This window comes from Streptococcus pyogenes, from assembly GCF_002055535.1.
GTDB lineage: Bacteria > Bacillota > Bacilli > Lactobacillales > Streptococcaceae > Streptococcus > Streptococcus pyogenes.
The window spans coordinates 518,433-631,962 of the sequence record NZ_LN831034.1; the positions used below are offsets into that span (position 1 = coordinate 518,433).

The 113,530-nt window shown below is 38.2% G+C and carries 125 protein-coding genes, 1 tRNA gene, 6 pseudogenes and 1 riboswitch (2 of these 133 only partly in view); of the genes and pseudogenes, 112 read left to right on the top strand and 20 right to left on the bottom strand.

Annotated elements, in window-relative coordinates; translation table 11 throughout:
- On the top strand, positions 1-354 hold the 3' portion of the coding sequence (ftsX, locus tag B6D67_RS02795; RefSeq protein WP_002990498.1) for a permease-like cell division protein FtsX. Its footprint begins 576 nt before the window's first position; 354 of the gene's 930 nt are visible here — the last part of the coding sequence; the start codon falls outside the window, past its left edge; it ends in the stop codon at positions 352-354.
- A 309-nt stretch (positions 355-663) separates the two neighbouring features.
- Here ftsX and B6D67_RS02800 read toward each other — a convergent pair whose 3' ends face one another.
- A complete protein-coding gene (locus B6D67_RS02800; protein WP_011285457.1) occupies positions 664-1,299 on the bottom strand; it encodes an MBL fold metallo-hydrolase in 636 nt (211 codons plus the stop codon).
- A 230-nt stretch (positions 1,300-1,529) separates the two neighbouring features.
- Here B6D67_RS02800 and B6D67_RS02805 point away from each other — a divergent pair.
- From B6D67_RS02805 to whiA, 7 genes and pseudogenes are all read left to right on the top strand, one after another.
- Positions 1,530-2,294: pseudogene (locus B6D67_RS02805) on the top strand ((S)-acetoin forming diacetyl reductase).
- A gap of 149 nt (positions 2,295-2,443) precedes the next feature.
- A complete protein-coding gene (locus tag B6D67_RS02815) occupies positions 2,444-4,903 on the top strand; it encodes a bifunctional DnaQ family exonuclease/ATP-dependent helicase (RefSeq protein WP_011285460.1) in 2,460 nt (819 codons plus the stop codon).
- Positions 4,904-5,237: 334 nt separating this feature from the next.
- Positions 5,238-6,431, top strand: a complete 1,194-nt coding sequence (locus tag B6D67_RS02820; RefSeq protein WP_002985439.1) for a pyridoxal phosphate-dependent aminotransferase — start codon at positions 5,238-5,240, stop codon at positions 6,429-6,431.
- 20 nt (positions 6,432-6,451) lie between these two features.
- Positions 6,452-7,798, top strand: a complete 1,347-nt coding sequence (gene asnS, locus B6D67_RS02825) for an asparagine--tRNA ligase (protein WP_002985437.1) — start codon at positions 6,452-6,454, stop codon at positions 7,796-7,798.
- A 413-nt stretch (positions 7,799-8,211) separates the two neighbouring features.
- A complete protein-coding gene (rapZ, locus tag B6D67_RS02830; protein ID WP_002985434.1) occupies positions 8,212-9,102 on the top strand; it encodes an RNase adapter RapZ in 891 nt (296 codons plus the stop codon).
- Entirely contained in the window at positions 9,099-10,076 is a 978-nt protein-coding gene (locus tag B6D67_RS02835; protein ID WP_002985431.1) for a YvcK family protein, read from the top strand. The genes rapZ and B6D67_RS02835 overlap by 4 nt, the downstream gene beginning before the upstream one ends.
- Positions 10,073-10,984, top strand: a complete 912-nt coding sequence (gene whiA, locus B6D67_RS02840) for a DNA-binding protein WhiA (RefSeq protein WP_002985428.1) — start codon at positions 10,073-10,075, stop codon at positions 10,982-10,984. The genes B6D67_RS02835 and whiA overlap by 4 nt, the downstream gene beginning before the upstream one ends.
- A 176-nt stretch (positions 10,985-11,160) precedes the next feature.
- Here the strand turns inward: whiA and B6D67_RS02845 are convergent, their stop codons facing one another.
- The 3 genes from B6D67_RS02845 to B6D67_RS02855 all read right to left on the bottom strand — a co-directional run bounded on the left by B6D67_RS02845 (position 11,161) and on the right by B6D67_RS02855 (position 13,779).
- On the bottom strand, positions 11,161-12,576 hold the full coding sequence (locus B6D67_RS02845) for a recombinase family protein (RefSeq protein ID WP_029714044.1): 1,416 nt from the start codon (positions 12,574-12,576) through the stop codon (positions 11,161-11,163).
- A gap of 123 nt (positions 12,577-12,699) precedes the next feature.
- Positions 12,700-13,005 carry a membrane protein gene (locus B6D67_RS02850; protein WP_002985420.1) on the bottom strand — a complete coding sequence of 102 codons (306 nt, stop codon included), beginning with the start codon at positions 13,003-13,005 and terminating at the stop codon, positions 12,700-12,702.
- A gap of 9 nt (positions 13,006-13,014) precedes the next feature.
- On the bottom strand, positions 13,015-13,779 hold the full coding sequence (locus tag B6D67_RS02855; protein WP_002985417.1) for an XRE family transcriptional regulator: 765 nt from the start codon (positions 13,777-13,779) through the stop codon (positions 13,015-13,017).
- Positions 13,780-14,138: 359 nt separating this feature from the next.
- On the opposite strand from B6D67_RS02855, the gene B6D67_RS02860 reads away from it, so the two are divergent.
- Complete coding sequence (locus tag B6D67_RS02860) at positions 14,139-14,297, top strand: hypothetical protein (RefSeq protein ID WP_002985414.1); 159 nt, start codon at positions 14,139-14,141, stop codon at positions 14,295-14,297.
- A 98-nt stretch (positions 14,298-14,395) separates the two neighbouring features.
- Here B6D67_RS02860 and B6D67_RS02865 read toward each other — a convergent pair whose 3' ends face one another.
- Entirely contained in the window at positions 14,396-15,037 is a 642-nt protein-coding gene (locus B6D67_RS02865; RefSeq protein WP_001008979.1) for a hypothetical protein, read from the bottom strand.
- Between the two features lie 51 nt (positions 15,038-15,088).
- Here B6D67_RS02865 and B6D67_RS02870 point away from each other — a divergent pair, with 51 nt between their 5' ends.
- From B6D67_RS02870 to B6D67_RS10495, 3 genes are read left to right on the top strand one after another with little or no spacing between them, the layout of a single operon-like run.
- The gene (locus B6D67_RS02870; RefSeq protein ID WP_002985407.1) at positions 15,089-15,277 is read left to right on the top strand and encodes a helix-turn-helix transcriptional regulator; all 189 of its coding nucleotides are present in this window, start codon (positions 15,089-15,091) and stop codon (positions 15,275-15,277) included.
- Between the two features lie 48 nt (positions 15,278-15,325).
- Positions 15,326-16,087: a phage antirepressor KilAC domain-containing protein gene (locus B6D67_RS02875; protein WP_029714046.1), complete on the top strand. Its 762-nt coding sequence runs from the start codon at positions 15,326-15,328 to the stop codon at positions 16,085-16,087.
- A 12-nt stretch (positions 16,088-16,099) separates the two neighbouring features.
- Positions 16,100-16,231 (top strand): hypothetical protein, encoded by a 132-nt coding sequence (locus tag B6D67_RS10495; protein ID WP_002985401.1) that lies wholly within the window; start codon positions 16,100-16,102, stop codon positions 16,229-16,231.
- Here the strand turns inward: B6D67_RS10495 and B6D67_RS02880 are convergent.
- Positions 16,228-16,410, bottom strand: a complete 183-nt coding sequence (locus B6D67_RS02880; protein ID WP_011889039.1) for a hypothetical protein — start codon at positions 16,408-16,410, stop codon at positions 16,228-16,230. The genes B6D67_RS10495 and B6D67_RS02880 overlap by 4 nt on opposite strands.
- Positions 16,411-16,496: 86 nt before the next feature.
- On the opposite strand from B6D67_RS02880, the gene B6D67_RS02885 reads away from it, so the two are divergent.
- From B6D67_RS02885 to B6D67_RS02985, 24 genes are all read left to right on the top strand, one after another.
- Positions 16,497-16,634, top strand: a complete 138-nt coding sequence (locus B6D67_RS02885) for a BOW99_gp33 family protein (RefSeq protein WP_002985395.1) — start codon at positions 16,497-16,499, stop codon at positions 16,632-16,634.
- Between the two features lies 1 nt (position 16,635).
- Positions 16,636-16,821, top strand: coding sequence for a hypothetical protein (locus B6D67_RS02890; RefSeq protein WP_002985392.1), 186 nt, complete (start codon positions 16,636-16,638; stop codon positions 16,819-16,821).
- A 99-nt stretch (positions 16,822-16,920) separates the two neighbouring features.
- The gene (locus B6D67_RS10375) at positions 16,921-17,160 is read left to right on the top strand and encodes a hypothetical protein (protein ID WP_002985390.1); all 240 of its coding nucleotides are present in this window, start codon (positions 16,921-16,923) and stop codon (positions 17,158-17,160) included.
- A 143-nt stretch (positions 17,161-17,303) separates the two neighbouring features.
- Positions 17,304-17,690: a DnaD domain-containing protein gene (locus B6D67_RS02900; protein ID WP_002990076.1), complete on the top strand. Its 387-nt coding sequence runs from the start codon at positions 17,304-17,306 to the stop codon at positions 17,688-17,690.
- A complete protein-coding gene (locus B6D67_RS02905; RefSeq protein WP_010922205.1) occupies positions 17,671-17,904 on the top strand; it encodes a hypothetical protein in 234 nt (77 codons plus the stop codon). The genes B6D67_RS02900 and B6D67_RS02905 overlap by 20 nt, the downstream gene beginning before the upstream one ends.
- The gene (locus B6D67_RS10090; protein WP_002988354.1) at positions 17,901-18,041 is read left to right on the top strand and encodes a hypothetical protein; all 141 of its coding nucleotides are present in this window, start codon (positions 17,901-17,903) and stop codon (positions 18,039-18,041) included. Before B6D67_RS02905 ends, B6D67_RS10090 begins: the two co-directional genes overlap by 4 nt.
- Before the next feature lie 8 nt (positions 18,042-18,049).
- The gene (locus B6D67_RS02910; RefSeq protein WP_002988357.1) at positions 18,050-18,256 is read left to right on the top strand and encodes a hypothetical protein; all 207 of its coding nucleotides are present in this window, start codon (positions 18,050-18,052) and stop codon (positions 18,254-18,256) included.
- Between the two features lie 55 nt (positions 18,257-18,311).
- The gene (locus B6D67_RS02915; RefSeq protein WP_010922475.1) at positions 18,312-18,644 is read left to right on the top strand and encodes a hypothetical protein; all 333 of its coding nucleotides are present in this window, start codon (positions 18,312-18,314) and stop codon (positions 18,642-18,644) included.
- On the top strand, positions 18,644-19,633 hold the full coding sequence (locus B6D67_RS02920) for a recombinase RecT (protein WP_010922474.1): 990 nt from the start codon (positions 18,644-18,646) through the stop codon (positions 19,631-19,633). Before B6D67_RS02915 ends, B6D67_RS02920 begins: the two co-directional genes overlap by 1 nt.
- A complete protein-coding gene (locus B6D67_RS02925; protein WP_010922473.1) occupies positions 19,630-19,830 on the top strand; it encodes a hypothetical protein in 201 nt (66 codons plus the stop codon). Before B6D67_RS02920 ends, B6D67_RS02925 begins: the two co-directional genes overlap by 4 nt.
- Entirely contained in the window at positions 19,823-20,620 is a 798-nt protein-coding gene (locus B6D67_RS02930) for a PD-(D/E)XK nuclease-like domain-containing protein (protein ID WP_020837672.1), read from the top strand. Before B6D67_RS02925 ends, B6D67_RS02930 begins: the two co-directional genes overlap by 8 nt.
- 176 nt (positions 20,621-20,796) lie before the next feature.
- Entirely contained in the window at positions 20,797-21,138 is a 342-nt protein-coding gene (locus B6D67_RS02935; RefSeq protein ID WP_020837403.1) for a hypothetical protein, read from the top strand.
- Positions 21,135-21,647, top strand: coding sequence for a RuvC family protein (locus tag B6D67_RS02940; RefSeq protein WP_029714370.1), 513 nt, complete (start codon positions 21,135-21,137; stop codon positions 21,645-21,647). The genes B6D67_RS02935 and B6D67_RS02940 overlap by 4 nt, the downstream gene beginning before the upstream one ends.
- Positions 21,634-21,828, top strand: coding sequence for a hypothetical protein (locus B6D67_RS02945; protein WP_002990061.1), 195 nt, complete (start codon positions 21,634-21,636; stop codon positions 21,826-21,828). The genes B6D67_RS02940 and B6D67_RS02945 overlap by 14 nt, the downstream gene beginning before the upstream one ends.
- Positions 21,825-22,238, top strand: a complete 414-nt coding sequence (locus B6D67_RS02950; protein WP_020837669.1) for a YopX family protein — start codon at positions 21,825-21,827, stop codon at positions 22,236-22,238. The genes B6D67_RS02945 and B6D67_RS02950 overlap by 4 nt, the downstream gene beginning before the upstream one ends.
- On the top strand, positions 22,235-22,519 hold the full coding sequence (locus B6D67_RS02955; RefSeq protein ID WP_029714366.1) for a hypothetical protein: 285 nt from the start codon (positions 22,235-22,237) through the stop codon (positions 22,517-22,519). Before B6D67_RS02950 ends, B6D67_RS02955 begins: the two co-directional genes overlap by 4 nt.
- 3 nt (positions 22,520-22,522) lie before the next feature.
- A complete protein-coding gene (locus tag B6D67_RS02960; protein WP_029714365.1) occupies positions 22,523-22,750 on the top strand; it encodes a hypothetical protein in 228 nt (75 codons plus the stop codon).
- Positions 22,751-22,752: 2 nt separating this feature from the next.
- A complete protein-coding gene (locus tag B6D67_RS10195) occupies positions 22,753-22,911 on the top strand; it encodes a hypothetical protein (RefSeq protein WP_164875335.1) in 159 nt (52 codons plus the stop codon).
- Positions 22,912-22,929: 18 nt separating this feature from the next.
- The gene (locus B6D67_RS02965; RefSeq protein ID WP_029714363.1) at positions 22,930-23,133 is read left to right on the top strand and encodes a hypothetical protein; all 204 of its coding nucleotides are present in this window, start codon (positions 22,930-22,932) and stop codon (positions 23,131-23,133) included.
- Positions 23,130-23,276 (top strand): hypothetical protein, encoded by a 147-nt coding sequence (locus B6D67_RS10380; protein WP_228549911.1) that lies wholly within the window; start codon positions 23,130-23,132, stop codon positions 23,274-23,276. The genes B6D67_RS02965 and B6D67_RS10380 overlap by 4 nt, the downstream gene beginning before the upstream one ends.
- Positions 23,277-23,342: 66 nt before the next feature.
- Positions 23,343-23,531, top strand: coding sequence for a hypothetical protein (locus B6D67_RS10385; protein WP_227877802.1), 189 nt, complete (start codon positions 23,343-23,345; stop codon positions 23,529-23,531).
- On the top strand, positions 23,531-24,166 hold the full coding sequence (locus tag B6D67_RS02975; RefSeq protein ID WP_046735274.1) for an N-6 DNA methylase: 636 nt from the start codon (positions 23,531-23,533) through the stop codon (positions 24,164-24,166). The genes B6D67_RS10385 and B6D67_RS02975 overlap by 1 nt, the downstream gene beginning before the upstream one ends.
- 272 nt (positions 24,167-24,438) lie before the next feature.
- Positions 24,439-24,879 carry an ArpU family phage packaging/lysis transcriptional regulator gene (locus B6D67_RS02980; RefSeq protein WP_011017866.1) on the top strand — a complete coding sequence of 147 codons (441 nt, stop codon included), beginning with the start codon at positions 24,439-24,441 and terminating at the stop codon, positions 24,877-24,879.
- Positions 24,880-25,433: 554 nt separating this feature from the next.
- Positions 25,434-26,345, top strand: coding sequence for a DNA adenine methylase (locus B6D67_RS02985; protein WP_029714361.1), 912 nt, complete (start codon positions 25,434-25,436; stop codon positions 26,343-26,345).
- Between the two features lie 125 nt (positions 26,346-26,470).
- On the opposite strand, the gene B6D67_RS02990 is transcribed toward B6D67_RS02985, so the two are convergent.
- Positions 26,471-26,848, bottom strand: coding sequence for a type II toxin-antitoxin system HicB family antitoxin (locus B6D67_RS02990; RefSeq protein ID WP_002987543.1), 378 nt, complete (start codon positions 26,846-26,848; stop codon positions 26,471-26,473).
- A 51-nt stretch (positions 26,849-26,899) separates the two neighbouring features.
- Entirely contained in the window at positions 26,900-27,085 is a 186-nt protein-coding gene (locus tag B6D67_RS02995; protein ID WP_001132273.1) for a type II toxin-antitoxin system HicA family toxin, read from the bottom strand.
- A 235-nt stretch (positions 27,086-27,320) separates the two neighbouring features.
- Here B6D67_RS02995 and B6D67_RS03000 point away from each other — a divergent pair, with 235 nt between their 5' ends.
- From B6D67_RS03000 to B6D67_RS03125, 29 genes are all read left to right on the top strand, one after another.
- Positions 27,321-27,662: an HNH endonuclease gene (locus tag B6D67_RS03000; protein WP_029714359.1), complete on the top strand. Its 342-nt coding sequence runs from the start codon at positions 27,321-27,323 to the stop codon at positions 27,660-27,662.
- A gap of 167 nt (positions 27,663-27,829) precedes the next feature.
- The gene (locus B6D67_RS03005; protein WP_002985371.1) at positions 27,830-28,297 is read left to right on the top strand and encodes a phage terminase small subunit P27 family; all 468 of its coding nucleotides are present in this window, start codon (positions 27,830-27,832) and stop codon (positions 28,295-28,297) included.
- Positions 28,298-28,299: 2 nt separating this feature from the next.
- Positions 28,300-28,530 (top strand): hypothetical protein, encoded by a 231-nt coding sequence (locus B6D67_RS03010; RefSeq protein WP_002985368.1) that lies wholly within the window; start codon positions 28,300-28,302, stop codon positions 28,528-28,530.
- A 3-nt stretch (positions 28,531-28,533) separates the two neighbouring features.
- On the top strand, positions 28,534-30,288 hold the full coding sequence (locus tag B6D67_RS03015; RefSeq protein WP_029714357.1) for a terminase large subunit: 1,755 nt from the start codon (positions 28,534-28,536) through the stop codon (positions 30,286-30,288).
- On the top strand, positions 30,285-30,455 hold the full coding sequence (locus B6D67_RS10200; protein WP_002985365.1) for a hypothetical protein: 171 nt from the start codon (positions 30,285-30,287) through the stop codon (positions 30,453-30,455). Before B6D67_RS03015 ends, B6D67_RS10200 begins: the two co-directional genes overlap by 4 nt.
- Positions 30,448-30,672 carry a hypothetical protein gene (locus B6D67_RS03020; RefSeq protein ID WP_002985363.1) on the top strand — a complete coding sequence of 75 codons (225 nt, stop codon included), beginning with the start codon at positions 30,448-30,450 and terminating at the stop codon, positions 30,670-30,672. The genes B6D67_RS10200 and B6D67_RS03020 overlap by 8 nt, the downstream gene beginning before the upstream one ends.
- A gap of 33 nt (positions 30,673-30,705) precedes the next feature.
- Positions 30,706-31,926 (top strand): phage portal protein, encoded by a 1,221-nt coding sequence (locus B6D67_RS03025; protein WP_011017578.1) that lies wholly within the window; start codon positions 30,706-30,708, stop codon positions 31,924-31,926.
- Positions 31,904-32,569 carry a head maturation protease, ClpP-related gene (locus B6D67_RS03030; protein WP_029714356.1) on the top strand — a complete coding sequence of 222 codons (666 nt, stop codon included), beginning with the start codon at positions 31,904-31,906 and terminating at the stop codon, positions 32,567-32,569. The genes B6D67_RS03025 and B6D67_RS03030 overlap by 23 nt, the downstream gene beginning before the upstream one ends.
- Before the next feature lie 23 nt (positions 32,570-32,592).
- Positions 32,593-33,777, top strand: a complete 1,185-nt coding sequence (locus B6D67_RS03035; RefSeq protein ID WP_029714355.1) for a phage major capsid protein — start codon at positions 32,593-32,595, stop codon at positions 33,775-33,777.
- A gap of 13 nt (positions 33,778-33,790) precedes the next feature.
- The gene (locus B6D67_RS10500; protein WP_021341089.1) at positions 33,791-33,919 is read left to right on the top strand and encodes a hypothetical protein; all 129 of its coding nucleotides are present in this window, start codon (positions 33,791-33,793) and stop codon (positions 33,917-33,919) included.
- A 2-nt stretch (positions 33,920-33,921) separates the two neighbouring features.
- Positions 33,922-34,224, top strand: coding sequence for a head-tail connector protein (locus B6D67_RS03040; protein ID WP_021341088.1), 303 nt, complete (start codon positions 33,922-33,924; stop codon positions 34,222-34,224).
- Positions 34,221-34,568, top strand: coding sequence for a phage head closure protein (locus B6D67_RS03045; protein ID WP_029714354.1), 348 nt, complete (start codon positions 34,221-34,223; stop codon positions 34,566-34,568). Before B6D67_RS03040 ends, B6D67_RS03045 begins: the two co-directional genes overlap by 4 nt.
- Positions 34,565-34,942, top strand: coding sequence for an HK97-gp10 family putative phage morphogenesis protein (locus B6D67_RS03050; protein ID WP_021340627.1), 378 nt, complete (start codon positions 34,565-34,567; stop codon positions 34,940-34,942). The genes B6D67_RS03045 and B6D67_RS03050 overlap by 4 nt, the downstream gene beginning before the upstream one ends.
- Positions 34,939-35,364: a hypothetical protein gene (locus B6D67_RS03055; RefSeq protein WP_002985347.1), complete on the top strand. Its 426-nt coding sequence runs from the start codon at positions 34,939-34,941 to the stop codon at positions 35,362-35,364. The genes B6D67_RS03050 and B6D67_RS03055 overlap by 4 nt, the downstream gene beginning before the upstream one ends.
- A gap of 16 nt (positions 35,365-35,380) precedes the next feature.
- Positions 35,381-35,989: a major tail protein gene (locus B6D67_RS03060; protein WP_014411858.1), complete on the top strand. Its 609-nt coding sequence runs from the start codon at positions 35,381-35,383 to the stop codon at positions 35,987-35,989.
- Positions 35,990-36,041: 52 nt separating this feature from the next.
- Entirely contained in the window at positions 36,042-36,368 is a 327-nt protein-coding gene (gene gpG, locus B6D67_RS03065; RefSeq protein ID WP_014411857.1) for a phage tail assembly chaperone G, read from the top strand.
- A gap of 29 nt (positions 36,369-36,397) precedes the next feature.
- Positions 36,398-36,565 (top strand): hypothetical protein, encoded by a 168-nt coding sequence (locus tag B6D67_RS10205; RefSeq protein ID WP_014411856.1) that lies wholly within the window; start codon positions 36,398-36,400, stop codon positions 36,563-36,565.
- Positions 36,566-36,577: 12 nt separating this feature from the next.
- Positions 36,578-40,501: a phage tail tape measure protein gene (locus tag B6D67_RS03070; protein ID WP_029714351.1), complete on the top strand. Its 3,924-nt coding sequence runs from the start codon at positions 36,578-36,580 to the stop codon at positions 40,499-40,501.
- On the top strand, positions 40,501-41,208 hold the full coding sequence (locus B6D67_RS03075) for a distal tail protein Dit (RefSeq protein WP_014411854.1): 708 nt from the start codon (positions 40,501-40,503) through the stop codon (positions 41,206-41,208). Before B6D67_RS03070 ends, B6D67_RS03075 begins: the two co-directional genes overlap by 1 nt.
- Positions 41,205-43,349 (top strand): phage tail spike protein, encoded by a 2,145-nt coding sequence (locus B6D67_RS03080; RefSeq protein ID WP_046735273.1) that lies wholly within the window; start codon positions 41,205-41,207, stop codon positions 43,347-43,349. Before B6D67_RS03075 ends, B6D67_RS03080 begins: the two co-directional genes overlap by 4 nt.
- Positions 43,346-44,365, top strand: a complete 1,020-nt coding sequence (gene hylP / locus B6D67_RS03085; protein ID WP_029714406.1) for a hyaluronidase HylP — start codon at positions 43,346-43,348, stop codon at positions 44,363-44,365. Before B6D67_RS03080 ends, hylP begins: the two co-directional genes overlap by 4 nt.
- Before the next feature lie 12 nt (positions 44,366-44,377).
- Positions 44,378-46,264, top strand: coding sequence for a gp58-like family protein (locus B6D67_RS03090; protein WP_046735272.1), 1,887 nt, complete (start codon positions 44,378-44,380; stop codon positions 46,262-46,264).
- An 11-nt stretch (positions 46,265-46,275) separates the two neighbouring features.
- Complete coding sequence (locus tag B6D67_RS03095) at positions 46,276-46,704, top strand: DUF1617 family protein (RefSeq protein WP_011018112.1); 429 nt, start codon at positions 46,276-46,278, stop codon at positions 46,702-46,704.
- A 2-nt stretch (positions 46,705-46,706) separates the two neighbouring features.
- On the top strand, positions 46,707-47,324 hold the full coding sequence (locus tag B6D67_RS03100) for a DUF1366 domain-containing protein (RefSeq protein WP_029714007.1): 618 nt from the start codon (positions 46,707-46,709) through the stop codon (positions 47,322-47,324).
- A gap of 10 nt (positions 47,325-47,334) precedes the next feature.
- Positions 47,335-47,634, top strand: a complete 300-nt coding sequence (locus B6D67_RS03105; protein WP_011018110.1) for a hypothetical protein — start codon at positions 47,335-47,337, stop codon at positions 47,632-47,634.
- Complete coding sequence (locus tag B6D67_RS03110) at positions 47,631-47,816, top strand: holin (RefSeq protein WP_011184796.1); 186 nt, start codon at positions 47,631-47,633, stop codon at positions 47,814-47,816. The genes B6D67_RS03105 and B6D67_RS03110 overlap by 4 nt, the downstream gene beginning before the upstream one ends.
- A gap of 112 nt (positions 47,817-47,928) precedes the next feature.
- On the top strand, positions 47,929-49,131 hold the full coding sequence (locus B6D67_RS03115) for a glucosaminidase domain-containing protein (protein ID WP_046735271.1): 1,203 nt from the start codon (positions 47,929-47,931) through the stop codon (positions 49,129-49,131).
- A 139-nt stretch (positions 49,132-49,270) separates the two neighbouring features.
- The gene (locus B6D67_RS03120; RefSeq protein ID WP_011017840.1) at positions 49,271-49,795 is read left to right on the top strand and encodes a Panacea domain-containing protein; all 525 of its coding nucleotides are present in this window, start codon (positions 49,271-49,273) and stop codon (positions 49,793-49,795) included.
- A complete protein-coding gene (locus B6D67_RS03125) occupies positions 49,783-50,649 on the top strand; it encodes a DUF334 domain-containing protein (protein ID WP_011054729.1) in 867 nt (288 codons plus the stop codon). Before B6D67_RS03120 ends, B6D67_RS03125 begins: the two co-directional genes overlap by 13 nt.
- A 68-nt stretch (positions 50,650-50,717) precedes the next feature.
- On the opposite strand, the gene B6D67_RS03130 is transcribed toward B6D67_RS03125, so the two are convergent.
- Genes B6D67_RS03130 through B6D67_RS03140 form a run of 3 tightly spaced genes read right to left on the bottom strand, consistent with a single transcriptional unit; the run spans position 50,718 to position 51,828 of the window.
- Positions 50,718-51,074 carry a hypothetical protein gene (locus B6D67_RS03130; protein ID WP_002986907.1) on the bottom strand — a complete coding sequence of 119 codons (357 nt, stop codon included), beginning with the start codon at positions 51,072-51,074 and terminating at the stop codon, positions 50,718-50,720.
- A 1-nt stretch (position 51,075) separates the two neighbouring features.
- Entirely contained in the window at positions 51,076-51,549 is a 474-nt protein-coding gene (locus B6D67_RS03135; RefSeq protein ID WP_002986905.1) for a hypothetical protein, read from the bottom strand.
- A 39-nt stretch (positions 51,550-51,588) separates the two neighbouring features.
- Entirely contained in the window at positions 51,589-51,828 is a 240-nt protein-coding gene (locus B6D67_RS03140) for a hypothetical protein (protein ID WP_029714005.1), read from the bottom strand.
- Between the two features lie 277 nt (positions 51,829-52,105).
- Here B6D67_RS03140 and B6D67_RS03145 point away from each other — a divergent pair, with 277 nt between their 5' ends.
- From B6D67_RS03145 to B6D67_RS03160, 4 genes are all read left to right on the top strand, one after another.
- Complete coding sequence (locus B6D67_RS03145; RefSeq protein WP_029714004.1) at positions 52,106-53,524, top strand: C69 family dipeptidase; 1,419 nt, start codon at positions 52,106-52,108, stop codon at positions 53,522-53,524.
- A gap of 151 nt (positions 53,525-53,675) precedes the next feature.
- On the top strand, positions 53,676-55,223 hold the full coding sequence (locus tag B6D67_RS03150) for a zinc ABC transporter substrate-binding protein AdcA (protein WP_029714003.1): 1,548 nt from the start codon (positions 53,676-53,678) through the stop codon (positions 55,221-55,223).
- A gap of 147 nt (positions 55,224-55,370) precedes the next feature.
- A complete protein-coding gene (locus tag B6D67_RS03155) occupies positions 55,371-56,093 on the top strand; it encodes a GntR family transcriptional regulator (protein ID WP_010922098.1) in 723 nt (240 codons plus the stop codon).
- Between the two features lie 18 nt (positions 56,094-56,111).
- On the top strand, positions 56,112-57,311 hold the full coding sequence (locus B6D67_RS03160; RefSeq protein ID WP_011285463.1) for an SIS domain-containing protein: 1,200 nt from the start codon (positions 56,112-56,114) through the stop codon (positions 57,309-57,311).
- A 96-nt stretch (positions 57,312-57,407) separates the two neighbouring features.
- On the opposite strand, the gene B6D67_RS03165 is transcribed toward B6D67_RS03160, so the two are convergent.
- Together B6D67_RS03165 and B6D67_RS03170 are read right to left on the bottom strand one after the other, a co-directional pair.
- Positions 57,408-57,668 (bottom strand): type B 50S ribosomal protein L31, encoded by a 261-nt coding sequence (locus tag B6D67_RS03165; protein ID WP_002985307.1) that lies wholly within the window; start codon positions 57,666-57,668, stop codon positions 57,408-57,410.
- Between the two features lie 114 nt (positions 57,669-57,782).
- Entirely contained in the window at positions 57,783-58,724 is a 942-nt protein-coding gene (locus B6D67_RS03170; RefSeq protein ID WP_010922100.1) for a DHH family phosphoesterase, read from the bottom strand.
- Positions 58,725-59,117: 393 nt separating this feature from the next.
- Here B6D67_RS03170 and B6D67_RS03175 point away from each other — a divergent pair, with 393 nt between their 5' ends.
- The 5 genes from B6D67_RS03175 (at position 59,118) to B6D67_RS03195 (ending at position 62,062) form a co-directional block, all read left to right on the top strand.
- Positions 59,118-59,567: a flavodoxin gene (locus tag B6D67_RS03175; RefSeq protein WP_002985303.1), complete on the top strand. Its 450-nt coding sequence runs from the start codon at positions 59,118-59,120 to the stop codon at positions 59,565-59,567.
- A 175-nt stretch (positions 59,568-59,742) separates the two neighbouring features.
- Positions 59,743-60,027, top strand: coding sequence for a chorismate mutase (locus tag B6D67_RS03180; protein WP_010922101.1), 285 nt, complete (start codon positions 59,743-59,745; stop codon positions 60,025-60,027).
- Positions 60,020-61,282: a voltage-gated chloride channel family protein gene (locus B6D67_RS03185; protein WP_011285464.1), complete on the top strand. Its 1,263-nt coding sequence runs from the start codon at positions 60,020-60,022 to the stop codon at positions 61,280-61,282. Before B6D67_RS03180 ends, B6D67_RS03185 begins: the two co-directional genes overlap by 8 nt.
- A gap of 114 nt (positions 61,283-61,396) precedes the next feature.
- Positions 61,397-61,744, top strand: coding sequence for a 50S ribosomal protein L19 (gene rplS, locus B6D67_RS03190; RefSeq protein ID WP_002985298.1), 348 nt, complete (start codon positions 61,397-61,399; stop codon positions 61,742-61,744).
- Between the two features lie 246 nt (positions 61,745-61,990).
- A tRNA-Arg gene (locus tag B6D67_RS03195) sits at positions 61,991-62,062 on the top strand.
- Here the strand turns inward: B6D67_RS03195 and B6D67_RS10100 are convergent.
- Positions 62,025-62,378: pseudogene (locus B6D67_RS10100) on the bottom strand (tyrosine-type recombinase/integrase); the annotation flags it as partial. The gene B6D67_RS03195 and the pseudogene B6D67_RS10100 overlap by 38 nt on opposite strands.
- 4 nt (positions 62,379-62,382) lie before the next feature.
- On the opposite strand from B6D67_RS10100, the pseudogene B6D67_RS10390 reads away from it, so the two are divergent.
- The 4 genes and pseudogenes from B6D67_RS10390 to ezrA form a co-directional block, all read left to right on the top strand.
- A pseudogene (locus tag B6D67_RS10390) lies at positions 62,383-62,653 on the top strand (FtsW/RodA/SpoVE family cell cycle protein); the annotation flags it as partial.
- Between the two features lie 102 nt (positions 62,654-62,755).
- Positions 62,756-63,316, top strand: a complete 561-nt coding sequence (locus tag B6D67_RS03205; protein WP_010922103.1) for an HAD-IA family hydrolase — start codon at positions 62,756-62,758, stop codon at positions 63,314-63,316.
- Positions 63,317-65,269, top strand: a complete 1,953-nt coding sequence (gyrB, locus tag B6D67_RS03210; RefSeq protein ID WP_010922104.1) for a DNA topoisomerase (ATP-hydrolyzing) subunit B — start codon at positions 63,317-63,319, stop codon at positions 65,267-65,269.
- A gap of 367 nt (positions 65,270-65,636) precedes the next feature.
- The gene (gene ezrA, locus B6D67_RS03215; RefSeq protein ID WP_029714002.1) at positions 65,637-67,361 is read left to right on the top strand and encodes a septation ring formation regulator EzrA; all 1,725 of its coding nucleotides are present in this window, start codon (positions 65,637-65,639) and stop codon (positions 67,359-67,361) included.
- A 131-nt stretch (positions 67,362-67,492) separates the two neighbouring features.
- Here the strand turns inward: ezrA and B6D67_RS03220 are convergent, their stop codons facing one another.
- Complete coding sequence (locus B6D67_RS03220) at positions 67,493-67,951, bottom strand: YueI family protein (RefSeq protein ID WP_002990451.1); 459 nt, start codon at positions 67,949-67,951, stop codon at positions 67,493-67,495.
- 226 nt (positions 67,952-68,177) lie between these two features.
- Here B6D67_RS03220 and eno point away from each other — a divergent pair, with 226 nt between their 5' ends.
- On the top strand, positions 68,178-69,485 hold the full coding sequence (gene eno, locus B6D67_RS03225) for a surface-displayed alpha-enolase (RefSeq protein WP_002985288.1): 1,308 nt from the start codon (positions 68,178-68,180) through the stop codon (positions 69,483-69,485).
- Positions 69,486-69,966: 481 nt separating this feature from the next.
- Here eno and B6D67_RS03230 read toward each other — a convergent pair.
- From B6D67_RS03230 to B6D67_RS10400, 3 genes and pseudogenes are all read right to left on the bottom strand, one after another.
- Positions 69,967-70,996 (bottom strand): annotated as a pseudogene (locus B6D67_RS03230) (transposase); the annotation flags it as partial.
- Between the two features lie 266 nt (positions 70,997-71,262).
- Entirely contained in the window at positions 71,263-71,715 is a 453-nt protein-coding gene (locus B6D67_RS10395; protein ID WP_015446123.1) for a hypothetical protein, read from the bottom strand.
- Between the two features lie 200 nt (positions 71,716-71,915).
- Positions 71,916-72,803 carry a helix-turn-helix domain-containing protein gene (locus B6D67_RS10400; protein WP_029714001.1) on the bottom strand — a complete coding sequence of 296 codons (888 nt, stop codon included), beginning with the start codon at positions 72,801-72,803 and terminating at the stop codon, positions 71,916-71,918.
- Positions 72,804-73,274: 471 nt separating this feature from the next.
- On the opposite strand from B6D67_RS10400, the gene B6D67_RS03240 reads away from it, so the two are divergent.
- Positions 73,275-79,454: a DUF1542 domain-containing protein gene (locus B6D67_RS03240; protein WP_029714000.1), complete on the top strand. Its 6,180-nt coding sequence runs from the start codon at positions 73,275-73,277 to the stop codon at positions 79,452-79,454.
- A gap of 185 nt (positions 79,455-79,639) precedes the next feature.
- Here the strand turns inward: B6D67_RS03240 and B6D67_RS10105 are convergent.
- Positions 79,640-79,756, bottom strand: a pseudogene (locus B6D67_RS10105) (IS3 family transposase); the annotation flags it as partial.
- Between the two features lie 562 nt (positions 79,757-80,318).
- On the opposite strand from B6D67_RS10105, the gene sagA reads away from it, so the two are divergent.
- From sagA to B6D67_RS03400, 31 genes and pseudogenes are all read left to right on the top strand, one after another.
- Entirely contained in the window at positions 80,319-80,480 is a 162-nt protein-coding gene (gene sagA, locus B6D67_RS03245) for a TOMM family cytolysin streptolysin S (protein WP_002985285.1), read from the top strand.
- 221 nt (positions 80,481-80,701) lie between these two features.
- The gene (sagB, locus tag B6D67_RS03250; RefSeq protein WP_010922108.1) at positions 80,702-81,652 is read left to right on the top strand and encodes a streptolysin S biosynthesis dehydrogenase SagB; all 951 of its coding nucleotides are present in this window, start codon (positions 80,702-80,704) and stop codon (positions 81,650-81,652) included.
- Positions 81,649-82,707, top strand: a complete 1,059-nt coding sequence (locus B6D67_RS03255) for a streptolysin associated protein SagC (protein ID WP_010922109.1) — start codon at positions 81,649-81,651, stop codon at positions 82,705-82,707. Before sagB ends, B6D67_RS03255 begins: the two co-directional genes overlap by 4 nt.
- A 19-nt stretch (positions 82,708-82,726) precedes the next feature.
- Entirely contained in the window at positions 82,727-84,085 is a 1,359-nt protein-coding gene (locus B6D67_RS03260; RefSeq protein WP_029713999.1) for a YcaO-like family protein, read from the top strand.
- On the top strand, positions 84,060-84,731 hold the full coding sequence (locus tag B6D67_RS03265; RefSeq protein WP_002985272.1) for a CPBP family intramembrane glutamic endopeptidase: 672 nt from the start codon (positions 84,060-84,062) through the stop codon (positions 84,729-84,731). The genes B6D67_RS03260 and B6D67_RS03265 overlap by 26 nt, the downstream gene beginning before the upstream one ends.
- Positions 84,728-85,411 (top strand): SagF family protein, encoded by a 684-nt coding sequence (locus B6D67_RS03270; protein WP_010922110.1) that lies wholly within the window; start codon positions 84,728-84,730, stop codon positions 85,409-85,411. Before B6D67_RS03265 ends, B6D67_RS03270 begins: the two co-directional genes overlap by 4 nt.
- A gap of 22 nt (positions 85,412-85,433) precedes the next feature.
- On the top strand, positions 85,434-86,357 hold the full coding sequence (locus B6D67_RS03275; RefSeq protein ID WP_002990429.1) for an ABC transporter ATP-binding protein: 924 nt from the start codon (positions 85,434-85,436) through the stop codon (positions 86,355-86,357).
- 8 nt (positions 86,358-86,365) lie between these two features.
- A complete protein-coding gene (locus tag B6D67_RS03280; RefSeq protein ID WP_010922111.1) occupies positions 86,366-87,493 on the top strand; it encodes a SagG family ABC transporter permease subunit in 1,128 nt (375 codons plus the stop codon).
- Entirely contained in the window at positions 87,490-88,608 is a 1,119-nt protein-coding gene (locus tag B6D67_RS03285) for an ABC transporter permease (RefSeq protein WP_010922112.1), read from the top strand. Before B6D67_RS03280 ends, B6D67_RS03285 begins: the two co-directional genes overlap by 4 nt.
- Positions 88,609-89,178: 570 nt before the next feature.
- Positions 89,179-91,911: an endonuclease/exonuclease/phosphatase family protein gene (locus tag B6D67_RS03295; protein ID WP_010922113.1), complete on the top strand. Its 2,733-nt coding sequence runs from the start codon at positions 89,179-89,181 to the stop codon at positions 91,909-91,911.
- A 164-nt stretch (positions 91,912-92,075) separates the two neighbouring features.
- Positions 92,076-92,191, top strand: a riboswitch (PreQ1 riboswitch).
- Complete coding sequence (locus B6D67_RS03300; protein ID WP_002985256.1) at positions 92,189-92,689, top strand: QueT transporter family protein; 501 nt, start codon at positions 92,189-92,191, stop codon at positions 92,687-92,689. Its footprint overlaps the riboswitch before it by 3 nt.
- A 193-nt stretch (positions 92,690-92,882) precedes the next feature.
- Positions 92,883-94,841, top strand: a complete 1,959-nt coding sequence (gene ligA, locus B6D67_RS03305) for an NAD-dependent DNA ligase LigA (RefSeq protein WP_010922115.1) — start codon at positions 92,883-92,885, stop codon at positions 94,839-94,841.
- Positions 94,842-94,854: 13 nt separating this feature from the next.
- Complete coding sequence (locus tag B6D67_RS03310; RefSeq protein WP_010922116.1) at positions 94,855-95,877, top strand: diacylglycerol kinase family lipid kinase; 1,023 nt, start codon at positions 94,855-94,857, stop codon at positions 95,875-95,877.
- A 392-nt stretch (positions 95,878-96,269) separates the two neighbouring features.
- The gene (locus B6D67_RS03315) at positions 96,270-96,467 is read left to right on the top strand and encodes a F0F1 ATP synthase subunit C (protein WP_002985249.1); all 198 of its coding nucleotides are present in this window, start codon (positions 96,270-96,272) and stop codon (positions 96,465-96,467) included.
- 34 nt (positions 96,468-96,501) lie between these two features.
- Positions 96,502-97,218, top strand: a complete 717-nt coding sequence (atpB, locus tag B6D67_RS03320; RefSeq protein WP_003050130.1) for a F0F1 ATP synthase subunit A — start codon at positions 96,502-96,504, stop codon at positions 97,216-97,218.
- Between the two features lie 17 nt (positions 97,219-97,235).
- Positions 97,236-97,730: a F0F1 ATP synthase subunit B gene (atpF, locus tag B6D67_RS03325; RefSeq protein WP_010922117.1), complete on the top strand. Its 495-nt coding sequence runs from the start codon at positions 97,236-97,238 to the stop codon at positions 97,728-97,730.
- Positions 97,730-98,266: a F0F1 ATP synthase subunit delta gene (locus B6D67_RS03330; protein ID WP_010922118.1), complete on the top strand. Its 537-nt coding sequence runs from the start codon at positions 97,730-97,732 to the stop codon at positions 98,264-98,266. The genes atpF and B6D67_RS03330 overlap by 1 nt, the downstream gene beginning before the upstream one ends.
- 15 nt (positions 98,267-98,281) lie before the next feature.
- The gene (gene atpA / locus B6D67_RS03335) at positions 98,282-99,790 is read left to right on the top strand and encodes a F0F1 ATP synthase subunit alpha (protein WP_002985238.1); all 1,509 of its coding nucleotides are present in this window, start codon (positions 98,282-98,284) and stop codon (positions 99,788-99,790) included.
- A gap of 15 nt (positions 99,791-99,805) precedes the next feature.
- Complete coding sequence (locus B6D67_RS03340; protein ID WP_002985236.1) at positions 99,806-100,681, top strand: F0F1 ATP synthase subunit gamma; 876 nt, start codon at positions 99,806-99,808, stop codon at positions 100,679-100,681.
- 161 nt (positions 100,682-100,842) lie between these two features.
- A complete protein-coding gene (gene atpD, locus B6D67_RS03345; protein WP_010922119.1) occupies positions 100,843-102,249 on the top strand; it encodes a F0F1 ATP synthase subunit beta in 1,407 nt (468 codons plus the stop codon).
- A 12-nt stretch (positions 102,250-102,261) separates the two neighbouring features.
- Positions 102,262-102,678, top strand: a complete 417-nt coding sequence (locus B6D67_RS03350; RefSeq protein ID WP_003050138.1) for a F0F1 ATP synthase subunit epsilon — start codon at positions 102,262-102,264, stop codon at positions 102,676-102,678.
- 298 nt (positions 102,679-102,976) lie between these two features.
- Positions 102,977-103,201, top strand: coding sequence for a DUF1146 family protein (locus B6D67_RS03355; protein ID WP_002985230.1), 225 nt, complete (start codon positions 102,977-102,979; stop codon positions 103,199-103,201).
- Positions 103,202-103,265: 64 nt separating this feature from the next.
- Entirely contained in the window at positions 103,266-104,537 is a 1,272-nt protein-coding gene (murA, locus tag B6D67_RS03360; RefSeq protein WP_002994428.1) for a UDP-N-acetylglucosamine 1-carboxyvinyltransferase, read from the top strand.
- A gap of 3 nt (positions 104,538-104,540) precedes the next feature.
- On the top strand, positions 104,541-104,729 hold the full coding sequence (locus B6D67_RS03365) for a DNA-directed RNA polymerase subunit beta (RefSeq protein WP_010922120.1): 189 nt from the start codon (positions 104,541-104,543) through the stop codon (positions 104,727-104,729).
- 50 nt (positions 104,730-104,779) lie between these two features.
- Positions 104,780-105,304, top strand: a pseudogene (locus B6D67_RS03370) (DNA/RNA non-specific endonuclease); the annotation flags it as partial.
- Between the two features lie 282 nt (positions 105,305-105,586).
- Positions 105,587-106,630: a phenylalanine--tRNA ligase subunit alpha gene (pheS, locus tag B6D67_RS03375; protein WP_003061661.1), complete on the top strand. Its 1,044-nt coding sequence runs from the start codon at positions 105,587-105,589 to the stop codon at positions 106,628-106,630.
- 209 nt (positions 106,631-106,839) lie between these two features.
- On the top strand, positions 106,840-109,245 hold the full coding sequence (pheT, locus tag B6D67_RS03380) for a phenylalanine--tRNA ligase subunit beta (protein ID WP_010922122.1): 2,406 nt from the start codon (positions 106,840-106,842) through the stop codon (positions 109,243-109,245).
- Between the two features lie 109 nt (positions 109,246-109,354).
- Positions 109,355-109,732 carry an OsmC family protein gene (locus B6D67_RS03385; RefSeq protein WP_002993028.1) on the top strand — a complete coding sequence of 126 codons (378 nt, stop codon included), beginning with the start codon at positions 109,355-109,357 and terminating at the stop codon, positions 109,730-109,732.
- Positions 109,725-110,111: a YbgA family protein gene (locus tag B6D67_RS03390; protein ID WP_029713997.1), complete on the top strand. Its 387-nt coding sequence runs from the start codon at positions 109,725-109,727 to the stop codon at positions 110,109-110,111. The genes B6D67_RS03385 and B6D67_RS03390 overlap by 8 nt, the downstream gene beginning before the upstream one ends.
- Before the next feature lie 72 nt (positions 110,112-110,183).
- Positions 110,184-111,260 carry an FtsX-like permease family protein gene (locus B6D67_RS03395; protein ID WP_010922123.1) on the top strand — a complete coding sequence of 359 codons (1,077 nt, stop codon included), beginning with the start codon at positions 110,184-110,186 and terminating at the stop codon, positions 111,258-111,260.
- A gap of 9 nt (positions 111,261-111,269) precedes the next feature.
- Positions 111,270-111,938 (top strand): ABC transporter ATP-binding protein, encoded by a 669-nt coding sequence (locus B6D67_RS03400; protein ID WP_011285473.1) that lies wholly within the window; start codon positions 111,270-111,272, stop codon positions 111,936-111,938.
- 101 nt (positions 111,939-112,039) lie between these two features.
- On the opposite strand, the gene ypfJ is transcribed toward B6D67_RS03400, so the two are convergent.
- Positions 112,040-112,957: a KPN_02809 family neutral zinc metallopeptidase gene (ypfJ, locus tag B6D67_RS03405; RefSeq protein WP_029713996.1), complete on the bottom strand. Its 918-nt coding sequence runs from the start codon at positions 112,955-112,957 to the stop codon at positions 112,040-112,042.
- Positions 112,958-113,107: 150 nt separating this feature from the next.
- Here ypfJ and rexB point away from each other — a divergent pair, with 150 nt between their 5' ends.
- Positions 113,108-113,530, top strand: the start of a protein-coding gene (gene rexB / locus B6D67_RS03410) for an ATP-dependent nuclease subunit B (protein ID WP_010922126.1). 2,793 nt of this gene lie beyond the right edge of the window; only the first 423 of its 3,216 coding nucleotides appear in the window; the start codon lies at positions 113,108-113,110; its stop codon lies off the right edge, out of view.

Consider the following 113,530-nt stretch of genomic DNA (forward strand, 5'->3'; position numbering starts at 1 on the left):
TTATTTGTAGCTGTCTTTCTCATTTCAAACACTATTCGTATGACTATTATGTCTCGTAAACGTGACATTGAAATTATGCGGTTAGTTGGTGCTAAAAATTCTTATATTCGAGGGCCTTTCTTTTTTGAAGGGGCTTGGGTTGGCTTGTTAGGAGCTGTTTTACCATCTCTTCTGATTTATTATGGATATGATCTTGTTTATAAGCATTTTGCACAAGAATTACAACGTAATAATCTCTCGATGTATCCGCTTGATCCTTATGTATATTACCTGATTGGTGCTTTGTTTGTCATAGGTATTATGATTGGTTCGCTTGGTTCAGTGCTTTCTATGAGACGTTATTTAAAATTCTAAAAAAAGCGCTGCTGACGAAACGTAGCGACCCTCAAAAGTTGGACCTCTTATGTTATTCCAAGGACCTCGTTTTGTATTGCACAGGACTGGTCCTTTTCATTTTGTTTTGATTCATTTGTTTATTTGTAATAGGCAATACAGTTTAAAATAGCAGTTTCTAAGGTTTCAAGAGAAGAAAAGCACCCCAAAAGTTAGATGTTTGATGTATCTAACTTTTGGGGTGTCATTCAAAATTTAGTGGCTCTTTTTTAGTAAAATACTATGATTTCAGTTTTAGGATAACCTCAAACAGTATCTAAAATAGCTATGTCAATGAAAAAAGGGGTTAGCATTTTTTTCGTGACAAATGGTAGTAGAAGGACCATGCCCAGGATAAACTCGGTAATGATTAGGTAAGGTGAATAGTTCTTGGCGAATACCAGTAATGAGGTCCTCAAAGTTACTGGTAGGTAAGTCAGTACGACCGATAGTTTCACGAAATAGAGCATCGCCAGTAACGACTAATTCATCTGAGTGGAAAACAAATGAGACTCCTCCCCAAGAATGACCAGATGTTGGTAAAACTGTGAATTCAAAACCATTTAGTTGATAGGGTTGCTTTAATTTAAAAAAGTTCTCTGCCGGTCTTGCTATAACAGTAATGATATCATCATGACGGCCTAAGCCAGATAAATTATCATCTGGGGAAGATAGCCAAGCGGCTTCTTTTTCTGAAACATAAACAGGTGGATGATCAAAAGCATCTCTGACCAAATCTAAACTAAAAATATGATCATAGTGAGTATGCGTTAAGAGGATAGCCACTAAAGGTTTTTCAAAGGATTTAATTTTAGCAATGATTTCTTGGCCGTTACTTCCTGGATCAATGAGGATAACAGCTTGATCATTAACGAGGTAATAAGTATTTTCACCAGCAATGTGGTTTATTGTTTTATAGATTTTCATAAGGATAGTGTACCAAAAAATCAAGACTTTGTTAAAAAAAGAGTAGCGGAAAATAAATGGCAATTAGTTTCAGAAAATATGAGATCTCACAGCAATTTCTTGACACCGTTTTCATAAAGGTGTATCATAAAAGTAATCAATAAGCCAAGCCTAAAGCTGAACTTAGTTTAAGAACACTGACTTTTTGAGAGCAACCTAATCGGTTGACTAAAAAATATGAGGTGGAAGATATGTCAAAAGTTGCTATTGTTACTGGTGCTGGTCAAGGAATTGGATTTGCTATTGCGAAACGTCTTCATGCAGACGGCTTTAAAATAGGCATTTTAGACTATAATGAAGAGACTGCTCAGGCTGCGGTTGATAAACTATCACCTGAGGATGCTGTTGCAGTTGTAGCAGATGTTTCAAAACGTGACCAAGTTTTTGATGCTTTCCAAAAAGTTGTAGATACTTTTGGTGATTTGAATGTTGTTGTTAACAATGCAGGCGTTGCCCCAACAACCCCTCTTGACACGATTACTGAAGAGCAGTTTGAAAAGGCTTTTGCAATCAATGTCGGAGGAACGATTTGGGGAAGCCAAGCAGCTCAAAAACATTTTAGAGAATTAGGTCATGGCGGAAAAATTATAAATGCAACATCACAAGCAGGATGTGAAGGAAATCCTAATTTGACTGTTTATGGTGGTACAAAATTTGCAGTTCGTGGTATTACACAGACTTTGGCAAAGGATTTGGCATCAGAAGGAATCACAGTCAATGCTTACGCACCAGGTATTGTTAAGACACCTATGATGTTTGCTATTGCCCATGAAGTTGGTAAAAATGCAGGCAAAGATGATGAATGAGGTATGGAGCAATTTGCAAAAGATATCACTTTGAAACGCTTGTCTGAACCAGAAGATATTGCTAATGCAGTAGGCTTCTTAGCGGGAGATGATTCAAATTATATCACTGGACAAACAATAGTTGTCGATGGTGGTATGGTATTCCATTAAAAATGATTAATACTGACACTGTGGGTTTCACTCACAGTGTTTTTTAAGAAGTATAAAAAATTATCCTATCTTGGTTATTGGAGTGATGGCACCTTTGAGGTATAGTCATGTTTTGTTTTATAGATATAGCGTGCTATAATAGACTTACTATGACCCAGAAAAAACTTAGAAAATATGCAGTAGTTGACTTGGAGGCTACTGGAGCAGGTCCCAATGCTTCTATTATTCAGGTTGGGATTGTTATTATCCAAGGAAATAAAATTATTGATAGTTATGAAACAGATGTTAATCCTCATGAATCTTTGGATGAGCATATTGTTCATTTGACAGGTATTACGGATAAGCAGTTGGCTAAAGCTCCGGATTTTGGTCAAGTGGCGCATCACATTTATCAATTGATTGAAGATTGTATTTTTGTTGCCCACAATGTAAAGTTCGATGCAAATTTATTGGCAGAAGCTCTTTTTTTAGAAGGATATGAGTTAACAATACCACGTGTTGATACTGTTGAATTAGCCCAACTATTTTTCCCTCGCTTTGAAAAGTATAACCTTAGTCACCTATCTAGGCAGCTCAATATTGATTTGGCAGAAGCTCATACTGCTATTGCAGATGCAAGAGCTACAGCTATACTGTTTTTAAGACTTTTACAAAAAATTGAGAGCCTTCCAATTGAGTGCTTAGAAAGCTTATTAGTCTATTCAGATAGCCTGCTATTTGAAACAGCAATGGTCATTCAAGAAGGATTAGCCAAAGCCAAACCTTATGATCCCAACAAATACATTAAAATCAGACAGATTCTCTTACCAAAGGGCTCAAAAGCTCTCAAGCCTTATCAAATATCAAAAAGCTTCCCTATTAATATGGCACTATTAGGTCTGGAAGAAAGGCCTAAACAGACTCAATTTGCTCAGTTAATTGACGAAGATTACCATCAGGGAGTAGCTAGTTTTATTGAAGCTCAGACAGGTATTGGAAAAACCTACGGCTACCTGCTACCCCTTTTGGCAAAAGAAGATCAAAACCAAATCATTGTCAGTGTGCCCACCAAACTTCTTCAAGACCAATTAATGGCTGGTGAAGTAGCTGCTATTCAAGAACAATTTCACATCGCCTGCCATAGTTTAAAAGGGCCCGCCAATTACCTAAAGCTAGATAGCTTTGCAGATAGTTTGGACCAAAATGACCAGAACCGTTTGGTGAATCGTTATAAAATGCAATTATTGGTTTGGCTCTTAGAAACTAAGACAGGAGACCTTGACGAAATCAAACAAAAGCAGCGCTTTGCAGCTTATTTTGAGCAGCTTAAGCACGATGGAGACATTAAGCAGTCTTCTGAATTTTACGATTACGATTTTTGGAGAGTTAGTTATGAAAAAGCCAAAACAGCCCGTCTCCTGATTACCAACCATGCTTATTTTTTACACCGTGTTCAAGATGACAAGGACTTTGCTAGAAACAAGGTCTTGGTCTTTGATGAGGCCCAAAAGCTGATGCTCCAATTAGATCAATTATCACGTCATCAGCTTAACCTGACGGTTTTTTTACAAACAATACAGGCCAAGTTAAGCAACCCTTTACCTCTTTTAGAAAAACGCTTATTGGAAAGCTTGTCGTTTGAACTGGGACAAGTGTCAAGTGATTACTATCAAAATAAAGAGCACCAGCTTGCTCATGATTGGTCTCGTATAGCTGGCTACGCCAAAGAATTAACAGGAGCAGATTATCAAGAGTTACAAGCCTTTTTTGCTACCTCAGATGGTGACTACTGGCTTAGTAGCGAAAAGCAAGAGGAGAAGCGAGTGACTTATCTAAACAGTGCTAGTAAGGCATTTATTCATTTCCAACAGCTCTTACCAGAAACGGTGAAAACTTATTTTGTTTCTGCCACTTTAACCATCAGCTCAGAAGTAACCTTGGCAGACCTATTAGGTTTTGAAGAGTATCTCTATCATGTCATTGAAAAGGATAAAAAGCAAGACCAGTTGGTGCTTGTTGATCAAGAGGCGCCTATCGTGACAGAAGTCAGTGACCAAATCTATGTGGAAGCAATTGCAAAACGAATCGAAAGCTTGAAGCAAGAGGGTTATCCTATTTTAGTGCTTTTTAATTCTAAAAAACACTTGCTGTTGGTTTCAGACTATCTAGACCAATGGCAGGTGCCTCACTTAGCGCAGGAAAAGAATGGAACAGCTTATAATATTAAAAAACGGTTTGATCAAGGAGAGCAAACTATTTTGCTTGGTTTAGGTTCTTTTTGGGAAGGAGTTGATTTTATTCAAGCGGATCGTATGATTACCCTTATCGCACGATTGCCCTTTGATAACCCAGAGGATTTCTTTGTTAAGAAAATGAGTCATTATCTATTGGAAAAAGGTAAAAATCCTTTCAGAGATTACTTCTTGCCAATGACTATTTTGCGATTAAAACAGGCTATTGGTCGCACGATGCGTCGACAAGATCAAAAGTCAGTGGTTATTATTTTGGATCGTCGTCTCCTTACAAAGTCCTATGGACAAGTTATTTTGGAAGGTCTCGGTCAGGAATTTTTGATTTCTCAACAAAATTTTCACGATTGTCTAGTAGAAACGGACTGTTTTCTGATATAATGGAAAGGATCTATTATATCAGAAAAATTTTTAATGGCGTTAAGCACAATCAACTAACATTTAAATTAGTTTGAACTTTTATTATGCTCTTTTAGACAACTGTTCAAATGTTTTCGAATTGTTTTTTTGATAAGGACAATAAATGAACAAATTTTTGGTTTTAGTAAACCCAATTACTGTTCTTTTCATTAGTGTCAGTTGCTATCAAAACAGCTTGTCATAGTTCGTGCGATCAGTAGCGAGTATTGGTAAAACTGAAACCGTAGATTATGAAAAAATGATCTGTTGAGCATTAATTAATCTGAAGATAAGAAGTCGATAAAAAGGAGATACGATGCCCAAACTATCAAAGCGAGTTTTAGAAATGAAAGAGAGTGTTACTCTGGCTGCAGGTGCTAGAGCTAAGGCTTTGAAAGCGCAGGGCCGCGATGTACTGAATTTAACTTTAGGAGAACCAGATTTTTTTACACCTAAGCACATTCAAGACAAGGCGATTGAATCTATTCAAAATGGTACGGCTAGCTTTTATACAAATGCTTCTGGGCTTCCAGAATTAAAAGCTGCGATTGCCACATACCTGAAAAATCAGTATGGGTATCACTTGTCTCCTGATCAGATTGTGGCAGGAACAGGTGCCAAGTTCATCCTTTATGCCTTTTTTATGGCTGTTTTAAATCCTGGTGACCAAGTTCTCATTCCAACACCATATTGGGTATCTTATTCTGACCAAGTAAAAATGGCAGAAGGTCAGCCGATCTTCGTTCAAGGACTAGAAGAAAATCAATTCAAGGTAACTGTTGACCAGCTGGAAAGAGCAAGGACAAGTAAGACTAAAGTTGTCCTTATCAATTCTCCTTCCAATCCAACAGGCATGATTTATGGTGCTGAGGAATTAAGGGCCATTGGAGAATGGGCGGTGCACAACGATATTCTTATTCTGGCAGATGATATTTACGGGTCCTTAGTCTATAACGGCAATCAGTTTGTTCCTATTTCAACACTCTCAGAAGCGATTCGGCGTCAAACCATTACGGTCAATGGCGTGGCTAAAAGTTATGCCATGACAGGCTGGCGGGTTGGTTTTGCAGCAGGTGAACCAGAGATCATTTCGGCAATGAGTAAGATCATCGGGCAGACTACCTCTAACCTGACAACCGTTTCACAATATGCTGCTATCGAGGCTTTCTGTGGTAGTCAGTCATCACTTGAAGAGATGCGATTAGCATTTGAAGAGCGCCTTAATATCACTTATCCATTGTTGTGTCAGGTCCCTGGGTTTGAGGTTGTTAAACCACAAGGAGCTTTTTACTTCTTTCCAAACGTTAAGAAAGCCATGGAAATGACAGGTTTTTCCGATGTGACAAGCTTTGCTAATGCTATTTTAGAGGAAGTCGGATTAGCTGTTGTGAGTGGAGCAGGCTTTGGCGCACCGGAAAATGTTCGTCTGAGTTATGCTACAGATATCGAAACCCTTAAAGAAGCTGTTCGTAGACTGCATGTCTTTATGGAAAGTAATGAAATTAATTAAATAAAAATAGAGAGAAACTTATGTCAAAAAAACTTATTTCAATTGTTGATGTTAAAGATTATGTTGGTCAAGAAGTTACTATTGGTGCTTGGGTTGCTAACAAATCAGGTAAAGGTAAGATTGCGTTTGTACAGTTACGCGATGGTTCTGCTTTTTTCCAAGGTGTCGCTTTTAAACCAAACTTCATTGAAAAATATGGTGAAGAATCAGGTCTTGAAAAATTTGACGTTATTAAACGTCTCAACCAAGAAACATCTGTTTATGTAACAGGGATTGTTAAAGAGGATGAGCGTTCTAAATTTGGCTATGAACTTGATATTACTGACCTTGAAATCATTGGAGAGTCACATGAATATCCTATAACTCCTAAAGAGCATGGGACAGACTTCTTGATGGACAACCGTCATCTTTGGTTGCGTTCTCGTAAACAAATGGCTGTTATGCAAATTCGTAACGCTATTATTTATGCAACTTATGAATTCTTTGACCAAAATGGTTTTATCAAATTTGATAGCCCAATTTTATCAGAAAATGCAGCAGAAGATTCAACAGAGTTATTCGAAACAGACTATTTTGGGAAACCAGCATTTCTTAGCCAATCTGGTCAATTATACCTTGAAGCTGGAGCAATGGCTCTAGGCCGAGTTTTCGACTTTGGTCCAGTCTTTCGTGCTGAAAAATCTAAAACACGTCGCCATTTAACAGAATTTTGGATGATGGATGCTGAGTATTCTTTCTTATCACATGAGGAATCACTTGACCTTCAAGAAGCTTATGTTAAAGCATTGATCCAAGGCGTTCTAGATCGTGCGCCTCAAGCACTTGATATTTTAGAACGTGATGTTGAGGCTCTCAAACGTTATATCACAGAGCCATTCAAGCGTGTTTCTTATGATGATGCTATTACACTTCTTCAAGAGCATGAAGCAGATGAAGATACAGATTATGAACATTTAGAGCATGGTGATGACTTTGGTTCCCCACATGAAACTTGGATTTCTAATTACTTTGGAGTACCGACATTTGTAGTGAATTACCCAGCAAGCTTTAAAGCATTTTATATGAAACCAGTTCCTGGAAATCCAGAACGCGTTCTTTGTGCTGATCTTTTAGCTCCAGAAGGTTATGGAGAGATCATTGGCGGCTCAATGCGTGAAGACAACTACGATGCTCTTGTGGCTAAAATGGATGAACTAGGTATGGATAAATCAGAATATGACTTTTACCTTGACCTTCGTAAATATGGCTCTGTTCCTCATGGCGGTTTTGGTATAGGTATTGAACGTATGGTAACTTTTGTTGCTGGTACCAAACATATTCGCGAAGCTATTCCATTCCCACGTATGTTACATCGGATTAGACCCTAATAATACAAAAAGTTCATGTCATCTATGAACTTTTTGTATTGGTAAGAAGTGAGTGTGTTATAAAAACATCAATATGTCCTAAAGGAGAGATAAGAAATAGTAGAGTTTGAACCTACATCCTTTGTGAAGATAAATTTTGGAAGTTTAGTAGATCAGTTAGCAGATAAGACAATATAGCTTTGCTCAAGGGATATTTTATAGACAAGTATTTGGACTACGATTATCAAATAGACACTCTCATTTGATACTAAAAAGGTCTCGTCTATTCATATAATAGGAGAGCTACGGGAGTTATTATTAAAATTAGCTGATTTTTACAGTTCAAAATGTGTTACCACTTTTTCACTTCTTAGCTTTCTTATGTATGTGGTATAATGAAGGTGGACGGTTCGATAGAGAAAGGGAAATTGTAAATGTCAGACAAACACATTAATTTAGTTATTGTGACAGGAATGAGCGGCGCTGGAAAAACAGTTGCCATTCAGTCTTTTGAGGATCTAGGCTACTTTACCATTGATAATATGCCCCCAGCCTTGGTTCCAAAATTTTTAGAATTAATTGAACAAACCAATGAAAATCGTAGGGTGGCTTTGGTTGTCGATATGAGAAGTCGTTTGTTTTTCAAGGAAATTAATTCTACCTTAGATAGTATTGAAAGCAATCCTAGCATTGATTTTCGGATTCTTTTTTTGGATGCAACGGATGGAGAATTGGTGTCACGCTATAAAGAAACCAGACGGAGCCACCCTTTGGCTGCGGACGGTCGTGTGCTTGATGGTATTCGATTGGAAAGAGAACTCCTATCTCCTTTGAAAAGCATGAGCCAACATGTGGTGGATACAACAAAATTGACCCCTAGACAATTGCGTAAAACCATTTCAGACCAGTTTTCTGAAGGGTCTAATCAAGCCTCTTTCCGTATTGAAGTGATGAGCTTTGGGTTCAAATATGGTCTTCCTTTGGATGCGGATTTGGTTTTTGATGTGCGTTTTCTACCCAATCCTTATTATCAGGTAGAGCTTCGTGAAAAAACAGGACTAGATGAGGACGTTTTTAATTATGTGATGTCTCACCCAGAATCAGAGGTGTTTTACAAGCATTTGTTAAACCTTATTGTCCCTATCTTACCGGCTTACCAAAAAGAAGGGAAGTCTGTCTTGACGGTGGCTATTGGCTGCACAGGAGGCCAACACCGCAGCGTTGCCTTTGCCCATTGCTTGGCAGAAAGTCTGGCAACAGATTGGTCGGTTAATGAAAGCCATCGTGATCAAAATCGTCGTAAGGAAACGGTGAATCGTTCATGAAAAATCCTAAAATGACTGTTATAGGTGGGGGTACTGGCATCTCCATTATCCTAAAAAGCCTTCGTAATGAAGCAGTTGATATTACTGCTGTGGTCACTGTTGCAGATGATGGTGGTTCCTCAGGAGAACTTCGTAATGCCATGCAATTAGCTCCGCCAGGAGACTTACGGAATGTCTTGTTAGCGATGAGTGACATGCCAAAATTTTATGAGCGGGTTTTCCAATACCGTTTTAACGAGAGTGATGGAGCCTTGGCTGGTCACCCTCTAGGCAATCTCATTATTGCTGGTATCTCTGAAATGCAAGGCTCAACCTACAATGCCATTCAAATTTTAACCAAATTTTTCCATATTACAGGTAAAATTTACCCCTCTAGCGAGCAGGCCTTGACCCTTCATGCTGTTTTTAAAGATGGGCATGAAGTAGCAGGAGAAAGTTCTATTGCCAAATACCCAGGCATGATTGACCATGTCTATGTGACCAACACCTACAACGACCAAAAGCCTCAGGCCAGTCGTAAGGTGGTTGAGGCTATTCTAGAAAGTGACATGATTGTCTTGGGACCAGGCTCACTGTTTACCTCTATTTTACCTAATTTGGTCATTCCAGAAATTAAAGAAGCTTTGCGCCAGACTAAAGCAGAAGTGGTGTATATTTGTAATATCATGACCCAGTATGGTGAAACAGAACAATTTTCAGATGCAGACCATGTGGCTGTTTTAAATCAGCACTTAGGAAGAGATTTGATTGATACGGTTTTGGTAAATGTGGCTAAGGTGCCGCAGGCTTACATGAATTCTAACAAATTTGATGAATACCTCGTTCAGGTTGATCACGACTTTGCTGGCCTTTGCAGGGCTGCTAAGCGTGTGATTTCGTCTTATTTTTTACGGTTGGAGAATGGCGGAGCTTTTCACGATGGTAACTTAGTGGTGGAAGAATTAATGAATTTAGTGAGGATAGTCAAGCAATGAGTTTTACAACCAAGGTCAAAGAGGAATTAATTCACTTGTCCACAGGTGACAACAATGAATTGGCCGCCATTATCAAATTATCAGGCAGCTTGGGCTTAGCTCACCAAAGCCTTCATTTATCCATTACCACTGAAAATGCTAAAATTGCCCGCTACATTTATTCTCTTATTGAAGACGCCTATGTTATCGTGCCAGAAATCAGGTATCATCAAAAGACGAACCTGCGCAAAAACCGTGTTTACACCGTCTATGTTGAGCAAGGTGTGGAAACCATTTTAGCCGATTTGAAATTAGCGGACTCCTTTTTTGGTCTGGAAACAGGCATCGAACCTCAGGTTTTATCAGACGATAATGCTGGCCGTTCTTATCTTAAAGGGGCTTTTCTAGCGGCAGGTAGCATCAGAGATCCTGAGTCAGGCAAGTATCAGTTAGAAATCTATTCAGTTTATCTTGATCATGCTCAAGATTTAGCTCAACTCATGCAAAAATTTATGCTAGATGCCAAAACCATCGAGCATAAAAGCGGTGCAGTTACTTATTTGCAAAAGGCAGAAGATATCATGGACTTTTTAATTATAATTGGTGCCATGTCCTGCAAAGAAGACTTTGAAGCCATCAAATTACTTCGAGAAGCTCGAAATGATATTAACCGTGCCAATAATGCAGAAACAGCTAATATTGCCAAAACTATCAGTGCTAGCATGAAAACCATTAATAATATTATTAAAATCATGGACACAATTGGTTTAGAAAGTTTACCGATTGAATTGCAACAGGTAGCCCAGCTTCGGGTTAAGCATCCAGACTATTCCATTCAACAAGTTGCTGATGCTCTTGAGTTCCCAATCACCAAGAGCGGGGTCAACCATCGCTTGCGTAAAATCAATAAAATTGCAGATGACTTATAGAACATTTTTATCGTATGAGCCTTTGTTCATACGATTTTTTTGTCTAAAAGTCGTTTTCCATTGTTTTTTTGAAGTGTCTGATGTTCTGTGATATGATAAAAGGGATAATAACGTTTGTAAAGGAGACTGATAATGGCATGTACAACTATACTAGTTGTAGTGCCTAAATAATGCTTTTAAAACTTAAAAATAATATCGATGTTATCCATAGTAACCTCGACTCTATCTATCAATTGCTTAACTATCCTAGATTGAACATCATACGAAGATTTTCTAATGTCAAGGTTATCCATCAGCATTCCAAGAGAGTCTTCGTTTTTCTTGTCTAAATAATTCAATTTAATTGCTTTGTTATAATCATCTTTTAAATGATTGAGTTCTTCGATGTCTTTTTTTAGTTTTGGTAGGTCAATCAAATCATTAATATATAAATCGTTTAGACGATTGATTTTTTTATCGATTATCTCTATTTCTTTTTTTAAAGGTGTAATATCAATTATATTGTCATCTTTTTTTATTTTTTTAAGATATTCTTTATCGTGTTGAAGTTTATAAAGAACATCAATAACATATTTTTCGATGTGTTTTTTTTCATATCGACCAGTGTTACAAATCTTTTGGTTATTATAATTATTAACACTTCGTCTAGCCAAACTTTCTGTTTTATTAACACAAACGTAAGTTTGCCTTCTCGTACCATCGTTCTTAGCTCTTCCTGTGCATACTTTTAAAGGGGCACCACAATAACCGCATTTTGCTATGTGAGAAAGCATATATTTCCCTTGAAAAGGTCTAGTATTTGTTTTCGTATCTGTCCTATGTGCTAAAGCTATTTGCGCTTTATTATATGTTTTTTCGTCGATAATGGCTTGATGATCACCTGAGAAAGTTTGTTCCCTATACTTCACTAATCCTTTATATGTTTCATTTTCTAATATTCTTTTTACTTTTACATGTGTCCACGTATTCCCGACGAAATTGTCTCTCGCGTAATTTGTAATTGACATGATTGAGCAGCCAGAGATTATCATATTAAACATTTGTCTGACATTGGCAGCCTCTAACTCATTGACTGACAATGTTTTTTCATCTTTATTGTATCTATAACCATAAGGTGGTGTTTTCCAAGCCGTTGTTTTTCCAGATTTTGCTCTATTCATAACACCAAACTGCATTCTCTCTTTAATCTGTTCTCTTTCAAACTCTGCAATAGCTGATAAGAGAGTGAGAAAGAGATTTCCCATTGCTGAAGAAGTGTCGATATTTTCTTTTAAGCTGACAAAGTGGATATTGTTAGCAGTAAATACATCTTTGACTAAGTAAAGCGTGTCTTTTACATTTCTTGATAGCCTGTCTAGTTTATAGACTAAAATAGTATCAAATTTATTGTTTTTACCATCTTCAATCAATTCTGTTATTGCTGGTCGTTCAAGTTTTCCGCCTGAAAATCCTGCATCAGAGTAATTCTTATAAATTTTCCATTCCATTGCCTCACAATACTTTGTCAAAGCTTCAATCTGTCCTTGAATAGAATATCCTTCTTCGGCTTGATTTATTGTTGATACTCTAGAGTAAATAGCTACTTTCCTCATTGTTTTTTACCTCATTTTCTGTTAAAATAGGTATAGTAAAGAGACCTACGGCAAAGCAGGTTTTTACTATACTAGATTCGCCTCACGCTCAGAGTCGCCAAACTTTGAGAGCGTGGGGTTTTTTTAGTTAAACGCCGAAATAAGCTGGAACAAAATGTACACTATAGGAATAAGCATGATAATGCAACCTATTTGTTGTATTGTGTTACCTGTCTTTTCCATCCCCTCGCCTGCACTTGTCATTTTTTCTCCAACTTTTGTAAAAGTAGAATTTGCTACGTTTGATTCATAATCATAAAAAATTCGCTTCACATAATCTTCTTTAAAATCTAAAAAACATTTAGGGCATCTTCTAGTGTGAAAAGTAAGAATAATAGACTTGCCGCAACTCGGACATTTTGTTCTTAGTTTTGTATTTTCTAAATTCATTTATCTACCTCAGTACTCTTTAGGCATAAAGTTACCGACAATTTCCCCTATTATACGAGGGCCTTCACTAAAAGGAGCAAACTTGTCATTGTATTTTTTATTTAAAGACACAAGGCGCAAGCCATCCTTTTCTCTGTAAACTTTCTTAATATAGGTTTGTCCGTCCCATTCTACGGCATAGATACCACCTTCATAATCAAAGCCAGTTTGTTTGATAAGCACAACCTCACCATTCAGATAAGTTGGTTCCATAGAATCACCAAAAACCCAAGAGGCGAAGTCGTAATCTAATTCTTCGTCGTAAAAAACAGTATCATAGTTCCCATCACCAAAATATCCATAACCTGTACCTGCGGAAAGTTTCTCATAGACTTTGTATTCATATAGTTTTTTCTCTATTGAAGTAATTTTATTTTTTTGCTCTTTCAATTGTTCTGTTGCAAAGTCTAAAACTTTTTGCTTACGAGGAACATTTAATTCTACGACTGTTGTGGTTATTTTTTTGACAAGTGGAGAAGTAGGGATTTTGAGTTCGTGACTAGTTTTGTCACTTTTTTTAATAGGTGGGAAAAGATCATCGATAGTAACAGATAATGCGTTTGCTAACTTAAATAGAGTATTTTTCTTAGGTGTTCTGAACCCCTTTTCGTAATTAGCAATTGTAGTATCTCCCATATTAACTAGGATCGCTAACTCTTTCTGAGTTAGCCCTTTATTTTTTCGCAATTCCTTAATTTTAGAACCAATATATAAAGCTAGCTCTTTATCATTCATCAGATTTCTTCTTTCTTTTTATCTAATAAGAGTATAACACATAAATTCACGTTTTGAAAAGTTTTTTTGTCAAACAACAAAAAAATAGTTGACACTTCACGAAAAGTGAAGTATACTATAATCAAGCTTAAGGAATTAAGCAAAAATGAAAGTAGGTGCAGCCGGTGGAGTCTAGGCTAAACAAAAAGCCTAAACACAAAGAACTAGAAGTCGAAATCAAGATTCTTTGGTTTAAGCTTAGGGTTCACTACAATAGAGTGGTGACAATATCAAGAGGGCTAAGAAGCCCTCTCCCCTAACGGGGTAAGTTTAGTTTAGCACATTGGCTGTATCTCCGCAAGAATGAAAGGAGAGGTTGCATGAATTGGAAAAAACTAATGTTTGGCGATCTAGAATACACGTTTGCCAGTCGTGACGGCAAAGAAAAAACAAGCATCGAATTTGAAGGCGGCGTATTACCAGCGCTGTTAGTGCTATGCGGTATCACTTGGCTGATTGCTTGGTTTATTACAAAATAAAAACTCCCCAAAAGGAGTGGAAAGGAGGGAAGGCATGGAAAAAATTAAATACGGTGTACTAGGTTCTTCCAAGATATTTCACACAAGAAAATCTGCTCTCACTCATGCAAATCTTTTAGGATATCCTCGTAGTGCGGTTTTTTTGATAATTCCACAGGGAATGACGCAGAAAATGATTGATAAGGTGAATTAACATATCCTGCTTTATTAGCTTTAAATAGTTTTTTCTTTTTAGCTACTTTAAAAGCAACAAAGAGTCTATCTGTGATTTCAGACGTTTGTATGATTAAATCCATCCTTGTCATACTGTGGGCTTTTAATACTCCACAATCTGCCTCTGGAACCTCGATAAGGATTGTATTGCCATCAGGCTGTACTGCGGCTATAGCCTCTCTACCTGTTAAATCGTTAATTATATTATTTTGCTTTTGGTAATAATGCTGATATTTTCTGTTTTTATCAAAAACAATCAAGTCGAAGTAGCTTACATCAACATTAGAAGGATTGATGATTTTAATGTTAGCTCTTAATGTACCATTTGGATTATATATGCTTTCACCGTTGTCTAAAATAACGCTCAAAATCCAATCTGAAACAGGAGCAGCAATTAACTCGACTTGTAAGTTATTTCTTCGGTAGTTTGAATAAGATAGAAACAGAGCTATTAAAGCTATCCAATTTTTTATTAGATATTCACTTGTAAACTTAAAAACACACAATAAAAAATTAAAAAAATTCATTTCAACCTCACAATTTTTATTTAAATTATACCACAGAAAGGAGGTGGGGGAATGCAGATTCTTCTGTATAAATTGCGAAAAGAAAAAGGAATTTCACAAGAAGAGATGTCCAAAGTTATTAATAAGTCTTCTAACACTTACCGAGATAAAGAATTAGGTAAAAGAGACTTTACTCAAAGCGAAATGTTCAAAATCGCCAGCTTTTTCAACAAAGATTTAGGCGAAATTTTTACACCTTGAACTTCACGAAACGTGAAATAAAAATAACACAAAACTAGAAAGGACAGTATGCAAGAGATTTTTAACTTTAAAGGACAAGAAGTCCGAACAGTAACCATTGACGATGAACCTTACTTTGTAGGGAAAGATGTCGCAGAGATTTTGGGGTATGCAAAAGCAAGAAATGCAATTGCTAGTCATGTTGACGATGAAGACAAAAAGGACGCCCCAATTCAGGGCACCCTCGGCGGAACTCAAACGATGACCATCATCAACGAGTCAGGTCTCTACTCTCTCATCTTATCTAGCAAGTTGCCACAAGCCAAAGAGTTTAAACGGTGGGTCACATCAGAAGTATTACCAACAATACGTAAACACGGCATGTATGCAACTGATGAACTACTTGACAATCCAGATTTTGCCATTGCTACGCTACAAAAGCTAAAAGAGGAGCGTGAGGCTAAGAAGTTGCTAGAGTCTCAGATTGAGGCGGACCGTCCCAAAGTACTATTTGCTGATGCCGTAAGTGCTAGCCATACCTCTATCTTAGTCGGAGAACTTGCAAAGTTACTCAAGCAGAATGGGGTAAATATTGGAGCGACTCGTCTCTTCACTTGGCTTCGTAAACACGGCTATCTTATCAAGCGTAATGGCCGAGATTGGAATATGCCTACTCAGAAAAGCGTAGAGCTTGGACTTATAAGGGTCAAGGAAACTAGCATCACCCATTCTGATGGCCATATTACAGTAAGCAAGACACCCCTTGTAACCGGAAAAGGTCAACAATACTTTATTAATAAATTCCTTAATCAGGAATATCTACCAGTTTAAAAAGGAGATAGCATGAACGAAATAACATTTACCCTATATTGCACAACATCTGAAGAAGCAATCACGGAAGTAAAGAAACTAAAAGAAGCCCATCCAAAGGATAGACTTCAATTCAATGTAAACATTAAGTCTGAGTTTTACTAGTCAATAGAATTGACGTTAGAAACGTATTGATAAAGTTTCTTATACTCAAGACCTAAGTATTCCGCAAAAGTAGCATCCTTAATTTTACCTTCGTTTTTTGCAGCTCTAAATTCACGATAAAAACTTTCGTGATTTCCGATGATAATTTCTGATGTTACTTCCAACAAATCTTTAGCCATATAATCACCTCCCTTCGAGATGATTATAACAAAAAAGTCCGACGGCAATCGGACTCTGAACAAAAATATTACAAAGGAATTATACCATGAAACGACAAAAAGAACAATGGACCCCAAAGGTTCGCTGTTTTAGGAAAGATGGTTCACAATGTGAGCCAGAAAATATAACAGTGCCAATTTCTTTTGCAGGTTACTATCAAATTTTATTAGAAGTAGGGGCATAACATGAACAAATTAGAACTATTTTTATTAGTAACAACCGTCGTCTTAGCGGTCATTGCTAAGGTGCAACACGAAGTCATCAAAGAACACAATTCGCCAGAGAATAAACGCAGAATTTTTAGGGAAGTGGCTATGGAAAACAGCAAAGGATGGGGCGAGAAGCGCTCTAGAGGAGAGGTGGTCAGCTAATGCAGTACATTTTTCAAAAATACGACAAGTAGCTATACATCCGTTAGCAACGAATTTATAGATGATTGTGAATTATCCCTAAAATCAAAAGGCCTGCTTATGGTAATTCTTAGAAATAAAGAAGATTGGAGAGTATATCCAGAGGAATTGGCTAGAAGGTCCAGAGATAGCGTGAGAGTTGTAAGGACTTGCTTAGAAGAATTAGAGAGGGTCGGATATGTGAGAACTTACAGAAAATCTTTAGGGCGAGGGAAAGGCATACAATATTATAGATTTTGCTCAGATAAAAAGATATCCGAACAAGCATTTAAAAAAATGATTAGTGATTTTACAACTTAACGTTTTACAAAGTTGTATTTTACAAAGTTGTATTTTACAAAGTTGTAAAACGTAACACTAATAATTACTAACTTATAAATAAATACTAAATAACAATAAATACTAACAGATAATAAGCATCATCATCAACATCAGGAGGAGCTATGGACGAAAAAAAGCTTTTTGAAAATTTCCAATTAACTTTTGGACGGATGATATCGCCATTTGAAATCGAAGATATTCAAAAGTGGATTCACGAAGATAACATGCCAATTGAAGTTGTCAACCTTGCATTAAGAGAAGCGGTAGAAAACAACAAAATCAGTTGGAAGTATATCAATAAAATCTTAGTTGATTGGTATAAATCTGGAGATACGACAGTAGAAAAGGTCAGAGACAGGTTGCAACGGTTTGACGATAGTAAAAAACAACGAAGTGTAACTACCTCAAACGTCCCAAGCTGGTCGAATCCAGACTACAAAGAACCAGATTTAGAAGAATTTGCTCTAGGAAGCATGGACGGTATAGAAGATGGATCAGGAGATTTTTAATTTTTTTAACAAACAAATCAAAAAAGATTTTGGTAAAACGGCGAGTAAAGAGACTTTTGCTAAGTTTGCTAGTTACTGCGCCGAAGGAATCGAAAAAAATGGAGTTAAGCCAATTTTTAATTGGATAAACCTATACGCTTTTGGAACTGGTATGACAACAGCAGAAGCAGACCGGTTGAGAATAGAGCGATATAAACAGGAGAATGCGTTATGACAAAACAACATAGAGAAACGCTTATCTGGTACCGAGCAAGTCATCAAGAGCGTGAGAGATTGCTTGATTTTGGACTAGTTGATAAAGCACGGTACGTGACACTATTGCGGCAATTGCGTAAGAAATATGCGATTTAGGAGGAAATATGACACCAGAACAAGCAGAAAAAGCAAAAATCAGAGCTAAACAAGAACTTGAAACGTTTAGCATATACCTTGATCAGGCAATTGATGATCTCGGTGGAGTTCTAACTTCACGAGAAGTCTTTTTAGCAGCGGGAATAACATATCTTGGCGCAGGTCAGACAGATATACATGCTGCAGTCGAGGGATTATGTGAGCAAATCCAATGATTTTAAATTTAGTGAAGACTGGGAGAGCAACTAAAACACAAAAAGAGGAAATGAAATGAACATCAAAGAAAAAATTGTAGTGCTAAGAAACACTGAAGACGGAAGTTTTTTAAAGAGTTTCAAAAACAAAAAAGATGTACTTGCTTATAATGTGGAACTTACAGATAGCATTCAACTGGCATCATTTTTACCAGAAGAAGCTTACAACATACAAAAAGAAAAAATTGATAATTTGGCAGAAACGCTTGGGTGTGATGTTGTAGTTATCGAAGCATCATATGACCTAAAATTTATTGATGGCGAGGATGTTCCAGAGTTAACAAAAGAGCAAAAAGTTAAAAGTATGGTAAACGGAATGTTTGACGAAATTTTAAGAGGTAGTATCTAATGACAAATCAATTAGCACAAAACAACCACAACAGCTTTTTTAAATCGCCAGCAGTAAAAAACAGGATTGAGCAGGTTGTCGGCGCACGAGCCGAACAATTTACAACTAGCTTATTATCAATCATCAGCAATAATAACCTTCTAGCCAAAGCAACATCTGAGTCAATTATGGGAGCGGCTATGAAAGCAGCAGTGCTTAATTTACCAATCGAGCCTAGTCTTGGTTTTGCTTACGTGGTGCCGTACAACCGAAATTACAAGGATGGAAATCGTTGGATCACAGTAAACGAAGCGCAATTTCAAATCGGATATAGAGGACTTATACAGCTAGCTCAAAGAAGTGGACAAGTCCGAAATATTGAACACGGAATCATATACGAAGAGGAATTCCTTGGTTATGACAAGATTAGAGGGCAGTTGAAGCTAACGGGCGACTACGTTGACTCTGGTGTTGTAAAAGGCTACTTTGCAAGTTTAGAACTAATCAGCGGCTTTTACAAGATGATTTTCTGGCCGAAAGAAAAAGTGTACGAACATGCCAAAAAGTATTCTAAAACTTTTGATAAGAAAACAGGAGATTTTAAACCAGGAACGCCTTGGGCGACAGAATTTGATCCAATGGCTATCAAGACATTACTCAAGGAATTACTGAGCAAGTATGCCCCTCTTTCTGTTGAAATGCAGGATGCTCTAGAAGCGGATAACGCAGATTCAACGATTGTCATTCCAAAAGATGTCACACCACAAGAAACAAACAGCCTTGATGACTTAATCGGCACGCAGAACGAAAAAAAGGACGCTCCTAGCAATTTAAAAGATGTAATTAAAGATTTACATTCAGAACCAGAAAAAACGCTCACAGACGAAAATAAGACGGTTTTAGAAGACACCTCTTATCCAGCAGATGAGATTCCTGATTTTGACCAAGAAACAGGGGAAATTAAAGCTAGCGAAGGCAACTTATTTGATAACCTCGGAGACTTAATATGATTAAACTTGTAAAAATCGAAGGATATTATATTAATCCAGAATATGTTGTTGGCGTTTGGGAAAGATCTGCTTTAAATTTTGACAATTTAGATGAAAAAGTAGTGGTTGTTCAATTCGTTGGAGATAGGGAAAGAGAAGAGTTTGTCTTTTGCGATACACCTATTGATGAAGTAATTAAGAGGTTGCTAGATGACTAGTTTAGATTTACTCGGAAAGGATTATTATAGTCGTGAATCAGCTATCAGATACTGGTCTATTAGTCAGTACAAGCGTTTTAGAGAGTGCGAAGCGAGGGGGCTTGCTGAATTACAAGGGAATTGGACAGATACCAGAGATAACACTGCGCTGCTCGTCGGGAACTATGTCCACTCTTACTTTGAGAGTAAAGAAGCTCATGAAGAATTCAAAGCCCAAAACGGCTCTGAAATGATTTCGACCAGAGGAACGACAAAAGGTCAATTAAAAAAGGACTACTTAGTCGCTGAACAAATGATTGGCGCTCTTAAAAGTGACAGTAACTTTATGGCTATCTACCAAGGGGAAAAGGAGGCGGCAATCACAGGATTTCTTGGCGGTGTGGAATTTAAAGGTAAAATCGACTGCCTAAACGTCAAGCGTGGCTATTTTGTAGATATCAAAACAACAAAAGGGCCGATTGACGACACGATTTGGAATGGCGAAGAGCGTGTCAGATGGTTCGAGGCCTACGGATATATCTTGCAGATGGCCGCTTACAAAACCATGTTAGAAGCCAAATACAATAAACCGTTTGAACCGATTATTTACGCAGTTACTAAAGAGACACCACCAGATACAAGAGCCATCAGGATCCAAAATGTAGATGCTATGCAGATAGAGTTAGATAGCCTAGCACAAAGCATTAAGCGATTAGATGACGTTAAAAAAGGCATAGAAAAGCCTAAGCCTTGTGGAAAATGCGAATATTGCAGACAAAATAAATTGTCTGTAAGGGTAGAGATTTTTTAATAACCTATTGCAAAGTGAAGCTCGGCCTTTGCAAGTTTAAATTTTCCGAGCGAGAAAGGAAAGTTGGAATATCGTCAAGTCAACAGGATTGATGATATGAAGAATTGCTACACTCGTCCTTGCCAATGCTCACACACAATTTTAGGGCGAGTGTGGATTTTAAAAAGGTGAAAAATATGGAACAAATCAAAATTACAGGAACAGGAACAGCACTAATTTTAGATAGAGTAAACCGAATCTTTGCCATCTCTGGCAGTTTGACTATGCAATGGGATTTTATTAGTGATTTTAAAAAGATTGACGACGAACCGTCACTTGATGAAGATGGAGAGTTATTCGAAACAGCCTACGACCTCATTCTTGCAGCTAAACCCAAAACTAAAATCAATCTAACATCTTCATACTTTGCTAAAGAGCACAAGAAAGACATAGACGAAATCATAAAAGTATTCTCATTTATCGAAGATAACAAGAGAAATATCTTTGAAACCCTTGGCATTCGCGGGGTGCTTGAATGAGCAATCTAGTTTTATCGTTAGACATCTCAACATCTGGAACAGGGTGGGCCTTATTTAAAGGCTCAGATCTTATCCAGAGTGGTGTCTTAAAACATAAGAGTAAATCCTACTTTGAGCGCGGCCGCTATATGGCTAGTCAATTAAGGCTAATTCAGTCACGAGCATTAAAAAAATACGATTGCTGTTTTAGTACAATCGCAGTCGAAAAAAATTCAGTTATGGGACCTAACCAGCAATCCATGCTTAAAATCGGTATTGTTACAGGAATTATCTTAGGAAGATTAATAGCTGATAACGTCGCCTTTATAAATGTATCAACGTGGCGTAAGCACTGGAAGTTTAGCTACAAAGACCGCTCTAAAAAAGCGATGAAAGCACAATCGAAAGAAAAAGCTCTCGAATATTGCGGAAAAACAGTAAAAGATGATGAAGCGGATGCTATTTTGATTGGCTCATACTATGTCAATCAAGGCTATCTTGATGAATTGGAGACACATGACTACTACTAAAAAACACGTTGTGAGAGTTTACAACAAAGGTATTACAGCGACTTACGCGATCTATGACAAAAAACTGTTTAAGGAGCACGAGTTCGCAACCAAAAACGAAGCGATGCGGTTTATTAGACAGCTAGAGTTAGCTAATGATAAGCGAGCGACAGAATATTATTTGAGAGAGGTAGAGAAATGATACCAAATTTTAGAGGGTTTAACAAAAAAACTAAAAAAATGTATAGCATTGATGGCTTTAAATCAAGTGAACGCAAAATATACAGATGCAGCTTAGCAGATGATGAGTTTCGCTCTGGTCGCTTAGAGACGTTTCATTTTGTCGAGGATAACCTTGATGATTATATTCTCAGGCAATCAACAGGACTGTTTGATAAAAACGGCGTGGAGATTTTTGAGGGAGACGTCGTGAAATTACAATATACAATTACTAGTGATTTAGAATTTTTTAAAGTGAATCAATTCAGAGGTGGTTCTTGGCGCATTGACAATAGACGACGCGGATCAGATTTGTGGTTAAGAAACGAGGACTGCGAAGTTATCGGGAATATATATCAGAACAGCGACCTGATAGAAAGTGTGGAAGAATGACAACAGATGAATTATTGCAAAATTTACGTGATGACTTGAATAAAATAATTAATGTCCTAAAAAACGATTGGAAAGCACTATTGTTTCTTGCAATCGCAATATTTGGGATGATGGTAACCGTGTCGTATTTTAGCTATCGCGACGCACGACAATATTACGAGTCGCAAATCACAGGACTACGTACACAGCTAAGCAGGACACAAAAGCAGCTTAAACGTGCGAGTGAGCAAAATCAGAGACAGACAAAGCGGATTGCGGATTTAACGAATAACGGAGGGTAGGGTATGGATGAATTACACTGGCAGAACCCGATGGAAAGCTACGAAAATAACAGCACAGGTTATATCCACGGCAATGCTAAAGTTCATCTGTTTTTTGAATATGGCACTTCGGCTTGCAAAAGATACCTTCAAGATGTTGACTATTTTAATGATGTAGAAGTCGACGATGAAAATGAATGCTGCAAGAAATGCTGGAAGAAGTACATTGCACTTACTGGAAATGGGGGATAAGGATGAAAGTTAAGGATTTACATAAAGCGTTAGCTAAAGTTGACCCTGAGCTTGAAATTTGGATAAATGAAAAAGATGAAGGTGTTATCACCAAAGCCAAAAACGTGATGACTTGGAATAAGCATCCAAATAAGTTTTTTATAAATGCAGAAACACAATAGTGTTAACAGAGGTACAAAATGACAGAGCAAGAAATTAAAAATCTGCTTAATGATGGCAGAAACCTAGTGTCAGACGCAATTAGCAAGTGTTCCTTAACGACAAGCGAAGCTCCTTTATCTGCGGATGATAGCTTGATTGACAGTGCTTACGATTATATCATTCACGGCATCGGTGACGTTGATAAAATAGCTAAAAAAATAAGTGAGGTAGGTACAAAATGAAAAACGAAAATTTTTTAGGTTATGATCTAGCTGAACTATTAGAAGAAAAATTAGTAGGGAAACGACTTAAATCAATAGACGACGAAAAGATTGTACTTGCCGATGGGACAGTAATTAAAATTGAATTAAACGAGGGTTGCTGAGGTTGTGATAGCGGTTGGTCAGAATTAAACATCACGACAGAAAATCCCAACTTGGAATCAGCTGTAATGGGCGTTGAATACACAGAAAAATATCGTGCAAGCGATGATGAATTTAAAATTTTTGTCTACATGACAGACAATTCTGTTATTGAGATTTACGGATGTGATGGTGTTGGCAACGGATGTTATGGATATGGTTTCTGGGTTACTGTTAAGAATCCTGGTGATCTAATAGAATCTGAATTGGAGGACTAATGCTAACTACAAATCAAATACACAAACTGCTGGGAGTAAAAGAAGTCTACAAAGCGCCTGACACGTTGATAAAAATAATTTTAGACAAGGAAAAGCGCGAGGACTTATTCAGACAGTTTTTGAAATATGAAACAGATGTATCTTACGACTGGTTTATGCAATATTTTGAGGAAGAACAAGCTGACCGCAAAAATAAAAAGCAAGACTTTACTCCGCTAAGTGTATCTAAGTTACTGACTGGATTGGTAAGCGGGCACACATACCATGAGAGTGCAGTAGGCACAGGAGGAATCCTCATACAAGCATGGCAAAGACATAGGATATCATCAAATCCTTTTACCTATAAACCAAGCGATTATTGGTATCAAGTAGAGGAGTTATCTGATAGAGCATTACCGTTTTTACTCTTTAATATGTCTATAAGAGGGATAAATGGTGTGGTGGTGCATGGCGACTCTTTAACAAGACAAGTTAAAAACATTTATTTTTTGCAAAATACAAAAGACGACATGCTGAGTTTTAGTGATATTAACGTTATGCCAAGGACTCAAGATATTGAGCGAGAATTTAATGTCAAAGAGTGGATTGGTGATGGGATAGAACACATTGAAAATCCACTAATTGAATGGATATAACCAATAACGGTATCACGCACGTTCGACTCGTGCGGTTGGTATTGACCGAAATTGAAAAATAGAAACGAGGACCTCCTTACACCAAAACAAAATCTAACGCTGGTTATCGGTCACTGGCTATTATTTAAGGTGCTAATACTGACATCGTACGCCTGTGTCAAAATAAAAAAAGGAAGAGAGGGCTTTTCTCCACAAAACAAAAAGACGTCCACACGGAACGCCCCCTTGGTTAAATTTAAGCTTAAATAAATTATACCATATTGGGGGCTTTCATGACGTTTTTTCCTGAGATTGATATCCAAAAAACAAAATCCAATGCCAAGCGTAAATTGAGAGAGTATCCACGCTGGCGAAGGATAGCTAATGACGTAGATACTCAAAAAGTTACAGCTACTTACTCATTTGAGCCAAGACAACCGCATGGAGTTCCTAGCAAACCAGTTGAGAGACTAGCGCTAAATCGTGTGTCAGCAGAACAAGAGCTGGATGCGATTGAGAGAGCAGTCAACGGGATATTTGATCCAGAGTATAGATTGATACTGATTGACAAGTATTTGCTCACATATCCAAAGACTGATTGTGATATTTATACAAAACTTGGTTATGAAAAAAGCCAGTATTACAACATGCTAGATAATGCTTTATTGTCGTTCTCAGAGCTATATAAAGAGGGAATGTTGCTTGTCGAGAAATTGGAAAAAAGCTGGAATTAATATGGAATAATTATGTACTTTATATATAATTATTCATGTTATTATAGTACTATCAAAATAACAAGAAGAGATAACCTTTTAACCACTGGCTATTCATTTAGTCGCCAACTTTAACTACGATCAAACTTGTTATTTTATGGTATGTGGGACGTGCAGGTTCGAATCCTGCCGTCTCAATCAGCGCCCAGAAGAGGCGCGACCCAGTATCCCGAAAGGCAGTCACGCACTGATATACTGGTTTTTACTTGGTTGATAGTCATATTCCTACCAATGACGATTGGTAAAAAAGATACATAGATCGGCTGTATAGTCTACGTGTACGTATTCACAACAGATTGACTCATTTGATTAACCACAAGTAAAACAAGGGTCGCAACCTTGCTTGTGGTTAGTAGGGACAACGGTTGTAAGTCGGTTCGATTCCGACTGTTCCTGTTTGATAAATAGAAGTGTCCCAGAATGGGCTAGGCAATAGGCTTAGCATTCATTTGCTATTTATCTATGGCTAACCAATTAGTCATCACATTGTGGTGGCTTTTTATTGTGGGGTGAAAATGCTTAAATTAGACGAAAAGAAAATACGAAAAGGGAAACCAGTTGGACTTCCGTATCAAGGTAGTAAAAAGAAAATTAGTAAGAAAATAGTCGAAATTATTAAACAAAACTTTGATGCAGATAAACCCATATACGACGTTTTCGGCGGAGGCGGAGCGATTACTGCTGAGTGTGTGCTAAATGGTTTAGAAGTGCATTATAACGACTTAGACAACGATATAACAGATATGTTTCAGCGTGTGATTAGTCAAGATAGAGAATGGATAAAAACACTCATTATCAGTCGTGATGAATTTAACAAAATTAGGCAAAAAGAACCTAAGTCAGTTGATGATAATTTAAAATTGTTAGTAAATAGTTTTGGGAATGAATTAAGCAGTTATTTATACGGCGCAGACTGGTCTGATACGAAGTATGACTTAGCGGTTGAAATAATTAATAAGCACGATGTGTTTAGCGGGTACAAACAAACCGAAACGTATAAAAAAGCTGACAAGCCTTACGATGAAGGAGAGCTTGAAAAAAATAAAAAACTAACACAGTTAGAACAGTTACAACAGTTAGGACGGTTACAACAGTTAGAACAGTTACAACAGTTAGGACGGTTACAACAGTTAGAACCAACAAATTATAGTTACGAAGCATTTTCAGATATTGAAGGCGCTATTTTTTATCTTGATCCTCCATACGAAAATACCACGCAAAAAAGTTATAAAGGTGATTTTAACAGTCAAGCATTTTATGATTGGGCGTTTGGGATGTCTAAAAACAACATTGTTTTAATTTCTAGTTACGATATATCAGATGAACGTTTTGAATGCGTATATGAGTTTAAGACTGCAAGAAGCACCATGCAAGGTGGCGGAGCGGGTAAGAGAACTGAAAAACTGTTTATGGCAGTCATCACATAGTGGTGATTTTTTTGTTATGGTCCGCGACATGGTTACTTATTAGTTACAAACGTTGAAATTACAATGTTTCGATAGGTCAACGTCGTGGTTTTTTATTATGTAAAAAAGAACCACAACAGTGGCTCTTATGCTTGTAATTTTAATTCAAGCGCTTCAGTAAGAACTTGAGAAAAGTTGAGGTTTTTATCTTCTGCTGCGTCGTTTAACCATTCAGGGATAGTCACGTTTTTGCGGACTTTTTTGGAGTGATATTTTTTCATATAGGCAACCATATCGATGCCAATTAAAGCAATGTCGGAATCAGGATACTGTTCTTTTAAATCAGAAACGGCGCTAGCCTTTGGATAGTCAGTATAGTCTTCAAGGGCAAAACCTAAGACTTCGACAGCCATTTCATAAGCCTCTTGAAAGTCTTCACCTTGAGTAATTGCTTCAGGTACATCTGGAAATGTAACCATGATATAGTCTGTGTCTTGTGTAAATGTAGCTGGATAAATTAACATAATGATCCTCCTTTGATTACTGTGAGATAAGCACACCATCTGGCAAGCGGATTATTTTAAACCCGCCTGCTTTAGAATGGTATCTTCAAGACCTTTTCCGAGGTCTTTATTGTGCATTGGAACAATGGTTTGATGTCCGTTATTGTCTCGGAATTTTTTGTGACTTCCGTTTTGACTGACTTCGTAGAACCCATTCTTTTTTAGCAGTTTTATCATCTGCTTTGGGGTCATTGGCATATTGCTTACCTCACTTTCTATACTTATATTATACACATAAACAATGTAGATGTCAATGCAAAATACGCATAAAATACGCAAAAATTAGGAGATAACAAATGAGACCAAATAAGTATCCGTATAGTAAACCACAATGGGAAAAAGAAGTAAGTAATATATACGTTGATAACGGCTACACTATTCCATACACAACATTAGTTCATTATATTAATAGGCTAACTGGTGAGGTCAGGGTATGAGGCCACAGAAGTTAACTATCGCAGGTGGTAGACGTACAACAGTTGACTACGATGACAGATCAGCAGAGTATCGTGACTATAATCGTAATCGCTGGAAGTACGATAAACAAGCCAAACAGTTTTATAACTCAAGGATATGGAGAGAGACAAGTAAGCAAGTATTACTTCAGAACGATTACATCTGTGCTATGTGTGGTGGCGAAGCGACTATGACTGACCACATTGTATCAGTCAAACAAGATTGGAACAAAAGATTAGATTTGAATAACTTGCAAGCAAGCTGTAAAGCATGTAATGATAGCAAAGCGATAAGGGAAAGACGTAAAAACAATTACTAGAAAAACGGGTGTAAAAATTAACAACAGCACGTTAATATTCGGAAAATACCCCCTTCATTTTTAAACGGGGCTATATTGTTCGGAAACTTAAGAACGCGCCCTTTTCCGTGCAAAAAATTCCCTTTTTGAAATTTTTAAAACTGTAAAGTTCGTGTAAAGGAGGTCTTATGGGAAGAAATTTAAAGCTAGTCGAAACGACAAAAAAGCATCTTACGAAAGAAGAAAAAATAGTGCGAGAAACCGCGCAAAATAAGGCGTCTGACGGTCTTAAAAAGTTGCAAAAGACACCTCCTGAACACTTTAATAATGTAGCTAAGTACGAGTATAGGAGAATCATAGAAGACCTCCAAAACCTACCCCTAAGAAATCTCGATAGAGGGCTATTAGAGTTATATTGCACATGGTATGCTATCTACAAAGAAACAAGTAGAAAACTAGATGAGGTTGGTTATTTTACGAATGATCCAGACAAGGGCATTATTCCTAGTCCGCTTATTTTAACACTAGAAAAAGCCACAGCGAATATTAGAAGTAGCGCAAGTCAGCTTGGGTTGACTGTGGATAGTCGGATGAAAATGTTTATTCCTAAAGAAGAGGAAAAGCCTAAGAGTATTTTTGATAAATTTGGAGGATAAAAATGGAACGAGTTAAAGAATTTTCTGTTAAGCTATTAGAAAATGGTAAGTTTCCAATTGTTGAAATCAACGGTGAGAAAATAAATGGTATCACTAAATTAATTGTTAAGTATGATTCAGATGACGCCCAAAACAATCCGTTGGATAATGGTTTTTTAGTGGAGTATATTAGCGAAGAAGGTGGTCGGTATTATATGCAAACGATAGGCCAATCATTCCGTATAGGTTTGTAGGTGATAAAAGTGGAATACGATTATTCAGCAATCAGCGACATCTATAAAGATGACGCTTTTTATTATGCAAAAATGGTCGTTGACGAACAGATAAAATCAAGTAAGAAGGTATTTAGAGCTTGTTTAAGACATTTGAATGACCTCAAAAAAATAGATGGTGATAATTTTAAATTCATCTATTTACCAGAAAAAGCAGCTGATCCGATTAACTTTATTGAGATTTTGCCAGATGTAAAAACGGGGAAACCTTACCCGTTGGCGATGTTCCAGAAGTTTATTATTGGGAATTTATATGGATGGCGAAAGAAAACAGATCATTCCTTGAGACGTTTTAGAAAAGCTATGATTTCTGTTGCTCGTAAAAACGGTAAAACAATTCTGATAGCTGGTATCTTGCTTTACGAATTTTTGTTTGGCCATAACCCATCTATGAGCAGACAATTGTTTTGTACTGCAAATGATAGAACGCAGGCTAAAATCGCTTGGGATATGGCAAAGAAGCAGTTATCATCTCTCAGAGCGAAGGACGCTGATGTCAGAAAGGCTACAAAAATTGTCCGTGATGAGCTTAAAAACTTACATGACGAATCATATATCAGAGCACTTAGTCGAGATACTGGGGCTGTAGATGGATTTGAGCCTTATGTTGGCGTTTTGGATGAATTTGCAGCATCGAAGACGAATGAAATGTTAGAACTTTTAGAATCTGGTCAAGGTCAGCTTGATAACCCGTTTATCTTGATTATTTCGACGGCAGGGATGGATTTGAATGTCCCTATGCACACAATTGAGTATCCATACATCACTAAAATACTAGACGGAGAAATCACAGACGAGGGTTATTTTGGATATGTTGCAGAACAGGACAACGAAGAGGAAATTAAAGACGAATCAAACTGGATAAAATCAAATCCAATCCTTGAGGTTGAAGCTTTACATGATAAGCTAATGGATTACCTGAGAACGCGCCGTAGAGTGTCCCTTGAAACTGGTGAAATCAATAAAGTATTAATCAAAAACTTTAACATGTGGCGTCAGTCTAGCGAGGAATCTTACATTGATAAAACGACTTGGGAACTTGCTCGGATTGATAAGCCAGATACTAATAAGCGGAGAGTTTGGTTAGGTGTTGACGTTGGTCGTGTTAGCGACTTATTTGCTATCACACCAGTTGTTATGATGGATGATTTTTGGTATATCGACAGCTTTTCTTTTGTGGCTACCAAATATGGTTTAACTGCTAAAGAAAAGCGGGATGGCGTATCTTATAGCAATCTTGAACGCCAAGGTTATTGCGAGATAACCACCCTAGAAAGTGGTGTCATCGATGATGAACGTGTACTCGAAAAAATTGAAGAGATGGTCTACTCAAACGACTGGGAAATTAGTGGAATTTGTTTTGACCCTTATCAATTTGGAACATTACTTACAATGATTGAAAAAAGGCATCCAGAGTGGCCTCTGATTGAGGTTTCGCAGACGACAATGGTTTTGAACATGCCGACAAAACAATTTCGTGACGACCTCAAAAAAGGCAAAATAAAGCACTCTGGTAACCCTTTGCTAACCATGGCTGTTAACAATGCTTATATTAAAACTGATAATAATGGTATGAGGATTGATAAGAATAAGAATAGCAATAAGATTGACCCGCTTGATGCTGCTCTTGATGGCTACGCTGTTTGTTACTTAGAACCGTTCGATGGTTCTGGCTACTGGACAAATGAAAAAATAATAGGAGGAGAATCGCTGTTTTGATTGATTTTATTTTAAAAAACATACACACATTAATCTTGTTAGCTGGACTAGGTTTATTGATGTATGGGTTGTTTTTGTTTGGTGATAAAGTCGGTTTTATTGCCAGTGGTCTTATTTTAATTGTTTTAGCTATCTATGTAGATAGCGTAGGAGGAAAACGTGAATAAACGCATTAAGAAAAAACGAAAATTGGAAACAGCTATTGTGTTGCTAATTAAAGAAGTCGCCGAATTACGATCCATCGTGTCAGCAAATGCCAAAGCTACAAATAACGAGCTTGCAGCAGTTAAATCAGCGATACTAGACAATCAAGTAGCCATCAAGTCAATTGGTGATGAGGTTGGTCACATCAAGCAAAATTATAAGCGCAAGTGGCGGAAATAGATGTTAATGGTTTAGAAAGGAGGTGAGAAATCGATGAGTTTTTTCCGACCTTTGGGCAGTTCAAAGGTGTCCTACGATGACTATATATCATCTGTTTTAGCTGGTGATGTCTCTCAAAAATACTTAGGGGTGTCGGCTTTGAAGAATAGCGATATTTTAACAGCAACGTCTATTATAGCTGGGGATATTGCTAGGTTCCCGCTTGTTAAAAAGGATGTTAATGGGGACATTATCCATGATGAGGATATTAATTATCTTTTAAATGTTAAATCTACAAAAAATGCGAGCGCCAGGACATGGAAATTTGCTATGGCAGTAAATGCCATTTTGACTGGTAATTCTTTTTCGCGTATTTTGAGAGATCCAAAGACTAATCAAGCTTTGCAATTCCAATTTTACAGGCCATCAGAAACAACAGTAGAGGAAACGGATAGTCACGAAATCATCTACACTTTTACTGATACGTTAACAGCAAAACAGGTTAAATGCTTTGCTCATGATGTTGTACACTGGAAGTTTTTTAGCCACGACACAATCCTTGGCAGGTCTCCGCTATTGTCTTTAGGAGATGAGATTGATTTGCAAACAGGTGGTATCAATACCTTAATTAAATTCTTTAAAGATGGATTTTCTAGCGGTATCTTAACTATGAAAGGTGCTCAATTAAGCGGAGACGCACGGCAGCGAGCACGTCAAGAGTTTGAGAAAATGCGCGAGGGTTCGGTCGGTGGCAGTCCATTGGTGTTTGATAGTACCATGGAATACACGCCGCTTGAAATTGATACTAACGTATTGCAATTAATCACTAGTAACAATTTTTCCACGGCCCAAATCGCAAAAGCTTTGCGGGTTCCTAGTTACAAGCTTGGTGTTAATAGCCCTAATCAATCTGTAGCTCAACTGATGGAGGACTATGTCACAAACGACTTGCCTTTTTATTTTGACGCGATTACAAGCGAATTAGGTCTTAAAACGTTAAATGATAAAGATAGACGTCTCTATCGTATTGAATTTGATACACGTAGCGTTACAGGCCGTAATGTTGATGAGATTGTCAAATTGGTTAACAATCAAATACTGACACCTAACCAAGGCCTTATTGAGTTAGGTAAGCAGAAATCTACAGATCCTAATATGGATAGGTACCAATCGAGTCTAAACTATGTCTTTTTGGATAAAAAAGAAGAATATCAGGACAAGGTTGGTATCAAAGGGAAAGGAGGTGAGGTAAATGCCAAAGAGGATAAATCTTAAAGGCCCACTTATTGCAAATAATTCGCAAGAAGTTTATGACTACTATGGAATGGAAGCGACTAGTGCCAAAAGCATTATTAACCAATTGCCAGAAGATAGCAGTGATATTATTTTGGAAGTTAATTCAAACGGTGGTCTTGTTACAGTAGGGAGTGAAGTCTATACCGCTTTGCGAAATTACAAAGGAAAAGTAACTGCAGAAATTACTGGCATGGCTGCAAGTGCAGCATCCGTTGCAGTTATGGGAGCAGATAAAGTTGTCATGAGTCCAACAGCACAGATGATGGTACACAAGGCATTGTTTAATTGGGTAGCTGGTAATAGCGATGACTTAGATAAGGCTTCTAATGCTTTGAAATCAAGCGATAAAGCTATTGTTAATGCTTACGTTGCGAAAACAGGCTTACCAGAAGACGAAATCATGGAACTAATGAAAAATGAAACCTTTATGTCGGCTCAAGACGCTGTTGAAAAAGGTTTTGCTGATGAAGTGATGTCTTTTGAAGCGGTGGCCAGCATCGATAACCAAATGTTGCCACAAGCTGTTATTGACGACTATTACGCAAACAGAAGTAAGCGCAAGCAAGAGATTGGCAATATGTTGCTAGAAATTGAAAAAGAAGAAATTTTACAAGGGCTATGAGCTCTTTTTTATTGGAGGAATTTATGTTCGAAGAAAAAATCAAAGAAATTAAAGCGACTATCGCTAGTTTAAACCAAGCGATTGCTACGAAAACAACAGAAGTAAAAAATGCTTTGGAATCAGATGACCTTGAAACTGCTCGCTCAATTAAAGCAGAAATTGAAGAAGCTAAAGCAAACCTAGCAGAAGCAGAAAATGACTTGAAATTGTATGAAGCTAGCATTGAAAAAGGCGGTGCAGAAAATACTGGAGGAAAAGAAGTGCCACAAGAAACTAAAACATACCGCGAAAGCGTTAATGAGTTTATCCGTTCAAAAGGAACAGTAACTAACGAAGCTTTGCGTTTCGAAGGGAAAGACGAGGTTCTTATCCCACTTAACCAAACGACTCCTGTAAATCCTAAAACGGACGGTGTTAAGAAAACAGATGTGAAACCTGTTTCTAGTGAAGAAATCTTATACACACCAGCTCGTGAGATTAAAACAGTCGTTGATTTGAAGCAATTTACTAGCATTCACCTAGCTAAAAAAGCATCAGGTAAATGGCCAGTGTTACAACGTGCGACTGAAAAAATGATTAGCGTTGAAGAATTGGAAAAAAATCCAAAGCTTGCTAAACCAAAATTTAAAGACGTAGAGTGGAAAGTCGAGACTTACCGCGGAGCTATCCCGTTGTCTCAAGAGTCAATTGACGATGCAGATGTTGATTTAGTTGGAATTGTTGCCGAGACAATCGGTCAAATGAAAGTTAATACAACAAACGACGCTATCGCAACAGTTCTCAAAAAATTTGAAGCTAAGACAGTAAAAAACTTGGATGAAATCAAGAAGCTTCTCAACGTTGAATTAGATCCTGCTTACAATGTGTCATTTATTGTATCTCAAAGCTTTTATCAAACAATGGATACACTAAAAGATAAGAATGGTCGTTATCTACTCCAAGACTCAATCACTTCTGTTTCTGGGAAAGTATTCCTTGGAAAACCTGTTTTTGTACTAGCTGATGAAGTTTTAGGTAAAGACACAGCCTTTATTGGAGATTTTAAGCGTGGTGTATTATTCGCAGATCGCAAAGACTTAGGTTTGCGTTGGGTCGATAATGACATTTACGGTCAATTCTTGCAAGCAGTACTTCGATTTGGTGTCGCTAAGGTAGATGACAAAGCTGGCTACTATGTGACATTCAAGCCAGAACAATTGCCCTTATAAGGCCACTGAAGAAGTGGCGAAACCAACTAGTAAGAGCACTGTCGAGGACATTAAGCGCTATTTAACAAGCAAGGGAATTGACTTTAGTGGCAAGACCTTGAAATCAGATTTGCTTGCATTAGCAGGCGTTGAAGAGGTATAGCTATGGCTGTATCGAAAGAGCTATTAGACAGTGTAAAACTCTATTGTAAAATTGACTTTGATTTTGAAGACGACATCATCAAAGAAATGATTGAATCTGCTCAAGAACAAATCTGTTTTGCAATAGAAGATGAGTCAACTCCTAAAATGTTTGAAGGTCACGCTAAATTTGCTTTAGCTGTCAAAAAGCAAGTCAAGGAGGAGTACGACCATCGCGGTTTGTCTGCGGATAGTTTTCGCTATCCGTTGGCAAATGGCGTTTTAAATATCATCCATCAATTACGATTGCGGGGTGATGATTCATGATTACACGCAAAATGAACACAAGGATAACGATTTTCAGCCAGTCGGGTGGTCAGAATGACGATGGCGAAGTTGTATCTGCTATCAGAAAAGACTTATATACCTGTTGGGCAGAAGTATTGAAAACGCAGTTAAGAGACTTTAATTACCAATCAAAGTTTCAAAACGCTAGCAATCTGCCGACAAATAAGGATACAAAAGTTTTTTTAATTAGGTATAACCCTGAATTATCCATAGATAACACGATGTTTGTTGAGTTTGACAAGCGCATTTATAAGATAGATAAAATCGAATCTGACGAATCTGGCAAAGATATCACCATGATAAGTGGAGTAAGCATGTCATGACAAAGGGTTTAGATGAAATATTAGCTAATCTGACAAAGCTTGAAGTAAAAGCCCCAAAAACCGCAAAAGCTGCCGTGACTAAGGTTGCGAAAGAATTTGAGAAGACCCTCAAATCAAATACCCCTGTTTATGAGATTGAAACAGATGAGCGGCTACAAGAAGATACAGTTATCAGCGGTTTTAAAGGCGCTAATGCTGGGATTGTATCTAAGGAAATCGGTTACGGTAAAGCCACAGGTTGGCGTGCGCATTATCCAAATGATGGTACGATTTACCAACAAGGACAAGACTTTAAGGAAAAGACGATTAATCAGATGACATCAAGGGCTAGACAAATCTATGCTGAAAAAGTCAAGGAGGGACTAGGACTTTGATTGCTGAAACAGCAGCTTATAAATTATTAAGTAACGATAAGACGCTAAATGAGCTGTTGGATAGGCTCAGAGGCGGTACTTTTAAAAATGGATTTAAACAAGGAATATTTACATATGATATCCCAGATAATCCAGTTGACTTGCGAAAGGTAGAACTAGCACCGTTTATGCGTATCAAAACAACGTTAGATGGTCCTACCGATTATGCTGATGACGAGATACTTTGTAATGAGCAACGTATCACCATCAATTTTTGGTGCAAAACAGCTTCAGAAGCTGACCAAATTAGCAAATGTATAGATGATATTTTAAAAAAAGGCGGTTTTGAAAGATACACCGCAAACGAAAAACCAAGGTATAAAGATAGCGATATTGACTTACTCATGAATGTAAGGAAATACCGCTATTTTGATTTTTATTAAAAAGAAAGAGGACAAAATGGGAAAAGTAAAATTTGGACTACGTGATTTTTACTATGGAGTACTAGACGGAAATGACAAGGTTACAAAAGCAGAGAGTATAAAGCATTTGCCGGGAATGAAATCCGCAAAACTTGATATTACCAATGAATTGGTCACTGTGCCAGCAGACGATGGACCTTACGTTGTATTATCAGGTGGAATCAGCGAGACAAAACTTGAAATCGAGTTGTTAGATTTAACATCAGATGCACGCAAAGATTTCTTTGGAATCACAGTAGAAAAAGGTGTTGAGAAGTACAACAAAAACCTAACGCCAAATGACATTGTTTGTTTATTTAGGACTAGCGATGAAAACGGTAAGGCGATTTGGATTGCGTTGCTTAAAGGGAAATTTAATCTTCCGGGAATGGAGGCACAAACAAAAGAAGGCGCACCTGATCCGAAACCAGATACTACAACGGGTAACTTTGTTGCCCGCGGACCAAAAGAAGAAGTGCTTTTAGTTGGACGCGAGGGTAATAGCGGTTTTGATTTGAATGAATTTTTAAAATGTGTATTTGTCGGCTGCGTTGATACAGAAATCAAAAAAATACCAATTGCGAAACAAGCAGGTGAGGTTATGTAATTTTTAAGGTCGCAGCTTAAATGTGACCTTTTATTTTTGATAAGGAGTAGATATGTACGAAATTACCTTAAAAAAAGGCGGTGTTGATAAGGAATTTAAAAAAGACTTCATCAACGTCGAAGATAATTTGTTGGCTGTTGAGCATCAAGTTAGACAAAGCGCTGTGTTTAGCGATGAGAAAAGACGCTTAGATTCTAAAGCGCATAGAAAACTTAACGAATCTTACTTGCAAATGTTTGTTGATATGTACGCAGGTCAATTTACAGTCGATGATCTTAAGCTATCCGACATGAGTGTTTTAGACACGCTTAACGACCTTTATATTGCCGCGCTCGGAGGAGAAGAAGAGGAAGGTGAAACCGAAAAAAAGGAACAATAACCCCTCAAGAAGCCAAAGATAATTTGCTGATGTGGGTACAAAGTCTATTAAAGAATGGCTATACGATTTTAGATATTAAAAAAATGCGCTTATCAGACATCGAATTGATGGTACAAGCACTAGAAATTGAAACTGTCGAAAAAGAAGAAGTGATTGAAACGACCTTGGATAAGGCATTCCCATTCCTTTTCGGCTAGAAAGGAGACTAAATGGGGAATATAGGTGATTTGGTAGCAACAGCTACATTAGACATATCGCCCTTTATGTCAAACACAAGAAACCTAAAAACCTACATGAAAGGCTTAGATAACTCGTTAAAAGCAGTTGAAAAGAGCTTTCAAGGGCATGGCGGGCGGATTAAAGGTCTTAAAGCGGTCTATGCTGAAACAGGTAGTGCATTAAAAGGTTACCAAGAATTACTAAAAACTCAGTCACAAAAATATAGCGACCTAAAAAAAGAGATAGGTGATGTTAATAACGCTACTGCTGAGCAAAAACAAAAATTAATTGGCGCTAAATCAGCCATGCTAGAAACAGCAGCGCAAGTGGCGGAATTGCAAAACAGATTACGAGCTTTAGCCACTGAAACTAGCGTCTTTACAAGATTTGGTAAAGCTGCTGAAAGAATTGGCGGGAAGATGAAGTCATTCGGCGATTCTGTCGCCGGTGTAGGTGCTGCATTTACAAGAGGAGTTACAGCTCCGATTGTTGCAGGAGCTGGTTATGCTATTAAAGCGGCTGTCGATTATGAATCTGCTTTTGCCGGTGTCAAGAAAACCGTGGATGAAACGGCGACGGTATCCTATGCTAAGTTGTCGCAAGGCATTAGACAAATGGCCAAAGAGTTGCCAGCCAGTGCTGTTGAAATCGCTCACGTTGCAGAAGCAGCAGGTCAATTAGGAGTTAAGACAGGAGATATTCTTAGTTTCTCTCGTACAATGATTGATTTAGGAGAATCTACCAATTTATCCGCAGAAGAAGCGGCGACGTCTATTGCTAAAATTGCAAACATTACAGGTCTGGCTTCATCGGAGTATTCTCGCTTTGGTAGTGCTGTTGTCGCGTTGGGTAATAACTTCGCAACAACTGAACGAGACATCGTAGCGATGACAAACCGTATCGCCGCGTCTGGTAAGCTTGCAGGCTTAACAAACCAAGAAATGCTTGCCTTAGCAACTGCTATGTCAAGCGTTGGTATCGAGGCGGAAGCTGGTGGTACAGCAATGACTCAATCATTATCAGCTATTGAACGTGCAGTCGCATCTGGAGGCGATAATTTAAATAAATTTGCTCAGATAGCTAACATGTCCTCAGCCGATTTTGCTAGAGCGTGGAAAGAAAAGCCAATTGTCGCATTGCAAGAGTTTATTAAGGGGCTTGGTCAACTTGATAAAAAAGGCGAAAGTGCCACAAAAGTACTTGATGAGTTAGGATTAAGCGGTATTCGCCAGTCTAACATGTTGAAATCATTAGGTTTAGCATCTGAAACATTAGGCAAGGCACTTGGAATTTCCAATAAGGCTTGGAAAGAAAACACGGCGTTGACTGACGAAGCTAACAAACGTTACGAGACAACAGAGTCTAAGCTGAAAATGCTTAAAAACGAAGTCAATGATGTAGCCATAGAATTTGGTGGTCCTTTGGTTGACGCTCTGAGAAACGGGCTCGAAGCAGGGAAGCCAATCATCCAAATGGCGGCTGACTTAGCTAAACAATTTAACTCGCTCGACAAAGAGCAACAACAGCAAATTATCAAGTGGGGACTTATTGCAGCCGCCGCTGGGCCGGCTTTATCTATTTTGGGTAAGGGTATTGGTGTTATCGGCGGAACCATTCAAGCTATCGGCAAGATGAGCAAAGGAATTGGTGCTTTATCTGGTTGGCTACGCACGTTTAAAGCCGGTGCAGTAGCAGCAAGTGTTGGAGCTGAAGCTGCCACAGCTTCTATGGGCAGTTTGACTGGCGCGGTTGCCTTATTAAGCAACCCGGTAACGTGGGGTGTTTTGCTAGGTGGCGCAGCTGTTATTGGTATTGGTTTAATTGCTGATAGCATGTATAAAGCCCAAAAACGCACGGAAGAGTGGGGAACCGCTGTTTCCGCGACAGAAGCAACTGCACTAAGTAACTTTAAGAAAAAAGTTGACGAAACTAACACTTCTTTGCAAATGTTCGAGGCAGGCGCAGGTAGCGTTAAGAAAGTGACTGAAGCTTTTGATGATTTGGTCGGAAGTATTGAAAAGTTAGCTCAATCAAAATTAGATAAGAATATAAACTTAGCTAAAAAATTAGGATTGTCAGAAGAAACCATAAATGCTTTGAAATCCAAAACTGAATCAGTAGTTAACAATGTTAAAAGCATGAACACCCAGATTAAAGCAATCATGGAGAAGCACAATGGTGACATGAGCCAGTTGTCAAGCGCTGAAAAAGAACTTGTTTTGCGAAATCAGAGAGAAATGATTATTGCTCAACTTGATTTAATGAAGTTTTCTGCATCAGAAAAGAAAGCTTTAACAGCAGCTTTGAATAACGAGTTAGATGCGCTAAATGCAAGGCAGTTGGAAAAAGTATCTGAAAACACTGTTAAGATGCTCGATAAAGAAAATTCTGCATATAAAACAAAAAAAGCAGAGTTAAAAGAGATTTTGAAGCAATTTGGCAGCGACACTAGTAAATTGAGTGCTGAAGAGTTGGCTGCTAGACAGGAAGTTTTGAATAGACTTACCGAACTTAATATGCAGCACAACCTAAAAACCAAAGCTTTGAATGATCAGTATCTTGCTATTCAGAGGGAGCGTGTCCAACGGTTAAAAGAATCTGGCAAAAGTCAAGAAGAAATCCACCAAGGGATAAGCCAAATGGCATCAGATATGGCACAAAAGCTTGGTATTAGCTACGATGATGCTTATCGTAAACTAGCCTATTACACCGAAAAATCTGGCGAAACGTTGAAAGTTTTATCACGTAATACCGCTAATGCCACGGCAGAGGTTGCAGCTGCTAACGCTCAATGGGATAGTTTGTTTACGAGCGACAACCCACAACAAAGTTTAAATGAATTGTTATCAACGGCAGAAGGTTGGAACAGTTTTGAAATCATGGTTAAGAACGCTGATGTTGAACCGACGGGGAGAGCCGCACTTGCTGAAATGCTAGTAGCTGGTGGCCAATGGCAAAACATGACGTTAGAACAGAAAAAATTGGTTGTGGATGGTCAACAGGCTATGCTTGAAATCTTTGATAGCAAAGAATTACTAGCACAATGGCAAGCGTTGACACCGGAAGAAAAAGTTCTGTTAGCGAAAAACTTAACACAAGAACCAACTATGTCCGCTCAACAAGCTCTTGATAGCGTTAAACAAACAGTACCTGCTGATGTGAATGCTACGGATAAAACAGCTGGTGATACTCAGTCGGCGCAAAGTAAGATTGATAATGTCAAGCAGAAAGCGCCAGCCGATGTGAAGGCATCGGATAAGACTGGACCAGATGTTGCAAGCGCCAATAGGGCAGTCAATAGTCCTAAACAAAATAGTCCAGCTGTTATCAGAGCACAAGATAACGCAAGCGGCGTTGCAGAAAATGTTATATGGTCACTGGCTAGAATCCCAAGAAGTGTTACAACAACCATTACAACGTTTGTCCGTAAGATTTTCGGACATGAAAAAGGAACTGATTTCCACCCCGGCGGTCTAGCTATGGTCAATGACCAAAAAGGGGCGCTATATAGAGAGTTAGTTACCTTACCGACTGGAGAATCATTTATCCCAACTGGTCGAAACGTTATCCTCCCTCTACCGAGAGGGTCAAAAGTTTTAAAGGCCAGCCGAACAAAACAGTTATTCCCGCACTATGCAAATGGAATAGGTTTTGATGATACAAAAATCGCTAGCTTAACAACTCGTCTTAAATCTGTGCAAGATAAAGGAACTGTAGTCGTTAACGCTGATCCACAACTTGCCGAGTTGATTAAGCTGCTTAAAGACAGAGATGACAGAAATGTCACAAACAACTATACACTAAACGCTACTAATAGCAGTAGTTCAGAAGATATGTTTAGTCAAGAAAACATGAGACGGCTACTCAGAGAATTAGCTTACTACACAAAAGGTGAAGAAGGGAGGTTAGCTTAGTGAGATACATTGAGTTTAACGGCACTAAAAGCGATAGTCTAGGTTTGTTACTAGAACGCGAGCGGTCTATTAAGTCAACGAGCAACGATGTCAATTTAATAGAAGTCGATGGTCGTGACGGTGTACTTATTAAAGACAACGAACGCTTAAAAGCGGTTGAGCAAGACTTTCCTTTTTCGCTGGTTGGTGACGTGACTGCCAATCAACAAAAAATAAGTGAATGGTTGCACGTCAAAGGTTGGCATGACTTAGCTTTGTCTTGGGACAAGGACTATATCTATCGGGCTAGTGTTGTCAATCTTTTTGAGATAGACGAGATTCTAAAACAATTCGGCAGACTGAAAATCAACTTCTTAATCCACCCTATCAAATACTTAAAAACGGGTAAGCAAGAGGTGTCTCTCGTTAATGGTAGTACTCTACAAAATCCCGGCAATGTTCAGGCTAAACCTATCTTAAAAATCAAAGGTATAGGCAATGGGGTTTTAACCATTAATGGCTTTAAGACAGGGCTGGAAAATGTGCAAGGAGAACTCGTCATAGATATGGAGAGGCATCTGGTCTATAAAGATGTCTTGTCGGCTTGGGATAATATCGTGCGGACAGAGCGCCACCGCATGCCGTTATTTGACGTTGGACAAAATAAAATCTCGTGGACTGGTAGCTTTACAATTACCGCAGTGCCAAACTGGGGGGTTAAAGTATGATACCAGTTTTGTATGAGTCTAAGGAAACCAAGTTTAGGACTTTTGGTCTCGGTGAGATTGCGGATGCTTATGAGGTTAAAGCCACTCGTGAGCGCAATGGTAATTACTCACTGTACATCAAATATCCGCTAGATGGTGTCTTTGCCTCAGTTTTTAAAGAGGAAATGAAGATTAAGTCTGACGCTGGTCGTAGAACCAAATGGCAGACTTTTGAGATTAATCGGGTACTACGAAATAGTAAAGACCACATCGAGATTTTTGCGCGTCATATCTCTATGCGCACACAGGATATTGCTTTAAAACCGTTTGTAAACGGTGCGAGCGTAGGAGCCGAATCAGCTTTAGAAATCTGGAAGAAAAACCTTGTCGGTGATGATACTTTTGATGTTAAAAGCGACATCTTAACGCTTGGCAGCTTTAACTGGGAAGCTGATAAAATCGGCAATGCCCGTGGTGCTCTAGGAGGTGTCGCTGGCTCTATCCTAGATGTTTACGGTGGTGAGTACGAGTTTGACAACCGTACAATCATCTTACGCAAGCAAATGGGGCGTAAAGCTCCCACGGTATTGGAGTATGGCCGTAATATCGTCAGCGTAGAGGAGGAGCGCTTGCTAGATGGCAATTACACCTCTATCTATCCTTACGTAAGATATACGCCACAACCAAAACCGCAAGAGGAAACCCCTGGTAAGCCGCATGTAGGCGAGCATAAACAACCCGAAGAACAGTTGGTGACGCTGCCCGAGTTTATCCTAGATGGTCAGTATCTCAGCTTATATGCTCAGCGCAGAATCCAAATGGTTGATTTATCAAGTCATTTTAACGATGACAAAAATAAAAAAGAGCCAACGATCGAAGAAATCCGAAAGCTGGCTCAGAAATACCTTAAGGATAATAACGTTGGTGCACCAAAAGTCAGCATTGAGGTTGATTATATTGACTTGTCACAAACGCTTGACTATCAAGATTTTAGAGTCATGGAAGAGGTTGAGCTTTGCGACATTGTACCACTTTATTATCCAAAGTTTGGCATCACAACTGAGTCTGAAAAAGTCGTTGAGATTGTCTATGACGTCTATACAGATAGCAATCACACTATCAAATTAGGTACGATTGGTCAATCAATCTCTAAAAGTTTGACTGGTGGTGTTTCTGAACGTATTAATGCGTTGGAAAATAATCAAAAGGTAATTACTAACAACCAAAAACAATTTGAACTCAATCTGCCTAAATACCTCAATGACATCAATGGTAAACGCGTTTGGTACGAAAAACCAGATGACAATATTGAGCACAAGATAGGTGATTACTGGTTCGAAAAAAATGGTAAGTATCAGCGCACTTGGATTTGGGATGGCCATCAATGGGTCAAGGTACTAGATACAGAGGATTTAAACCCTAACCAACGGGCCTTTGACGAGGCAATGGCTGAAATCGAAAAAGCCAAAAAAGCGCAAGAAGAAATCAACCAGCGCACTGACAAAGAACTCGATGAATTTCGTGAAACTCTCAAAAACCTAGCTTTGCCAGAGGAAGCCATCAAGAAAATAACCGAAACTATCAAAGTTGATGACATCCCATCAATTAAACAAAGCTTTGATGACCTAAAAAATAGAGTGAGTGAGACAAGCGAAGAATCTCGTTTAACTGCCGAAATTTTAGGGAATAACGGTAAGACCCGCTACAACAAAAACCTCTTGGTTGGCGACCCTAACCGTGTTAAAAAAATTGATGAGGATTTTATCGAGATAGAGGCCAATGACGGTGGTTTTAAACGCGGTGAGACATACACGATAAGCTTTAGTCAGACTTGTGAGCTGCTCCAAAAAGTGGCTGTCACGCTGACACAGGCTAACAACAAGGGAGTTAAGTTAGTGCTGACACCAACTAAAGCAAAAATGGAGTCGCAGACCTTTGACCTCACTAAAGATAAAGAGGTTATCAGTGTTTATCCGTTTAGCTACACAGTGCTTGTAACCAGCGACTGGTATAAATCTAAGCAGATAGATTTAAACGCGTCGGAGGTGAAGGAATTGGCTCTGGAGATGGATTATAAAGAGATTGCAGATGCCAAAGGTGCAACTATCACAGGGGCATGGTCAGACAGTCCACAAATTATATTAGACGGAGGTAAAAAATGAGTGAAAATATACCGCTGCGAGTCCAATTTAAGCGGATGACTGCTAGCGAGTGGGCTCGTAGTGATGTCATCTTACTGGAGAGTGAGATAGGCTTTGAGACAGACACAGGTTTTGCCAGAGCAGGTGATGGCCACAATCGATTTAGTGAACTTGGATACATTAGCCCACTCGATTACAATCTACTGACTAACAAACCAAATATCGATGAATTAGCGACAAAAGTCGAGACCGCTCAGAAACTACAACAAAAAGCAGATAAAGAGACCGTCTATACAAAAGCTGAATCGAAGCAAGAGCTTGACAAGAAATTAAATCTCAAAGGTGGCGTTATGACAGGTCAACTAAAATTTAAGCCAGCCGCCACTGTTGCTTATTCCTCGTCAACGGGTGGAGCGGTCAATATTGACTTGTCGTCTACCAGAGGTGCTGGTGTTGTTGTCTATTCTGACAATGATACCAGTGATGGGCCGTTAATGAGCTTGCGGACGGGTAAAGAGACCTTTAATCAATCGGCGCTTTTTGTCGATTATAAGGGGACAACAAATGCCGTTAATATTGCGATGCGTCAGCCAACCACCCCCAATTTTTCATCGGCGCTTAATATTACTAGCGGCAATGAAAATGGTAGTGCAATGCAGCTACGAGGGTCAGAAAAAGCGCTAGGAACGCTAAAAATTACTCATGAGAACCCAAGTATTGGAGCGGATTATGATAAAAATGCGGCAGCGTTATCCATTGATATTGTCAAAAAGACAAACGGTGCAGGAACAGCCGCTCAGGGAATCTACATTAACTCAACCTCAGGCACGACAGGGAAGTTGCTTAGGATTAGAAACCTTAGTGATGATAAGTTCTACGTCAAGTCTGACGGTGGTTTTTATGCCAAGGAAACTTCGCAGATTGATGGCAACCTGAAACTCAAGGACCCCACAGCGAATGATCATGCGGCAACTAAAGCTTATGTTGATAGTGAAGTCAAAAAATTAAAAGCACTCTTAATGGATAAGCAAGTGTAAAGAGGAGGAAATATGAGTAGAGATCCAACGTTGACATTAGACGAGTCAAATCTCGTTATTGGTAAGGATGGACGTGTGCATTACACATTTACCGCAGAGGACGACAACCCAAAAGTCAGACTAGCTAGCAAGTGTCTAGGCACAGCGCATTTTAATCAGCTCATGATTGAGCGAGGAGACCAAGCTACTAGCTATGTTGCGCCAGTAGTAGTTGAGGGTACAGGTAATCCGACTGGACTATTTAAAGACCTCAAAGAGATTAGCTTAGAGCTGACAGATACTGCTAATTCCCAGCTTTGGTCAAAAATTAAGCTGACTAACCGTGGTATGTTGCAGGAATACTACGACGGTAAGATCAAGACCGAGATAGTCAACTCCGCCAGAGGTGTCGCTACACGTATCAGCGAGGATACTGATAAAAAGCTAGCGCTCATCAATGATACCATTGATGGTATCAGGCGTGAGTATCGAGATGCTGATAGGCGCTTATCCTCAAGTTACCAGTCTGGCATTAACGGCCTAAAAGCTCAACTAGCCAATGATAAAATCGGTTTACAAGCTGAGATACAAGCAACCGCTCAAGGATTATCACAAAAGTATGATAACGAGCTAAGACAGTTATCGGCTAAGATCACAACAACCTCAAGCGGCACTACAGAGGCCTACGAGAGTAAGCTTGCGGGCTTACGTGCTGAGTTTACTCGTAGTAATCAAGGCATGAGGATAGAGCTCGAGTCTCAAATCAGCGGACTAAGAGCTGTACAGCAGTCAACAGCTAGCCAAATCTCACAAGAGATTAGAGACAGGACAGGAGCAGTCAGTCGTGTGCAGCAGAGTTTGGAGAGTTACCAAAGGCGTTTGCAGGATGCGGAAGATAATTACAGTAGCTTAACCCATACAATTAGAGGTTTGCAGAGTGATGTGGGGTCCCCGACTGGTAAAATCCAATCACGCCTTACTCAACTAGCAGGACAAATTGAGCAGCGGGTTACTAGAGATGGTGTCATGAGTATTATTAGTGGCGCTGGAGACAGCATTAAATTAGCTATCCAAAAGGCTGGCGGCATTAATGCCAAAATGTCTGGTAATGATATTATCTCAGCGATTAACTTAAACTCCTACGGAGTAACAATCGCAGGTAAACACATCGCTCTCGATGGCAATACGACTGTCAACGGCACCTTTACCACAAAGATAGCAGAGGCTATCAAAATCAGAGCTGATCAGATTATTGCAGGCACGATTGACGCTGCTAAGATTAGAGTGATTAACCTTAACGCAAGTAGTATCGTTGGTTTAGACGCTAACTTTATCAAAGCTAAAATTGGCTATGCTATCACTGATTTGCTCGAGGGCAAAGTCATCAAAGCTCGTAATGGCGCTATGCTTATCGACCTTAACAGCGCTAAGCTTGATTTTAACAGTAACGCGACCATCAACTTTAACAGCCGAGATAACGCTCTAGTGCGTAAAGACGGTACACACACTGCCTTTGTACACTTTAGTAATGCCACACCAAAAGGTTATACAGGTTCGGCACTATATGCCTCTATTGGTATCACCTCATCTGGTGATGGGGTCAACAGTGCGTCATCTGGACGTTTTGCGGGTATGCGTTGCTTTAGGCACGCTACAGGCTACAACCACACTGCGGCAGTCGACCAGACAGAAATTTATGGTGATAGTGTACTTATTGCAGATGACTTTAACATCAATAGAGGCTTTAAGTTTAGACCAGACAAGACGAAAAAAATCCTTGATATGAACAACTTGTATGATGCTGTTGTTGCACTCGGACGTTGCTGGGGACATCTGAGGAATGCCGGGTGGGATACCGCTCGCAGCAATTTTATAGCTGCTGTCACTAGAGAGTTGAGTAATTACATTGATATTATTTAAAAGGAGACAACATGGATTTAACACTAAAAAATAAAGACTTAAACACGTTTTATAGCGTACTTGACAAAATCAAAATCACTAATATGCGTGCCAACCGTGGACGTGCCAAGCTACTGGCAAAAGTGGTCGATAAAATCAACGAGTACGCCAAGGATGAGGCTGACATTATTGACTTGTACGCTCTAAAAAATAAAGACGGCAAGTTTGTCATCGACGAGCATAAAAATATCAAGATTGAGGACCCAAAAAAAATCGACGAGCTCAACGACTTACTGACAGAGCTTGGTAATGAGGACATCACTATCAAAGGCCATGAGTATTCAAAACGCTTTATCGATTTCTTGGAATATCTAGCCGAATCAGAAGATGAATTTACATCAGAGGAAATCGTCTTAATTGATAATATTTTGGAACAATTTGAAGAAAGTAAAGGAGAATAATTATGCGCAATTGGAAAGTAACAGGGAAATATCCACAATATGACAGCACAGGAGCAGTCGCAAGCACACACATCATTATCACAGCAGAAGATGGCGCTGTTATCCCACAACTGATCAAGCAAGACTTAACCTCAACTAATGACACAGAGATTATCAAAGCCGCTTTGGAAGAATTTAAAAAATCCGAATATGTCGAAATCGCTATGGGCGAAGCAGTCCAAAAAGTTGATGACTTGGAAAAAATCTCACAAGAAACCGCTAAGACTGCTAAAACAGCCCAAACAGCCGCTGGACTAGCTAAGGTGTCCGCAGAGCGTACACAGCGGATGATTAACTTGCAAACCATCCACGTATTGACAAGTGGTGGGAAAGTTGAACCTGATATCTACAAAGGTATGTTAGAGCTAATCGAGCCAGCCAAAAAAGGTGAGTATCAAGCTTATGACGTGTTTACGGTGGTTGACAGTACTAAAGAGGAAGATGGTGAAGCAGGCGAAGGGAACTTAGTCTTTGTACATGTTAACGAGCCATTTACTTATGAGGCACAGACCTTAGAGGAGCTTGAGTCAGAGGACAAAGTAACAGTCATCAAATATGCGGAATTAGTTAAACAAGATTAGGGGTGGTTAGATGCACTTTGATTTATTGCAGATAGGAGCTGCGTGTACCGCTCTCTTGTCTATCTTGGGTGTTTGGGGATTTATCGTCAACCCCTTTAAAAAAGCCATGGAAGCTAATGAGTTTGCCATGGCTCAGCTCAAGGACTCAATTAAGGAGTTAGCTTATGAGCTTAAAAACCTTGATCGTGACCGTGAGATTACCAAAAAAATTATCGATCGCCACGAAGAGCGTTTAGGGCGTGTCGAAGACGAAGTTATTATCAACAAAGAACGTATTATTACGCTATTTAAAAAAGGAGAAGAAAAATGAATAAATGGTTTAAAAAAGTAGCAATCAAAACAATCAAAACAATGGCACAAACAGCTGTTGGTCTTATCGGGTCAAGCGTGTTGATTACGGATATTAACTGGCCAACGATGTTGTCAGCGGTATTACTATCAGGACTAACTTGTGTCCTGATGAATGTGTCACAAATTAAAGAAGAGGAGTAACCATGAGAAAAGCAATCACACAACTAGCCGTCATCATAGCTATCATAGTGCTATATTTTCCACTGGCCGTGATTGCTTTGATTTTGGCTCCATTTATAGGAGAGGATGATAGATGGCATTTTTAGACAAAATAAAAAGCGCAGTTATCGCAGAGTGGCACACTCATAAGATTTTGCCATCTCTGACAGCTGCTCAAGCCATTTTAGAGAGCGGGTGGGGCAAGTATGCTCCACATAATGCTTTGTTTGGTATCAAGGCAGATAGCTCTTGGACTGGTAAGTCATTTAATACAAAAACTCAGGAGGAGTACCAGCCTGGTATCGTCACGGATATTGTGGACCGATTTAGGGCCTATGATAGTTGGACTGACAGTATTATTGATCATGGCAAATTTTTAAACGATAATCCACGCTACAAAGCAGTTATCGGTGAGACTGACTATAAAAAAGCTTGTTACGCTATTAAAGCAGCTGGATACGCTACGGCAAGTAGCTATGTCGAACTTTTAATCCAACTGATTGAGGAAAACGACTTACAAAGTTGGGATAGAGAAGCTCTTAAAAATAATAAGGAGGAAACGATGACAACCGCAAACGAAATTGTACAATACTGTGTTAACCTTGCTAATTCAGGCATGGGTGTTGACAAAGACGGTGCTCACGGGACGCAATGCTGTGACTTGCCTTGTTTTGTCGCTAAAAATTGGTTTGGTGTTGATCTTTGGGGCAATGCGATTGATTTATTAGACAGCGCAAGTGCGCAAGGCTGGGAAGTCCATCGTATGCCAACAGAGGCAAACCCAAAAGCAGGCGCTACATTTGTCCAATCAGTGCCGTATCATCAATTTGGACATACGGGAATTGTTATCGAGGATAGTGACGGTTACACCATGCGCACTGTCGAGCAAAACATTGATGGCAATCCTGATGCTTTGTATGTCGGTGCACCAGCTCGTTTTAACACTCGTGACTTTACTGGCGTGATAGGTTGGTTTTACCCCCCATATCAAGGGGATACAGTCACGCAACCAGTCAGAACCGAGCCGCAAACGTCTGACACTATCGTAGAGATACCAAAAACAGGTACTTTTACCCTAGATGTCGCAGAGATTAATATTAGACGTTGGCCAAGCCTAGCCAGTGAAGTAGTAGGTAGCTATAAGCAAGGCGATACCGTTAGCTTTGATAGTGAGGGCTACGCTAATGGCTATTACTGGATTAGCTATGTTGGAGGTTCAGGTATGCGTGACTACCTAGCTATTGGACAGACTGATAAAGACGGGAACCGCATCAGTATTTGGGGTAAATTAAATTAGATAAGACAAATGCCCTCGCTTTTTGCGGGGGCTGTTTTTTGGTATCCTAATCAAGATGTAGTGTTAGCTAACTTTTTAGCTAACAAGATATAGTACTTGACAAATATGTTATAATTAAGAAAAAGGAGGTGTAATTGAGATGCATGCGTTATTTGTTGCAAATTATATAATTGAGTATTCAAATAAAAAAGGCTACAAAATTAATAACCTTAAATTGCAAAAATTATTATACTTCGTTAATGTAAGAAACATTCTTGAAAATGGAGCTCCGCTTTTTGAAGAGAGTATGGAAAAGTGGAAGTATGGACCGGTTGTTCCTGATGTCTATCATGAATATAAACGTTTTGGAGCTTTTTCCATTTCTACAGACGAGATGATTATGGAATATGTTGAATTCAGCGTCAGCCCATTCGGGGAGTTATCTGACTTAGAGATAACTGAATATGACTCACAAAAAGTAGAGAATACTCAATTGATTGAGAATACAGTTGATGCTCTGCATGGGTTCGGTCCGTTCGAACTTGTTGATATTACTCACGACCATACACCTTGGAAAAAGTATGAGGATAGAATAATGGACGGTGTCCAAGGAATTAAATATACAATCGAAGAAATAAAAGACTTTTTTGGACATAATCCAGGGGCTAAAATATGGGTACAATAGCTCCAGCGTTTATGGAATTATTACTAGATGCTAATTTTTGCAAAGCACCAGTAAATAATCAAGACACTTTATTAAAGGTTTATCATAGGGAAATGGCTAAAGATAATGTCACAATTCCTTATGAAATAATTGCTGAATATGTGTATAGTCACGAAGATAGCGTTGAAGAAAATGAGAAATTAAACTCAAATATCGACTTTATTATTTCGGAATTTTCAGGGACTGATACACAAAAAGATATTTTGATAAAAAACCTCGATAAAATAAAAAGCAATTATTCATTAGCTCAAACTCAGAAAAAATTTATACTTAAAAACTCTCAAGAAGCTAAAGATGTTCTGGAGAAGATTATCCCTGAGCTAAACACATTAGCAAAAGAAACTTCTAACCTTGCAGCTACAAATGACGAATTAAAAAAACAATCCGCAGAGACTGACGGTGTTTTGCAAAAAGTTAAGCAAGGAGTGGATGATGTTCGGAATACAAAATCTTCAATCTACACAGACTTTATTGCTATCTTAGGAGTGTTTTCAGCTTTTGTTTTTGTTATGTTTGGTGGTATAGATGTAGCAAGGGCGATATTTGACATTGGTAATGATCTTCAGACTCTTGATTTATCAAGGATGATTACTGTCTCAAGTCTAATGCTAATCGGTGTATTGACATTGATGTATTCTTTGTTGCTGTGGGTAGCTAGAATTACAGGTAAAAATTTTGGTAACTGCTATTCGTCAAAATGTGATAATGGGTGTCGGCATAAATGGCGTCATTTTCTCATGAGACATTCATTTTATTTTTCTTTAATGTTCTTACTTGTTTTAACAACTGTAGTTAGTCACTGTCTCCTTAAATAAAAAACCAACCGCTCAGATAATTTCTGGGCGGTTTTTTGTGCGTTTAAAAAAGCAGCAATATTAGCTGCTCAAATATTAATCGACTCTATCAATTTTAGGCGCTGTGTGTAGTCTAAGTCTCTAACAATTTTTGCTAAATCAAGACATCCGTCAATCTCTGTATCGGCAATAGCGTCATGTAAATATCTGATTTTGTTGCGGTCCATAAAAGCACCGAGAACAGCCTCACCTAAAATCATTTGCTGTTGTGGTGTCAACTCTGGAATCTCTGTTAGCCCCATCAGAACATCATAACGCTCTGCAATATCCATGACACGACCGCTAAACGTACGATTGCGCATACCGTTGCAGCACTCATCATAAACCTTTTCCAGTGCGCCGTTAATATAAATTGATTTTTTGCGTTGTGCTGTTGTTTTTGTCATTTTATCTCTCCTTCGGTACGTATTTTTCGACTAGTTTTAGACGATAATTATAAGCTTCTTCTGGTGCATTAAAGCCTTTTTTACTGTAATTTTTACCGCCAACAGTTAAATAGCTTTGATATCTTATCGATCCGTCAGCTAATCTATATTGCAAAACACCTTTATAACCAGTCTTGTTATTTTTTTGTATCTTATCGTTAATTAAAAAAGTAGCAATGCCATCAACACGTTTTTGGTTATATCCATCATGTGCATTTTCTGCGGCTTCGGTTTCTTTAGCTAGGTTTTGAGCAATTTCTAGGGCCAAGCAGCCGCATGATTTTGTTGTTCCACTTTTAATAGCAGTCCCTTTAATTTCAACAAATTTTCCGCATGAACAATGACATAACCAGTACGTGCCCTTTTTCGAGTTCGACACCTCTTTAATAACAGTTAAGCGATTAAATGTTTTCCCTGTCAAATCTAATTTTCTCATGGTTTTTTACCAACAAAGAGGAGCGGCAGCCCCTCTTAATTAAAATTCAAATCCGTTTTCTTTAGCAACTGTTACGTAGTCCGCTAGTTCATTAGTTTCTGCATCAATCCGGTTATCGTTTAAAAATTCGATTGCTTGAGCAAGTTCATTCCACCAGTCAAACATCGCTTTATCTTCTGTATACCAAGTTCCGTCTTCTGATTCTTCAAAGTCAAAACCAAACTCTTCAAAGATTGTGATGTTTTCAATATTTTCGATGTCAGTTGTAAAGTATTTCATATTTTCCTCCTCGGCCTCTTTCAGGCCTTGCGATTTATTTTTTTTGTAAGCCTTTGTCTTACTTACATACTTATTATAACATTAGGTAGCACCTAAGTCAATACCTTTTTTAAACTTTTTTAAAAAATATTCCATTAAACAAGACCAAAACAAAAAAGTCTTTTTTATAAGACTTTTTACGAATAATAAGATAAGGAGGTGCTGCTGGAATTATGAAAATTTTTGCATCCAGTTCAATGGATATTTGATATAATCGTCTTAAAAAGGAGGTCGTGAAATGGATAAAAAAATACAGCGTTTTTCATGTACAACTATACTCGTCGGTAAAAAGGCATCTTATGATGGCTCAACCATGGTTGCTCGAACAGAAGATTCTCAAAATGGTGATTTCACGCCTAAAAAAATGATTGTGGTGAAACCAGAAGATCAACCGAGACATTACCGTTCGGTGCAATCTTCCTTTGAAATGGACTTACCGGACAATCCCATGACTTACACGTCTGTTCCCGATGCGCTTGGTAAAGATGGTATCTGGGCAGAAGCAGGCGTGAACGAGGCTAATGTGGCCATGTCAGCAACTGAAACCATCACTACCAATTCTCGTGTTTTAGGGGCAGATCCTCTAGTAGCTTCTGGTATTGGTGAGGAGGACATGGTGACCTTAGTGCTCCCTTATATCCGTTCTGCGCGTGAAGGGGTTTTGCGCCTTGGTGCCATTTTAGAAGACTATGGCACTTACGAGTCAAATGGTGTGGCTTTTTCAGATGAACATGACATTTGGTGGCTGGAAACGATTGGTGGTCATCACTGGATTGCAAGACGGGTGCCAGATGATGCTTATGTCACCAATCCCAATCAATTTGGCATTGATCATTTTGAATTTAACAATCCTGAAGATTACCTTTGCTCAGCTGATTTAAAGGACTTTATTGACACGTATCACTTAGATTTAACCTATAGCCATGAGCATTTTAATCCGCGCTATGCCTTTGGTAGTCAACGTGACAAAGACCGTCAGTATAATACGCCACGTGCTTGGATCATGCAAAAATTCTTAAACCCAGAAATTGTGCAAGACCCGCGCAGCTTTGCCCTTGCTTGGTGTCAAAAACCTTACCGTAAAATAACAGTAGAAGATGTCAAATATGTATTGAGTAGTCACTATCAGGACACGGGTTATGACCCTTACGGTTCAGAAGGAACTCCTGTTAGTAAGAAAGTCTTTCGCCCTATTGGCATTAACCGTACCAGCCAAACCGCTATCTTACACATTCGTCCTAATAAACCTCAAGAAATTGCCGCTATTCAATGGATGGCTTATGGGTCAATGCCATTTAATACCATGGTGCCTTTTTTCACACAGGTGAAGACTATTCCAGATTATTTTGCCAACACTTACGAAAATGTGTTTACCGACAATTTCTATTGGACCAACCGTCTGATTGCGGCTTTGGCAGATCCTCACTACAATCATCATGAAACTGATTTGGACAATTACTTGGAAGAAACCATGGCAAAAGGTCATGCCATGTTACATGCTGTGGAAGCACAGTTATTGGCTGGTGAAACAGTCGATTTGGAAGAGGAAAATCAAAAAATGAGTGACTATGTGCAAGGAGAAACGCAGACGCTGTTGAACAAGATTCTCTTTGACGCTAGCAATCTAATGACCAATCGTTTCAGTTTGAGCGATTAATAGTGAAGCTAAGGCTGAGCAACTGCTTAGCCTTTTTTACGATAACTTTTTAGGAAAAGTAATCGCAAAAAGACAAAAACTTGGAAAAAAAATCAAAGTATGCTATACTTAACTGGTCAATTTTTAACCAGTTAATAACAAAGGAGGAATCATGAAAAAGAAAATTCTTTTAATGATGAGTTTAATCAGTGTCTTTTTTGCTTGGCAACTTACTCAGGCAAAACAAGTCTTAGCAGAGGGTAAAGTGAAGGTGGTGACAACTTTCTATCCTGTTTATGAATTTACAAAAGGGGTTATTGGTAATGATGGCGATGTTTTCATGCTTATGAAAGCAGGAACGGAACCTCATGATTTTGAGCCTTCTACAAAAGACATTAAAAAAATCCAAGATGCAGATGCATTTGTTTATATGGATGACAATATGGAAACTTGGGTTTCTGATGTGAAAAAATCATTGACATCTAAAAAAGTGACCATCGTCAAGGGAACTGGTAACATGCTCTTGGTAGCAGGAGCTGGACATGACCATCACCATGAGGATGCTGACAAAAAGCATGAGCATAATAAACATAGCGAAGAAGGACACAACCATGCTTTTGACCCACACGTGTGGTTGTCACCATACCGTAGCATTACAGTCGTTGAAAATATTCGCGACAGTCTTTCAAAAGCTTACCCAGAAAAAGCAGAGAACTTCAAAGCCAATGCCGCTACTTATATTGAAAAATTAAAAGAGCTTGACAAAGACTATACGGCAGCACTTTCAGATGCTAAGCAAAAGAGCTTTGTGACACAACACGCAGCTTTTGGTTATATGGCACTTGACTATGGCTTGAACCAAATTTCTATTAATGGTGTCACACCAGATGCAGAACCATCAGCAAAACGTATTGCTACTTTGTCAAAATACGTTAAAAAATATGGCATCAAATACATTTATTTTGAGGAAAATGCGTCAAGTAAAGTCGCAAAAACCCTAGCTAAAGAAGCAGGAGTTAAAGCGGCTGTGCTTAGTCCGCTTGAAGGTTTGACTGAAAAAGAGATGAAAGCTGGCCAAGATTACTTTACGGTCATGCGTAAAAACCTTGAAACCTTACGCTTAACCACTGATGTGGCTGGTAAAGAAATTCTTCCAGAAAAAGACACGACTAAGACAGTTTACAATGGTTATTTCAAAGACAAAGAAGTCAAAGATCGTCAATTATCTGACTGGTCAGGTAGCTGGCAATCTGTTTACCCCTATCTACAAGATGGTACTTTAGACCAAGTTTGGGACTACAAGGCTAAAAAATCTAAAGGTAAAATGACAGCAGCCGAGTACAAAGATTACTACACTACTGGTTATAAAACTGACGTGGAACAAATCAAAATCAATGGTAAGAAAAAGACCATGACCTTTGTTCGTAATGGTGAAAAGAAAACCTTCACTTACACATACGCCGGCAAAGAAATCTTGACCTATCCAAAAGGAAATCGCGGGGTTCGTTTCATGTTTGAAGCTAAAGAAGCAGATGCTGGCGAATTCAAATACGTTCAATTCAGTGACCATGCCATTGCTCCTGAAAAAGCAAAGCATTTCCACCTGTACTGGGGTGGTGACAGCCAAGAAAAATTACATAAAGAGTTAGAACATTGGCCAACTTACTACGGTTCAGACTTATCTGGTCGTGAAATCGCCCAAGAAATCAATGCTCATTAATCTTAACTCACTAAGCAAATCTTCTTTTAAGGAGGTTTGCTTTTTCTTTGTGGAGTAAAAAAATTTAATAATTCTCAACATTAATTTGACGGACACTTATGATTATAATATACTTTAAGTGGTTATAACAAGTTAGAGGTGAATAAGATGCCAAAAGAACAACCACTCTATCTACAGATTGTTGATGACTTGGAAGTGAAAATCAAAAAAAGCATGACAGAAAACGATAAGTTGTTGTCAGAACGAGAATTAAGTGACCTTTACGGTGTTAGTCGTATCACGATTAGACTGACTCTTAAGGAATTGGAATTACGAGACTTAATTTATAAAAAGCAGGGCAAGGGGACTTATGTTTCAGGAATCAAAGAACCTGCCACTGATTTATCAAGTACTTACAGCTTTACAGAGCAGATGAAAAAAATGGGGAAAACTCCTAAAACAGAGATTCTTTCTTTTGAACAGTATCAGGTAACACCTTACTTGTCTGGTCTCTTAGAGCTTGATCCCGATACAGAAGTTTTTGAATTAGAACGCCTAAGGATTGCAGATGATATGCCCTTGATGTTTGAACGATCCTATATTCCTGCTCAGCCTTTTCAGGGGTTAAGCATTGCGGACTTAAAGCGTAAAGCTTTGTACGATATCTTTGCAAAGGACTATCAAGAAACAATCCGTCTTGCAGAAGAAGAGTTTTATGCCAGCATTGCCTTGGACTATGAAGCAGGTCTCTTAGGCATTAAAAAGGGAGATCCTGTCTTACATATTATTCGTAAAACTTATAATGATAAAAATATCTTAATTGAATTGACTTTCAGCATTGCAAGGGCGGATCAGTTTAGGTACCGGGTGCAACATCACCCTAATGGTTAAGGAATTGGAGGTTAGGACATGTTTACAAAAACGCAGGAAGCTTTGGAGGCTCTTGGTGCAGCTATCACTACCAAGGAAATTAAACAAGAACCCCGTTTATGGCAAGAAACCATGACGTTTTTTGAAGAAACAAGAGATTCTCTGGATTCTTTTTTAAAGAGAGTTTGTAACAGCGCTAACAGAAATAACGTTCATGTCATCTTTACAGGTGCGGGTACATCTGAGTACATCGGTAATACCATTTGCCCTTACTTGAAGAAGGTGGGGAATCGGCAGCGCTATCTCTTTGAGAGCGTTGCTTCAACCGATTTGGTTGCGGCGCCAGATTATTATCTTGTTGAGGAAGAGACGGTACTATTAGTCTCCTTTGCTAGGAGTGGTAATAGTCCAGAAAGTGTAGCGGCTGTTAACCTGGTCAATCAACTAGTGCCAAATAGTTATCATTTAACCATTACCTGCGCCAAAGATGGAGAACTGGCGAAAAAAGCACAGCAAGATGAGCGTTCTTACCTTTATTTGATGCCTGAAGACGCTAATGATGCTGGTTTTGCCATGACTGGTAGTTTTACCTGTATGATGCTAGCGGCTCTTTTGATTTTTGATGATGCTAACAGTATAGCTCAGAAAGAAGCTTATGTGACTGATATGATTCTTGCTGGGCAAGCTGTTATTGACCAAGAAAGACGGCTACAAGAGCTAGCTGATTTAGGATTTGAACGTTTAGTTTATCTAGGTTCTGCTGGTTTAGCCAAGTTAACCCAAGAAGCTCAATTAAAAATGTTAGAATTGACAGCTGGACAAGTTGCGACCCTCTACGAGTCCTCTATGGGCTTTAGGCATGGTCCGAAATCTTTTATTAATGACCGTACCTTAGTCATTGGATTTGTCAATAATGATGCTTACGTCAGACAGTACGATTTGGACATGTTAGAGGAAATCCAAGCAGATGGCATTGCCCTTAAAATCTTGGCTCTATTGCAAGGAGGGGATATCAACTTTTCAGAGGACCAATTTCGACTAGACACCCGTCACTTATTGCCAGACGCTTACTTAGCTTTTCCCATGATTTTAGTCGCGCAGACCTTGGCCCTCTTAACGGCCGTTACATTAGGAAATTCCCCTGACACCCCATCTGCGACAGGAACGGTTAATCGTGTGGTCAAAGGAGTAACGATTCACCCTTACCCGACTAGTAGTCGTCAATGCAACAAAGCTTAAAGCTTTTGTGTAGAAGCCGTAAAACGAAATGATTTTGTGCTAGTAGGTCAAAAGAAAAACCCTCCTGATACAGGAAGGTTTTTTGTATTGTCTTGCTTATTTTGCTGCGTTTGCGTCTTTGAGACCGTATTTTTTGTTGAAGCGGTCCACACGTCCATCTGCTTGAGTGAACTTTTGACGTCCTGTGTAGAATGGGTGTGAATCTGATGAAATTTCCACACGGATAAGTGGGTAAGTTTCACCTTCAAACTCAACAGTTTCTTTAGAAGCTTTTGTTGAGCCGCTAAGGAACTGGTAACCTGTAGTTGTATCTAGGAAAACAACTGGACGATAATCTGGATGAATGTCTTTTCTCATCTTAAAAAATTCCTTTCTGCCATGACACTTAATGCATCATAGTTATTAACCATTCTAGTGTAACAAAACTTGAATGACTTGACAAGGCTTTTCTTTCCTTATTTTTTAAAAATCCTAAATCTCTTGGCAAACAGCGATGAGTTCTCGGAAAATAGCTTGATTTTCTTCTAAATTAGCTGAGTTGGCTCCGCTAGCAAGGGGATGCCCCCCTCCACCGTGACGCTTAGCAATGCCATTAATAATCTTTTCTTTACTGCGCATACGCACACGGTAGTTGCCGTCAGTTAACTCAACAAAAATAGCCCAAGCTTGAACGTTATCAATTTTACCAGGAGCACAGACAATGGCAGAGCTTTCTGCTAGGGTCACGTCAAAATGTTTTAAGGTTTCTTGGCTGACAAGGACATAAGCAGCCCCACTCTCATCAATTGTTAAATGCTCAAAGACGTAGCTTTGCAGCTTTGCTATTTTCAAAGGAAACGAATCCATTTGCCTTGAAATCGCAGCAAAGTCGAACTCGAAATGTCTGAGTTGGCTAGCAATGGAAAGGGTTTTACTAGTGGTTGAGGCATAAAGAAATCGCCCTGTATCACCAACGATACCGGTGTATAAGAGCTTAGCAGCCTTGTCAGAGAGAGTAAGATTCTGACTAAAGGCAAAGTCTGCAATGATTTCACTTGCGCTAGAAGCGCTTGTGTCCACATAATAGAAGTCACCATACACATCATCGTTGGGATGGTGATCAATCTTAATTAAGCACTTCCCCAGTGTGTAGCGCTCATCATCAATCCTTGGTCGATTCGCTGTATCTGTAATGATGACCAAAGCCTCTTTATAGTCTTTGTCAGTCACCTGATCCATTTGGCTAATCCAAGCTAAACTAGGCTCATCAAAACCAGTCATCAAAACCTTTTTGTCTGGGAAATTTTGTGCAATAATTTCTTTCAAGCCGGCCTGACTACCAAGAGCATCAGGGTCAGGATTTTGATGGCGATGGATAATAATAGTTTGGTGAGCTTTTATTTTATCTAAAATTGTTTCAAAAGTTGTTATCATGCTTTAATCTTTCTTTTTCAAAAAGAGGAAAATAACCGTTTAACATAGTCTTCAAAAAACGGTTTGTGTCATAGGGAGGTGTGCGTTATGTTAAGTGGCTAATGCTAGAATTTTTTAAGATTGTCAAAGACCATAAATTGACATTTTATCTGAAAATCATATCCTATTTTATTATAGCATAAAAGTAAGCTCTAGATAATGGTAAATTAATCTAGGAAGAAAAGAGGTTAGTTATCAGTTATGATACTATCAAAGCTAGTCTTGCAAATGCAAGTGAAAAAATAGTTTTTAAGTGTTTTAAGCAATCATATCAACCTTCTCGTTAAACAATTAGTGCTTTTCCTAAAAAAGTGTGCTAAAATAAACATAGTTTAGTAATTTTGGGAGGAATTTATGGCATTAGCAAAAATCGTTTATGCCAGCATGACGGGAAATACTGAAGAAATCGCTGATATCGTTGCAAATAAATTGCAAGAATTGGGCCATGATGTTGACATTGATGAGTGCACAACAGTTGACGCTTCAGAGTTTGAGAATGCTGATATCGCTGTCGTTGCGACTTATACTTATGGTGATGGTGACTTACCAGATGAAATCGTTGATTTTTACGAAGATTTACAAGATTTAGATTTAGAAGGTAAAATCTATGGCGTTGTCGGCTCTGGTGACACTTTTTATGACTATTTTTGCAAATCTGTTGATGACTTTTCAGAGCAATTTGCGCTTACTGGTGCCATCAAAGGTGCAGAGCCTGTCAAAGTAGACTTGGCAGCAGAAGATGAAGACATCGATCGTTTAGAGGCCTTTGCAGAGCAACTCTCACAGGCTGTTAATAATCTATAAAACTATTTAGTAAAAATGTCAGGGACTTCCTTGGCATTTTTAGATTTTTAACCTAAAATAAAGGGAATGTCACTTCAGGGTAGGAATTGAAAAAAACAATCAGCTTCACCTTGCTTCTGATCCTCTTATTAACTATAATAAAAAGATAATCTAATACATCTAGAAAAGGAAAGTTATGCGTTTAGAAAAGATACGACAAGAAATCAATGGTATTGATCACCACTTGGTTGCCTTATTAGAAAAGCGGATGGCACTTGTAGAGCAAGTAACAGCTTATAAACTAGCCAATCACTTGCCTGTCTTAGATCAGGCGAGGGAAAATCAGATCCTAGATAGGGTTTCTTATCTCGTTAAAGACCAAGCATTTGAGCCAGCTATCCATGAGACGTTTAAAACCATTATGTCTCTTTCACGGCAGTATCAAACGCAACACTTAACAGGTGGTGACATTAATGATTAAATCAATTGCAACACTGCCTAAACCTTCCTTGAAAGAAGTGTTAGGACTAGTAGGATTAGCACTTCCCATAGGGGGCGCGGTTGGAGTGGTTGATGTTATTTTTGGCAAAGGGCTTTTGTTTCTTTCCGAATATCGCGATCACCACCTTTTCTTGCTTCTTCCATTTCTTGCCCTAGCAGGCCTTGTTATCGTTTTTCTTTACGATAAGTTAGGCAAAGAGGTTCGTCAAGGGATGGGATTGGTTTTTCAGGTAGGGCATGGTCAAAAAAATCAGATTCCTCCTATTCTCATTCCTCTTATTTTGTTCTCAACTTGGGTAACCCACTTATTTGGAGCGAGTGCGGGTAGAGAAGGGGTAGCCGTTCAAATAGGAGCTACTATCTCTCATTATTGTCGGAGATTTGTGACTAGTCAAGAAGCCGCACGACATCTTTTGATTATGGGGATGGCAGCCGGTTTTGCAGGGCTTTTTCAAACGCCAATTGCTGCTGTCGTATTTGCCCTCGAGGTTTTATTAGTAGGAACGCTTCGTTATTCCGCTTTATTGCCTTCCTTAGTTGCTGCTTACGTGGCTTCTTGGACTTCCCATGCCTTGGGATTAGAGAAATTTACGATTGTTCTTGAAGAAACATTGACCATAACTCCCTTAACATTGGTTAAATTAATTGGGTTAGGCCTTATTTTTGGTCTGGTGGGAAATAGTTTTGCCTATTTACTTGGCTGGTTTAAACCTTACCTCAGTCAAAAGCTACCAAATCCTTATTTCCGGATTGCTTTTATCGGTGCTTTGTTATCTATCTGTCTGATGATTGGTCACGTCGGAAGATATAGTGGTCTAGGAACCAATTTGATTGCGGCAGCTTTTTCTGGCCAAACTATCCTAACTTACGACTGGCTTTTAAAAATGATCGTGACGGTGATTAGCTTATCTGCAGGCTTTCAAGGTGGTGAAGTGACGCCTCTATTTGCTATTGGAGCTTCTTTAGGCATCGTTTTGGCCCCTTACTTAGGTCTTCCTGTACTGTTGGTTGCTGCACTTGGTTACACCACGGTATTTGGAAGTGCAACAAATACCTTTTGGGCCCCTATCTTTATTGGGATAGAGGTCTTTGGTCCAGAGAATGCCCTAGCATATTTTGTCACCTCGGCTGCAGCCTATATGGTTAGTCACAGACATTCCATTTACAGTTATCAAAAAGTAGTCATGATCAATTTAAAAGACATGACGGTAAATCAGATGGATTTAAAAAAATAGCTTTACAATAAAGAAGCTTTTTGTTAGAATAAATCTCGTGTGTAATGGACACACGAAAATTACGGCTAATCCGCTAAGACAAGTACTTAAGATTAGTAAGATAGGAGAATAAAAATGAATCCATTAATCCAAAGTTTGACAGAAGGTCAACTTCGCTCTGATATCCCTAACTTCCGTCCTGGTGACACTGTTCGCGTTCACGCAAAAGTTGTCGAAGGAACTCGCGAACGTATCCAGATCTTTGAAGGTGTTGTTATTTCACGTAAAGGTCAAGGGATCTCAGAAATGTACACTGTTCGTAAAATCTCAGGTGGTATCGGGGTAGAGCGTACATTCCCAATCCACACACCACGTGTTGACAAAATCGAAGTTATCCGCCACGGTAAAGTCCGTCGTGCGAAACTTTACTACTTGCGTGCATTACAAGGTAAAGCAGCTCGTATCAAAGAAATTCGTCGTTAGTTTGAACCGAAACGTAACGTAATAGAATAAAAAGACTAGAGTCTCTAGTCTTTTTATGTCGTCGTGACAATGTGACAATTGGTGATTAACGCTATGCTTGTAGGACACTTTGAAAGTTCCTTAGCAGTTATAATTAGTATATTGTAATAACAAAATGAAGCAAAATAAACTTTCAGTTATCTGATATTTCATCTTGCATTACCTTATTTTCTAGGTTAAAATAGAAGACAAGGTGAGTATAAGATAGACCCCTTAGTTCAATGGATATAACAACTCCCTCCTAAGGAGTAGTTGCTGGTTCGATTCCGGCAGGGGTCATTATTGTCACTGAAAAAGCCTTTACATCAAAGGCTTTTTGTTTTATTCCGGTTTTAAAAGGGTCAGTTTGTTTATTTATAATTTCTTTCATGTTTACAGTTGTGTGACTGTAAATAGATAATGTTGTTTTTGGATCGCTGTGACCAACTCTATCCATTATCGCATTTAGCGGTATCCCTTTTTCTGCTAAAAATGATATATGCGAGTGTCTAAATAAGTGCGTGTGATAATCTCCGTAAATTTTCAATCGCTTATTGATGTACGCGTTTAAAATTGGTAAACCTTTTGAATATGGAAAGCTGTTAGCACTCTGCTTGTGATTAATCTATCGTATGTTAAAAGTGACATTTAAATTAAATCATTTTTTATACATATATTTCAAAAGGATTTATCATATTGGAAAATAGCGGTGCTTCTATTGGCATTTTACTATTGACAGGAATTTCCCTGCCTTTTGTCTCCTAAAGAAGATCAGCTTTGATTTCTAACTTGATTAGAGTGGGCTTGGTACTGTTTATGAATTATCAGTACATACTTTCTGGAGATCAAAAAGGAAAGGAACAGCTAAAGAGGTGTATGTGTTACCATTAGAGGAATAGAACATCGCAAGACTCGTTTATTCAGTCATTACGATACCTGTTTTATTTGTGAAATAACTATAATATTAAGTGAATTTGTGATATAATGAAAGGTATGAATTATCAAGATTATATATGGGATTTGGGAGGTACCTTACTCGATAATTACGAGCTTTCAACCCAAGCTTTTGTCCAAACGCTAGCTTTTTTCAGCCTTCCAGGAGATCACGATGCTGTTTACCAAAAATTAAAAGAATCAACCGCTATCGCTGTGGCAATGTTTGCTCCTAATGAGCCAGAATTTTTGCATGTGTATAGGCTAAGAGAAGCAGACAAATTGGCACAACCCATTTGGTGTTTGGGAGCTAAAGAAATTTTGGGAAAGATAGCGACTTCAGGTTCGCGAAATTTTTTAATTTCTCATCGAGATTGTCAGGTGAACCAACTTTTAGAGCAAGCTGGGTTGCTAATCTATTTTACAGAAGTCGTGACAGCTTCAAATGGCTTTGCTCGGAAACCAAATCCTGAAAGTTTGTTTTATTTAAAAGAAAAGTATGATATTAATAGTGGATTAGTAATTGGAGATCGGCTAATTGATAAACAAGCAGGACAAGCAGCGGGTTTTAATACCTTGCTTGTTGACGGTAGAAAAAACCTATTGGAGATAGTAACGTAGATGATTGAAGAAAATAAACATTTTGAAAAAAAAATGCAAGAATACGATGCCAGTCAAATTCAGGTTCTAGAAGGGCTGGAGGCTGTCCGCATGCGTCCAGGGATGTATATTGGCTCGACAGCTAAAGAGGGTTTGCATCATTTAGTCTGGGAAATTGTTGACAACTCAATTGACGAAGCATTAGCAGGTTTTGCCTCTCATATTAAAGTCTTTATTGAAGCAGATAATTCCATTACAGTAGTAGATGATGGCCGTGGAATTCCAGTTGATATCCAAGCCAAGACAGGACGTCCCGCCGTTGAAACAGTTTTTACAGTCTTACACGCAGGTGGTAAATTTGGTGGAGGCGGCTATAAGGTTTCTGGAGGATTACATGGTGTAGGGTCATCTGTTGTTAATGCTTTATCAACACAATTAGATGTACGTGTTTATAAAAACGGCCAAATTCATTACCAAGAATTTAAACGCGGGGCTGTTGTAGCAGATCTTGAGGTCATTGGAACCACTGATGTGACTGGCACGACCGTACACTTTACACCCGATCCAGAAATTTTTACCGAAACGACTCAGTTTGATTACAGTGTTTTAGCAAAACGTATTCAAGAGTTAGCCTTTTTGAATCGTGGTTTAAAAATTTCCATTACAGATAAGCGCTCAGGTATGGAACAAGAAGAACATTTCCTTTATGAAGGTGGAATTGGTTCTTATGTTGAATTTTTAAATGATAAAAAAGATGTTATCTTTGAAACGCCCATCTATACAGATGGTGAATTAGAAGGTATTGCAGTTGAAGTAGCCATGCAATACACGACTAGCTATCAAGAAACAGTCATGAGTTTTGCTAATAATATTCATACTCATGAAGGTGGAACGCATGAACAAGGCTTTAGAGCGGCTCTTACTCGGGTCATCAATGACTACGCTAAGAAAAATAAAATTCTTAAAGAAAATGAGGACAATTTGACAGGAGAAGATGTTCGTGAAGGTTTGACGGCGGTAATTTCTGTTAAGCATCCAAATCCTCAATTTGAAGGTCAAACCAAAACAAAATTGGGCAACTCAGAAGTGGTTAAGATCACTAATCGTCTCTTTAGTGAGGCCTTTCAACGTTTTCTTTTGGAAAACCCACAAGTTGCTCGTAAGATTGTGGAAAAAGGGATTTTGGCTTCTAAAGCTAGAATTGCAGCTAAGCGAGCCCGCGAAGTCACCCGCAAAAAATCAGGCTTAGAAATTTCAAACTTACCTGGAAAATTAGCAGACTGTTCGTCAAATGACGCTAACCAAAACGAACTTTTCATCGTCGAAGGAGATTCAGCGGGTGGGTCGGCCAAATCAGGTCGTAACCGAGAGTTTCAAGCTATCTTGCCTATTCGCGGTAAAATTTTGAACGTGGAAAAAGCAACTATGGATAAGATTCTTGCCAACGAAGAAATTAGAAGTCTCTTTACCGCTATGGGTACAGGTTTTGGTGCAGATTTTGACGTGTCAAAAGCTCGCTACCAAAAGCTGGTTATCATGACCGATGCCGATGTGGATGGCGCTCATATTAGAACCTTACTTTTAACCTTGATTTACCGCTTTATGAGACCTGTTCTAGAAGCTGGCTATGTTTACATCGCCCAGCCACCTATTTATGGTGTTAAGGTCGGTAGTGAGATTAAAGAGTATATTCAGCCAGGTATTGATCAAGAAGACCAATTAAAAACAGCTCTTGAAAAATATAGTATTGGTCGTTCAAAACCAACTGTTCAACGTTATAAAGGTCTTGGGGAAATGGATGACCATCAACTTTGGGAAACTACTATGGATCCTGAAAATCGTTTGATGGCGCGTGTGACAGTTGATGATGCCGCAGAAGCAGATAAAGTATTTGATATGTTAATGGGAGATCGTGTTGAACCAAGACGTGATTTCATTGAGGAAAATGCGGTTTATAGTACACTGGATATTTAGTCACCTTTTTAGTTTCACAAGGAATCTGCTACCAAAGAGGACGAATTGACTAAAAATCATGATGCATGATGCCAACAGCTTTGTTAGTTAGTACGTCTTCATCTTGAGGGACAGCGTTAATGCATAGGTATTGAGACCGCCCCTTAATACCTATGTTAGTCCTTATTAAGAAAGCCTTTTGAGTCGCTGGTACGAGATTGTTGAATTAGTCAAATATATTTTGAAATGCATTTTAAAGTATGTTATAATCGTAATGTTATAGTGTATTTTAAATAAAATTTTAATAAAAGGCGATTGAGGAATTTCAGTTTTTAGTTATTACTGGAACAATGTTGATAAATCGTGTCTAAATAATAAGGAGATTCAGATGTCAAGCGGAATTATCTTGCTGATTGTGGCTATAGTCCTACTAGTGATTATCGCCTATCTAGTGGGTGTCATCATACGAAAGCGTAATGATTCCCTAATTACCAGTCTAGAAGAACGAAAACAGGCCTTGTTTGCTTTGCCTGTTAATGATGAAATTGAAGAAGTAAAGTCACTTCATTTGATAGGACAGAGCCAAACCTCTTTTCGGGAATGGAATCAGAAATGGGTAGACTTAACTGTGAATTCGTTTGCAGATATTGAAAATCATATTTTTGAAGCTGAAAATTTGAATGATACGTTTAATTTTATTCGCGCCAAGCATGAGATTAATAGCGTTGAAAGTCAGCTTAATCTTGTTGAAGAAGATATCGCTTCTATTCGTGAAGCACTTAATATCTTAAAAGAGCAAGAAGAAAAAAATAGTGCTCGTGTCACCCATGCTCTTGATTTATATGAAAAGCTCCAAGCTTCTATTTCTGAGAATGAAGATAATTTTGGTTCAACTATGCCTGAAATTGACAAACAGATGAAAAACATTGAAACTGAATTTTCACAGTTTGTCGCACTCAACTCATCAGGTGATCCTGTAGAAGCTTCTGAAGTTCTGGATAGAGCAGAAGAGCATACTATTGCTCTAGGGCAGATTACAGAGCAGATTCCAGCTATTGTGGCCAAGTTGGAAGATGATTTTCCAGATCAGTTAGATGATTTGGAAACAGGATATCGCCGTTTACTTGAAGAAAACTATCATTTTCCAGAAAAAAACATTGAGGCACGTTTTCAGGAGATTCGTGAGTCTATTCGTGCCAATTCATCAGAGTTAGTTACACTTGACTTGGATCGTGCTAGAGAAGAAAACACGCATATTCAAGAACGCATTGATTCTCTTTATGAAGTCTTTGAGCGCGAAATTGCCGCTTATAAGGTAGCTGCTAAAAATAGTAAGATGCTACCTCGTTACCTAGAACATGTGAAACGTAATAATGAACAACTCAAAGATGAAATTGCACGTTTATCACGTAAATATATTCTAAGTGAAACGGAAAGTCTGACTGTTAAGGCATTTGAGAAGGATATTAAAGAGATAGAAGACAGTACACTTGCTGTTGCAGAACAATTTGGTTTACAAGAAAAACCATTTTCAGAACTGCAAGTGACTTTTGAACGCAGTATAAAGACGCTTACTAATGTCGAGTCAGGTCAAATGGATGTTTTTGCAGCAGTTAAAGATATTGAAAAAATTGAATCACAGGCACGCCATAACCTTGATGTTTATGTTACTCAGCTTCATATGATTAAACGTTATATGGAAAAACGTCACTTGCCTGGAATTCCACAAGACTTTCTTAGTGCTTTCTTTACAACGAGTTCACAATTGGAAGCTTTGATGGATGAGCTTAGTAGAGGACGGATCAATATTGAGGCAGTGTCACGTTTGTCGGAAGTTGCGACGGTTGCTATTGCTAATCTAGAAGATTTAACCTATCAAGTGGTTCAAAATGCTACCTTGACTGAACAATTACTACAATATTCTAATCGCTATCGTTCTTTTGAAGCAGGAGTTCAAAGTAGTTTTGAACATGCTTTGAGACTTTTCGAAGTAGAAAATGATTATCAGGCTTCTTTTGATGAAATTTCTTATGCTCTTGAAACAGTTGAACCTGGGGTAACAGGTCGGTTTGTTAACTCTTATGAAAAAACACGAGAGCACATTCGTTTTTGATACTTGAAAGTCGTGATATTCTCACGACTTTTTATTAGCTTTTTGGACCAATACGTGTTTTTGACTAGAATCTTCTTTTTAATGATCAAACGAAGAAGTAGTAACAGTGTTTTTTGCTATTGAGAGGATAGTTATTTTTTCAAAAATCTTTTCCAAAAGGATTTGGTTTTTTCAGGAGTTTGTTTGCTAAGTTGATCGTTTTTTGTCTGCTTTAAGATGACTTCTAAACGTGTTTCCTTCAGATTTATTGCGTGGTCGGTATGAAGGATAAACGCAAAAGGTGAAGTCATATGCGTTTCTGTAATAATAGTAACAGGTAAATGGTTTTCTTTTGCTAATTTCATATAGAGTATTTGAAGTTGAGGTGCCAGCTTGGAAGAGATTTTTAAGTGTAAAGGTTGATAGACTAACTGAAGGCTCGGTAATTCTCTTTTCAAATAGTCTTTTACTGTTTTAGTTTGAGCTTCGTCTAATAAAGCACTTAAAACGACTCGTTCAGCATACGTTCCTAGATAGTAGCGTTGCTGCTCAGGATTTAATCTTCTTTCTCCCCAGGCTCCTTTTAATAGCTTATCTTCTAAATTAGTCATAGATACCCTCGCTTCTTTATAATAGTTTCTTTATTATATCGATTTCTACAATAAAATACCAATTTGAAAATTTTCGGTAAATGTGTTAAAAAACAAGAAAGAAAGTGATTTTTCTTGCAAAAAACAAAGGAAGCTTTTCATGAGATTGCTTTTTAAGTTGATTAAAGGCCTAGTTTGTGGTATTATGAACATGTAAAATATTAAAACTCATAAGGAGAGTATTACAATGTCAATTATTACTGATGTATACGCTCGCGAAGTCCTTGACTCACGCGGTAACCCAACACTTGAAGTAGAAGTTTATACAGAATCAGGTGCATTCGGACGTGGTATGGTTCCTTCAGGAGCTTCAACTGGTGAACATGAAGCCGTTGAACTTCGTGATGGTGACAAATCTCGTTACCTTGGTCTAGGTACTCAAAAAGCAGTTGATAATGTTAATAACATTATCGCTGAGGCAATCATCGGTTACGATGTTCGCGATCAACAAGCTATCGACCGTGCAATGATCGCTCTTGACGGTACTCCTAACAAAGGCAAACTTGGTGCTAATGCTATTCTTGGTGTTTCTATCGCTGTTGCTCGTGCAGCTGCTGACTATCTTGAAGTGCCACTTTACACTTACCTTGGCGGATTCAACACTAAAGTTCTTCCAACTCCTATGATGAACATCATCAACGGTGGATCACACTCAGATGCCCCAATTGCATTCCAAGAGTTCATGATCATGCCAGTTGGTGCACCTACTTTCAAAGAAGGTCTTCGTTGGGGTGCTGAAGTTTTCCACGCTCTTAAGAAAATTCTTAAAGAACGCGGACTTGTTACAGCTGTAGGTGACGAAGGTGGATTTGCTCCTAAATTTGAAGGAACTGAAGACGGTGTAGAAACTATCCTTAAAGCTATTGAAGCAGCTGGTTACGAAGCTGGTGAAAACGGCATTATGATCGGTTTTGACTGTGCATCATCAGAATTCTACGACAAAGAACGTAAAGTTTACGACTATACTAAATTTGAAGGTGAAGGCGCTGCTGTTCGTACATCTGCAGAACAAGTTGATTACCTTGAAGAGTTGGTTAACAAATACCCAATTATTACTATCGAAGATGGTATGGATGAAAACGACTGGGATGGTTGGAAAGTTCTTACTGAACGCCTAGGCAAACGTGTTCAATTGGTTGGTGACGACTTCTTCGTTACAAACACTGAATACCTTGCTCGTGGTATCAAAGAAAATGCAGCTAACTCAATCCTTATCAAAGTTAACCAAATCGGTACTTTGACTGAAACGTTTGAAGCTATCGAAATGGCTAAAGAAGCTGGATATACTGCCGTTGTATCACACCGTTCAGGTGAAACTGAAGATTCAACAATCGCTGACATCGCAGTTGCAACAAACGCTGGCCAAATCAAAACAGGTTCATTGTCACGTACAGACCGTATTGCTAAATACAACCAATTACTTCGTATCGAAGATCAACTTGGTGAAGTTGCTCAATACAAAGGTATCAAATCATTCTATAACTTAAAAAAATAGACGGTAAGACAGAAATCGGTCATTCGTAGAATGCGATTTCGTCGTCGCACCTCCGTCAGGCTGACTAGGTTGGTCACGACAAAAGGAGTGAACATCCAGTCAGCTACGACGCAAAAGTTAAAGATTAAAGAATAGAAAGCTTGGGAAAATCCCAAGCTTTTTGCTTTCTAAATAGTAAAAATTTACTGTGGGCTAATTTATCCTGAGCTAATGTATTAGCGAGGTAAAGTTACTGAAGAAGACTTGGATTTGTACTGCCTCTAAAAAGTTGGACACTATATTTTAAATACAGGACTAAGTCCTTTTATACCAATTGTCAAGCACATCAAGGTTTTAACTGAAAAAATGTTTTAGACAATAGCCTAGGTTTAGCTGTTGTCTTACTTGTTGTGCTCTGATTAGCATAAAAAAGTGTACAAGAAAAAAACCTTGCCTAGTATTTTTAAGATCAAGGTGTTACAATGATAGAGCAACAACGACTTTAATGATTTTGGGTCGAAGCGTAATTGTAAAGTTTGTTATGCGTTATGAGGTAAAGCATTGTCTGACAAGGCAATGTCTAGAGGCAATCGTATGTGGCTTGGTTGAAGCTGTTTGCGATTGCCTTTTTCGTTTCTCATAGAAGTCTGCGATATGACAAGGATTGGTATGACTAGCAAAAGCAATGTCATGGATACACTTGAAAAGAATCTTTGGAGCATAAGGATTCCCACGTTTGGTAATGTGCTCTTGAGCTAGATAGTTGCCAGACTCATAATGTCTAAAGTCAATCCCAATGAAAGCATTAATTTGATTAGCAGATTGAAAACGACGAATAGCACCGAGTTCGCCAATAATACTTGTTGCAGTTGTTTCTACGATACTTGGAATAGAGCGTAGAATCTTGTCTTCTGGTAAAGGTTGAGCCGACGCCACCATCTTATCAAAAATAGCTTGACGACGTTCAGAAAGTCTAAGTAATTCTTTGGCATAGTAGCGAACCTCTTCTATCATCGGAGAGGTTTTCGTAACAGTAAAATAAGACTGCTTGGCTAATGAGACAAGTTTTTCCACTAAGTAGATCCCACGCTTGTCAGAGATACGTTTAGAGGTAGATTGACGGATGATAGCTGACAATGCTTTGTCAGCTAGCTCCAGTACAAAGCTATTACATGAAAAAAGCCGTTACCACATTCCAGTATTACTCACCAGTTGGTGCAAATAAGATGTGTTCCAGTTCAGGAAAAGTGACTTGTAAGATCTTGTGAAGGCGATTCTTAACTCTCGAACAATATTATCCTCAGTCAAGTTTTGATAGAAGCGACTCAAGTCACGTAGCAGCTGATAAACTTCTTCCTGAACGTAAGTTGGTTTTCTAACTAGAATAAATTGAGACTGAGCCAATTTTTCAGTGTCTAACTTATCCGCTTTACGCACCCGTAGACTATCTAGTTTTCTAAAGGATTGAGTTGTGTATAAGCGTAGCCATTTTTCTCAAGGAAGGACTGAAGCCGACGAGAATAGACTCCTGTTGTGATGGTCTCCCTTTTGCCTTTTAAACAATAGTATAGCCGTTTTTCAAAATGTTATTAATGATTTTTTCCTTTATTCCAGAAGAATAAGTCTGATACTGTTTCTTATTAATAATCTCAATGCCCTAACAATCCATCAGTCGAACGGTATTTCTCAAATTACTGCAGTTGACTCTTGCGTTCAGTTCCCTCACCTTGTGGATGCCGTTTAGAACAATATTAGCTTGCTGAGCCTTTTGGTAATGTGAACAAAGCATCTTTATCACTCAAGGAGAAGACAGGTTCTTGTGGTAAGTGTCCAACAAGGTCACGATAAACTCATCGTACCGTTTTTGGCGGAAGTCTAGAAATGCCTTATGAATGTAAGCCTCAGAAACGTCTCTAAAACTAAACAAGAAATACAAGAACAAATGCCCTTGATTCTGGTACAAATGCTGTATCAGGTTCAGGTATTGCCTATCTGCGATAATGACACTCTGCTTTTCCTTAACAATATCTTTGAAAGGAATGATTTCGACATTGACAGGCATAACCGTTGCAATAGCTGGCGGGAAGTAAATTGAGAGTGCATTGGTCATCAAATCCAGCGCAGCAGTGTTATTGGTCAAAAGATAGACAGGTATCGGTGGCAAATATGTTTTTAGGAGTTCCTCTAACTGTATCGTGAAGAGCAATAAATGATAAGACGGCAGTTTCCCCACGATGCCTTCTGCGCTCATCCATTCCTCAACGATGGTTTTTAGAGTATTGTAGAAGCTCTTGTTTCGTTTTTGCTGTCTTCTGAGGTAATGGAACAAGTGTATGTCAGGTAACAAAACTTGAAGATTACTGATAAATAGACGTGAGAAGGAAACCAAAATCCGTTTGAAAGGAAGGGAGTTTAGGATATTATTGCCTAGTAGTGGACGCAGGGATGCTTTCAAGGTTTTTCCATTTGTTTTGTCATCACCAACTCAAACAATTCTTTCACTTTTTTAGGTGTCCATTTATCCTTATGGAAAGGATTATTGGTGGTGCAAAAACATAAAAAAATATAATCCAAATCCTCATCAGTTAACTCAGGATGGTACCATTTTCCGATGATTTCCTGACTGGTCATTTTGATATCTCGATAGATAGACAGTTTTTTCAAGTGTTTGAATGCATCTGTCTGAGGGGTCCCCAAGTTATCATGTCGCCGTTTCCATATAAGGGATATCAAAATGGCAAAGTATGAAAATTCATAAGGGGCTTTACTGGCATCATTAAGTGTGGTGGCTTGATTGGAGTTTATAATCAGCGAAACCACTTTATTCATTGATGTTTTATCAAAATCATAAATGGTCATACCAAACTGATAGTGCAACAAGGCGATCAGAAAGCGGATACGGTATTCTGGTCCAACAACATGGTTTTGCCGAACGTTTAAACCTACCTTTTTCAAGTATTTCCGACAATTGGTCCTGATACGGTAAGCGGTGGCTTGGGAAATATACTCTCGTTTAATGAAGTCGTGTAGGCTCAGCTCTCCTGGTTCAATTAAAAAACATAACATCTTTAAGAATATCGAGGTTTGATAGAGTTTCTTAAAATAAGGCATTTTAAGTTGGTAGGTCTTATAGGGGATAGAAACAGTGTCGTCACAAATGGTTAAGGTGAGGGTGTCTTCTAAATCCTTAATCATTTCAAAGAGTAAGTTGTAGACACGTTGTTTTTTGAGTTCGGTTTCCTGACACAACTGGTCTATGGAGACTTCGGAAACGTCTAACAAAATGTTGAGCAGTGATAATTTATCTTGTAATTTGGTTTCTAGATGAAGGTGTAACATAACTGAACTCCTTTCATTTTTATAGCAGAAACTCGTATTTATTTAATTATCACATAATTAAATAAAACAGTCAAATAATTCAATGGTGACGCGTGTTTAAGGAGTATTGAGAATGTCAGATATAAGCAAAATGCAGCTGAATATTCTTAATTTTAGGTATGAAAAAGCGTCGGGATTGATAAAAAATCTATTGAATTGGGTAAATTTAAGTTGATATAATAAGTTGATTAGAAAAATTAACAATTCATTTAAATTCTAATCAGCTGTAACGTTCCGGGGCGTGTTAAACTGTCTGAACATAGAAAATACAAGTTTCTACGGTGACTAAGATAAGTTAAGGAGGATTCCTTAAATTCTGTGATAGGAACGTAAACTCTCTACAAGAGTAGAGCACGTCATCAGTCAGTCTGGGTGTCTACTGGCTGACAACGTCAAATAAGATAGGCATGAAAAAATAAGGGGGAATACAGAATGTTTTTAAAACACCAAGATGTGAAACAAAAAAATTGGAGAATGCGTAAGGTCAAAAAAGTCTTTGTTAGTTCATGTATGCTTTTAACAGTGGGCCTCGGAGTTGCCGTACCTACTGGATTCAGCCAATCTAATGGCGTGATGGTTGTAAAGGCTGCGGAAGTGCCGGCGACAGATTTATCACGTCAGGCGTCTGATTCGGAGAGGGTAGATGAATCGTCTTTATTGCAGAAAGAAAACTTATCAGTAGATTCATTTAAATTAGAAAATTTAAATGGATGGGAAGCTGAAAATGATACAGCAGGTAATTTGGGGAAATTTAAAGATCCAGATAGTTCGGGCTATCAAAATATTTTGACATCATCTGGAAAGAATATCAGTGTAGCTGTTGCTCCCAAAGGTTCAGGTAAAATGAACATTAAAGTAACTAAAAGATCAAATTTTCAGGGTGGATATTATGTAGGTGGTCTTAGAACTCAAACTCCGGTATTGAAGTTAAATGATGTTTATCGATATTCTTTTACAACTAAAAAATTATCAGGAAATTCTTCAGAGTTCAAAACGAGAGTTAAGCCCGTTGAATCTAATAATAAACTAGGGAAAGAGCTTGTTATTAGGGTGGATAATAAAAATGTATCTACTAAGCATGATTGGCTTCCAGACATCTCTGATGGAACTCATACTGTGGACTTCACTGGTCTTGATAAAAAATTATCTGTTGCTTTCAGATTTTCTCCAAGACAAACTTCGAATGTTGTTTACGAATTTTCTAACATAAATATAAAAAACATTAGTCCTGCATCAGTGCCGGCTATTCCTTCGAAAGTTTTAGAGGGAACCAGCGTCTTGTCGGGTACTGCAATATCTTCTGGAGATACATTAGAAAAAAGAAAATCGTTTGATGGCGATATCCTAAGAGTTTATAAAGATAGCAAAATCATTGCTAGAACAGTAATAAAAGGCAATAAGTGGGATGTTAAACTTTCAAAGCCTCTTATTGCAGGTGAAAAATTAGATTTTGAGATTTTGCATCCGAGATCTCAAAACGTTAGTAAAAAAATTTCAAAACAAGTCGAAGCTAAACCATTTGATCCAGCTTCCTATAAAGAAAAAGTTATAGCCAAATTAAAGCCGGTTTATGAAGCTACTAGTGAAAAAATCACAAATGATGCTTGGTTGGATGAAAATGCGAAGGATTTGCAAAAACAAAAATTAGAAGAACAATATATTTCTGGAAAAGTAGCGATATCAGAGGCTGGAACTAAACAAGAAGCTATAGATGCAGCATATAATAAATATTCAAGTCAAACAGATCCAGACTCTCTTCCTAGTCAGTATAAACAAGGTAATAAAGAAAATGAACAAGAAAAAGGGCGTCAAGATTTAATCCAGACTCGTGATCTGACGTTGAAAGCCATTCAAGAAGACAAATGGCTAACAGAGCAGGAGAAAACAATTCAAAAAGAAGAAGCATTAAAAGCTTTTGAAACTGGTATAGAAAGTGTTAATCAAACAGTATCATTAGAACAGTTGAAGCAACGGTTAATAGTGTATAAAGCTTCTGAAAAAGATTCAGAGAAAAAAGAATATCCTGAGTCAATTCCTAATCAGCATATTCCAGGGAAAGAAAAAGAAGTTAAAGCTGCTAAACAAGAAGAACTTAAAAAATTACATGACACAACTCTTGAAAAAATCAATCAAGATAAATGGTTGACGCCAGACCAACAAGCTGAACAGTTAAAACAAGCGGAAGTTACTTTTAAAAAAGGCCAAGAAGCAATTAAAAGTGCTCAGACTTTAACTCAGCTTGAGACAGACTTAGCTGATTATGTTTCTGAGAATGAAGGTAAGGGAAATTCTATTCCCGATAAATACAAATCTGGCAATAAAGATGATTTGGTAAATAAGGCTGAAGTTAAACTTAAGGAAGCTCACGAAGCTACTAAACAAGCAATTGAAAAAGATCCATGGTTGAGTCCGGAACAGAAAAAAGCTCAAAAAGAAAAAGCCAAAGCAAGACTAGATGAGGGCTTGAAAGCTCTTAAAGCTGCAGATAGTTTAGAGATTCTTAAAGTGACAGAAGAAGCTTTCGTTGATAAAGAAAAAAATCCAGATTCAATTCCAAATCAACATAAAGCTGGAACTGCTGATCAAGCTAGAAAACAAGCTTTAGATAGTTTAGATAAGGAGGTTCAAAAAGAGTTAGAGTCAATTGATAACGATAATACTCTAACAACTGATGAGAAAGCAGCTGCTAAGAAAAAAGTCAATGACGCTTATGATGTAGCTAAGCAAACAGCTATGGAAGCCAATTCTTATGAAGATTTGACTACTATTAAAGATGAGTTCTTATCTAATTTACCTCATAAACAAGGAACGCCGCTTAAAGATCAACAATCTGATGCTATTGCAGAATTAGAGAAGAAGCAGCAAGAAATTGAAAAAGCTATTGAGGGTGATAAAACATTACCAAGAGACGAAAAAGAGAAACAAATTGCTGACTCTAAGGAACGCTTAAAATCTGACACGCAAAAAGTTAAAGATGCTAAAAATGCTGATGCTATTAAAAAAGCATTTGAAGAAGGGAAAGTGAATATTCCTCAAGCACATATCCCAGGTGATTTGAACAAGGATAAAGAAAAACTTCTTGCAGAATTGAAGCAAAAAGCAGATGATACTGAAAAAGCTATTGATGTTGATAAAACTCTGACAGAAGATGAGAAAAAAGAGCAAAAAGTCAAAACAAAAGCTGAACTTGAAAAAGCTAAAACTGATGTTAAAAATACTCAGACACGTGAAGAACTAGATAAAAAAGTTCCAGAACTTAAGAAAGCTATTGAAGACACTCACGTTAAAGGTAATCTTGAAGGTGTTAAGAATAAGGCTATTGAAGATCTTAAAAAAGCTCATACTGAAACAGTTGCTAAAATAAATGGTGATGATACCCTTGACAAAGCTACTAAAGAAGCTCAAGTGAAAGAAGCTGACAAAGCTTTGGCAGCAGGTAAAGATGCGATCACTAAAGCAGATGATGCTGATAAAGTAAGTACAGCTGTTACAGAGCACACACCAAAAATTAAAGCAGCACATAAAACTGGTGACCTTAAAAAAGCTCAAGTAGATGCTAACACAGCTCTTGACAAAGCAGCTGAAAAAGAACGTGGAGAAATCAATAAAGATGCTACACTAACGACAGAAGATAAAGCAAAACAACTGAAAGAAGTTGAGACAGCTCTTACTAAAGCTAAAGATAACGTGAAAGCTGCTAAGACAGCAGACGCTATCAATGACGCACGTGATAAAGGCGTAGCAACAATTGATGCCGTCCATAAAGCAGGTCAAGACTTAGGTGCTCGTAAGTCAGGTCAAGTCGCTAAACTTGAAGAAGCAGCTAAAGCAACGAAAGACAAGATTTCAGCTGATCCAACTTTGACAAGCAAAGAAAAAGAAGAGCAATCTAAAGCTGTTGACGCTGAACTTAAGAAAGCGATAGAAGCTGTTAACGCAGCTGACACAGCTGACAAGGTTGACGATGCTCTTGGTGAAGGTGTTACAGACATCAAGAACCAACACAAGTCAGGTGACTCTATCGACGCTCGTCGTGAGGCTCATGGTAAGGAACTTGATAGAGTCGCTCAAGAAACTAAAGGTGCGATTGAAAAAGACCCTACTTTGACGACTGAAGAAAAAGCTAAACAAGTTAAAGACGTAGATGCCGCTAAAGAAAGAGGCATGGCTAAGCTTAATGAAGCTAAAGATGCTGATGCTTTAGACAAAGCTTACGGTGAAGGTGTTACAGACATCAAGAACCAACACAAGTCAGGTGACCCTGTCGACGCTCGTCGTGGATTACACAACAAGTCAATCGACGAAGTGGCGCAAGCAACTAAGGACGCTATCACAGCAGATACGACTTTGACTGAAGCTGAAAAAGAAACACAACGTGGCAATGTTGATAAAGAAGCAACTAAAGCTAAAGAAGAACTTGCTAAGGCTAAAGATGCTGATGCTTTAGACAAAGCGTACGGTGACGGTGTAACCAGCATCAAGAACCAACACAAGTCAGGTAAAGGTCTTGACGTTCGTAAAGATGAGCACAAGAAAGCTCTTGAAGCTGTTGCTAAACGTGTCACTGCTGAAATTGAGGCTGATCCAACCTTAACACCAGAAGTGAGAGAACAACAAAAAGCAGAGGTTCAAAAAGAGCTTGAACTTGCGACTGATAAGATTGCTGAAGCTAAAGATGCAGATGAAGCAGACAAAGCTTACGGTGACGGTGTCACAGCGATCGAAAATGCCCACGTTATTGGTAAAGGTATCGAAGCTCGTAAAGACCTTGCTAAGAAAGACCTTGCTGAAGCTGCTGCTAAGACAAAAGCTCTCATTATTGAAGACAAAACGCTTACTGATGATCAACGTAAAGAACAGTTATTAGGTGTTGATACAGAGTATGCTAAAGGTATCGAGAATATTGATGCAGCTAAGGATGCTGCAGGTGTTGATAAAGCATATAGTGACGGTGTTCGTGACATCCTGGCACAGTACAAAGAAGGTCAAAACCTTAATGATCGTCGTAATGCTGCCAAAGAATTTCTTCTTAAAGAAGCAGACAAAGTGACGAAACTAATCAATGATGATCCAACCTTGACTCATGACCAAAAAGTTGATCAAATCAACAAAGTTGAACAAGCTAAGTTAGACGCAATCAAGTCTGTTGATGATGCTCAAACAGCTGATGCTATCAATGATGCTCTTGGTAAGGGTATTGAAAACATCAACAACCAATACCAACATGGCGATGGCGTTGATGTTCGTAAAGCGACTGCCAAAGGCGATCTTGAAAAAGAAGCTGCTAAAGTGAAAGCTCTTATTGCTAAGGATCCGACCTTAACTCAAGCTGATAAAGACAAACAAACAGCAGCGGTTGACGCAGCTAAGAATACAGCAATTGCAGCGGTTGATAAAGCGACAACAGCTGAAGGCATTAACCAAGAACTTGGTAAAGGCATCACAGCTATCAATAAAGCTTACCGTCCAGGTGAAGGTGTTAAAGCACGTAAAGAAGCCGCTAAAGCTGATCTTGAAAAAGAAGCTGCTAAAGTGAAAGCTCTTATTACTAACGACCCAACCTTAACAAAAGCTGATAAAGCTAAACAAACAGAAGCTGTTGCTAAAGCCCTTAAAGCTGCTATCGCAGCGGTTGATAAAGCGACAACAGCTGAAGGCATTAACCAAGAACTTGGTAAAGGCATCACAGCTATCAATAAAGCTTACCGTCCAGGTGAAGGTGTTAAAGCACGTAAAGAAGCCGCTAAGGCTGATCTTGAAAGAGAAGCTGCTAAGGTTCGTGAAGCTATCGCTAACGACCCAACCTTAACAAAAGCTGATAAAGCTAAACAAACAGAAGCTGTTGCTAAAGCTCTTAAAGCTGCTATCGCAGCGGTTGATAAAGCGACAACAGCTGAAGGCATTAACCAAGAACTTGGTAAAGGCATCACAGCTATCAACAAAGCTTACCGTCCAGGTGAAGGTGTTGAAGCACATAAAGAAGCTGCTAAAGCTAATCTTGAAAAAGTAGCTAAAGAAACTAAAGCTCTTATTTCAGGAGACCGTTACTTGAGCGAAACTGAAAAAGCAGTCCAAAAACAAGCTGTTGAGCAAGCTCTTGCGAAAGCACTTGGTCAAGTTGAGGCTGCTAAGACAGTTGAAGCTGTTAAGTTGGCAGAAAACCTTGGTACTGTAGCTATCCGTTCAGCATATGTTGCTGGTTTAGCTAAAGATACTGATCAAGCAACAGCTGCTCTTAACGAAGCGAAACAAGCTGCTATTGAAGCTCTTAAACAAGCTGCGGCAGAAACACTTGCTAAGATTACAACTGATGCTAAATTGACTGAAGCTCAAAAAGCTGAACAATCAGAAAATGTATCATTAGCGCTTAAGACGGCTATTGCGACTGTTCGTTCAGCACAATCTATTGCGTCTGTGAAAGAAGCAAAAGATAAAGGTATTACTGCTATCCGTGCAGCCTATGTGCCTAATAAGGCAGTCGCAAAATCATCGTCAGCGAACCATCTTCCAAAATCAGGTGATGCAAACTCAATTGTTCTTGTTGGCTTAGGAGTTATGTCTCTTCTTTTAGGTATGGTGCTTTATAGCAAGAAAAAAGAAAGTAAAGACTAAGAACCTGGCTTTATCCAAATTGCTTTCTACTATATTTTCAAACCAAGGTGATTTTGAAATCACCTTGGTTTTTTGGATCGTAAGGGCCCAAGAACGGAGTGTATTGAAAACATTTCAAAGTTCAATTGAAAAGGCAACAGTTTTCTGTACAGAATTTATAAGGCGTTTTTTGTTCAAACGATGACTCATTTAGTTATGGGTGTTTGATAATTAAGATTACTGTGAAGGTGATGGTAGTTCCACCAGTGGACTTCCTCCTTGGTTTTAAGGGTTAATTGTTCTAGTGAATAAAAGGTTTCTTGGTCGCGCAGTAGGGATCAAGCGAGCAGATAAAATGCCTATTTTAAATCAGTTCGAGCGAATTTTCGTGCTACAAGCTCAAAAGAGGCTACTAAAGTATTAGAATAGTTTATCTCTGAGTGAAGTTCTTGTTATAAGAAGATGATGTTATCGTTTGAAACGACCAAAAAATCTCCTAACTTTTACTAATTTCTACATGAAATCTAGTCCAGTATTTACTCTACAACCTTGATTGATTCGCTTAATAAAGACATTTCTACTTGATTGTTTACACATAGTTATTGATAGAATCTATTATAAAATTCAGTATATTAGATCATAATTGTTTCTATATTAATCAATTATTATTTTTTTTGTCATTTTTGATAATATTAAAAAGAAAGGGTTTACATATTAATCATTTTTTACTATAATAAAAGTGATAAGAACTAGATAGTTGTTGTGTTACAACAGTACAATTGAGCTAGCCTTGTCCTTGTTGTGTTAACTTTATTTTTAAAATAAGGTTAAAAATAAACGACTCGCGTTCTTATCAGTTACTTATTAGATAAGGAGGTAAACCTTATGTTAAAATTTACTTCAAATATTTTAGCTACTAGTGTAGCTGAAACAACTCAAGTTGCTCCTGGAGGCTGCTGTTGCTGCTGTACTACTTGTTGCTTCTCAATTGCTACTGGAAGTGGTAATTCTCAAGGTGGTAGCGGAAGTTATACGCCAGGTAAATAATCTATTTAGCATCTCTATGTGATAGTGATATTAAGGTAATGAGTTTGCTAGCAACTAAGTTATCTTTGGTAACTTCTGATTATAGATGAATGGCATAGAGGTGTTAGAAAACATGAGACAAAAGTAATCTTCTTGATGCTAACGTCTCAGGTAATTAGCAGGTACTAGATAGTACCTGCTAATTACTATATGTTTAGTAAAATGAGATAGGAAAGATAGTTATGTCATTTTTTACAAAGGAACAACAACCTAAAGAGAATTGTCCGCCAATAACTGTTGAAAAAGCAAGGCAATTGTTTGAATTTAATACAAACCACTTGTCCTTATCGGATTACCATCATCAAACGGTGCTAAAAACGTCAAAGCAGCTAGTTGCTCAACATTTAATGCCTAATGCAACCGATAATCTTAGTCAACATTTTTTGATGAACTATAAAGCTAATAATAATTATTTAGGCTTCCAAGCTAGTATTGTCGACTTTTTTACAGATTCTGCCGTTGCTAATTTTTCAAGTAGTTACGTTTATGAAAGTCAGGAAAAGATAATTCGTTTACCAAAACCTACCAAGATATCAACTGCTCTGTCGACATGTATTATAAAACGAAGAAGTCATCGTCAATTTTCAGATAGACAAATGCCTCTTCAAGATTTATCAAACATTCTTTATTATGCATGTGGTGTTAGTTCACAAGCATCAATTAGAGATGGAGCATCAGATAAGATTACACTCAGAAACTGTGCTTCAGGTGGAGGTTTATACCCTATTCATTTAGTTTTTTATGCTAGAAACATCAGTAAATTAATAGATGGTTTCTATGAATATCTACCCTATCAGCATGCACTAAGGTGTTATCGGCATAGCTCTGAGGAAAACGTTAGAGATTTTGCGGAATACGGTGCTATTAATGCTGAAAATTGTAATATTATTATTATTTATGTCTACCATTACATGAAAAATACACGTAAATATGGGAATCAGGCGACTGCCTATGCTTTTATTGAATCAGGAGAAATAGCCCAGAATATTCAATTGACTGCAACTGCCTTAACTTATGGAAGTATTGATATTGGTGGTTATAATAAGGAATATCTCCAAGAATTATTAGATTTAGATGGGCTAGGAGAGCATGTGATTCACATGACACTCGTAGGAACTAAGGAGTCTCAATGAAATATCAACTTAATAGTAATGTTCGTGTCGTGACATTTCAAGATACATTTTGTTTTAGAAAAGGAATCTGGGACTTTAATGAAGCCATTCTAGATTTGACACAAGAACCTCAAAATTTAAAGATAGTTTATCAAGAAATAGTTTCACAGTTGGTTAAGGGAGTAGCCATTGATACTGAAACTTATGAAAATACTTTAGAACCTGAGACGTTCGCTAATTTAATGGAAGTCATTTCAGGCTTGTATTACAATGATATGCTGATGCTTGAGGATGACTACAATCTTGAAGAAAATGTCATGAAAATTTTAATGGGTAATTTCCGTTTTATGGCGCAAGCAGGTCATATGGTAAGCAATGATCCTGTTTTGTTTATCAGTGATTCGACTTATGTTAATGAATCTGCTGAGTTGCTAGCTGAACAACTGCATTTACAATTGCAAGTGGCTAGTGATGACTTAAAAATGTTAATTCAGCAGACAGATGTTAGTTCGCGTTTAGATGCTTTGGAGCATCGCCGTAACATGAATTGTTTATCAGATGCCTTGTGCGATTACCAAAGTATTATTATTTGTCAAGAACGCTTGAATATTATGATGTTGCGACACTTGAATGAAGTTAGCGTAGCTATGAAAAAACAATTAGTGATTGGTTTTGTAGATGGACCATTCTTGCACACTTGTACTTTGAATCCTCCCCATAGTGCTGACTTTGATAGCTTAGAAAGAAGAGTTTTGGCACGTTTACAAGACTCAACTCTCTATCAACATTTTGCTAATCAGGTTTTACCAGCCACACAAGATGTGAGCCAGGCCTATTTACCATTGTTAAATGTTTTAATGAATTTAGTCGTTAGCGAAGCTTTCATTATTGCTCAAACAGGTAGTTCTAAATTTGAGGGACGTTTATTAAGCATTTACTTACCGACGCTTGAGATTCAGGTCCAAGATATTTTGAAAATGTCTAATTCACAGACACAAGGAGCTTTGGCAAAATTAAAGTATGAGGATCAGCAGATATCAACACGTGAGATTGTTAAAAAACTCCTTGACGAGTAACCTATAAGGAGAATCTATTATGTTATACTATTATCCTTCTTTTAATCATATTTTTGATGAATTAAAAAGTTTAAGTGGCAATCGAACAGGTATCTTAAATCAATCTCAAGTTCCAGTTTGCAACCATCCTCACGATGTTTACTTAAAAAGTATTACTGGCCAAATGCCAGATTATCATAAACAATTTATAGGTGAGTTGAGTCAAGTTAGTTATCACATTATTGGTTACGGCAGTTACTATGAAGAAGCACTTATCAAGTATTTAGGAGAAAGTATTGAACGCTATGCTACTGTAATTGCCGGAGACTTACTATCAGATCGGATTGTCTATGCTTCTTATAATGAGTTAAAACTGTTACATAAAGTGATGCCTTTAGAATACTTGCAAGTGTTTACCCAAGAACAGATCGCATTATCTTGTGACTTGCAAATGATGATGTGCGATAAAATGGTAACTGAGAACGATGTATTGGGCTGGGTTAAATGTCCCATGTTCTTTGAGGACGCAGAGATGTATGTTCCAGCTCAAATGCTTTATGTTGGGTATAAAACAAATGAGACTGTAGGAGAAAGACGGATAATACCAGGATTTTCTACGGGAACAGCTTCTCACAAAACGTTAGAAGCGGCTATGTGCAACAGTTTGATTGAATACATCCAGATCGATTCAATGATGCTTAGCTGGTATACTAAGAAGCCTTGCCCCAAGATTATTGTTGATGATCCTGATATTGAAGTGATTTTAGAAGAAGCTAGACTGGGAAAAGACAGTCTATACGACATTATTCCTATTGATATGACTGTAGGAGAAGATAATCCTCTTTATACGTTTGGAATCATTCTCAAAAATAAATATGATGAAGGGCCTTACCTCTTGTTTGGAGTGCAGGCTGGGTTAGATCCTAAACATGCTTTGCTAAGAGGGATCATGGAAGCTTCAGCTATTAGCTATAGTTACTACTATAATCTTTTATATCAAAAAGCTTCCCTTGCAAATATTGAATGCGAAGAACCTTTGTTTTTAGATTTAGATAGTAATGTCTTCTATTATGCACATCCCAAGGACCAAGACCATAAATGGAAGGCCTTTGAACCTTTGATTTCAGGAGAAGTTCTGTTAAGTGATTTGGAAGATCATTCTGGTAAAGATAAAAAAGAAGATTTGAAGACTTTATTAGCTTATGCTAAGAAAGTCAGTCCTAATGCTGTCTTTTTAGATATTACACCTCCTGAAGCTCTAGAAAAAGGCTGGTACGTCACGCGAGTTCTGATGCCAGAACTTCTTGAAATGTGTATACCAGCATTTCCTTTTGCTAATCATCCACGAATGAGACAGTTTGGAGGTGTAACAAATGCCTTTGTCCATCCAATGCCTTAATCTTTGTTTTTTGTTGGTAACTTTTTGTCCTTCAATTCCTATGCAAGCTATTTTTGGAAAGGAAGATAGTGGTTATGCATTTAATTTAATTGGTTTTCTAAGAGCAACTCTGATTTATGACATTTTGGCTTTGGTAAGTATTTATGTTTTGTCACCTCAAATAACCTTGTCTCTTGAAAGTATTGATAGTAAGACGTTCTTTATGGGACTTGTATTTTGCGTCTTGATAGTACTGATTGAACTCGTTTTCTTACATGGTTTACGTTGTTGGCAAAAAAAGCAATGGCTTCCTGCAACTTTCTCGTTTGTAGGAACGACAAATGATTGGTCTAAGATTGGCTATCCTTTATTACTAGCTTTATTTGAAGAGACGATTTATCGTTTTTTGTGGTTTAATATATTAGCTTTTCAATGGCATTTACCAACAATTATTGTTTTAATTGTAACTAGTTTTTGCTATGCTTTAAATCACTTATTGATGGGGAAATCCATTTTTTATGCTAAGTTGGTAACAGGCATCATTTATGGTAGTATTTACATGCTGACTAGTCAATTGTGGTTGGTTGTGATAATGCATGTAGGAGGTAACTTGCTAGTTGAGTGTCTTAGCCATCTTCAAACAAAAAAGAAGAAGGAGGTGACATGATGCTATTGGTTTTGCTGTCGTTTTTAGGTCTAACTACTCTTTGGTTGACCAGTTATCGAAGACGTTGTTTGGCTAGATGGCATCTTCAATGGTTAGTGGCCTTATCCTATCAAGATTTTTTAGATGTCTTACTGAGTCTGTTTCAATTTGTCGTTATTATACTTGTTTTATTCTTTTACTCAGCTACTATTAATCTAGGAGAGGTTCTGACCTTTTTGACACAAACTAGCTGGCATTGGCAGATTCTTTGTTATTTAGTGTTATATCTTATGGCCATCATAGAGATGACGCTTTTAGTTTTAATTCTTATCTTTGATGTTTTGCTCCAGAAAGACAGTCGATTGCTCTTTAAAAAAATAACTTGGCTGCCTTTTAGACAAGATAAACCAGTCTTAAGTATACTTTTACTAGGCACAGTTATTCTAGTAGACAGTCTCTTTTATTTGGGCTTGCTTATATTATTAGGAGAACAGTCGCTAACAAGTTTAGCAACGCTTATTTTAGGTTATGGGATAGTCAAGGCTTGTCGCTATTCAGGTTGGTTAAATGTACTATTAGCTTTTTGTCTTTTCACTATAGTTGGACTATGGGCAGTTACGGCAACTTTATTATATGGTTGGCTAGTAGGTGCGATGATATTAACGGTGACTTATTTGATGATTAGTTGCAAAGAGTATTAGCAATATTAAAAAGGAGTGATATATGAGTTTTGTACAATTAACAAATGTTGTCAAGTCCTACAAAAACGGCAAGAAAGCTGTCAATGATGTTTCCTTGTCTATTGAAGCAGGTAATATTTATGGTTTGTTAGGACCAAATGGTGCTGGTAAGTCTACCTTGATTAATCTTATCTTAGGCTTGATCCCTTTGAGTTCCGGTAAAATTACTGTTTTAGGGCAATCCCAAAAGACTATTCGAAAAATAAGTTCGCAGATAGGTTATGTTCCTCAAGACATTGCTGTTTATCCAGACCTAACTGCTTATGAAAATGTAGAACTATTTGGGTCACTTTATGGCTTAAAGGGAGCTCAGCTTAAAAAACAAGTTCTAAAAAGTTTAGAATTTGTGGGGCTACACTCCCAAGCTAAGCAGTTTCCAAGTCAATTCTCAGGAGGAATGAAGAGACGGTTAAATATCGCTTGTGCGCTAGTTCATTCACCTAAATTAATCATTTTTGACGAACCGACTGTAGGGATTGATCCTCAATCACGTAATCATATTTTAGAGTCGATTCGTTTGCTAAACAAAGAAGGTGCTACAGTTATTTATACGACCCATTATATGGAAGAAGTAGAGGCTCTTTGTGATTATATTTTTATTATGGATCATGGTCAAGTTATTGAAGAAGGACCTAAATTTGAACTGGAAAAACGTTACGTTGCAAATCTAGCAAACCAGATTATTGTAACTCTAACAGATTCACGTCATTTGGAACTGGCAGATAAGCCTGATTGGTCTTTGATAGAAGATGGAGAAAAACTCATGTTGAAGATTGATAATAGTGATATGACATCAGTTGTTCATCAGCTCACACAGGCCAATATTACTTTTAGCGAGATTAGACATAACCATTTGAATTTAGAAGAAATTTTCTTACACTTAACAGGTAAGAAGTTACGAGATTAGAGGTTACTATGGTTTTATTTCATTTAATCAAAAAAGAAAGTTTACAGATTTTTAGAAACCGAACAGCCTTATTGATGATGGTGATTTTTCCAATTTTGATGATCGTTATTTTAAGTTTTGCCTTTAAATCAAGTTTTAATACTGCGACAACAGTCCCTAAATTGACCATTCGTTACCAATTAGAGGGTGAAAAAACGGATTACCAGAAAAATTTTCTTGCTTTTTTAAAAGTTTTAAACCAAAAACTTCATTTAGAGACTAAACCTAGTAATTCTCTTGAAAAAGATCGACAAAGGGTCAGTGAAGGAGCCTTAACGGCTGTTTTAGAAGTGAAGAAGAATCAGACCATTAAGGTTATTACTAATAATATTAATCAGCAAAATGCAGATTTGATCAATATGCTAGTAAAAAATTATGTTGATAATGCTAAAACTTATGACTCGATAGCAGCTCTTTATCCTCAACAATTAAATCATATCAGAAAGCGAAGTGTGGACTATGTTAAGGTCAGTTCAATACAGACAAGTAAAGGAATGACATCAGCTGATTATTATGCTATTTCCATGTTTACCATGATTACTTTTTATAGTATGATGTCTGCGATGAACCTTGTTTTGTCAGATCGTCAACAACGGATTACAAATCGTATTCACTTAACAGGAGTTTCTCCAAGTTTTTTGGTCTTTGGGAAATTAATAGGTGCTATGTTAGCAACAACTGTTCAATTGAGTCTTTTATACATTTTTACAAGGTTTGTTTTACGAGTTAATTGGGGCACTAATGAGTGGATGCTTATTGGTATAACAGCCTCCTTAGTCTATCTCTCTGTAGCTATAGGTATCGGGCTAGGTATAAGCATTAAAAATGAGGCTTTTTTAACGGTTGCATCCAATACTATTATTCCTATATTCGCCTTTTTAGGAGGCAGTTACGTTCCATTGACAACATTACACAGCTCTATTATTAATCAATTGTCGAATATATCTCCTATTAAATGGGTTAATGATAGTTTGTTCTATCTTATTTTTGGTGGTCAATATAATCCGATTCCTGTAACTTTGATCGTTAATATTAGTATCGGAACAATTTTTATAATATTGGCATTGATAGGTATGAGAAAGCAGGTGACGACATGATTTGTTTTATAAAAACTCTATTTGTTAAGATAAAGCGCAAAAAAACAAGTTATGTGACATTCTTTTTAATGCCTATTTTAACGACACTTTTGGCTTTATCTTTGAGTTTTTCAAATAATAATCAAGCTAAAATTGGGATATTAGATAAAGATAATAGTCAGATATCTAAACAATTTATTGCTCAACTAAAGCAAAACAAAAAGTACGACATTTTTACCAAAATCAAAAAAGAGCATATTGATCACTACCTTCAAGATAAATCTCTAGAAGCGGTATTGACTATTGACAAAGGGTTCTCAGATAAAGTGTTGCAAGGAAAATCTCAAAAACTCAATATACGTTCGATTGCTAATAGCGAAATTACAGAGTGGGTAAAGGCACAGACCAATTATCTATTGGAAAATTATAATATTATAGGGGATGTGGCTCTAGGTAACGAAGATACTTTTAATAGAATTCTCCAAAAAAACCAACAGTTAAATTATGATGTTAAGCAAGTAACTTTGACAGACCGATCACGTAGCAAAGCAGTATCTTCCACAACGACAGGATTTTTGCTTATTCTAATGTTAGGTAGTACGAGCGTGATTTACAGTGGTATTTTGGCAGATAAATCTAGTCAGTTATACCATCGATTAATGTTATCGAACTTATCTCGTTTTCGCTATATGTTGAGTTACGTCTGTGTAGGATTTGTTGCTTTTACGATTCAAATTGTCATTATGCTGAGTTTGTTAAAAGTATTTAATATTAGTTTTTTTGTTCCGACATCACTTCTTTTGATTATTTTTTTCCTTTTTAGTTTATTAGCGATAGGCTTTGGCCTGCTGATTGGAGCTATCACACAAAATTCCCAACAAAGTAGCCAGTTAGCTAATCTTATTGTAATGCCGACTTCAATGTTGGCTGGCTGTTTATGGCCATTGTCTATTACGCCTTCTTATATGCAAGCAATTGGTAAGTTATTACCACAAAATTGGGTTTTATCAGCCATAGCTATTTTTCAAAGTGGAGGGACCTTATCTCAGGCTTGGCCATACTTGTTAGCTCTAATGGGAACAGCACTAGCTTTGATTAGTTTTTCAAGTTTATTATTAAAACCTACCAAACTATAATTAGTCTTTTGTTAAAAAATACTTTCCTAATTAGCTAACTACCAGGTAGCCCTTTTATTGGCTTATATGCAATAAAAGGGTTGCTTTTTGCTTATATTTTCTCTAGTGCACTTATCTTTTGTTAAAAGTGATTGCGATGTTACTGTTGTTACTGTGTTTTTTAGAGAGCATATTATCAAAAGCGACCCCTCTATAAAGTTCGTTTTTGTTGATAAATGGGTTGTCAAAGTATTTTAAAAAACGTTTTCAATAAACATAAAAACTAATGTTATTAAAAAAAGTTTTGAAAACGTATTTATTTTATGGGATGTTTTTGTTACAATAAGCATGTATCGAATGCTATAAAGCTGTCTTGTTCGCTATCAGGGGTGCTTGTGATGTTATGTCAGATCAAACAAGTCTTTAATTGGGTGACTTAACAGATTAAAAGAAAAGATCTAATCGTGTTACTTGATAGTATAATTAATGCAAACAGAAAGTGTATCCCAATTCATAGTCTCAGGTGGAGGTTAATATTCAAAAATAAAATCTTGTTGTTGTCTTAAACTAATCACATTAAAAGGAGATATCATGATTAACAAGAAATGTATAATACCTGTTTCATTGTTGACACTAGCTATTACGCTTACTAGTGTTGAAGAAGTTACTTCACGCCAAAATTTGACTTATGCCAATGAAATCGTAACACAAAGGCCAAAGAGAGAATCTGTTATTAGTGATAAATCGAATTTTCCCGTCATATCACCTTACCTAGCAAGTGTGGATTTTGGTGAGAGAAAAACACCTTTGCCAACACCTGATAAAGGAGTAAAAGTAACTACTGAACAGTCTATTGCTCAAGTAAGAAAGGGGCCTGAAGAAAGACCCTATACTGTTACTGGCAAGATTACGAGTGTGATCAATGGCTGGGGAGGCTATGGCTTTTATATTCAAGATAGTGAAGGTATTGGACTTTATGTTTATCCTCAAAAAGATTTAGGATACAGTAAGGGAGATATTGTTCAATTAACAGGTACACTTACTCGCTTTAAAGGTGATTTACAACTCCAACAGGTGACTGCACACAAAAAGTTAGAGTTATCTTTTCCGACTTCTGTTAAAGAAGCAGTAATATCAGAATTAGAAACAACAACACCCTCAACATTAGTTAAGTTATCTCACGTGACAGTTGGAGAATTATCAACTGATCAATATAACAACACATCTTTCCTTGTAAGGGATGATAGTGGTAAAAGTATAGTTGTTCATATAGATCATCGTACAGGGGTTAAAGGGGCTGATGTTGTTACTAAAATAAGTCAGGGTGATTTGATTAACCTCACAGCCATATTGTCTATTGTTGATGGTCAATTACAATTAAGACCGTTTTCTCTTGAACAATTGGAAGTGGTTAAAAAGGTCACAAGCTCAAATAGTGATGCTTCATCTCGTAATATTGTGAAAATAGGCGAGATTCAAGGAGCTAGTCATACGTCGCCACTTCTCAAAAAAGCGGTCACCGTAGAACAGGTTGTTGTCACTTATTTAGACGATTCCACTCATTTTTATGTTCAAGATCTTAATGGTGATGGTGATTTAGCGACTTCAGATGGTATTCGTGTTTTTGCTAAAAACGCTAAGGTTCAAGTCGGCGATGTTTTGACCATTTCAGGTGAAGTGGAAGAATTCTTTGGTCGTGGTTATGAGGAACGTAAGCAGACTGACCTTACCATCACCCAAATTGTGGCTAAAGCAGTGACCAAAACAGGGACAGCTCAAGTTCCATCACCGCTTGTTTTAGGGAAAGATCGTATCGCGCCAGCCAATATTATTGATAATGATGGCTTGCGTGTGTTTGATCCAGAAGAAGACGCTATTGATTATTGGGAATCAATGGAAGGCATGTTAGTGGCGGTTGATGATGCTAAAATCCTTGGTCCAATGAAAAATAAAGAAATTTATGTCTTACCTGGCTCTAGTACAAGACCGTTAAATAATTCAGGTGGAGTATTACTTCCAGCTAATTCTTATAACACAGATGTGATTCCTGTTCTTTTCAAAAAAGGCAAACAAATTATTAAAGCAGGAGACTCTTACAAAGGAAGATTAGCTGGGCCAGTATCTTATAGCTATGGTAATTACAAGGTCTTTGTTGATGACAGCAAAAACATGCCAAGTTTAATGGATGGTCATCTAAAACCTGAAAAAACAAACTTGCAAAAAGACCTTAGCAAGTTAAGCATTGCTTCTTACAATATTGAAAACTTCTCAGCCAATCCTTCTTCAACTAAAGATGAGAAGGTCAAACGGATTGCCGAATCCTTTATTCATGATCTGAATGCTCCAGACATTATTGGATTAATTGAAGTCCAAGATAATAATGGGCCGACTGATGATGGGACAACGGATGCGACACAAAGCGCGCAACGCCTCATTGATGCTATTAAAAAACTAGGTGGCCCAACTTATCGTTATGTTGATATTGCTCCAGAAAATAATGTTGACGGAGGTCAACCAGGTGGTAATATTCGAACAGGATTCCTTTATCAACCAGAGCGCGTCAGCCTTTCTGATAAGCCAAAAGGCGGTGCTCGTGATGCTCTAACTTGGGTTAATGGAGAATTAAACCTTAGTGTTGGTCGAATTGATCCAACTAACGCCGCTTGGAAAGATGTTCGTAAATCACTAGCAGCAGAATTTATCTTCCAAGGTCGTAAAGTCGTTGTTGTTGCAAATCATTTGAACTCTAAGCGTGGGGATAATGCTCTTTATGGTTGTGTGCAACCAGTCACTTTTAAATCTGAGCAAAGACGTCACGTCTTGGCTAATATGCTAGCACAATTTGCGAAAGAAGGGGCAAAACACCAAGCTAATATTGTGATGCTAGGTGACTTTAATGATTTTGAATTCACAAAGACGATTCAATTAATCGAAGAAGGTGACATGGTTAACTTGGTGAGCCGACATGATATTTCAGATCGGTATTCTTATTTTCACCAAGGCAATAATCAGACCCTTGATAATATATTAGTTTCACGCCATTTACTTGATCACTACGAATTTGACATGGTTCATGTGAATTCCCCATTTATGGAAGCTCACGGACGCGCATCAGATCATGATCCATTGTTACTTCAATTATCATTTTCCAAAGAAAATGATAAGGCAGAGTCTTCTAAACAAAGTGTAAAAGCTAAAAAAACTTCAAAAGGAAAACTGTTGCCAAAAACAGGAGATAGTCTTGTTTATGTGATAACGCTACTAGGAACGGCTAGTTTATTAGTGCCTATTTTATTATTGACTAAAGGCAAAAAGGAATCATAGCGATTTGAAGAATTGCAGTTCATAAAGAGTCGTTAAAGGTTTGATATACTTACGTTAGATCTTAAGCTAAAATGGATGACTATATAAAAACTAAGATTGATAACAAAAGAAGATAACAATAAGACAGCTTTACTTGCTAAAGACTTTTGTCAAGCTAATTGTTTTATGGTACAATGTAACCGTTGCTTTGCAACCCTTGGTGCTTAGTTCCCTTTCACCAAGCATATTAGAAACGTAGATAGCTTTTGAGAGTTATCCAGACGTTAAAGGAGAAAAAATGACAAAATTGACTGTACACGACTATGTTCACATTGGGCTAGTAGCTGCCTTGTATGTTGTCTTAACTATTACCCCGCCTTTAAATGCGATTTCTTATGGGATGTATCAATTTAGAATATCTGAAATGATGAATTTCTTAGCTTTTTATCATCGCAAGTATATTATTGCGGTGACTCTTGGATGTATGATTGCTAACTTTTATAGTTTCGGACTGATTGATGTCTTTGTAGGCGGCGGTTCAACTCTTATTTTTGTGACCTTAGGTGTTATTTTGTTTAGTAAGTATCAAAAAGATTATCTTTTTAATGGTATTTTTAATAAAGCTTTTGTTTACTTTTCTTTCTTTTTTGCAACTTCCATGTTTACTGTAGCAATCGAACTTTACTTCTTTGGAGCACCATTTTTATTAACATGGTTTACAACTGCGTTAGGAGAATTAGTATCTCTGCTCATAGGATCACTTATTATTGATAAGTTGTCTCAAAGAATTTCCTTTTAGTAATGCATCATACTCAAAAGAGTTGGGTCAATACCCTTCTCTTTTTTATGTTGTTTGTAATGTTAAAATCGTTCTAGATAGAAATATTTAACACTTTAGCTAATAGTACCATATGGAGTGGCCAACGATTACTTTTGATGTTGTTATGATATAGAAATAGCTCATTTGTTATCTTTTATGATAAAATAAAAGTATGAAAAAACGCATAAAAGAATTAACAGATCTTCTTAACCGTTACCGTTATGACTATTATACTAAAGATGCCCCATCAGTTTCTGACAGTGACTATGATAAGCTTTATCGTGAACTGGTGACTTTAGAGCAGTCATATCCCGAGTATGTCTTGCAAGATAGCCCAACGCAGCAGGTTGGAGGGACTATTTTAAAGGGGTTTGAAAAATATCGACATCAGTATCCGCTTTTTAGTTTGCAGGATGCTTTTTCACGTGAGGAGCTGGATGCTTTTGATAAGCGCGTCAAGGCCGAATTTCCGAATGCCACCTATCTAGCAGAGTTAAAAATTGATGGTTTATCTATTTCCTTGAGTTATGAGAATGGCTTCTTACAGGTTGGAGCAACACGGGGTGATGGCAATATCGGTGAAAATATCACAGAAAATATCAAAAAAATAAAGGATATTCCTTACCAATTGAGTGAGCCTTTAACCATCACCGTTCGAGGAGAGGCTTACATGTCTCGTCAGTCCTTTAAAGCGATCAATGAAGCACGCCAAGAAAATGGGGAGACTGAATTTGCTAATCCTAGAAATGCTGCCGCTGGGACACTAAGGCAGCTAGATACGTCAGTGGTTGCTAAGCGTCAACTAGCCACTTTTTTGTATCAAGAAGCTAGTCCGACAGCTAGAAATCAACAAAATGAGGTCTTAGCAGAATTAGCAGATCTAGGTTTTTCAGTAAATCCGTATTATCAACTCACATCGTCTATGGATGAGATTTGGGATTTTATCAAAACTATTGAGGCAAAAAGAGATCAATTAGCTTATGACATAGATGGCGTTGTTATTAAAGTTAATAGCCTAGCCATGCAAGAAGAGCTAGGGTTTACGGTTAAAGCTCCACGCTGGGCCATTGCTTACAAATTTCCAGCAGAAGAAAAAGAGGCAGAAATCCTTTCGGTTGACTGGACAGTGGGACGAACAGGCGTGGTCACACCTACAGCGAATCTAACTCCTGTGCAACTAGCGGGGACAACCGTGAGTCGTGCAACCCTACATAATGTGGATTATATTGCCGAAAAAGATATCCGTATTGGCGATACAGTGATTGTATATAAGGCAGGGGACATTATTCCTGCTGTCTTAAATGTCGTTATGAGTAAGCGGAACCAGCAAGAAGTCATGCTTATTCCTAAACTATGCCCATCTTGTGGTAGTGAATTAGTTCATTTTGAAGATGAGGTTGCTTTGCGTTGTATTAATCCGTTGTGTCCTAGTTTGATTCAGCGAAGTTTGGAGCATTTTGCAAGTCGTGATGCCATGAACATTACTGGGCTGGGACCAGCTATTGTGGAAAAACTATTTTTAGCGGGGTTTGTTCATGATGTTGCTGATATTTACCAGTTGACCAAAGAAGATTTCATGCAATTAGATGGCATCAAAGAAAAGTCAGCTGATAAATTGCTCGCTGCGATTGAGGCTTCTAAATCAAATTCAGCTGAAAAACTGTTATTTGGTCTAGGAATTCGTCATATTGGCTCTAAGGTTAGTCGCTTAATTTTAGAGGTATACGGAGATATTTCTGCTCTTTTAACCGCTAAAGAAGAGGAAATCGCAAGGATAGATGGTCTTGGCTCAACGATTGCTCAATCACTTACTCAATACTTTGAACAAAAAACGGCTGCGATTTTAGTAGACGAGTTAAAGACAGCAGGTGTCAACATGCATTACTCAGGTCAAAAAGTTAATAGTGACGCAGCGCTTTTTGGTCTAACTGTTGTTTTAACTGGCAAATTAAATCAGCTGAACCGAAATGAGGCCAAAGATAAATTAGAGGCATTAGGTGCCAAAGTTACTGGAAGTGTATCTAAGAAAACAGATTTAGTTATTGCAGGTAGTGACGCTGGTTCTAAGCTAGAAAAAGCAAAGAGCTTAGGAATTCGGATTGAAGATGAAGATTGGCTACGCCAGCTTTAAGTGAGGTAATGTTATGAAAAAACAATTGAGAGCACGTCTCATTTATAATCCAACGTCAGGACAAGAACTTATGAGAAAAAGTGTTCCTGAAGTTTTAGACATATTAGAAGGGTTCGGGTATGAAACATCTGCCTTTCAAACAACAGCCCAAAAGAACTCTGCTCTAAATGAAGCAAGAAGAGCGGCAAAGGCAGGTTTTGACTTATTGATTGCTGCTGGAGGTGATGGCACTATTAACGAAGTGGTCAATGGAATTGCTCCCTTGAAAAAGCGCCCTAAAATGGCCATTATTCCAACAGGTACCACTAATGATTTTGCTAGAGCATTAAAAGTACCAAGAGGAAATCCGAGCCAAGCAGCAAAACTTATCGGAAAAAATCAGACTATCCAGATGGATATTGGTAGAGCTAAGAAAGATACTTATTTCATCAATATTGCTGCAGCAGGAAGTTTGACGGAATTAACTTACAGTGTACCAAGTCAGTTAAAAACGATGTTTGGATACTTGGCTTATCTTGCTAAAGGAGTAGAACTGCTCCCAAGAGTTAGCAATGTGCCTGTTAAAATTACGCATGACAAAGGCGTCTTTGAAGGTCAAGTTTCTATGATTTTTGCAGCTATTACCAATTCTGTTGGGGGATTTGAAATGATTGCTCCTGATGCAAAACTAGATGACGGTATGTTTACGCTCATTTTAATAAAGACAGCAAATCTTTTTGAAATTGTACATCTTTTGCGTTTGATTTTGGATGGTGGTAAGCATATTACAGATCGCCGTGTCGAATACATTAAGACCAGTAAAATAGTCATTGAACCCCAATGTGGTAAGCGAATGATGATTAATTTAGATGGCGAGTACGGAGGAGATGCTCCAATTACATTAGAGAACCTAAAAAATCATATCACTTTTTTTGCAGATACTGATTTGATTTCTGATGACGCTTTAGTCTTAGATCAGGACGAATTGGAAATTGAGGAAATCGTAAAGAAATTTGCTCATGAAGTAGAAGACTTAGGACAAGAATTAGAAGAATAATACAATAGTTATTAGCTACTGACAGTTTAGTCAAATGCACTACTATCTAGAATCTAAGATTTTTAAATCAATTGAGGTAGTGTTTTTTGATGCGCTCAAAGAGTCAATTTATTCATATGAGGGGCCTATTTGAGGTCTCTCTTTTTTGATCATATGCAAGAAAATGCCATGTTTTAGGGGTGTTATTATACCCTTTTTGGAATCTTGTTGCCTTTTTGTTATAATAAGAGTGTAATTCTATTTTTAAAAAGATCTTAACAAAGACAGACTCGTTTATCAAAAAGGTTAGTATTAGTCTAAGAAAGCGTACCCAGACTAAAGAAATCTGTTGACATTCTTAATTTTAAGGAATAGAATAGCAAAGTAAAAAAAATTTTAAGGAGTATTCTACTATGAATCCTATTTTCGCATTGGCTTTGGCCTGTTTTGGTGTTTCTCTTGCTGAAGGTTTCTTGATGGCAAATCTTTTCAAAGCAGCTTCTCGCCAACCAGAAATCATTGGTCAATTACGTTCATTAATGATCTTGGGTGTTGCCTTTATCGAAGGTACTTTCTTCGTTACCCTTGTTATGGCCTTCATTCTTAAATAACAGCCTATTTTATAATAGAAAAGGAGGGTGTTAGATGGAAGAAGCTAAAATACCTATGCTGAAGCTTGGTCCAATAACCTTTAATTTGACCCTACTTGCTGTTTGTATTGTCACAATTGCGATTGTCTTTGCCTTTGTTTTTTGGGCAAGTCGCCAAATGAAATTGAAACCAGAAGGGAAGCAAACTGCTTTAGAATATTTAATCAGTTTTGTGGATGGTATTGGAGAAGAGCACTTAGATCATAATCTACAAAAATCTTATTCGCTGTTACTCTTTACCATTTTTCTCTTTGTGGCTGTCGCTAATAATTTAGGGTTATTTACTAAGTTAGAGACAGTTAATGGCTATAACCTATGGACCTCGCCAACAGCCAATCTGGCTTTTGACCTTGCTCTATCTCTTTTTATTACCTTAATGGTACACATTGAAGGGGTTAGACGGCGTGGCTTGGTTGCCCATTTGAAACGTTTGGCTACACCGTGGCCAATGACTCCGATGAATTTATTAGAAGAGTTCACAAATTTCTTATCACTTGCCATTAGGTTATTCGGTAATATCTTTGCCGGGGAAGTTGTTACAGGTTTGATTGTTCAACTGGCCAATTATCGAGTTTATTGGTGGCCGATTGCTTTCCTAGTCAATATGGCGTGGACAGCCTTTTCAGTCTTTATTTCCTGCATACAGGCTTTCGTTTTCACAAAACTGACAGCGACCTATCTAGGAAAGAAAGTCAATGAATCAGAAGAATAAGGAAGGAGAACAAACGAATGTCAATCACATTTGGTGAACTCGTTGGGAATTTTATTCTAGTAACAGGTTCTGTAATCGTCTTGTTACTCTTGATCAAAAAATTCGCTTGGGGTGCGATTGAATCGATTTTACAGACACGCTCACAACAAATCTCTCGAGATATTGATCAGGCTGAGCAATCACGTCTAAGTGCTCAACAGTTAGAGGCAAAAAGTCAAGCTAACCTAGATGCTAGTCGTTTACAAGCAAGTAAAATCATTAGTGATGCCAAAGAAATTGGTCAATTACAAGGTGATAAATTGGTGGCAGAAGCTACTGATGAAGCAAAACGCTTGAAAGAAAAAGCGTTGACAGATATTGAACAAAGCAAATCAGACGCTATTTCAGCAGTCAAAACAGAAATGTCTGATTTAACGGTTCTTTTAGCGGAAAAAATTATGGGAGCCAATCTTGATAAGACGGCGCAAAGCCAGCTTATTGACAGTTATCTTGATGACTTAGGAGAAGCTTAATGACCAAAAAAGAACAGGCTCTTATCGAGCAATATGCAAAAAGCCTTGTTGAGGTGGCGAGTGAACATCATTCTCTTGATGCCTTACAAGCTGATGTGCTTGCGATTTTAGAGACGTTTGTAACAACTAATCTTGATCAAAGTCTATCAAGTCAAGCTGTTCCGCATGCTGAAAAAATAAAATTGCTAACCTTATTAAAGGGAAATAATTCTGTTTATATGAATAATTTCTTGAATCTCATTTTACAAAACGAACGTGAAGCTTATTTGTATCAAATGCTTCAGGCTGTTTTAAATGAAATTGCAATAGTTTCAAATCAGTATGATGTGACTGTTACCTCATCACTACCTTTGACTGAGGAGCAAAAAAGCCGTGTTCGAGCAGTTGTTGCAAAGAAATTTGCTGTAACAGCGGGTCGTTTAATTGAAAAAGTAGATCCTTCGCTTATTGGAGGATTTATTATCAGCGTCAATAATAAAGTAATTGATACCAGTATTCGTCGTCAATTGCAAGCATTTAAAATGAATTTAAAATAGAAAGTGGTGTGACTTTTGGCAATTAATGCACAAGAAATTAGCGCTTTAATTAAAAAGCAAATTGAGAACTTCCAGCCAAATTTCGATGTCACAGAAACTGGGATCGTTACCTATATTGGTGACGGTATTGCACGTGCCCGTGGATTAGATAATGCCATGAGTGGTGAACTTCTTGAATTTGAAAATGGTGCCTACGGGATGGCTCAAAACCTTGAGTCAAATGATGTGGGTATTATTATTCTTGGTGATTTTTCAGCAATCCGTGAAGGAGATGTGGTTAAGCGCACCGGTAAAATCATGGAAGTACCAGTTGGTGAAGCTCTCATTGGACGTGTGGTAAACCCACTTGGACAACCAGTTGATGGCTTGGGAGATATTGAAACAACTGGCTTTAGACCAGTAGAAACGCCAGCTCCTGGTGTTATGCAGCGTAAATCCGTTTCTGAACCCTTACAAACTGGATTAAAAGCAATTGATGCTTTGGTTCCAATTGGTCGTGGGCAACGTGAGTTGATTATCGGAGACCGTCAAACAGGAAAAACATCCGTAGCTATTGATGCGATTTTGAACCAAAAAGGTCAAGACATGATTTGTATCTATGTGGCTATTGGTCAAAAAGAATCAACCGTTCGTACACAAGTTGAAACCCTTCGCCGTTACGGTGCCTTGGATTATACTATTGTTGTGACAGCGTCAGCCTCACAACCATCACCATTGCTCTTTATCGCTCCTTATGCGGGTGTTGCCATGGCTGAAGAATTTATGTACCAAGGCAAGCATGTCTTGATTGTCTATGATGATTTATCAAAACAAGCGGTGGCTTATCGTGAATTGTCTCTCTTGCTTCGTCGTCCACCAGGTCGTGAGGCTTACCCAGGGGATGTTTTCTACTTGCATAGCCGTCTTTTGGAACGCTCTGCAAAAGTTTCTGATGACTTAGGTGGAGGTTCTATCACAGCTCTACCATTTATCGAAACACAGGCCGGAGATATCTCTGCATATATTGCGACTAACGTTATTTCGATTACAGACGGACAAATCTTCTTGCAAGAGAACCTCTTTAATTCAGGAATTCGTCCAGCGATTGATGCAGGATCATCTGTCTCACGTGTAGGTGGTTCCGCTCAAATTAAAGCGATGAAAAAGGTTGCTGGTACTCTTCGTTTGGATTTGGCTTCCTATCGTGAATTAGAAGCCTTTACCCAATTTGGTTCGGACCTTGATGCTGCAACACAAGCAAAACTTAATCGTGGTCGCCGTACGGTTGAAATCTTGAAGCAACCATTGCATAAACCGTTACCTGTTGAAAAGCAAGTCGTTATTCTTTATGCCCTTACTCATGGTTTCTTAGATGATGTTCCTGTAGATGATATTTTGGCTTTTGAAGAAGCTCTTTACGACTACTTTGACGTTCATTACAATGATTTATTTGAAACTATCCGTACCACAAAAGACCTTCCTGAAGAAGCTGCCCTTGATGCCGCTATTAAAGCGTTTAAAGAACACTCAAACTTTAAGTCATAGAGGGAGGATACTAGTATGGCAGGCTCTCTAAGTGAAATTAAAGCTAAAATTATTTCAACTGAGAAAACAAGTAAAATCACTAGTGCCATGCGTATGGTTTCTTCTGCAAAACTTGTTAAATCTGAGCAAGCAGCTCGTGATTTTCAAATTTACGCCTCAAAAATTCGCCAGATTACTACAGATTTATTGAAATCAGAATTAACCATAGGATCTGATAATCCGATGTTGGTGTCTCGTCCTGTCAAAAAAACAGGCTATATTGTCATCACGTCTGATAAAGGACTTGTTGGAGGTTACAATTCAAAAATCTTGAAATCTGTTATGGATATGATTACAGAGTACCATGCTGATGGTGACTATGAAATCATTTCTATTGGTAGTGTTGGTTCAGACTTCTTCAAAGCAAGAGGGATGAATGTGGCTTTTGAACTTCGTGGACTTGCGGATCAACCAAGTTTTGAACAAGTGAGACAAATCATTTCACAATCCGTTGACATGTTTGTCAATGAGATTTTTGATGAGTTATATGTCTGTTACAATCACCATGTGAATAGCTTAACCAGCCAAGTCCGTGTTCAACAGATGTTGCCAATTTCTGACTTGGTTGCTGATGAAGCAGCAGAAGAAGGTGTTACTGGGTTTGAATTGGAACCTAATCGTCATGATATTTTAGATCAATTGTTACCTCAATTCACAGAAAGTTTAATTTATGGGGCTATCATTGATGCTAAAACGGCTGAACATGCAGCAGGTATGACTGCCATGCAGACAGCAACTGATAACGCTAAGAATGTCATTAACGATTTGACCATCCAATATAACCGAGCTCGTCAAGCAGCAATTACACAAGAAATTACTGAAATTGTTGCAGGAGCAAATGCACTAGAATAAAAAATAACGCTGACTAGCGATTAGGTTATTGTCAGCATTCAATTTTATCAATCGAGATAAAATGACTTATGGGACTTTTCTATTGAAAGACTGCTCTTTTCAGTATAAAAGAAGTTAGCAAGACTAACTAAGCCCTGACTATCGAATATAAGGAGAAATGAATGAGCTCAGGCAAAATTGCTCAGGTTGTTGGTCCAGTAGTAGACGTTATGTTTGCTAGCGGGGACAAACTTCCAGAGATTAATAATGCATTGATTGTTTATAAAGATAGTGATAAAAAGCAAAAAATCGTCCTTGAAGTTGCTCTGGAACTTGGTGACGGTATGGTGCGAACAATCGCTATGGAATCAACTGATGGGCTTACACGTGGGTTAGAAGTTCTTGACACTGGTCGTGCGATTAGCGTACCAGTAGGTAAAGAAACTTTGGGACGCGTCTTTAATGTACTTGGAGAAACCATTGACTTGGAAGAACCATTTGCAGAAGACGTTGACCGTCAGCCGATCCATAAAAAAGCACCATCGTTTGATGAATTATCAACATCATCAGAAATTCTTGAAACTGGTATCAAGGTAATTGACCTTCTTGCCCCTTACCTTAAAGGTGGTAAAGTTGGACTTTTCGGTGGTGCCGGAGTTGGTAAGACTGTCCTTATCCAAGAATTAATCCACAATATCGCCCAAGAACACGGAGGTATTTCAGTATTTACCGGTGTTGGTGAGCGAACACGTGAAGGAAATGACCTTTACTGGGAAATGAAAGAATCAGGCGTTATTGAGAAAACTGCCATGGTTTTTGGTCAAATGAATGAGCCGCCTGGGGCACGTATGCGTGTAGCCCTTACTGGTTTAACCATTGCTGAGTATTTCCGTGATGTAGAAGGCCAAGATGTTTTGCTCTTTATTGATAATATCTTCCGTTTCACTCAGGCAGGTTCAGAAGTATCAGCCCTCTTAGGCCGTATGCCTTCTGCTGTTGGTTACCAACCGACCCTTGCTACTGAAATGGGACAATTGCAAGAACGTATTACGTCAACTCAAAAAGGATCTGTTACTTCTATCCAAGCGATTTATGTGCCAGCCGATGACTATACTGACCCAGCGCCAGCAACTGCATTTGCTCACTTGGATTCAACAACTAACCTTGAGCGTAAATTGACTCAAATGGGTATTTACCCTGCGGTTGACCCATTGGCTTCAAGTTCACGGGCCTTATCACCTGAAATTGTTGGTGAAGAGCACTATGCTGTGGCAACAGAGGTTCAACGTGTACTTCAGCGCTACCGTGAATTACAAGACATCATCGCTATTTTGGGGATGGATGAATTATCAGATGAAGAAAAAACATTGGTTGGACGTGCGCGTCGTATCCAGTTCTTCTTATCACAAAACTTTAATGTTGCTGAACAATTTACAGGTCTTCCTGGTTCTTACGTGCCAGTTGCTGATACAGTTCGCGGCTTTAAAGAAATTCTTGAAGGAAAATACGATGAACTTCCAGAAGATGCCTTCCGTTCAGTTGGTCCAATCGAGGATGTGATTAAAAAAGCCGAAAAAATGGGCTTTTAATGAGGTGATGCCATGACACAAATGACTGTTCAAGTGGTAACGCCAGATGGAATCAAATATGATCACCATGCTAAATTTATTTCGGTAACAACACCAGATGGGGAAATGGGGATTTTACCTAATCACATCAATTTGATTGCACCTTTGCAAGTTCATGAAATGAAAATTCGCCGAGGTGGTGAAGATGAAAAAGTGGACTGGATTGCAATCAATGGTGGTATTATTGAAATCAAGGATAATGTGGTTACCATTGTCGCTGATTCTGCAGAACGTGACCGTGATATCGATGTCAGCCGAGCAGAGCGAGCAAAACTAAGAGCAGAACGTGAAATTGCACAGGCTGAAACAACCCATAATATTGATGAGGTTCGTCGTGCCAAGGTTGCCTTGCGCCGCGCTTTGAATCGTATCAACGTTAGTAAAAAATAAGTGGTGTTGATAAAAGACAAGGATAAGTAAGAAAGGTTTTTAACCTATTATTTTGTTTACTGATTCTTTTTAACATCAGTTTCTGAGAGTTTGACCATACTACCTTCTCTAAACACGTTATTATTGTTGAGAGGAGTTATATGGGGGAACTCTTTTTTGTATCCACGTTGTTAGTAGAAACTCAGTAATGACGCTTAATATATTTTTAGGCTATCAACTTAGTCAGAGAAGATGTCAACTTAATTGATAAGTTGGACGGATCAAGATGGTATGTTATAATAATCCTATGGAATTATTAATGAAGATCATTGCCTTTTCGTGTCATTTATTTTTTATTGGCCTTAGTTACCAATTATTGATTAGTGTGATTGACTGGACAAAATTTAGTCATTATCATCCAGAAAATCTTGGCCGGCTACGACTTTTTGTCTTTTTATTAGCTACTGCCCTAGGGTATTTGGTGAGCCATTGTATGCTGGAATTGCTTCAAATTAGCCAGACGCTCTTTTTTGAGTTCCGCTAATACTGGAATAAAAGAAGTATGGTATAATTTTACTACGACTAAGAGATAGATAAGGGAGAAAATTGTGGATAAAATAATCATTGAAGGTGGTCAAACACGCTTAGAAGGAGAAGTTGTTATTGAGGGTGCTAAAAACGCAGTTCTTCCTTTACTGGCAGCATCTATTTTACCTTCAAAAGGAAAAACAATTCTTAGAAACGTTCCTATTCTATCTGATGTTTTTACCATGAATAACGTGGTACGTGGTTTAGATATTCGTGTTGATTTTAATGAAGCAGCTAACGAAATCACAGTTGATGCCTCAGGACACATTTTAGATGAAGCCCCTTACGAGTACGTGAGCCAAATGCGTGCCTCTATTGTTGTTTTAGGACCAATTTTGGCACGTAATGGCCACGCAAAAGTATCAATGCCTGGAGGCTGTACGATTGGCAGTAGGCCTATTAATTTGCACTTAAAAGGATTAGAGGCTATGGGGGCAACGATTACTCAAAAAGGTGGAGATATTACCGCTCAAGCAGATCGACTGCAAGGTGCCATGATTTATATGGACTTCCCATCTGTAGGAGCTACCCAAAACTTGATGATGGCTGCCACTTTAGCTGATGGTGTGACCACTATTGAAAATGCTGCTCGTGAGCCTGAAATTGTTGATTTAGCTCAATTTTTGAATAAAATGGGAGCTAGAATTCGTGGTGCTGGAACAGAGACGTTAACGATAACAGGTGTCACGCATTTACGAGGCGTAGAACATGATGTTGTTCAAGATCGTATAGAAGCCGGTACATTTATGGTTGCAGCGGCGATGACTTCAGGCAATGTTTTGATTAGAGATGCTGTTTGGGAACATAATCGTCCATTGATTTCAAAATTAATGGAAATGGGTGTTTCTGTAACAGAAGAAGAATACGGTATTCGCGTTCAAGCAAACACGCCAAAGCTCAAACCTGTAACGGTTAAAACCTTGCCTCATCCAGGTTTTCCAACAGACATGCAAGCTCAATTTACAGCTTTAATGGCAGTGGTCAATGGAGAGTCTACTATGGTTGAAACTGTCTTTGAAAATCGATTTCAACATCTGGAAGAAATGCGACGCATGGGCTTACAATCTGAAATCCTTAGGGAAACTGCCATGATTCATGGTGGAAGACAACTGCAAGGTGCTCCTGTGATGTCAACAGATTTACGTGCCAGTGCTGCCCTTATCTTGACAGGGATTGTTGCTCAAGGAGTTACAATAGTTAATAATTTGGTTCATTTAGATCGTGGCTACTATCAATTTCATGAAAAATTAGCAAAGCTTGGAGCTACTATTAGTCGTAGCAGTGAGGTCTAGCTTATGACAAATGGTTTAAAATATGTCTTAGAACAAATGTTATTACTTTTCATAATTGCTGCCTTGGCGTGTCTTTTTTTAGCCATTGGACTTATGATTGGTTATAGTTTTATGGGAGATGGCCAGAGTCCATGGCATATTTTATCTATGGATAAGTGGGCAGAGTTAGTGAATAAATTTACTGGAAAGTAGGCCTTGCCTACTTTTTATAGCATCTGAGAGGAAGTATGTTAACAAGGAAAAAACGAAAAAGGGTGCAAGAGCAAAAGGTTCCTAAAAGAGCTAATGCCTTACTTACTAAGTCGACACGACAGTATCGAAATCGCTATCAAACGGATAATGCTTATCGTAACTTTAAGCCAGCAGGTTGGCACCGATTGCACCACTTAAAAGGAAGTTATGATCACGCGGTTGATAGAGGGCATTTGCTAGGTTATGCTTTAGTTGGTGGACTGAAAGGTTTTGATGCTTCTACTGGTAATCCTGATAATATTGCCACTCAACTAAGTTGGGCTAATCAAGCAAATAAACCCTACTTGACAGGTCAGAATTACTATGAAGGTTTAGTACGTCGTGCTTTAGATAAGGGGCATCGCGTCCGCTACCGTGTCACCCTACTTTATGATGGTGATAATCTACTAGCCAGCGGTAGCCATTTGGAGGCTAAATCCTCTGATGACAGCTTGACTTTTAACGTGTTTGTTCCAAATGTCCAAGCAGGATTGACCGTTGACTATCGGACGGGACAAATAGCTATCAATCTCTAAGCGAAAAGTCACTGATTTAAGATTGTCACTAAGCACTTTTTTTGATAGAATAGAACTAATTGAATAAGTGTCTATGAGACTAGTACTAATAGAGAAATTAACAGGGAGTGAGGGCCGTGACTGGAAGCCTTCTTAAGGGAACTATTAGGAATTCACTCAGCTAAAGACAATTAATTAAGGTCTGATAACGTCAGATAAAAACGGATGGTACCGCGTGTCAACGCTCCGCTTATCAAGTGGAGGAGTGGCATGCTTTTTTCATCGCCAAAAGAAGGGAAAACTATGGATTTACAAGCACAATTAGAGGAATTAAAGACAAAAACATTGGAGACCTTACAGTCTTTGACGGGTAATCATACCAAAGAACTGCAAGATTTGCGCGTGGCTGTTCTTGGGAAAAAGGGATCTTTGACAGAATTACTAAAGGGGCTAAAAGACTTGTCTAATGACTTGCGTCCTGTGGTTGGTAAACAGGTGAACGAAGTTCGTGACTTATTGACAAAAGCCTTTGAAGAACAGGCTAAAATTGTAGAAGCTGCTAAAATTCAGGCCCAACTTGATGCTGAAAGCATTGATGTGACTTTACCGGGTCGTCAAATGACTCTGGGGCATCGTCATGTGTTAACACAAACCAGTGAAGAAATCGAAGATATTTTCTTAGGAATGGGTTTTCAGATTGTTGATGGCTTTGAGGTGGAAAAAGATTATTACAACTTTGAGCGCATGAATTTGCCAAAGGATCACCCTGCCCGTGACATGCAAGATACGTTTTATATCACAGAAGAAATCTTGTTACGAACTCACACCAGTCCTGTGCAGGCCCGTACTCTTGATCAACATGATTTTTCAAAAGGGCCTTTAAAAATGGTTTCTCCAGGTCGTGTTTTCCGTCGTGATACTGATGACGCTACCCACTCACATCAATTCCATCAAATTGAAGGTTTGGTTGTGGGCAAAAATATTTCCATGGGAGACCTCAAAGGGACCCTTGAAATGATCATCAAGAAGATGTTCGGTGACGAACGTAGCATTCGTTTGCGCCCGTCATATTTCCCGTTCACAGAACCATCTGTTGAAGTGGATGTTTCTTGCTTTAAATGTGGTGGGAAAGGCTGTAATGTCTGCAAGAAAACAGGATGGATTGAAATTCTTGGTGCTGGTATGGTTCACCCAAGTGTCTTGGAAATGTCAGGTGTTGATGCAAAAGAGTATTCAGGCTTTGCCTTTGGTTTAGGTCAAGAGCGGATTGCCATGTTGCGTTATGGCATTAATGACATTCGTGGTTTCTATCAAGGCGACCAACGTTTCTCTGAACAATTTAACTAAAACGAGTCGTTTGAAGACCTCTGTCAGCTATTTTATCTAAGATTGAGTGAAAGTTGATAGGTAATGATAATAGGTTAATTGTCTAAGGGGAAAGTCCCTCTCGCTTCAACGTCATAAGGGTTTTGACTTGGAACTTAAAATACGAAAGGAAATGACTCAAATCACGGCTTGAGAGCTTTCTCTAGCCGAGTGATTTGGGCACTAAAATTATGTTAGTATCTTATAAATGGTTAAAAGAATTAGTAGATATCGATGTGACACCAGCAGCACTTGCTGAGAAAATGTCGACAACGGGTATCGAGGTAGAAGGAATTGAAGTCCCTGCAGATGGTTTATCAAAACTGGTTGTGGGGCATGTGCTTTCTTGTGAAGATGTGCCAGAGACACATTTGCATTTGTGTCAGGTAGATACAGGTGATGAAACGCCACGTCAAATTGTGTGTGGCGCACCAAATGTGAAAGCAGGGATTAAGGTTATCGTGGCTGTGCCAGGTGCTCGTATTGCGGATAACTATAAAATCAAAAAAGGCAAAATCCGCGGCATGGAATCTCTTGGCATGATTTGTTCCTTGCAAGAACTTGGTTTGTCAGATAGTATTATTCCAAAAGAATTTTCAGATGGTATTCAAATCTTGCCAGAGGAGGCTGTGCCAGGTGATGCTATTTTTAAATACCTGGACTTGGACGATCATATCATTGAATTGTCCATTACACCTAACCGTGCTGATGCGCTTTCTATGCGAGGTGTGGCACATGAAGTCGCAGCTATTTATGGCAAGTCAGTATCATTCCCCCAAAAAAATCTACAAGAATCTGATAAGGCAACTTCAGAAGCCATTGAAGTGGCCATTGCCTCTGATAACGTTCTAACTTACGCTAGCCGTGTCGTTGAAAATGTCAAAGTTAAGCCAAGTCCACAATGGTTGCAAAACCTTTTAATGAATGCTGGTATTCGTCCTATTAATAATGTGGTTGATGTGACCAACTATGTGCTCTTGTATTTTGGTCAACCTATGCATGCTTTTGATTATGATAAATTTGAAGACCATAAGATTGTGGCGCGTGCGGCTCGTCAAGGAGAAAGTTTGGTCACACTTGATGGTGAAAAACGGGATTTGACCACTGAGGATCTTGTTATTACCGTGGCTGACAAACCAGTTGCTTTAGCAGGTGTTATGGGTGGTCAAGCCACTGAAATTGATGCCAACTCTCAGACGGTTGTTCTTGAAGCTGCTGTTTTTGATGGCAAATCGATTCGTAAAACCAGTGGTCGTTTAAACCTTCGTTCGGAATCCTCTTCACGTTTTGAAAAAGGGGTTAACTATGCAACTGTTTTAGAAGCACTTGACTTTGCAGCGGCTATGTTACAAGAATTAGCAGAAGGTCAAGTCTTATCAGGCCATGTTCAAGCTGGACAATTGCCAACAGAACCTGTTGAAGTCTCAACTAGCCTTGACTATGTGAATGTTCGTTTAGGAACAGAATTAACTTTTGCTGATATTCAAAGGATTTTTGACCAACTTGGATTTGGTCTAACAGGAGATGAAACAAGCTTCACGGTAGCTGTTCCTCGGCGTCGTTGGGATGTTAGCATCCCAGCTGACTTGGTGGAAGAAATTGCGCGTATCTATGGTTATGATAAGTTGCCAACAACCTTACCAGAGGCAGGGGGAACGGCTGCAGAATTAACGCCAACACAGGCTCTTCGTCGTAAAGTCCGTGGCTTAGCGGAAGGATTGGGCTTGACTGAAATCATTTCGTATGCTTTGACAACACCAGAGAAAGCTGTTGAGTTTGCAGTGGCACCAAGTCACCTGACAGAACTCATGTGGCCGATGTCTGTGGAGCGTTCAGCACTACGTCAAAATATGGTTTCAGGGATGTTAGATACGGTTGCCTATAATGTGGCTCGTAAACAAAGTAACTTGGCTCTTTATGAAATTGGAAAAATCTTTGAACAAGAAGCTAATCCAAAAGAAGACCTTCCTAATGAAGTGAACCATTTTGCTTTTGCTATTTGTGGCTTAGTGGCACAAAAAGATTTCCAAACCCAAGCTCAGGCAGTGGATTTTTACCATGCTAAAGGTAACTTGGATACTTTATTTGCAAACCTTAACCTCAAGGTTCAATATGTGCCAACCAAAGACCTAGCAAACATGCACCCAGGACGGACAGCGCTTATCCTATTAGATGAGCAAGTGATTGGATTTGTTGGTCAAGTTCATCCAGGAACAGCAAAGGCTTATAGTATTCCAGAAACCTATGTGGCAGAATTGGATATGGCTGCTTTAGAAGCAGCGTTGCCAAGTGATCAAACTTTTGCGGAAATCACAAAATTCCCTGCTATGACACGTGATGTTGCCTTGTTACTTGACCGTGAGGTGAGTCATCAGGCCATTGTAACAGCTATTGAATCAGCAGGTGTAAAACGCTTGACTAGCATTAAACTCTTTGACGTCTATGAAGGAGCAACCATTCAGGCTGGCAAAAAATCAATGGCTTATAGCCTTACTTTCCAAAATCCAAATGACAATTTAACGGATGAAGAAGTTGCCAAATACATGGAGAAAATCACCAAAGCATTGACAGAACAAGTCGGTGCTGAAGTACGCTAAGAAAAAAACTGGGCCTCTAAGGCTCCGTTTTTTTCTGTTATAATAGAGGAAAAAAGAACTCCAGTTCAAATGATTGGAGAAAAACATCAGAAGGTGGAGGAAAATCAGAATGTATCAAACAAAAATAACAGGCAACCGCCTTTACCACACGGTTTCGAAAGGCTACGGAGATAGTGTGACCTTATTTGGAAAAACTGATCAAGGGGAAACCCCTATGAGTTTACTGGTTATCGCCTTGTCTTCTTGTGTGACTATGTGTGTGCAGGGTTTTTACCATCGTCAATTTCAGCAAGACACACTTGCTGTTTCTGTTGAGGCTAGTTATGAGGAAGAAGTTTTTGAACTACTTGTTAGGATTGATGATGTTTTAGATGACAAAAAGAAAGCTGATTTATTGGCTTACATTGGAACTTATTGTCGTGTGAAACAACTCCTCAAACCTGAAGTTACGGTGACCATTACGTTGGAAGGACTGTCTCATGTCTGATGCTAGTTTGAAAACTTACCAAAAACAATGGGCTTATCAAAAGTATTGGGTCATGGCACACTCACAGCAGCATTACAATGCTTTAAGAGAATTGTTTAAAGGAAATCAGTGGTCAGAAGAAAAGGTGTTGACTTTTCATTGTTTGATTGAAGAAGCGCAAGCCATTCCTCCCACAGTAAAAAGCTTACGAACGGCATATCAGCATGTTTGGGGGTATTTTAAAAAGGTAGCGAGTCAGGAAGAAAAAGACCATTTCAAAGATTTGAATGCTCAGTTGGAAACTAAATCTGAGGAGATGCTATGCTTTTTACAAGAGATGACTGCTCATTATCAGCCCTCTTATCTGCTATCTTGCCGTTTGATTACCAAAGGTCCTTAAATGCTAAACAGAAAAGTAGGGATTTCTGGGAAGTTATGCTAAGCTAGTGATATAAATAAGGGGGAATGAGAGATGTTTTTAGCGCTTAATGAAATGAAACAATCCAAATTGCGGTATGGTTTGATTGCTGGTTTGCTATGTTTGGTTGCCTATTTGATGTTCTTTTTGTCAGGATTGGCCTTTGGTTTGATGCAGGAGAACCGCTCGGCGGTTGATCTTTGGAAAGCTGACAGTGTTTTACTAGCCAAGGATGCTGACGCTACCTTGACCTTATCACAGGTGTCCAGAGCTCAAGAAAATCAAATAACAGCAGACAAGGTAGCTCCTCTTGCTCAACTCAATACCGTGGCGTGGTCAGTTAAAAATCCTAAGGATGCCGACAAAGTTAAGGTTAGCCTTTTCGGGATTGATTCTAATAGCTTTATTCGTCCTAACATTGTAAAAGGTCGATTATTTAAGACTAACAAAGAGGTTGTTTTGGATCAAAGCCTTGCAAAAGAGGAAGCTTTTGCGATTGGCAAGGACTTTTACACATCGAGTTCTAGTCAAGCATTAACTATCGTTGGTTATACTCAAAATGCTAGATTTAGTGTTGCACCAGTGGTTTATATGAATTTGGAAGCTTTTGAAACATTAAAATATGGAGAACCACTACCAAAAGATAAGCAAGTTGTTAATGCTTTTATCACTAAAGGAAGTTTAACAGATTATCCTAAAAAAGACTTCCAAAAATTAGATATTAAAACCTTTATTACTAAATTACCTGGTTATAGCGCTCAACTTTTAACTTTTGGCTTTATGATTAGTTTTCTTGTCATTATTTCAGCTATTATTATTGGTATTTTTATGTATATTTTGACTATTCAAAAGGCACCTATTTTTGGGATTATGAAAGCGCAAGGAATTTCTAACAAAACGATTACGACCGCTGTGCTTATGCAGACATTCTTTTTGAGTTTTTTAGGTAGTGGTTTAGGGTTGCTAGGTACTTGGCTGACATCATTATTATTACCAACAGTAGTACCTTTTCAAAGCAATTGGTTTTTGTATTTGGCTATATTCGTTAGTATGATCTGTTTTGCTCTATTAGGCACCTTATTTTCTGTTTTTAACATTATACGAATTGATCCTTTGAAAGCAATTGGATAGGAGGTAGTGATGTCGGTTTTAACATTTAAACAAGTGACCAAAACATTTCAAGATGGTCATCACGAAATCAACGCATTAAAGGCAACTGACTTTTCCATTGAAGCTGGAGAATTTGTGGCTATTATTGGACCATCAGGTTCTGGAAAATCAACCTTTTTGACCATTGCTGGTGGCTTACAGACCCCAAGTTCTGGTCAGCTAATCATTGATGGCACTGATTATACGCATTTATCAGAAAAAGAGCGCTCACGCTTGCGCTTCAAATCCGTTGGTTTTATCTTACAAGCTTCCAATCTGATACCTTTTTTAACGGTCCAGCAGCAGTTGGAATTGGTCGATCATTTGACAGGAAGCAAAGAAAAAGCCAAAGCCAATCAGTTATTTGACGATTTAGGCATTACAGGGCTAAAACATCAGTTACCTCAAGAATTATCCGGCGGAGAAAGGCAAAGAGCGGCTATTGCCCGTGCTCTTTACCATGATCCAGCACTGATATTGGCAGACGAACCTACTGCAAGTTTGGATACTGAAAAAGCCTATGAAGTGGTCAAACTGTTGGCTAAGGAAAGTAAAGAAAAAAACAAGGCCATTATTATGGTCACTCATGATGATCGGATGCTAAAATATTGTGACAAAGTCTATCGGATGCAAGATGGAGAGTTATGTCAAGAGAGATAGTAGACTGGTAAGAGTTTATGATATTAGAAAAAAACCAAACAAGCACAGCACTTGTTTGGTTTTTTTCTAAGTGTGACTATTATCAATACGTCACCATTTCCCTAAAGCTTACTATACGGGATGCTAAAGGTATCACCATGCTCAAAGTCGCCATATTGGTAACCTCGGTCAAACCAACGTTGGCGTTGCTTAGAAGTGCCATGTGTAAAACTATCAGGAACGGTTCTGCCATAGGTTTCTTCTTGCAGAGTATCATCCCCAACTGCGTGAGCTGCTGCCATTGCTTCCTCAATATCTCCTTTTTCCAAAAGGCCTTGCCCTTGAACATAATTAGCCCAGGCACCAGCATAGTAATCAGCTTGTAATTCCAACTTGACGTTGAGCTGATTGGCTTTAGCCTTTGATTTTCCTTGTCTAGCGCTAGCGTAATTATCCATAATTCCCAATTCATTTTGGATGTGGTGGCCAACTTCATGAGCAATCACATAGGCCATAGCAAAATCACCTTTTGCGCCGTACTTGGTTGATAGTTCATTATAAAAAGAAATATCTAAATACACTTTTTGATCGCCTGGGCAATAAAAAGGACCAGAAGAGGCTTGCCCCCTGCCACAAGCGGTTTGAGTTGCTCCAGTATATAGAACTAATGTTGGTTTATGATAAGTTAACCCTTTCTCACGAAATGTCTTAGTCCAATAGTCCTCGGTAGAGGCGAAGACCTTACTGACAAAAGAAACCTGTTCTTGACTAGCCTTGTCACCATTTGTACGCGTTACTTGGCTTGATTGATAGGCATTGTTGTTGGTAGAAGAAGGCTTGCCTCCTAAAACACCAGATAGGCCACCACCTCCCATAACTAGGAGAAGGAGAAGAATAACCAGCTTGGTTTTCCAACCTCCTCGTGAAAAGAGTAATTGAAGCAGGAGACCGCCCCCTAGGTCGCCGCCCCCAAAAGAACCAGACGATTGACCACGTCTATCTTCAACCTGTTGACTTTCTCTCAAATCATCCGTTTTCATAAGTTTCTCCCATCTATTTCTTGATTTTATTATAAAATAATTCTATTAGAATTGCTATTTTTATGATGAGATTATAACTAAAAATAGGAAAAGCAATAGGTATTTGCTATAATATAACAAGGGTAGATTCAGTTTGTATAAAGGAGTCATATGAAATTAATTTACACAGAGATGAGTTACTCGATGACAGAGATTTTGGTGAATGAAGCACGAAAAGCTGCTGACCAAGGTTATCGAGTGTTCTATATTGCTCCAAATTCTCTTTCATTTGAAAAGGAAAGGGAAGTCTTAACCTTATTGCCTGAACGAGGGACTTTTTCGATAATAGTCACCCGGTTCGTTCAAATGTCAAGGTATTTTACAGTTGAGAGCTCTCCTTCTAAGCAACATCTAGATGACACGACTTTGGCTATGATTTTTTATCGGGCCTTGATGCAATTAAAACCAGAAGATTTGCCGAGTTATGGTCGTTTGCAAAATAATTCGGTTTTTATTGAACAACTAGTTGAGTTATATAAAGAATTAAAAAACGCACAATTAAGCGTACATGATTTAACAGGGTTAGACCATCCT

What these genes read in the sequence shown, in the direction of transcription:
- B6D67_RS03315 (WP_002985249.1), top strand. Translation starts at nt 96,270, where the DNA reads ATGAATCCTATTTTCGCATTGGCTTTGGCCTGTTTTGGTGTTTCTCTT.
- B6D67_RS03040 (WP_021341088.1), top strand. Translation starts at nt 33,922, where the DNA reads ATGGCTGTATCGAAAGAGCTATTAGACAGTGTAAAACTCTATTGTAAA.
- B6D67_RS02815 (WP_011285460.1), top strand. Translation starts at nt 2,444, where the DNA reads ATGACCCAGAAAAAACTTAGAAAATATGCAGTAGTTGACTTGGAGGCT.
- rplS (WP_002985298.1), top strand. Translation starts at nt 61,397, where the DNA reads ATGAATCCATTAATCCAAAGTTTGACAGAAGGTCAACTTCGCTCTGAT.
- B6D67_RS02940 (WP_029714370.1), top strand. Translation starts at nt 21,135, where the DNA reads ATGAGCAATCTAGTTTTATCGTTAGACATCTCAACATCTGGAACAGGG.
- atpB (WP_003050130.1), top strand. Translation starts at nt 96,502, where the DNA reads ATGGAAGAAGCTAAAATACCTATGCTGAAGCTTGGTCCAATAACCTTT.
- B6D67_RS10205 (WP_014411856.1), top strand. Translation starts at nt 36,398, where the DNA reads ATGTGGGTACAAAGTCTATTAAAGAATGGCTATACGATTTTAGATATT.
- atpD (WP_010922119.1), top strand. Translation starts at nt 100,843, where the DNA reads ATGAGCTCAGGCAAAATTGCTCAGGTTGTTGGTCCAGTAGTAGACGTT.
- B6D67_RS02985 (WP_029714361.1), top strand. Translation starts at nt 25,434, where the DNA reads ATGCTTAAATTAGACGAAAAGAAAATACGAAAAGGGAAACCAGTTGGA.
- B6D67_RS02865 (WP_001008979.1), bottom strand. Translation starts at nt 15,037, where the DNA reads ATGAATTTTTTTAATTTTTTATTGTGTGTTTTTAAGTTTACAAGTGAA.
- B6D67_RS03275 (WP_002990429.1), top strand. Translation starts at nt 85,434, where the DNA reads ATGAGTTTTGTACAATTAACAAATGTTGTCAAGTCCTACAAAAACGGC.
- B6D67_RS03110 (WP_011184796.1), top strand. Translation starts at nt 47,631, where the DNA reads ATGAATAAATGGTTTAAAAAAGTAGCAATCAAAACAATCAAAACAATG.
- B6D67_RS03220 (WP_002990451.1), bottom strand. Translation starts at nt 67,951, where the DNA reads ATGACTAATTTAGAAGATAAGCTATTAAAAGGAGCCTGGGGAGAAAGA.
- B6D67_RS03280 (WP_010922111.1), top strand. Translation starts at nt 86,366, where the DNA reads ATGGTTTTATTTCATTTAATCAAAAAAGAAAGTTTACAGATTTTTAGA.
- B6D67_RS02800 (WP_011285457.1), bottom strand. Translation starts at nt 1,299, where the DNA reads ATGAAAATCTATAAAACAATAAACCACATTGCTGGTGAAAATACTTAT.
- eno (WP_002985288.1), top strand. Translation starts at nt 68,178, where the DNA reads ATGTCAATTATTACTGATGTATACGCTCGCGAAGTCCTTGACTCACGC.
- B6D67_RS10195 (WP_164875335.1), top strand. Translation starts at nt 22,753, where the DNA reads ATGAAAGTTAAGGATTTACATAAAGCGTTAGCTAAAGTTGACCCTGAG.
- B6D67_RS03130 (WP_002986907.1), bottom strand. Translation starts at nt 51,074, where the DNA reads ATGACAAAAACAACAGCACAACGCAAAAAATCAATTTATATTAACGGC.
- B6D67_RS10385 (WP_227877802.1), top strand. Translation starts at nt 23,343, where the DNA reads ATGGGCGTTGAATACACAGAAAAATATCGTGCAAGCGATGATGAATTT.
- B6D67_RS03050 (WP_021340627.1), top strand. Translation starts at nt 34,565, where the DNA reads ATGACAAAGGGTTTAGATGAAATATTAGCTAATCTGACAAAGCTTGAA.
- B6D67_RS02960 (WP_029714365.1), top strand. Translation starts at nt 22,523, where the DNA reads ATGGATGAATTACACTGGCAGAACCCGATGGAAAGCTACGAAAATAAC.
- B6D67_RS03045 (WP_029714354.1), top strand. Translation starts at nt 34,221, where the DNA reads ATGATTACACGCAAAATGAACACAAGGATAACGATTTTCAGCCAGTCG.
- B6D67_RS03240 (WP_029714000.1), top strand. Translation starts at nt 73,275, where the DNA reads ATGTTTTTAAAACACCAAGATGTGAAACAAAAAAATTGGAGAATGCGT.
- B6D67_RS03300 (WP_002985256.1), top strand. Translation starts at nt 92,189, where the DNA reads ATGACAAAATTGACTGTACACGACTATGTTCACATTGGGCTAGTAGCT.
- B6D67_RS03145 (WP_029714004.1), top strand. Translation starts at nt 52,106, where the DNA reads ATGGATAAAAAAATACAGCGTTTTTCATGTACAACTATACTCGTCGGT.
- B6D67_RS10380 (WP_228549911.1), top strand. Translation starts at nt 23,130, where the DNA reads ATGAAAAACGAAAATTTTTTAGGTTATGATCTAGCTGAACTATTAGAA.
- B6D67_RS03355 (WP_002985230.1), top strand. Translation starts at nt 102,977, where the DNA reads ATGAAGATCATTGCCTTTTCGTGTCATTTATTTTTTATTGGCCTTAGT.
- ypfJ (WP_029713996.1), bottom strand. Translation starts at nt 112,957, where the DNA reads ATGAAAACGGATGATTTGAGAGAAAGTCAACAGGTTGAAGATAGACGT.
- B6D67_RS02920 (WP_010922474.1), top strand. Translation starts at nt 18,644, where the DNA reads ATGACAAATCAATTAGCACAAAACAACCACAACAGCTTTTTTAAATCG.
- B6D67_RS03270 (WP_010922110.1), top strand. Translation starts at nt 84,728, where the DNA reads ATGATGCTATTGGTTTTGCTGTCGTTTTTAGGTCTAACTACTCTTTGG.
- B6D67_RS10090 (WP_002988354.1), top strand. Translation starts at nt 17,901, where the DNA reads ATGACAAAACAACATAGAGAAACGCTTATCTGGTACCGAGCAAGTCAT.
- B6D67_RS03385 (WP_002993028.1), top strand. Translation starts at nt 109,355, where the DNA reads ATGTATCAAACAAAAATAACAGGCAACCGCCTTTACCACACGGTTTCG.
- B6D67_RS03170 (WP_010922100.1), bottom strand. Translation starts at nt 58,724, where the DNA reads ATGATAACAACTTTTGAAACAATTTTAGATAAAATAAAAGCTCACCAA.
- B6D67_RS02955 (WP_029714366.1), top strand. Translation starts at nt 22,235, where the DNA reads ATGACAACAGATGAATTATTGCAAAATTTACGTGATGACTTGAATAAA.
- B6D67_RS02995 (WP_001132273.1), bottom strand. Translation starts at nt 27,085, where the DNA reads ATGCCAATGACCCCAAAGCAGATGATAAAACTGCTAAAAAAGAATGGG.
- B6D67_RS03140 (WP_029714005.1), bottom strand. Translation starts at nt 51,828, where the DNA reads ATGAAATACTTTACAACTGACATCGAAAATATTGAAAACATCACAATC.
- B6D67_RS03390 (WP_029713997.1), top strand. Translation starts at nt 109,725, where the DNA reads ATGTCTGATGCTAGTTTGAAAACTTACCAAAAACAATGGGCTTATCAA.
- B6D67_RS02880 (WP_011889039.1), bottom strand. Translation starts at nt 16,410, where the DNA reads ATGGCTAAAGATTTGTTGGAAGTAACATCAGAAATTATCATCGGAAAT.
- B6D67_RS03010 (WP_002985368.1), top strand. Translation starts at nt 28,300, where the DNA reads ATGGAACGAGTTAAAGAATTTTCTGTTAAGCTATTAGAAAATGGTAAG.
- B6D67_RS03150 (WP_029714003.1), top strand. Translation starts at nt 53,676, where the DNA reads ATGAAAAAGAAAATTCTTTTAATGATGAGTTTAATCAGTGTCTTTTTT.
- B6D67_RS03255 (WP_010922109.1), top strand. Translation starts at nt 81,649, where the DNA reads ATGAAATATCAACTTAATAGTAATGTTCGTGTCGTGACATTTCAAGAT.
- B6D67_RS03105 (WP_011018110.1), top strand. Translation starts at nt 47,335, where the DNA reads ATGCACTTTGATTTATTGCAGATAGGAGCTGCGTGTACCGCTCTCTTG.
- B6D67_RS03260 (WP_029713999.1), top strand. Translation starts at nt 82,727, where the DNA reads ATGTTATACTATTATCCTTCTTTTAATCATATTTTTGATGAATTAAAA.
- B6D67_RS03160 (WP_011285463.1), top strand. Translation starts at nt 56,112, where the DNA reads ATGTTTACAAAAACGCAGGAAGCTTTGGAGGCTCTTGGTGCAGCTATC.
- B6D67_RS02925 (WP_010922473.1), top strand. Translation starts at nt 19,630, where the DNA reads ATGATTAAACTTGTAAAAATCGAAGGATATTATATTAATCCAGAATAT.
- B6D67_RS10395 (WP_015446123.1), bottom strand. Translation starts at nt 71,715, where the DNA reads ATGAGCGCAGAAGGCATCGTGGGGAAACTGCCGTCTTATCATTTATTG.
- B6D67_RS03155 (WP_010922098.1), top strand. Translation starts at nt 55,371, where the DNA reads ATGCCAAAAGAACAACCACTCTATCTACAGATTGTTGATGACTTGGAA.
- gpG (WP_014411857.1), top strand. Translation starts at nt 36,042, where the DNA reads ATGTACGAAATTACCTTAAAAAAAGGCGGTGTTGATAAGGAATTTAAA.
- B6D67_RS03295 (WP_010922113.1), top strand. Translation starts at nt 89,179, where the DNA reads ATGATTAACAAGAAATGTATAATACCTGTTTCATTGTTGACACTAGCT.
- B6D67_RS10400 (WP_029714001.1), bottom strand. Translation starts at nt 72,803, where the DNA reads ATGTTACACCTTCATCTAGAAACCAAATTACAAGATAAATTATCACTG.
- B6D67_RS03000 (WP_029714359.1), top strand. Translation starts at nt 27,321, where the DNA reads ATGAGGCCACAGAAGTTAACTATCGCAGGTGGTAGACGTACAACAGTT.
- B6D67_RS03030 (WP_029714356.1), top strand. Translation starts at nt 31,904, where the DNA reads ATGCCAAAGAGGATAAATCTTAAAGGCCCACTTATTGCAAATAATTCG.
- B6D67_RS03340 (WP_002985236.1), top strand. Translation starts at nt 99,806, where the DNA reads ATGGCAGGCTCTCTAAGTGAAATTAAAGCTAAAATTATTTCAACTGAG.
- B6D67_RS03115 (WP_046735271.1), top strand. Translation starts at nt 47,929, where the DNA reads ATGGCATTTTTAGACAAAATAAAAAGCGCAGTTATCGCAGAGTGGCAC.
- sagA (WP_002985285.1), top strand. Translation starts at nt 80,319, where the DNA reads ATGTTAAAATTTACTTCAAATATTTTAGCTACTAGTGTAGCTGAAACA.
- B6D67_RS03365 (WP_010922120.1), top strand. Translation starts at nt 104,541, where the DNA reads ATGACAAATGGTTTAAAATATGTCTTAGAACAAATGTTATTACTTTTC.
- B6D67_RS03080 (WP_046735273.1), top strand. Translation starts at nt 41,205, where the DNA reads ATGATACCAGTTTTGTATGAGTCTAAGGAAACCAAGTTTAGGACTTTT.
- B6D67_RS02855 (WP_002985417.1), bottom strand. Translation starts at nt 13,779, where the DNA reads ATGAATGATAAAGAGCTAGCTTTATATATTGGTTCTAAAATTAAGGAA.
- sagB (WP_010922108.1), top strand. Translation starts at nt 80,702, where the DNA reads ATGTCATTTTTTACAAAGGAACAACAACCTAAAGAGAATTGTCCGCCA.
- atpF (WP_010922117.1), top strand. Translation starts at nt 97,236, where the DNA reads ATGTCAATCACATTTGGTGAACTCGTTGGGAATTTTATTCTAGTAACA.
- pheS (WP_003061661.1), top strand. Translation starts at nt 105,587, where the DNA reads ATGGATTTACAAGCACAATTAGAGGAATTAAAGACAAAAACATTGGAG.
- B6D67_RS03310 (WP_010922116.1), top strand. Translation starts at nt 94,855, where the DNA reads ATGAAAAAACAATTGAGAGCACGTCTCATTTATAATCCAACGTCAGGA.
- B6D67_RS03185 (WP_011285464.1), top strand. Translation starts at nt 60,020, where the DNA reads ATGATTAAATCAATTGCAACACTGCCTAAACCTTCCTTGAAAGAAGTG.
- B6D67_RS02975 (WP_046735274.1), top strand. Translation starts at nt 23,531, where the DNA reads ATGCTAACTACAAATCAAATACACAAACTGCTGGGAGTAAAAGAAGTC.
- B6D67_RS02935 (WP_020837403.1), top strand. Translation starts at nt 20,797, where the DNA reads ATGGAACAAATCAAAATTACAGGAACAGGAACAGCACTAATTTTAGAT.
- whiA (WP_002985428.1), top strand. Translation starts at nt 10,073, where the DNA reads ATGAGTTTTACAACCAAGGTCAAAGAGGAATTAATTCACTTGTCCACA.
- hylP (WP_029714406.1), top strand. Translation starts at nt 43,346, where the DNA reads ATGAGTGAAAATATACCGCTGCGAGTCCAATTTAAGCGGATGACTGCT.
- B6D67_RS10375 (WP_002985390.1), top strand. Translation starts at nt 16,921, where the DNA reads ATGGTAATTCTTAGAAATAAAGAAGATTGGAGAGTATATCCAGAGGAA.
- B6D67_RS03025 (WP_011017578.1), top strand. Translation starts at nt 30,706, where the DNA reads ATGAGTTTTTTCCGACCTTTGGGCAGTTCAAAGGTGTCCTACGATGAC.
- B6D67_RS02930 (WP_020837672.1), top strand. Translation starts at nt 19,823, where the DNA reads ATGACTAGTTTAGATTTACTCGGAAAGGATTATTATAGTCGTGAATCA.
- B6D67_RS02915 (WP_010922475.1), top strand. Translation starts at nt 18,312, where the DNA reads ATGAACATCAAAGAAAAAATTGTAGTGCTAAGAAACACTGAAGACGGA.
- B6D67_RS03095 (WP_011018112.1), top strand. Translation starts at nt 46,276, where the DNA reads ATGGATTTAACACTAAAAAATAAAGACTTAAACACGTTTTATAGCGTA.
- gyrB (WP_010922104.1), top strand. Translation starts at nt 63,317, where the DNA reads ATGATTGAAGAAAATAAACATTTTGAAAAAAAAATGCAAGAATACGAT.
- B6D67_RS02905 (WP_010922205.1), top strand. Translation starts at nt 17,671, where the DNA reads ATGGATCAGGAGATTTTTAATTTTTTTAACAAACAAATCAAAAAAGAT.
- B6D67_RS02950 (WP_020837669.1), top strand. Translation starts at nt 21,825, where the DNA reads ATGATACCAAATTTTAGAGGGTTTAACAAAAAAACTAAAAAAATGTAT.
- B6D67_RS03395 (WP_010922123.1), top strand. Translation starts at nt 110,184, where the DNA reads ATGTTTTTAGCGCTTAATGAAATGAAACAATCCAAATTGCGGTATGGT.
- B6D67_RS03205 (WP_010922103.1), top strand. Translation starts at nt 62,756, where the DNA reads ATGAATTATCAAGATTATATATGGGATTTGGGAGGTACCTTACTCGAT.
- B6D67_RS02820 (WP_002985439.1), top strand. Translation starts at nt 5,238, where the DNA reads ATGCCCAAACTATCAAAGCGAGTTTTAGAAATGAAAGAGAGTGTTACT.
- rapZ (WP_002985434.1), top strand. Translation starts at nt 8,212, where the DNA reads ATGTCAGACAAACACATTAATTTAGTTATTGTGACAGGAATGAGCGGC.
- B6D67_RS03060 (WP_014411858.1), top strand. Translation starts at nt 35,381, where the DNA reads ATGGGAAAAGTAAAATTTGGACTACGTGATTTTTACTATGGAGTACTA.
- B6D67_RS02910 (WP_002988357.1), top strand. Translation starts at nt 18,050, where the DNA reads ATGACACCAGAACAAGCAGAAAAAGCAAAAATCAGAGCTAAACAAGAA.
- B6D67_RS10495 (WP_002985401.1), top strand. Translation starts at nt 16,100, where the DNA reads ATGAACGAAATAACATTTACCCTATATTGCACAACATCTGAAGAAGCA.
- B6D67_RS03180 (WP_010922101.1), top strand. Translation starts at nt 59,743, where the DNA reads ATGCGTTTAGAAAAGATACGACAAGAAATCAATGGTATTGATCACCAC.
- B6D67_RS03135 (WP_002986905.1), bottom strand. Translation starts at nt 51,549, where the DNA reads ATGAGAAAATTAGATTTGACAGGGAAAACATTTAATCGCTTAACTGTT.
- B6D67_RS03330 (WP_010922118.1), top strand. Translation starts at nt 97,730, where the DNA reads ATGACCAAAAAAGAACAGGCTCTTATCGAGCAATATGCAAAAAGCCTT.
- B6D67_RS02900 (WP_002990076.1), top strand. Translation starts at nt 17,304, where the DNA reads ATGGACGAAAAAAAGCTTTTTGAAAATTTCCAATTAACTTTTGGACGG.
- B6D67_RS02850 (WP_002985420.1), bottom strand. Translation starts at nt 13,005, where the DNA reads ATGAATTTAGAAAATACAAAACTAAGAACAAAATGTCCGAGTTGCGGC.
- B6D67_RS02945 (WP_002990061.1), top strand. Translation starts at nt 21,634, where the DNA reads ATGACTACTACTAAAAAACACGTTGTGAGAGTTTACAACAAAGGTATT.
- B6D67_RS02980 (WP_011017866.1), top strand. Translation starts at nt 24,439, where the DNA reads ATGACGTTTTTTCCTGAGATTGATATCCAAAAAACAAAATCCAATGCC.
- B6D67_RS02990 (WP_002987543.1), bottom strand. Translation starts at nt 26,848, where the DNA reads ATGTTAATTTATCCAGCTACATTTACACAAGACACAGACTATATCATG.
- asnS (WP_002985437.1), top strand. Translation starts at nt 6,452, where the DNA reads ATGTCAAAAAAACTTATTTCAATTGTTGATGTTAAAGATTATGTTGGT.
- B6D67_RS03285 (WP_010922112.1), top strand. Translation starts at nt 87,490, where the DNA reads ATGATTTGTTTTATAAAAACTCTATTTGTTAAGATAAAGCGCAAAAAA.
- ligA (WP_010922115.1), top strand. Translation starts at nt 92,883, where the DNA reads ATGAAAAAACGCATAAAAGAATTAACAGATCTTCTTAACCGTTACCGT.
- B6D67_RS02875 (WP_029714046.1), top strand. Translation starts at nt 15,326, where the DNA reads ATGCAAGAGATTTTTAACTTTAAAGGACAAGAAGTCCGAACAGTAACC.
- B6D67_RS03400 (WP_011285473.1), top strand. Translation starts at nt 111,270, where the DNA reads ATGTCGGTTTTAACATTTAAACAAGTGACCAAAACATTTCAAGATGGT.
- B6D67_RS03070 (WP_029714351.1), top strand. Translation starts at nt 36,578, where the DNA reads ATGGGGAATATAGGTGATTTGGTAGCAACAGCTACATTAGACATATCG.
- ezrA (WP_029714002.1), top strand. Translation starts at nt 65,637, where the DNA reads ATGTCAAGCGGAATTATCTTGCTGATTGTGGCTATAGTCCTACTAGTG.
- B6D67_RS03165 (WP_002985307.1), bottom strand. Translation starts at nt 57,668, where the DNA reads ATGAGAAAAGACATTCATCCAGATTATCGTCCAGTTGTTTTCCTAGAT.
- B6D67_RS02885 (WP_002985395.1), top strand. Translation starts at nt 16,497, where the DNA reads ATGAAACGACAAAAAGAACAATGGACCCCAAAGGTTCGCTGTTTTAGG.
- B6D67_RS02845 (WP_029714044.1), bottom strand. Translation starts at nt 12,576, where the DNA reads ATGAGGAAAGTAGCTATTTACTCTAGAGTATCAACAATAAATCAAGCC.
- B6D67_RS03125 (WP_011054729.1), top strand. Translation starts at nt 49,783, where the DNA reads ATGGGTACAATAGCTCCAGCGTTTATGGAATTATTACTAGATGCTAAT.
- B6D67_RS03350 (WP_003050138.1), top strand. Translation starts at nt 102,262, where the DNA reads ATGACACAAATGACTGTTCAAGTGGTAACGCCAGATGGAATCAAATAT.
- B6D67_RS03265 (WP_002985272.1), top strand. Translation starts at nt 84,060, where the DNA reads ATGCCTTTGTCCATCCAATGCCTTAATCTTTGTTTTTTGTTGGTAACT.
- B6D67_RS02860 (WP_002985414.1), top strand. Translation starts at nt 14,139, where the DNA reads ATGAATTGGAAAAAACTAATGTTTGGCGATCTAGAATACACGTTTGCC.
- pheT (WP_010922122.1), top strand. Translation starts at nt 106,840, where the DNA reads ATGTTAGTATCTTATAAATGGTTAAAAGAATTAGTAGATATCGATGTG.
- B6D67_RS03035 (WP_029714355.1), top strand. Translation starts at nt 32,593, where the DNA reads ATGTTCGAAGAAAAAATCAAAGAAATTAAAGCGACTATCGCTAGTTTA.
- B6D67_RS03100 (WP_029714007.1), top strand. Translation starts at nt 46,707, where the DNA reads ATGCGCAATTGGAAAGTAACAGGGAAATATCCACAATATGACAGCACA.
- B6D67_RS03175 (WP_002985303.1), top strand. Translation starts at nt 59,118, where the DNA reads ATGGCATTAGCAAAAATCGTTTATGCCAGCATGACGGGAAATACTGAA.
- B6D67_RS02870 (WP_002985407.1), top strand. Translation starts at nt 15,089, where the DNA reads ATGCAGATTCTTCTGTATAAATTGCGAAAAGAAAAAGGAATTTCACAA.
- B6D67_RS02890 (WP_002985392.1), top strand. Translation starts at nt 16,636, where the DNA reads ATGAACAAATTAGAACTATTTTTATTAGTAACAACCGTCGTCTTAGCG.
- B6D67_RS03120 (WP_011017840.1), top strand. Translation starts at nt 49,271, where the DNA reads ATGCATGCGTTATTTGTTGCAAATTATATAATTGAGTATTCAAATAAA.
- B6D67_RS03005 (WP_002985371.1), top strand. Translation starts at nt 27,830, where the DNA reads ATGGGAAGAAATTTAAAGCTAGTCGAAACGACAAAAAAGCATCTTACG.
- B6D67_RS03090 (WP_046735272.1), top strand. Translation starts at nt 44,378, where the DNA reads ATGAGTAGAGATCCAACGTTGACATTAGACGAGTCAAATCTCGTTATT.
- B6D67_RS02835 (WP_002985431.1), top strand. Translation starts at nt 9,099, where the DNA reads ATGAAAAATCCTAAAATGACTGTTATAGGTGGGGGTACTGGCATCTCC.
- B6D67_RS02965 (WP_029714363.1), top strand. Translation starts at nt 22,930, where the DNA reads ATGACAGAGCAAGAAATTAAAAATCTGCTTAATGATGGCAGAAACCTA.